We start from the raw sequence: 115,343 nt of genomic DNA, 5'->3' as shown, positions 1-115,343 counted from the left end.
CTAACTTCAACAACATCTATTATTGTCTGTTAAATGCTATAAAAACGTTATCCTTAATAAGAAAGATTAATTTTTATAATAAAATATAGAAGAAAATCTGTATCTATGCGCAGATATCAATATTTTGACCCCAAAATAAAAACATAATGGAGGTAAATATATTGATGACAGGGCTAAGGACCAAAAGGTTGCTGTTAAGAAAAATGAAGTCATCAGACTCGAATAGCTTGTTTCACATTTGGTCGGATCCAGCGGTAACTAAATACATGAACATCGACAAATTTACAGATGAAATTCAAGCGAAAGAAATGATTAAATTACTTGATAAACTGTCAAAGAAAAACAAAGCCATTCGTTACTCCATCATTGAATTAAAATCAAACAAAATTATTGGTTCTTGTGGTTACAATAGTTTAGATTTTGAAAATGCCAACACCGAAATTGGTTATGAACTTGATAAAGATTATTGGGGCAGAGGCTATGCTCCAGAGGCTATTACTTGTTTAATAAAATATGCTTTTAACGATTTAAAACTTAATCGAATCGAAGCAAAAGTCGAACCTGAAAACACTAACTCAATTAAAGTTCTTGAAAAATTAAATTTCACCTACGAGGGAACACTAAGAAAAGTTGAAAAATCAAAAGGCTATTTTATTGATCTCTGTCTATATTCATTGTTAGTAACAGAGTAGATTGTCTATGTATGATTATATTTTCGATAAAGTTATAACGAGTTAAAAATATGGATTTGCTTAGACGCCCTGTAGACTTTTTAGAACGATTTGTATTTAGCTTCAAATGAACCTCAACTTGCACATTCATTTACTTAATAACTTTTTGGAAAAAGCCCGAAAACCTTGATGTGACATAGTTTTCGGGCTCTATTTATAAAGATGATATTTCATTGTTATTGGTAAAGATTTTGATAATACACCGTTTCAGGTAAATTATTTCCAAAGTCTCATCAGTGCTCGAACTCCACCGATTTTCCAGATGGATCGATAATCGACGACTTTTTTCATTAGAGATGCTGGAAAGCCTTTCAGTTTTTTGCCCATAACGGTAGCAATGGCATCTTTATGTCCTAAAGAACAGACGGTTCCTCTGTAATGATAAACAAATTTTTTCAGTGGACGTCCATCCACTAAAGCCTTCAAATTGTAGGCGGCGCAATCACCCTGCTGCAAGGCAATTTGAGCTGTCGCTGGATAGATTCCACCGTTTGGATCAGGCACCGCTGAACAATCGCCAATGATGAGGATATTCGGTTCCCCTTCCACTGTCAGATCAGGTTGCACGAGAACCCTGCTATGCTTTTCTTTAAAGCCAGAGTTCTTGATCACCGAACTTCCTCGAATACCCCCGCCCCAGATAAAGGTGTCCGTTTCAATCATCTTAACTTCACCGTTGTTTTCATAATGTACGGCATTTGACTCAACTTTTTTGATCCGGCCGGTTAAAAAAGTAACGCCTTGTTCTTCCAGTTTGCTGACAGCATAACGGGACTGCGAGCGGTCGAATGCTGGCATCTCATCAGGGGACGGATCAATACATATGATTTTGACTTTATTTTTAGGAAGTTGATTGTTTTTAATTTCAGATTGCAGACGTTCGGTCAATTCACCCAAAAACTCTATGCTGGTGAATCCAGCTCCGCCTACAACAAGCGTATGAGGTTCCTCTTTGTGACTCTTCTTCCATTCCGCCAGTATTTGATCTATTTGTGTGCGAATACGCTCAACGGATGAAATATCGGAAATCGTCAAACCATACTTTTCCATTCCTTCAATCCCCAATAATTCGGTTTCAAATCCAAGGGCGATCAACAAATAATCAAACGAAACAGGGTCCTTTTGTTTGAGCATAACCTTTTTATTTTCCCTATCAATACCTGTTACGGTATCTTGTATGAATAAGGTTTGCTTGCTGTCAACAACGCTGTCAATTGGGTAACATATATTTTCGGGTTCATTTGTTCCTGCCGCCACTTCATGCAGTGCTGTCATCTCCCAATGGTAAGGGTCTTTGTTAATCATGACAATATCTGCATTCGGATGTGCATCTTGTAATTCTTTTAATGCCCTAAGACCGCCGTAGCCGGCACCTAGTATTACAATCTTTTTTCGTTCCAGACGGATCACCCTTTCTAAGTTATTCCTATTAGAACACGAATCATCATACTTCAACAAAAATTGATTCGCATATATTTTTCAGATATGAATGATTTAAAAGCTAAGACTAAGGTCAATAATAATGACTTTAAGAAAAGATATATTTTGACCTTTCTGGTTATTATGTACCCCTAATGCAAATAATATAAACGAGACAAAAATCTAAGTTCAAGTTTTATGATAATTGATTCCTGAATAGGAAATATATGAGCTTTATTAAAGAGTAAATCCTATATAGAGCCGTAGAGGAGAAAATCATAGAGGTTTAATTTAGCCCGCCTTAACGGGCTAGATGAATTTTCGTTTGACCTTACACTACTTTAGTCGCCAAAAAAGAGAATCGTTTGTGGCATAGATTCTTCCATCGATAAAAAATGGCAGGGTTTAACGTCGTAAGGCAGCTATCCAATCCAAACTTGATATTCCAAGTGTTTCACAATTTCACATTTGACAATTCATAGCATATTGTTTAAAGTAAAGCTAATTAAATGAACGGAAGGGTGACCCAATTAGATGAAGTACTAATCCTATTTACGAAAGCCAGCAATTGAAGATGATGTTTTATCTAGCAGGTATCTGCTTTATTTATGATGTCTTCAATTGTCGTTTTCAGAATAGGATTGGTTTTCTTTAGTTGGTCCAAAGGGGATAAGGCTCTTTTGGTATACCCATCTATTTGATGATGCCTCCTATTCTGATTAGAAATAGGGGGCATTGTTTTGTCTCCTGAATATGTTTAAAGGGAGATGTTAGTATGCAGGTGTTAGAAGCTCATCAAATAAAATATTATGTACAAGACCGTTTATTACTCGATATGGAGCAGTTGCAAATTCATAAAAATGATCGAATTGGATTAGTTGGAAGAAACGGAAGCGGGAAAACCACGCTGCTTCATATTTTGGCGGGAAAAATCACGCCGGAGGAAGGAAAAGTGATCAGGCATACGCAATGTGAACTCTTACCTCAACTGAAACGAACAGATCAGGCAAAAAGTGGCGGTGAAGTGACACAGGAATATATTCAAAATACTTTAATTAAAGATCCGGAACTTTTACTTGCTGATGAACCAACGACAAATCTTGATACTGATCATATTGAATGGTTAGAAAAGAAGCTTGGAGAATGGCAGGGAGCATTCATTATTGTTTCGCACGATCGTGCATTTTTGGACTCCTTATGCACAACCATATGGGAAATTAATGAGGGAAAGATAAGAGAGTATACAGGCAATTACAGTGATTATGAGAAGCAACAAGAAATAGAGAATCACCAAGCACAAGTGGCTTATGAACAATATGAAAAAAAGAAAAGACAGTTAGAAGAAGCATTAAAATTAAAAGAGAAGAGAGCCGAAAGAGCAACAAAAGCGCCAAAAAGGGTCAGTCAATCCGAAGCAAAAATTACGGGATCGAAGCCTTACTTTGCCAAAAAACAAAAGAAACTTCAAAAAACAGCGCAAGCCATTGAGACGAGAATCGAGAAACTTGAAAAAGTAGAAAAGGTGAAAGAACGAGAGCCGCTTAAGATGAACTTGCCAAACGCGGAAACATTTAAAAATCGAATCATTCTCCGGGTAGATGAAGTATCAGCTGTGATTGGTGAACGTGTGCTTTGGAACAAAGCACGTTTTCAAGCTCGAGGCGGTGACAAATTAGCGATCATCGGGCCAAATGGAAGTGGGAAAACGACGTTAGTCAAAAAGATCCTTAATCAAGAACCAGGTATTTCGCTTTCTCCATCTGTGAAAATAGGCTACTTTAGCCAAAATTTAAATATATTAGACACGCGGAAATCTATCATAGAGAATGTTCAGTCCTCTTCAAAACAGAATGAAACGCTTATCCGAACAGTCTTGGCGAGGATGCATTTCTTTAGAGAGGATGTTTACAAACTTGTAAGGGTCTTGAGCGGTGGTGAGCGGGTTAAAGTTGGTCTCACCAAACTCTTTTTAAGTGATATTAATACGTTAATTTTGGATGAACCGACGAACTATCTTGATACGGAAGCTGCAGGTGCATTGGAATCGCTATTAAAAGAATATGAAGGGAGTGTCATTTTCGTCTCCCATGATCGGCGACTCATAGAAAATGTGGCTACACGAATTTTAGCCATTCGCAATCAAGAGATTGAGATATTTGAAGGTACGTATCACCAATATAAACAGAATAAACCCCAGAAAGTCCGAGATACCAAGAAAGATCAACAGCTTTTACTCGAAACAAAAATATCAGAAATCTTAAGCCGTTTAAGTATCGAACCATCGGAAGCACTAGACAAGGAATTTCAAAAACTTTTAAAAGAAAAAAGAGAATTGGAAAACAAATAGACATGTGAAATACATGACAAGATAATCGATATTAATTGTGCAGAATAAAAATTTCATATAATCCAAATATCCGCATTAAATGAGCCAGCAACTCTAATCCTTTAGAACTGCTGGCATTATTTAATTCAATAGCTACATTACAGGTAGTAAAGTCTATCTAACTCATATGCCAAAATTCACTAATGTAAGAGTATTAAGTTAGAGCAAAGGGATTAAGAATATTGTAGTGCATAGTAATAAAAGACAACACAATGGGGTTATATAAGCTTTCATTATTAGTATTGTAATCATTAATTTTAGAAACCTATACCAACTTTTTTTAAAACGGTATTGTTTGTTTCAAGCAAAGAATCCACTTTTAACATACATTCATATAAAATACATTATATTATTCGACTTTAAGGAGAGATTACACATGTATTTAGGGGATCCAATAGCCGTTGGGAATACAGCGAAAATATATCTTTATGAAAACAAGATTATCAAAGTATTTAACGATTATTTACCGGGTACCGCATCAACTTATGAAGCAAATAAGCAAAAATATGCGTATTCCTGTGGATTGTCTGTCCCTAGGATACTTGATGTCACAAAGATTGATGGGAAACAAGCCATCATCATGGAGCACATTGAAGGAAAAACACTAGGTGATATTGTATCTGAAAACAAACAGCAAGCGGAGTATTATATGGATATATCCATCGATATACAACGAAGAATCCATATGACAAATGCCGATTCACTTGAAACAATGTCTGACAAATTACATCGTCAAATTAAATCAGCACATGGTCTCGATAAAAGACATAAGGCTATATTAATACAAAAATTAGATTCGATGACATATGAGAATAAGCTTTGTCATGGCGACTACCATTTATTCAATTTGATTATGTCAGATAACAAAGTGACTATTATAGATTGGGTTGATTCTAGTGCTGGAGATATACGAGCCGATATTTATCGGACGTATCTTTTGTATTCGCAATTTTCCACGGAATTAGCGGATATGTATTTGCGGCTATATTGTGAGAAAAGTGGATTAACAAAACATGATATTTTTCAATGGGCACCTATAATTGCAGCAGCAAGATTATCAGAAATTGTCTCAACTGAAAAATCTGAACGTCTGATGGATATAATCAATCACTACTGTCCTTTCTGAACCTCTCATGACTAAAGTCACGAGTGTTCTCGGCTATTTCATAAATATCATCCAAAGCTATGAAAAGGTACACTCTGGATTCGTTTTATCACCAGAGAAATATCCTGGAGCCCTCTTGATTTTCCGGTCCTTATGTAACGGATACAAGAGGATCTCTGGCTAAAATCACTTGCGTCCTGTGGTTGGCGCCTGAAGCTACTACATCATGTGGTATGCCGGTCTAAGGAACTGCGCCGCTCTTAGCCTTTTTGCTTCTAATTTGTCACCTTTTTGAACACGCACTTTATCGGAAATGACGAAAAAACTCGATGTTAAAAAAGGGAAAATCGGAAGACGACACTTATTTTCTGTTTTGCACGCCTTCCATGATTGTCCTTTTTCCATGATTATTATTACGTAGAGAACGATCGAATAGGGTGATTATGATGAGTACTATGGCTATTCCAACACTAAACATTGCTACATGGTGGATACCAATTGATATGGCACCCGGTTTTAAAAAAACACCATTTATACACGATGCAAGGATAGCGCCCATGTAGATAAAGGTTCTCAACAAACCGGCGGAAGCACCCATTTGTTTTGGGTCAGCTTGGTAATAGACTGCATTTTGATTCGCTAAATTGAGAACCCCTTGGGGAATGCCAAATAAAAGAACAATAACGACTAAAAAGACGATATGACTCGTATGATTTGTTAAGAGAATTAATGAAGCTCCAATAAATTGAACAATACTACCAACGATTAACTTTAACCGGATGTCAGGATTTTTACCTGTTGTCTTTGAAACGATAATGGCAGTCAAAAACATAGGTAATAATAATAAACCTGTGTGAGAAGGAGATAAACCTCTACCTTCTTCCAACCATTGAGTAAATCCATAAATGAAGCTATAGGTTACGAAAGCCGTAATTAAGCTTCGAGAATAAGTCAATAACAAGGGCGTGTTTCCTTTTAACACGCGAATATTGATAAATGGATCTTTTATCCTTAACTCAGTTATCACAAACAAACTACCAGTCATGGCTGCAATGCATAGTAAATACACTTTATACACACTTGGACTCATTAAGAAAAGTAATGTACAAATTAATGTGATCCCAAAGAATAATATTCCAGTCAAATCTATGGAAATCAAATTACGCTTTTTTTGAACAGTGTTTGACGACATTTTTGGCAATCGGGTGTAGCCTAAGAATATACAAGCAAGTGACAATGGAATATTTATTAAGAAAGTACTCTGCCAACCGCTAATGTCAATGAGTATACCACCTAATACAGGACCAATAACGGCCACCGTTTGACTGGAAATCGCTAGTATTGTAAGTATACTCATTGGACTTTCCTCACCTGTTCGTTCGGCTTCACTGCGAATAAGGTACATTGAGGCTGGATATCCAGCGCAGGTACCGAGACCAAGTAATACTCGCGCGACCACTAGCCACCAGAAATCAGGTGACCATATTGCGATGAGACCAGCAATACCGACTAAAGAAGTACCAATTAAAAAGAGGAGTCTAGGACCAAAAATATCAATGAGTTTTCCGACGACGGGTTGCCCGATCGTCGTAGCCAGATATAATGCAGAAACAAGCCATGCTGTTTGGGAAGGAGGGACACCAAACGCTTGACCAATGGGAATTAAGGCTACTGAAATAATGGAAGAGTTGATCGGATTTAAAATCGAACCTAATATCATTGGCGTAATTAATTTTTGGTTAAAATGATTTTTATTTTCAGCAGTTCTAGTTTTTTTGCTTATAGATTTAAACAAATCTATTCCTTCCTTCTGTATTAACCTAAGGTTTACCAAGTATGACTAAGCTGGGTATAAATATAAAAAATAATAAGATTGATGAGGGTCTAGTTTTATCATGTTTAAAACAGACCCTCATGATTTAATTCAATGTCTTGATCCAAGCGTTGACAGTCATCACCTCTGCCTGGCGAGGAAACACTTTTTCGGTGAGGACGCGATGGACCTCGAGATCGGCATCGATGCACGCATCTTTGAGTACTGTTAATGAAAAATCTTTATCCGCTGCTTCACGTAATGTTGATAGAACAACGCCACTTGTCGATATCCCACTGAGAATAAGTGTATCGATTTGTCGGGAGCGAAGGATAAGTTCGAGAGTGCTACCAGCGAATGCGCTGACGCGATACTTTGTCACAATAGGTTCGTCTGCTTCGGGTTTAACCGCTTTGTGAATTTGTGTTGATTCATCTGAAGTGGTCATACCTCCAAGTTTTGATATTCCTGAGAATCCCTTATTTCGTGGGTTGATTTCAGGATAACCTTTACTAAATCCAACACGAACAAAAATAACTGGGATATTGTTTTCTCGTGCACTGGCTAGGGCTTTTTGTACCGGAACAAGGGCCTCCTTGTTTTCTGTAAACCGTGATACAATGCCATTTTGCATATCCATAACCAATAGGGCTGCTTTGTCAGAATAATTTTGCATGGTTTGTAAACTCCTTTTCATTAAGTTATATTAAGTGGAGAACTCTATCACTTATATTAAATGGAGATGTCTCCGTTTGTCAAGATGTTTGTTATATTATCTTAGGGAGTGAATGATAATGGAAGATGGGAAATTAACCTACATGCGTACTGAACGACGTGATGCAGCTAAGAACCGTCAGCGTATTTTGGATACTGCTCTGATGCTATTTGAACAGCATGGTGTTGAACAAGTTAGCATGAATCAAATTGCCATAGAAGCTGGAATTGGACCAGGAACACTTTATCGACGTTACCGAAACAAAGGAGAATTATGTCTCGATTTAATTAAAGATAATGTTGTTCTTTTGTTTGAGGATATTGATATGTATTTTGAGCAAAACCAATCAGAGCCACCTAGTTTGAGATTAAAAGGAATCCTTAGCTTATTTATCCGGTTCAGAGAAAATAAAGCGCAATTACTTAAGGGTGTCGAAGACTCTGAGGTAACCAATCGAAAGAAATCTAGAAGTCCGTTATATGACGAATTAAATCAAATAATTGTTAATCTATTTAATGAGATAAATGCAGAAAAAGAATCTCAAAAGAACAGTGTCTTTCAAGCTGACATGTTACTAACCGTATTAAAAAGCGATTCTTACTTATTTCAAAGGGAAATTAGGGGATATACACCTGAGGAAATTTTGGAACAGATCTGTGAGATATTTATTTCTTGATCAATACATCCAGCTCGATCAGAAGAGCCTAAATACAGGCCTCACTGGAAATGAAGATACTCCGTTTGCTGAATTCCAACAGGCATGGTGAAAAACATATAAGTAAGCCAGCAGTTCTTCATATTTGAACTGCTGGCTTTATTGAATGCTTATCAATTAAAATGTAGTTTCGCAGTTTTCATCTAAACTATTGTCTGAAAAAGAAAATGTAAGAATCACTATTGTCCTAAATAGGTTTGTGAATCAACCAGTTCTCTACGATTATTGGTTTGCGGGTCGATCACTTTTCCTTCCGCATTTTGATCCTTAATATATTGGACAAAGACATCTGTATCGAGGCCATTCAATGTATCGATCATGTTCCCTTTTTTAAAGGCGGAGAAACCATCGCCTCCTCCATAAAGAAAGTCATTAATAATCACGCGATACGTTTTGTTTAAGTCAAATGGCTGCCCGCTGTCTGTCGTAATGCTAGCCACTTTGTAATGATAGGTTGAATCATTAGGTGATGGCGCATATTGGTATTTCAAACCAGCCACTTGAAGGTAATAGTATTCGTTGTCATACTGCTGATTCAGTGCCTCTAAAATATCCGAACCTTTCATTTCGACGATTTGAAGAAAGTTTCCGAATGGTTGAACAGCCTGTGCACTCCCCCATGTTATTTCATTTTTTCCATCAGTTGTCGGATTCGAAATTAAATCTGAACGAATACCACCGTTGTTGGTCATCGCAAAATCAACGTTTTTTCCTTCTTTATTCGCTTCAAAAAGTTGTCCATCAACAATTAGATCACCGAGTGCTGTCTCTAGTTTGTCACCATCTGTATATCTTGGATAGACAGGCTCTTTTGCATAACCAATAACACTATTCACAATAGGAGCTACTCGTTTTTTAGCGTCTGTGATAACATGGGTTATTTTTTTTACAGGTGTCACGTTATTACGTTCGTTATACCTTACGATGGCAGCAGGCGCCTGAACGAAATCCCCCGTTTTTGGATTAATTTCTCCTCGGATATCATCAAATGCTTTTCCAAAACTTAAGGCTTGAACAATGCGAGTGCTCTCTACCGTTCCATTTCCAAATTGATGGGAGTGGCCAGCAAGAACAAGATCAACCGAGTTGTTTGGATCTTCTTTGTAGACCTTATTCATCACATCGACAGCATCTCCACTTATGGATCCTCCTGAAGCTTCTGGTCCAGCCGGAGAACCAGGGGTAGACACACCCGTATGATCCAAAACAACAATGGAATGAACACCTTTCTCTCTCAACTCTTTGGCATATTTTACAATCGTGTCGGCCTCATCAAGAAAGTCGATATTCTCGATCTGGCTATGGAGGATCACGGTGGTTGCCTTAGTTGTCAATAAACCGATAAATCCAATTTTTACTTTGTGACCTCCGCTTTTTACCGTTTTAATGACATAAGGTTTAAACCCTTCAGGAATTTGTCCTGTTCGTTTATCTATAACATTTGCCGCCACGATATCCATCCTTGATTTCACTTGTGGATACGTGCTGACAATATCCGTGCCGTCATTCGTTTGAAACTGGTGTCTTGGATCTGGTTTTTTCCCCAATAAAATTCGTTTGAACTCAGGTAATCCTTCATCAAATTCATGATTTCCTAAAGTCCCTACTTCAAACTTCATTAACTTTAGCACTTTCATAGTCGGCTCGTCCTGAAGAAGCCCCGATATAGCTGGGCTTGCGCCAACCATATCACCGGCCTGTACGCGAATGGAGTTATTGGTGGTTGCCTTCGGATTTTCTGACAAAAATTCACTTTCTGCCCTATCAAAATTCGCTGCCATGTAATCCATTCCGCCGATAGGATTTCCATTTATATCTTTAGAAACCGTATCTAAGTTCCCGTGTAGATCATTAATCCCTAACAATTGAATAGGAATAGTTGATTCTTTTGCCTCGGCGATCGATGAAGCATTATTTGAGACCGATAAAAAGCCCAAAACCATGGTAAGTGCTAGTGATAACTTACAAGTCATTTTCCCGATTTTCTTCACCTCAGATTTCCCCTCCATATCGATTAAATCGAATCATTGTCTGTCATTAAAAAATTTCGAGGGAAAACATGACATACCTTTATTAACAATAAAAAATGGGGTGATTTACCTATTTCTGTTTTTTTGTATTGTGAAAAAAGTTGGATAGCATGAGGATGATCGAAGAATACAAATGAGGCGATAATATGAAAAATATTCCATTGAGTTAAAATATTTTTAAAAATACAAAAAAACGATTGTATAAAAATTAAATATTAATTATAATGGATTAAAGTAAGACAATGGAACTAGGAATGTGAGGTAAAGTAACGTGGAACAGATAACATTAGAACAAATTCAGAGTATTATTAAAGAAAAAAATGTAGAGTTATTACATCTTCAATTTGTTGATATTGAAGGGATCTTAAAAAACATCACAATTACGGCAGAACAATTAGACGATGCTGTAGAAGGTAAAATTATGATTGACGGTTCATCTATTAAAGGTTTTTCACCCATCAATAAATCAGATTCTTACCTATTACCAGATCTAAATACGTTTGTCGTCATGCCTTGGACGGAAACAGACGGTTACGCTGAAGCGCGTTTCCTTTGCTCTGTTACCAATCCTGATGGAACTTTGTTTGAGGGAGATACACGTAACGTACTTAAGAAAACCGTTGCACGTGCTGCTGAAAAAGGATATACCGTTTCTGTTGGTCCTGAATTAGAATTTTTCTTATTTGAAACAAATGAAAAGGGCTATCCAACGACAGAATTAGGTGATAAAGGCGGATACTTTGAACCAGCTCCAAATGATTTAGGAGAAAAAGTCCGTATTGAAATCTTCAAAACTTTAAAAGCGATGGGATTAACAATAGAAGCCCTTCACCATGAAGTGGCAGAAGGTCAACATGAAATTAACTTTAAATATGATGATGCTTTAGGTGCAGCGGATTTAGCAACGACTTATAAATGGGTAGTAAAAAAGATTGCATCTCTATATGGATTGCATGCAACATTCATGCCGAAACCAGTTTTCGGAATCAATGGTTCAGGTATGCATGTTAACATGTCATTATTTAAAGATGGAGAAAATGTATTCTTTGATGAGTCTGATCAATTACAGCTTTCAACAGAAGCCTACTCATTCATTGCTGGAATTTTAGAAAATATGAAGAGTTTTGTTGCGGTAACAAATCCTCTAGTTAACTCTTACAAACGTTTGGTACCAGGTTACGAAGCTCCTTGCTACCTTGCTTGGTCTGCCTCAAACCGTTCAGCTTTAATCCGTATTCCTGCAAAACGTGGAATGGCTACTCGTGTTGAATTACGTTGTCCAGATCCATCTTCTAACCCATATTTAACTTTTGCAGTCATTGCTACTGCAGGTTTAGATGGTATAGAAAAAGGATTAAAAGCACCGGCTCCAATTGACGAAGATATCTTCCATATGACAGATGCCCGTCGTGCTGAACTTGGAATTGATAGTTTACCAGGTGGATTAGAAACTGCAATTGCTGAATTAGAAGCTGGTGAAATTGGTCTTAAAACGCTTGGGGAGCACGTATTCAATGAATATGTAGCCCATAAAAAAGCAGAGTGGGACAATTATCGTACAGCTGTCCATGCTTGGGAAATTGATAACTATCAATTTAAATTCTAATTATTCTAACAAAAATAGTTTTGGCGTTTAAGTTAAGAACATAATTTCTAAAATAGACCATCCTTTGTCTTTTTAAATTAATGACGAATGGATGGTCTATTTATATCAATAAATAGATTCTATTATAAAGTAGTGACACAACTAAGTTTGTCTTGCCACTTTAACATTCATTGATAAAATAGGACAAAATAGTTACAGATGTATCTTTATAGTAAACATTTGTTCATATAGCGTGGAAAAAGGGTTGATTATTTTTCTGAAAAGAGTAATAATAGGGATAAATTTTCGGTGAGTTACAACAGTAGGGGTTGTCATAATATGAAAGTTGTTAAATTTGGTGGAAGTTCACTCGCTTCGGGTGAACAAGTAAAGAAAGTATTTAAAATCGTTACGTCGGATCCTGAACGAAAAATAGTCGTCGTTTCAGCTCCTGGGAAACGAAATTCTAGTGACATAAAAGTAACAGACTTATTGATTAGTTGTGCAGAGAAATATCTTAAAAATGAAGATGCAAGTGATATTTGTGAAACGATTATAGAGCGATATCATAGCATAGCAGAAGAACTTAATCTCTCAAATGATATTATTCAAAAAATAACAGATGATCTTTTATCTTTACTTAATGGAGATAAAAGCAATCGAGCATCTTTTATTGAAGCAGTGAAAGCAAGTGGTGAGGATAATAATGCAAAGCTAATCGCCGCGTTCTTTAAGCATCAAGGCCTAGATGCACATTATGTTTCACCAAAAGAAGCAGGACTTTTAGTTAGTAACGATCCTGGAAATGCTCAAGTGTTACCTGAATCTTATGAGCGTTTATATGAATTAAGAAAAAAATCTGGTATTATTGTTTTTCCTGGCTTTTTCGGCTATAACGAAACTGGCGAGGTTGTAACGTTCTCTCGTAGTGGTTCGGACATCACAGGTTCTATTTTGGCAAATGGTGTGAAAGCAGATATCTATGAGAATTTTACAGATGTCGATGCGGTCTATGCTGTGAATCCTAACATTGTTAATCATCCTAAAGAAATTCGGGAACTGACCTATCGCGAAATGAGAGAACTTTCTTATGGCGGTTTTTCTGTTTTTCATGATGAAGCCCTTATTCCGGCTTTTCGTGCGGGAATCCCAGTCAATGTGAAAAATACGAATAACCCAGAAGCACCCGGCACCAAAATAGTAAATGATAGAGAAAATACAAATGGACCTGTCGTTGGAATCGCCAGTGATGAAGGGTTTTGTAGTATCTATGTTAGTAAATACTTAATGAATAGGGAAATTGGTTTTGGCAGGAGATTATTATTAATATTAGAAGAGTTTGGGTTATCTTATGAACATATTCCTTCTGGTATTGATGATATCACGGTTATTTTAAGACAAAATCAAATCGATGAGAACATCGAGAAACACATCGTTAAAAGAATTACCGAAGATCTTCATGCAGATGAAGTCAAGATTGAACGTAATCTAGTGCTTATTATGCTCGTAGGTGAAGGAATGCGTCAAAATATTGGAACAGCGGCAAGAGCCTCAAAGGCATTAGCCGAAGCAAAAGTCAATATTGAAATGATAAACCAAGGTTCATCCGAAGTCAGTATGATGTTTGGCGTAAAGGAATCCGTTGAGAAAAAAGCCGTACAAGCTTTATATGAAGAATTTTTTGTGAGAGTCATGGTTTAGAACAAACAGCCTAAATTGAGTGTGGCACTCAATTTAGGCTGTTTTTACATTTAAAGAAAGTATATAGAGCAGCCGAAGCCGCAAAAGGTTTCGCGAAATAAATTTGTTTTCGTTAGTTATATATTGTTATAAGAGGTTGTTCAAAAAGTCACCAAATGATAAGCTACGAATCTCGGCGTTGGCTCGTTTTTCCGGTCCTCATGTAGTAAAAACCTACATTCCGGTCCTCAAAACAGCGCCGCCTTGATCTTCTTGCTTCTAATTTATCGCCTTTTTGAACACGCACTATAAGGAAATCCTCTCTAAATTTTTTACAAAGATATCTATCAGATTTTTAAAGAAGTAAAAAAGGTGAAATTAAGGCTTTTAGAAGTCTTAATTTTTTACCCTTAAAGCTCGCCGACATTTCAGGAAGCTAGACCACTAATCCATGCTATTAAGTATACTAAAAGTGTATCTTTTCTAAGTTTTTTTACTTTAACAAAATGTCTCTCCCAAAAAAACAATTGTATTTTTCAGAGGAATTTACTATTATAAAGAAGGTATTGGGTGATATTAGTGATATGAAAAAATCGCCTTTCCGATTGCTAAAATGTGACATATGAAGTGAGAATGGTTTGAAGGTAAGCTTTTGATAGATTGAAAAAGTGATGCCTACTTCATCATTTCTAAACAACATCGTAAGCCTGAAGTGATTTGGGCACTTGATCATCTAAGAGGAGGAAATGAAGTGGCGAACAAAGAACTGAAGAGAGGTTTGGGTGCGCGTCACATCCAAATGATCGCTCTAGGCGGTACGATTGGCGTTGGGTTATTTAAAGGATCGACCAGCACAATTGGGTGGACAGGTCCATCTGTCTTACTTGCTTATGCCATTGCTGGTGTATTTATCTTTTTTATCATGCGTGCCATGGGAGAAATGTTGTACTTAGAACCAAGTACAGGTTCTTTTGCAACATTTGGCCATAAGTACATACATCCATTAGCAGGTTACATGACTGCATGGAGTAACTGGTTCCAATGGGTTATTGTTGGAATGTCAGAAATTATTGTTGTTGGGGAGTACATGAAATATTGGTTTCCAGAGTTACCTGCTTGGATACCAGGTATTATTGCTATGGTGATTCTTGGAACAGCGAATTTAGTTTCCGTTAAATCATTTGGAGAATTTGAATTTTGGTTTGCGATGATTAAAATTGTGACCATCATATTAATGATTATTGCTGGGATTGGTCTTATTTTCTTTGGATTTGGTAATGGAGGAGACGCCATCGGTCTATCGAATCTTTGGGCACATGGAGGCTTCTTTACAAATGGTTTTACAGGATTTTTCTTTGCGCTATCCCTCGTCATTGCTGCTTATCAAGGGGTTGAACTCATTGGAATTACAGCTGGCGAAGCAAAAGATCCACAAAAAACGTTAACCAATGCGATACAAAGTACTATTTGGCGTATTTTAATCTTTTATATTGGAGCCATTTTTGTTATTGTCACGGTATATCCTTGGAATGAGCTTGGTTCACTTGGAAGCCCGTTTGTTTCTACTTTTGCAAAAGTCGGGATTACAGCAGCGGCTGGGATTATTAACTTTGTCGTCATTACAGCCGCCATGTCTGGCTGTAATAGCGGTATTTTTAGTGCAGGACGAATGCTTTATACATTAGGAGAAAATGGACAAGCACCGAAATTCTTTATGAAACTCACGCGTAATGGTGTACCATTGTACGGTACGATTGCCGTTCTCATCGGTTTAGCCGTTGGTGTTGTCTTAAACTATATTGCACCACCAAAGATTTTTGTCTATGTCTATAGTGCAAGTGTTCTCCCAGGTATGATACCTTGGTTTACCATTCTCATAAGTCAAATGCGGTTCAGAAAAGTAAAGGGAGCAGAATTGACTAAACACCCATTCAAAATGCCCTTTGCGCCTTTTTCAAATTATTTAACGATGGCTTTTTTAATCATCGTATTGATCGGTATGTGGTTCAATGATGACACACGTCTATCGCTTATTGTCGGAGTTATTTTCTTAGGGCTTGTTGCCATGAGTTATTACGCTTTTGGTATTGGCAAGCGACCTTTTGAACCTCCCGTCGATCAGAAAAAGAGTTAAGATATCATGCATTCATGATTGATAAATGATTTAACAACATCTGTGTACTTAGAAATAAGAACGCAGGTGTTGTTGTTTATAAAGATGTTTTAAGGAGAAGTTCACTAAGTTGTTGTGAGGGGACAGTATACTTTTGAAAATTGGGAGTATTGCTATCAAATAAACAATGCTATTCTTTGGACATCGATATAATACCAATGTTGAACTTACTATTAGAGGTTGTTCAAAAAGTCAACAAATGATAAGCTACGAATCTCGGCGCCCACTCGTTTTTCCGGTCCTCATGTAGTAAAAACCTACATTCCGGTCCTCAAAACAGCGCCGCCTTGATCTTCTTGCTTCTAATTCATCGCCTTTTTGAACACGCACTATTAATAAAATTCCTAAACAAATCACAAATGTTAATTTGAGGGGGTCATGAATGTGCAATTTAAAATAGATGATTTAACGGATTCCAAGGTTATTAAACTCGTAACCGAGCATTTTAATAGTATGGCTGAGCAGTCGCCTCCTGAAAGCATGCATGCATTAAATCTTGAAGCCTTGCGAAAGCCAGAAATCACATTTTGGAGTGCATGGGAAGGAGAGGAATGTATAGGCTGCGGGGCCATTAAGGAACTTGATCCACAACATGGAGAAATAAAATCGATGCGAACATCTTCAGCACATTTGAGAAAGGGTGTTGCAAAAGGGCTTCTCCAACACATCATTGAAGAGGCCAAACGTCGTGGCTACCTGAGAATAAGTCTCGAAACAGGACCAACGGATTCTTTTGAACCAGCTAGAAGACTTTACGCAAGTTTTGGATTTCAGTATTGTCAGCCATTTTCGAATTATACTGAAGACCCTAATAGCGTTTACATGACAAAGGAATTGTGAATTGGGTTAAAAATAAATTTTAGGGTCAAACAAATCACAAATAAGTTTAGTAAAATAAATGATTTGGATTTTCTTTAGAAGCAGTCTTTTAGAAGTTAGTTGCTCCTCCTGAATGCCAAGTCTGTACTTTTGGGTTTGAAACTTTCACATCTTCCTGATGATCCCATGTATCAACCGTGCTTTCCGTGACATAATTATCATCTAACCCATTGATCAACCACTTTTTCGCTTCTTTGTCGAAAATGAGACGGATTTTCTGACTGCGCTTATAGGATAAATCTTTGAATGGTTGTTGGCTTTTAAGTTTTATTCCATATTTATAAGATACGAAAATATCGCGTGAAGCATTTCAACGATCACCACTATACCAAATATCGATGCTGTCCATATCAACGATCATACCTAGGTAGGCTGATTGGATTTCTGTGATATATTTTTTAGCCGCATCAAATTCCGGTTTCCGCAACGATGTCTGATAATCTTGGACATTTGGGGTTGCCGATGTCAGTTTTGCGGGATCATTTTCAGTTGTTTCCCATAAGGAAACTTCCTGATTGAATTGATGGACTGTCTGAACAATCTTCTTTTGAATGTTCGAATCAACCGTAACTGAATTTTCTTTGCTCCAAACTGAGATCTTTTCATTTTTTATAAAAATACCGAGCTCGTTAATCATTTTTTTCTTTAACTGATAACTTCCTGGGAAAACAGGACCGTACGACATTGTTAAACGAATGAAATTCTTGAATCATTATTATATAATAACGTTTTTCGATATAGTCTTTCCTCTCTATTGAACACTTTAAAACATGAATATGAATAGCAGTTTGTTAGACTTAAAGATTCTATAGTGTTAAATTAAAAATTAATAAGAAAGGAGTGATCCTAGGTGAATGCAATTCCAGAAATAACGCTTAATGACGGGTTAACACTTCCAGCAATCGGTTTTGGTACGTACAAATTGAATGGTGCAGCGGGTGTAAACACGATAGTCAGCGCGATCGATGTAGGTTATCGTTTACTTGACTCAGCCTTTAATTATGAGAATGAAGGGGCGCTCGGTGAGGCGGTAAGGCGCAGTTCAGTCCCGCGTGAGCAACTACGTATTACATCTAAGTTACCTGGACGGCATCACGCCTACGACGAGGCTATCACAACAATTCAGGAATCTCTTTTACGAGCGGGATTAGATTATTATGACTTGTATCTCATACACTGGCCAAATCCGAGCAAGGATCTATATGTCGATGCTTGGAGAGCCTTGATTGATGCTAAGAAATGGGGACTTATTCGCTCTATTGGCGTTTGTAACTTTCTGCCGGAACATTTGGAACGCTTGATTCAAGAAACAGGTGTTACCCCAAGTGTAAATCAGGTCGAACTGCATCCTTACTTTTCTCAAGAAAAACAGAGAGCATGGGATAGGGAACATGGCATTGTGACAGAATCTTGGAGTCCGCTTGGGCGAGCGAGTACATTGCTAGAGGATAGCACGATTCAGCAGATTGCAGACAGCCATCATAAATCAATTCCGCAAATTATTCTTCGTTGGCACATACAGCTTGGTGCATTGCCAATCCCAAAAGCGTCATCTCCAGCGCGTCAACTAGAGAATCTAACATTATTTGACTTCTCGTTAACTGATGAAGAAATGCAAACGATTGGTCAGTTGAGTCAGCCAAATGGTCGGTTACAAAATCAGGATCCAGCCAAATACGAGGAGTTTTAAAATTGAGTTAAACGATAAATTGTTTTAACAGAGCTAAAAAAGATAAGCGTACACTTTGAGAGCATGTTTTAAAGAGAAACATGCTCTTATTATTTATTCGTATAAGAGGTTGTTCAAAAAGTCAACAAATGATAAGCTACGAATCTCGGCGCCCACTCGTTTTTCCGGTCCTCATGTAGTGGGATACAGGAGGACCTTCAACTAAAATCGCTCACGTCCTGTGGCGGGCGCCTGAAGCTACCACGTCATGTGGAATGCCGGTCCTCAAAACAGCGCCGCTCTTAGCCTTCTTGCTTCTAATTTGTCACCTTTTTGAACATACACTATAACTCATTTAAAGTAAATTTCTTAGGATTGTGACTTCTTAATTGTATAAGAAGTATTTTTAATACATAGAGACGAGACTGACTTGACATCATCACTTTACTCACCACTCATCACTTAAGTTAAGAATTTTCTTTTGTGAAATTATTTATTCGATTTTAAAAGATTCTTACACGATCTATAGGATGTGAAGTAAGACAGAATAAGAGGTGATTTATTTTGGATATTTACGCAAGAGTGGAATAACGGATATATAACCACACCTCATACTATGGACTACGAATCTAGGCTTTGATGCGCTCGAAGTAGAACCGTTTCCTGGAATGATCGAGCAAGATCAACGGAAATGAATAAAGTACAATGGATATCGGATGATCATAATATTGAATTGACCTATTGTTTGGGTCTATCGCCTGACATGGATCTGGCTTCTCCAGACGAAGCTACACGGGAAAAAGGTATTCGATTCATTCAAAACCTTATCAAATTTGTGGATCAATTGGGCGGAAGTCAGCTCAGCAGAGCTTAAACAGCGATTGGGCGGCCATGTACAAAAAAATCAAAAGACGATCATCGAAACATTGGAATGAGATCGATTCATACGGCACTAGTGAAATCCGTCAAATTTGGGCAATTGAATATCTATAATTACTATATCCAGGTTTATTGCAAGTCAATGCTTCCATCGCCTTGCCGAAATCAAGGACAGCGGCACTTCATAAGTCCACTGACTTAAGCGTTCTTTTATTTATTGAAACAGTGTTGCATCATCTTCCATCAGCATAAATTAAAACAATGGAGTCATCGCATTTTCAAATTATCCTTTCTTTATTGCAAGGAAAAACCTATTAGAGAAGTCAGCAAGAATCGGTATCAAGAAGCTAAATCAATTTATTCTCTTCATTTATTATGAAAGCGTTTCCGGTAGCGGTGATTTTGAGTATAATGCCAATACATTGAAAAAAGGAGGCAAAACAAAATGAATGCGATTACGTTGGTGATTGGCTCGATTTGCATCCTTGCGATAGCATATCGATTATACGGCACGTTTATGGCTGTAAAGGTTCTTAAATTGGATGATTCCAAAAAGACTCCCGCTCACGAGTTAGAGGATGGGAAGAATTATGTACCGACAAATCGCTGGGTCACCTTTGGGCATCACTTTGCTGCGATTGCTGCAGCTGGTCCCCTCGTAGGTCCTGTTCTTGCGGCACAATTTGGCTATCTTCCGAGTCTCCTTTGGCTTTTGATTGGTGCGGTAATCGGAGGAGCCGTACACGATACAGTCGTATTATTTGCGTCGATGCGACAAAAGGGGGAATCTTTATCTGAAGTTGCGAAGAAAGAATTAGGGCCGGTAGCAGGTTTTTGTACAGGGCTTGCCATGCTATTTATTATTACTATTACGATGGCCGGTCTTTCGATGGTGGTGCTCCATGCATTAGAACGTAATCCGTGGGGAACCTTCTCGGTCGGGGTTACGATCCCAATTGCCATGGCTGTCGGGTTATATCATCGAAAAACCGGAAATCTGAAGGTTGCGAGTCTAGTTGGATTTTTGCTTATTATCGTTGCGGTGTTCTGCGGACCGTTAATCAAGGACACGGCGCTCGGAGAATGGCTGACGTTCGATGTAAAAACGTTATCGATCATTTTGCCACTCTATGCATTTTTTGCTGCGGCTTTACCGGTGTGGTTACTATTAGCACCGCGTGACTATTTAAGTAGCTTTATGAAAATAGGCGTGTTTGTTGCACTTATTTTGGGGGTTTTTGTCGTAAACCCTACGTTGCAAATGCCTGCATTAACGGAATTCGTTCATGGCGGGGGACCAGTCATAAATGGTCCTGTGTGGCCGTTCATTTCGATTACGATTGCGTGTGGTGCTATTTCTGGGTTTCATGCTTTCGTCGGATCTGGAACAACGCCTAAAATGCTCGATCGCTGGAGTGATATTAAATTTGTCGGCTTTGGAGCCATGCTGGTGGAGTGCGTGGTCGGTATTATGGCGCTTGTAGCGGCCACAGCCCTACATCCCGGAGATTATTTCGCAATCAACTCGGCCCCAGAGGTATTTAAGACGTTAGGTATGCAAACGGTGAACCTGGCGCAGCTCAATCAGGAAATTGGTTTGGATCTTGAGGGGCGAACAGGCGGTGCGGTAACACTTGCTGTCGGAATGACCTATATTTTTACAGGGATTTCGTGGTTCAGCAATTTTGCGGCATTCTTCTATCAATTTGTCATCATGTTTGAAGCGTTGTTCATTTTGACGGCCATTGATGCCGGAACGCGTGTTGCCAGATATCTTATTCAAGATTTTGGAGGTACTTATTACAGCCCTTTAAAACGAGTGGACTGGGTTCCAGGTAATATTTTCGCCAGTGCTTTGGCTTGCCTGCTCTGGGGTTATTTGCTCTTCTCAGGAGATATCGGTTCGGTTTGGGTGTTATTCGGCGTTTCCAATCAGCTGATGGCATCGATCGGATTAATTGTCGGAGCTACGATCATTCTTAAATTTGCGGATAAGAGGCGATATATGTTGACGTGTTTGATTCCGCTAGCATACCTTTATGTAACCGTCAACTATGCGGGGTTTTGGATGGTGCAACATGTTTATCTGAATCCTGCGGCTCCTGGATATAGCGTCCTTAATGCTATTCTTTCGATATTCATGCTAATTTTAGGTCTAGTCATCCTTGTCACTGCCGCGAAGAATTGGATGGATAACTGGAATAATCCTGCTGCGAAAATACGCAGGGAAACAGGTGTAGTAGAGTAGATAGCATAACCTACAAGTAATGAAAGACAGTGCCAGCTAAGTTGGTATTGTCTTTTTCTTTTGCTTCTTTTCGAGCGAGGTAAGTAAGCTGCAAATATTTTCTTGATTTCTATATTTCTCTTTTCCTATTCATTACATATTTGAAGATAACCCGTAATAACGAACGAACATACTACCAGTGTCAGCAGGAGACCATTTCCTGATCTGTTTAATACATCTATTAGTCCATAAAAACCATACTTTTAAGTACACCTTCTTTTTTTAAATCTAAGATAAAATCACGATAATCCATAGTTTACTACGATCGTTTTAATCGAGTTCTGTTTTTAATAGGTTAATTAGTTCTAATAATTAGGTCTGATTTCCTATATGGCAGTTTACCGTGATTTTCTCAGCGTCATGTACACACGCAGCTATGATATTCCTTTCGGGTTTGAAAGATTGGATCTTAGTATGAATAGATTCCATATAAATTCTAAAATATTGATAGTTCAAAGGCAGGTACTATTCCTCGTTATCCCATTCAAACAACTCGATAAACCGCCTTGCGCTTTTGGAAAGATAGCGATTCTTCAACCACACAATTCCTACTTCCGATTGCACTGTGATATCAGGTAAGTCATATAACTCTATATCAGAAATGGAAAAAGAAGATAGGACAGATTTAGGGAGAATCGTGACACCTATTCCGGCAATAACAAGTGCAATCGTGATGGAGACACTTGAACATTCGCATATAATATTCGGTTCAAAGCCTAACCGCCGACATTCGTTGACAATTTTTTCATTCAGTTGAATGGTTCGATCACTTTTTAAAGCGATAAGGGGAATATTTTCTAAGTCTTTTAATAAAAAGGAAGACTGAGAAGGGCGCCAATTCCGGTTCTTAGGCACCACAATGACAAAAGGATCGGAGGGTAGACTTAGTGTTGAATATCTAGTTGGATCGTAATTTGATTCAAAGGGAAGTCTTGTTAAGACTAATTCAATATTCCGGCTCTCTAAATACTCACCTAATACGGAATGATCCCCTTCTAAAATTTTAAAGGTGACGCGTGGATATTGTTCGCGAAACAAAGCTATTTTTTGCGGTAATAAGGATACGCATGAGAATACAGAACCAATGGAAAGCATGCCTTGGATACCTTGATCTATTTCCTGTATCTCAGTCACCGTTTCATTAAGTTGTTGAATAATACTTTCTGCTTTAGCTTGTAAAATGGTTCCGGCTTCGGTTAATTTCATTTGTCTTCCACTTCGATCAAACAACGTGACACCGAGTTCTTCTTCGATCATTTTTAATTGACGACTCAATGGAGGTTGTTCAATGTTCAGTTTCTTTGCGGCTCGAGTAATTTGTCCTTCCTTAGCTATAGCTAAAAAATAGCGGAGCTGTCTAATATCCATTGCTTCTGATTCCTCCATACTGATTATACCTTTTAGGTATGATAAACAAATAAAACAGATATTATCCATATACCCAATAGGATGATATCATAAAAATATAGTTAAAGAAATCTGTTAAAAATAGACGGGTAAAGGAGAAGTTTCCTATAAGCCTTGTTCGAGAATTTTTGAACGGAGGAATTGATCGTTGCAAACGCACCAAATTTCGGTCATTGTAAAAAACCAGCCAGGCACATTAACTCAAGTTTCCAGTTTGTTTAGTCAATCAGGGCTTAATATTGATTCATTAACGGTTGGAAAGTACAAAGAACGACATACATCAAGAATGAGAATTTCGCTTACAATTGAAGATAACAATCTTGAAAAAGTCTTGAAGCAGCTAGAAAGCCTAATTGATGTGATTCAAGTGAATGTGATGGATCAAAATCCTCTACTAAACGTTATTGGCAATCGGTTACATCGTATTTTTTCCAATCGTACCATAGCATTTTGGCTCGTTGCATATAGTCTATTCATCACCCTTCTTGGAACGAATATTCCTTCTCCACTACTCGCTGTCTACCGTACTACATGGCATTTATCACCAAGCATGGTTACACTCCTATTTGCCATTTATGCTATTGTCGTCATTCCGACGATTATTATATCTGGTCAATTATCTGATCAATTGGGAAGAAGGAAACTACTCATTCCAGGCGTGTTCTTCACCATCATCGGATCTTTATTCTTTGTATTATCGAATAACATAGAAATGCTCTTAATCTCTCGTGTTTTCCAAGGTCTGTCTGTAGGTATGTTAAACGGTGTCGCTGTTGCAGCATTAACGGAATTAGATGTAAAGCAAAACAGAATCAAGGCTGCTTTCGTTGGCGCAATGGCTGTCACAGTGGGAAATGCACTTGGCCCCATATTGTCCGGATTTTTGGGCGAATATGCTCCGCTTCCTACTAAACTTTCTTATCTGATTCATATCTTGCTCGCCGTTCCAGGTTTTATTGGACTCTTATATATGAGTGAAAAAGTTAGACCTCGGAAAACGATTCAACTTCATAAACCTTCTGTCCCAAAAACCATTCGCGGACGATTCTATTTATCGGGCATGACATCTTTTGTAGCATGGTCAATTATGAGTTTAATGCTTTCGGTTATTCCGAGTTATACGAATCAATTGGTTGGAAGCTCTAATTTGGTTATCTCAGGATCTATCGTTGCTCTCGTCCTTATCATTTCAACCGTGAGTCAAATAATTCTTAAAAAGCTACCTGTACAAAATTTAGTATTAATAGGATATCTTCTATTAATCTTAGGACTAGGGGCTTTGGTTTTAACATTAGTAACACAATCTCTTTTCTTATTATTTTTAACCACCATTTTAATTGGATTTGGACATGGACCGACTTTTGCAGGCAGTCTGGCATTGACGAATAACATTTCACCAGATAAACAACGTGGTGACATTATTGCCTCATTTTATGTGTTAACGTATTTAGGCGTTAGTATTCCTGTATTAGGTCTTGGATTTATTGCGCATTGGATTGGACTAATTAACGCCATTGAATATTATTCTGTTTTGATGACGGTTATGATTATCGTGAGTATGGTCTATTGGATGATTGATAGAAGAGCGGAGAAAAGGGCAGGTTTTATAAAAACAAGGACAGCAAAGTAATCATAGCTATAAATTGGCACCGTTTAAACAAGTGAAGACCTTAAACACACGATTTCATAAATGAAATCGTGTGTTTAAGGTAAAATTAATAACATCTATCATATTTATATTCCTAGTCAAACGAGACAATTTCAAAAAAGTTGGTGAGCATATATGCCTTGTCAAACAAATATTGAATTAGAAAATTTATTAAAAGAAGCCAAACAATACACCAAGATGGGAAAAGTGGCAGATTATATTCCGGCATTAAGCAAGGCCAACCCCGATGATTTATCCATTGCGATTTATTATCCCGATGGCAAATATGTTTTTGCTGGAAACATAGAAGAAAAAATCACACTTCAAAGTATTTCAAAAGTGTTGACGCTTGCGCTCGCATTAATTCAGCGCGGGGAAGAGTTTGTTTTCAGCAAAGTTGGCTATGAACCTACAGGTGACCCTTTTAATTCTATTGTGAAATTAGAAATCAGTAATCCATCCAAACCGCTTAATCCGATGATCAATGCAGGGGCGCTGGCAGTTACTCATATGATTGAAGGACATTCTGTTGAAGAAAGATTATCAAATATTTTATCTTTTATTCAATTGCTAACAGGAAGTGAAGATATACACTATTCAAAAGAAGTGGCACAATCTGAGTTCGAAACGTCGCATTTAAATCGGTCTTTATGTTATTTCATGAAGCAGCATGGCATCATTGATGAAAATGTCGAAGAGCTGTTAGATTTATATACAAAACAATGTGCAATTGAAGTGAATTGCTTGGATTTAGCGAGAATTGGCATCGTATTTGCATTAGGGGGCATTGATCCAATTACAAAAGAAAGAGTCATGCCAGAGTATGTTGCCCGCCTTTGTAAAACATTTATGGTAACGTGCGGTATGTATAATGCTTCAGGTGAATTTGCGGTCCGTGTTGGCATACCGGCAAAAAGTGGTGTATCCGGAGGCATATTAGGTGCTGTTCCAAACCGCTTCGGCATTGGCATTTCAGGACCTGCCCTTGATGATAAAGGAAATAGTGTTGCAGGGGTAAAATTGTTAGAAATGCTGGCAGAAAAATATTCATTAAGTATGTTTTAATTGGAAAATGTATTGAAGAAAAACTTGGATGATTTTGTGCCGCGGGAAAACAAAATTTTTATAAAAAATTAGGGTTTTTGGGACAAGGTATGGATTCGCCAGGGGTTTTGTTGCAGTGATATGGTTAAAATTTTTTAGAATTTTTGGTTAAGACAGGTTGTCCCCTTGAATATAGTTTCTATCATGAGACTTTTATTAATGGGGGTAGCAACTTGGGGTACTACGTAAGAGTAGAGCGAGATGTTAATATTTATGTAGAAGATATCAATCGGATGAGCAAAAAGACGATCTTATTTATTCATGGCTGGCCGGCTAATCACAAGATGTTTGAGTACCAATTTAATCAGCTCCCCCAAAAGGGCTATCGTTGTATCGGCATGGACCTCAGAGGATTTGGTCAGTCAGATAAGCCTTGGGAAGGATATGACTATGATCGTTTAGCAGATGATGTACGAGGCGTTATAGAAGCACTCAAGTTACAAAATATTACATTGGCTGGCCATTCTACGGGAGGAGCTGTAGCCGTTCGATATGTGGCTAGGCACCATGGATATGGAGTTTCAAAGCTAGCTCTTCTTGCGGCTGCCGTACCTAGTCTTATCAAGCGCCCGTATTTTCCATATGGACTAAAAGCAGAAGATGTAAAACAAATCATTCAAAGTACCTATCATGACCGGCCGAATATGTTACAGGGATTTGGTAACATGTTCTTCTTTCAACATATCACACAGCCTTTCTCAAATTGGTTTTTTCAATTAGGACTGCAAGCCGCAAGTTGGTCTACGGCAAAGATTGCAGGCACATGGTTACATGAAGAAAGCCTATTTCAAGATATGGGGAAGATTCAGATTCCAACACTCATTCTACACGGTATTCATGACAAAGTATGTCATTTTCCTCTAGCAGAGGCTCAAAAACAAGGGATAAAAAATTCTAGGCTTGTCCCATTTAAATATAGTGGTCATGGATTATTTTGGGATGAGCGAGATAAATTCAATAAAGAATTAGCACAGTTTATAGGGTGATTAATGGATTTGGGGATATCTATGAGTCTATAATCCGTCGTGACTAAAGTGTTATAATAGATAAAAAAGTAAAAATGGGGACGGCAATTTGAAACATTATCGAACGCTATTATTTGATGTAGATGATACACTCCTAGATTTTCAGGCGGCAGAAGTATTTGCTTTGCGGTCACTTTTTGAGGAACAAAATATTCCTTTAACCTTAGATATTGAAGCGCGTTATAAACAAATCAATCAAGGACTATGGCGGTCTTTTGAAGAAGGAAAAATTAAGCGTGATGAGATTGTAGGTACACGATTTTCCTTGCTATTTAAGGAGTATGGCCAAAGTGTCGATGGCCTTGCGCTCGGAATGAAATACCGTAGTTATTTGAAAGAAGGTCATCAGCTGATTAGCGGGGCTATTGAATTGATAGAGGATCTTAAAAATAAATATGATTTATATATCGTGACTAATGGTGTTGCTGAGACACAGGACAAACGGTTGCGTGACTCTGGGTTATTTCCATTGTTTAAGGATATTTTTGTTTCAGAAGATACAGGATTTCAAAAGCCAATGAAGGAATTTTTTGATTATGTGTTTGCGCGAATTCCTGATATTTCTTTGGAAGAAACTCTAATTATTGGTGATTCCTTAACCTCTGATATAAAAGGTGGCGAGTTGGCCGGAATTGATACGTGTTGGTTCAACCCTAAAACGAAACCTAATCAAACAGAGATAACACCAACCTATCAAATCCAAAAACTTGAGGAACTCTATCACATTTTAAATATAGAAAGAGAGTCTGAGACTGTAAGTCAGCATTGATCCATAGTAGATTCATATAGAAGGGGGAACCAATTTAAAATCGGTTCCCCTTAAAAATACTTCATTTATAGAGGTTGTTCAAAAAGTCACCAAATGATAAGCTACGAATCTCGGCGCCCACTTTTTTTTCCGGTCCTCATGTAGTAAAAACCTACATTCCGGTCCTAAGGAACTGCGCCGCCTTGATCTTCTTGCTTCTTCTAGTTTGTCACCTTTTTGAACACGCACTTATAACCTTTTAATTTAATCTAATCCTTCTTATCTTTTTCAGATGTTGTCTTCGGATCAATTGGAGCAATTGATTCCAAGTCGACTGTTGCTTTTATTTCTGGTACCTCTGGTCTACTGTGACCATGTAGTTGAACATAGATTTCTTCAATCTCCTCACCTGTAAGATCTCCTCGTTTCAACAATTCCTCTGCAATTACGTGAACAAAATTAGCCTGTTCTTTAATTAATTTCTTTACTTGATTCATTTGGTCTTTCAGTAACGCATTAATCTTTGGACGAAGTTGCTTGAGGGCATCAGGCCGCGAACCGATGGATAGCCAACTGAAAAGTTCATCACCCATTCCGACCATTCCGAGATAAGCACCGGCGAGTTCTGTGGCTTGTTTTAAATCGGATGTTACCCCATTTAGTTTTTTCCCTAAAAACGTTTCTTCAGAAGCCCGTGCAGCTAAACAAACTTGGATTTCTGCTAAAATTTCACTGTCACTTCGATTATACCTCTCATGCGTTGGTTTCGTCGCAGCTAGACCTAGAGCACCGCCTCGACGAATAATGGTCACCTTCCAGACCCGTTCATGGGGCTTTAATAAGTACTGAGCAACAGCATGGCCGGCTTCATGGTAGGCGACGTTTCGTTTCTCATCTTCATTCATTGAGCGAAGAGGCTGCTTAAGACCCCACTCATAGGTCTCCATGGCGGAACGGAAGTCTTCATAGCTAGCGTCTTGAGAGCCGCGTTGATGGGCGATCACGATCGATTCGTTAACGATGTGTTTAATCTGTGCTGGACTATAGCCAATCGTATCTAATGCTGCTTTCTCCGGAGTTAGGGAATCGTCACGGTTCACCTTTTTAAGGTAATATTGGAAGACATCGACACGTCCATCATAGTCGGGCGAATCGACCCAAAGTTTTCGATCGAAACGGCCGGGACGCAGTAAGGCAGGATCAAGGACGTCTGGCAAGTTGGTTGCCCCAATGGTTAATACGGCGCGTCGTTCAGCTTTCTTGCGACGCAGTCCGAGGGAGCGAAGAAACTTAGCAAAGCGAGAGTTATCAATGTTCGGCGGGTCCATCTGTAAGAGTAGCTCGTTGAGTAGTCCAGAGCCACCACCCATACCAAACATCGCGCCGAGTCCTCCGCCACCGCCATTTGCTTGTCGTGACATACCAATGGCATCAATTTCGTCAATAAAGATAATGCAAGCGCCATATGTTTTGGCGAGTTTTCTTGCCTTTCGGTAGAGACTCATCACTTTTAAGTTCCCTACGCCAAAAAACATATTTTGAAAACTTGGAGCCGACGCATAAGCAAACGGAACCTGGGCTTCATTTGCAATAACCTGGGCAAGGTAAGATTTTCCTGTTCCAGGAGGTCCGCAAAGTAGCATTCCTCGAATAGCTTCACCGCCCATTTTTTTAAATTCCTTTACTCCTTTAAGTAAAGTTACAATCCGTTTGGCATTTTCTACGATTTCAGGGTTCCCGCGATAATCATCCCAACTGGATCCTGTCTCTCCGGGCATAATCCAATATGTACGGCCACGGGCAAGGAACCAAAAAAGGGCGACAAATTGTATAATGATAATGAGTACGGCAAAAAATAGTTGCATCAACATACCTAGTATCGCAAGCGAAATACCCCAAGCCGTTGGCCCTCCTACCCACAATAAAATACCGAAGACTGCGAGAATTGCCAACCAAATAAGGAATGTACGCCATTTAATCCAATGGTATCTCTTCATGACCTCACTCCTTTTAGCGAATATTCCTATAATTTTATGGAAGGTTATCTAAAATGATACCACGTTTTTTAAGACAACACTCTTTTTAAATGATTCAATATCCAAGCCTTTATTTGCCAAATTTTACGCGGTATATTTTTCTATTACCTTCTATTATCATTTCATAACCTCATACTTCTCCAAATGTTCAGGGATGACCTTTTCTAAAAAATAATATGTATGTTGAAAGACAAAAGAAACCCTTTATGGATAATATCATTATAATATGTCGAAGAAGAATTTAGCATGATTTTAACTCGAATAGCACAAATTTCTTTATTGAAAGACATGAAATGAAAATTTATCTTATAATGAATTAATATGGGAAAAGTTTGATATGCAAAATTTCATATTTAATATAGAAAAAACTATAATTGGAGAGAAGTTCACTTGAAAATACATAGAAAATTAGAATGTGAAATCGAAAATAATTTAAATGAAAATATTCAAGAATTGCTATTTGAATGTTTTACAAATATTTACCCAAAGAATAGAACTTATTTTAAACAATTACCTCATTTTAGATTTTTGGCTTTTAATGATGAAAATGATCTAGTTGGACAAGTGGGATTAGACTATAGAGTAATGAACCTCGACGGGTGTCCTGTTAGAATTCTAGGGGTCATTGATTTATGTGTTTCACCAAAACACCAGTCTCAAGAAATTGGCTCAAAATTACTATTAGAAATTGATCACTTTTCTAGAGAACGAAATATTGATTTTATTCTTCTATTTGCTGATAATCCGAAGTTGTATTTAAAAAATGGGTACAAGTCAGTCAAGATCAAATGCAAATGGTTGAAAATTGATCATGAAAATCATATGACTAAAAACATTGGTGATGAGGTTATTGATGAATTAATGATTAAGAAAACTGGTGAAATGAATTGGAGTGACGGAGATCTAGATCTTTTAGGTTATCTTTACTAAGGTAGGTCGATGTGTTTATAGCTTAATCCCCTTAAATAATAAAAAAGTTTGGTTGATTTAACATATTCACAAAAAATATGTGCATGCTTAAAAATAGCATGCATTTTTTCGTGTGAAAAACAAGATAAGGTAGGTTAATTAATGATCTATGATTGCATCATTATTGGAGGCGGTATTGCTGGTTTGCAAGCCGCTATCCAATTAGGAAGATATAAACACCGGGTTATCATCATCGATTCGAATCATGGGAGATCAACTTTATGTAGAAGTTATCATAACGTCTTAGGTTATCCCGATGGAATCAGTGGTCAAGAACTTCGAAATATTGGAACCAAACAAGCCAAAAGTTTAGAAGTAGAATTTTTAATTGATAAAGCTGTCAAAGTAGATAAAAATAAAGACCATTTCGAAATACTGACGGGGATGGATGATATTATATTAGGAAAGTGTCTCCTTATAGCTACAGGGGTTATGGATCGCATTCCTCACATCCCGAATTTGTTTTCCTGCTTAGGAAAGAGTGTCTATATTTGCCCAGATTGTGATGGCTATGAAATCAAAGATAAGCCTGCATTGGTGATTGGTTCGGGAAATGTCGGTGCGAATATGGCATTAATACTCACTTATTGGACAAAGGACCTTATTTATATTAATCATGAACAAAAAAAGATCAAAGATGATCTTATGAATAAGCTCAATAATCAGCATATCCAGTATATTGAATCTCCTGTCAAGGAGGTCATAGTCGAAGGATCTCAGTTAAAATCATTAATTTTGACGAATGGCCAAAAGATAGTTAGAGAACACGCTTTTGTTGCTTTTGGTGGTAATGAGGTAAGATCGGATCTAGCTAAGCAACTAGGGGTGGAGATGCTTGAAAATAAGCACATTGTTGTAAATCCTCGAACGAAAATGACAAATGTTACAGGCGTTTGGGCAGCAGGAGATGTGGTTGCCCACTCTGAACAAGTCACCATTGCCATGGGAGATGGGTCACAGTCCGCCATTTGGATCCATAAATCGTTAATGGGAGAAGAAATAGATTAAGGAAATGGCGGTGTGAAGTGTGTTTAGTGAATGGTGAACAAGAGGGTAAGTGAACTCGTTTCAGCAAGCTGAAACTTCGGAAAATCAGGTGGAGATTCTACTCCACCTGATTGAAAGATCCCACCTTCGCTTCGCTTAGAGGTGGAGGTCTTAACCCTTAAAACACGAAGAGATAAAGCTGGCGATTGTTAGAAATGATTGGGAAGTCCTTTCGAAGGGTTAACGATTTCAAAACCTTCTTCAGGTACATAAAAAAATTGTATCCAAACACCATCTAATAAATCTTCTCTTGTATCTAATAGGACATCAATACCTTTATCTGTATGAACAATCTCGTCATGTTCAGTGGGAGTTCCATAAGTCAGCGCATAATGGGCATGGTCTCCATGATTTTCAGTAACAATCACGCGAAGCATTTGTCCTTGTGCTTCTTCATTCTCCAGCATTTTCTTCATTATCTTTGCCGCATTGCGGTTGATTTTACACTTCATGTTATGAGCACCAACTTCATTATTATTATCAAGATACATTATGACATATTTTCCAAAAGAAGGCTTGTTAGATGACTATAGTCTATAATGTGTTGCTAAATCCCGTGTTTTCGAAGAAATATGTTGAGTATTCCCAGAACTAAGATGTTTCATGTCTTTCCGCAATATCCATAGTAATAGCTGGTATATTGAACTAACTAAGCAAAGGGGTTTTTTCATGCGAATGAATGACTTGATACAAATGAAACCTTTTTTGAATAATTTATATATCTTTAAGAACGTCTGTATCAGACCTTGAATTAAGGTTCTTATCATAATATGATAATTGGAAGAAACTTTATATTGTGAAAAACTTCAAAAGGAAGGAAGAAAGACGTGGCTCAGGTAACCTCTATACATAAGCAAGCACAGCCTCTTCAAAAAGGGACTGGAACGATCTACAGCATATTATTCATTATTGGTATTTGTCATCTTTTAAATGATACCCTTCAATCTGTTACAACAGCAATGTTTCCAATTTTAGAAAAATCGATGGGGCTAACTTTTACCCAGCTTGGGTTGATTGCTTTTACTTTAAATATGGTGTCCTCTGTTATGCAGCCAGTTATAGGCTGGTATTCAGATAAGCGTCCAATGCCCTTTGCTTTACCTATTGGATTATCGAGCAGTTTGTTTGGTATTTTAGGTTTAGCTTTTGCAAATTCATTTATTACGATTATCATAAGCGTTATATTTATTGGAGTTGGTTCTGCGGTTTTTCATCCAGAAGGGTCACGAGTAGCCTATATGGCTGCGGGGAGTCGAAGAGGATTAGCTCAATCCATTTACCAAGTTGGAGGGAATTCTGGTCAGGCATTAGCTCCTGTTATTACTGCACTTATCCTCGTTCCATTAGGTCAAGTTGGAGCCGTGTGGTTTACCTTTGTCGCCGCTTTAGCTGTACTGTTTTTGATTTATATTGCCAAATGGTATTCTAATCGTTTGTTAACCACTCAAAAGATGAAATTAAAGAAAAAGGTTGGAGAGCAACGTCCTATCACGAAATCGATCATTCTCGCCCTACTTATTATCATATTTCTTATTTTTGCTCGTTCTTGGTACGGCAGTGCAATCTCAAATTTTTATACCTTTTATGCTATAAAGAAATATGGTTTAACGATTGCTCAATCTCAATCTTATATTTTTGCTTTTCTCTTTATGGGAGCTGTTGGTACGTTCTTAGGGGGACCACTCGCAGACCGGTTTGGTAAACGGAATGTTATCTTATTTTCATTATTAGCAGCAGCTCCGCTTGCTCTGATTCTCCCATTTGTAGGACCGCATATGGCTTTTATCGTTCTAGCTGTCATTGGACTGATCCTTATGTCAAGCTTTTCCGTCATGGTTGTTTACGCCCAAGAACTAATTCCTGGAAAAATTGGAATGATGTCAGGTTTGACAGTTGGATTAGCCTTTGGAATGGGGGCCATTGGTTCGGTTGCACTTGGTTCACTCATTGATAACTTTGGCTTAAGACCGACCATGATCGGCATATCATTGCTCCCACTCATTGGGATTTTGGCTGTATTTCTTCCTAATGATAAAAAATTAGAAGTATGATGAAAGACAACTAAAAATAAGATTTGTTTGGATAAAGCACATTTGAGAAGTTTTAGTAAAATTGAATAACAGTAATAGATGATAGAACAATAGCGCCAAAATCATTTTTATACTGTATCTGTCGACCTTTAGTAATGTAAAAAACCCAGGTGATCGACAGAAACTCGCCCTTGTAGATTAAATAAGGGAATTTCAAATGTTTGTAGTTCACTTATTCATACTTTTTGACTACGTATTATGAAATGTAAATTAATTTTCTGGGAGTCATACCCTTACCTACATCATGGTATTAATCTACGTATTATGAAATGTAAATTATCACTTCTCTCGGATATTTAAGAACGTACTAGGTATTAATCTACGTATTATGAAATGTAAATACCTTATCCGGATCTATTGAAGGTCCGCACTCATCAGTATTAATCTACGTATTATGAAATGTAATTACGGTTAGGGAACATCTAATAATTGAATAAGTAATGTATTAATCTACGTATTATGAAATGTAAAATATTCTTTCATTCTTCCAAACCATTTACGGTACTCTGTATTAATCTACGTATTATGAAATGTAAATATTGTCGATTAAAGTTGGTCTAGCTCGCCAATCATCCGTATTAATCTAAGTAATTTGAAAAACTTATTTCTTGTGATTAACAGAAAATTAAATTAAATTTTAAATTTCCTATATTTTTTAATGGATAACAATGGTATAATATTGGTAAATGGAAGTTCTAATTGATCAGGACTTTGTACTTATTGATGGATAGGTAAGTAAATTTGTCTTAAAGGAGAAAATGATGCGATTATGTATTCTATGTGATTTACAAAATGCACAAATTCCAGTAGATTACAGACGAAAGATTCTTAGTCTACTAAAACTAGGCTTATCTAAGACAAACAATTCTTTGTACAATACTTTATATGGAGAGGGAAGTAATAAACAAAAAGACTTTTCATACAGTGTTTATCTTCCTAGTCCAAAATTCACTAAAGAAACAATTGACCTAAAAAGCAAAAGACTAATGATTAACTTTTCTACAAGTGACACTGAAATCGGTATTAATTTATATAATGCTTTCATACATCTTCGAAAACAGTCCATTCCTTTCTCTACAAATAATACAATTACACCTCAAGATATTAATATAGTAAAAGAAAAACAAATTATTAATAAAAAAATTGTCTTTAAAACAATGTCTCCGCTTGTCGCAAGAGATCATAATCCAGAAACAAAAAAAGATTGGTATTTTATTCACGACGATGTATCTTGGTCAGAAATACTTAAACGAAATCTATTATTTCAATTAAAGAACAGTTCGTTCAATGCGCCGAAAATAGATGTTGAGAATATGAAAATCCAGCCTAAAGCAATGAAAAAAACAGTTATCAAATTATATGACGTTCACGTTACGTGTTCTTTAGGAACTTTTAGTATAGAGTCTGAACCTTATTTATTAACGTATCTATACCAGACAGGCCTTGGCAGTCATAGAGGGCTAGGTTTTGGAATGTTGGATATTGTTTAGGGTGGTGTAAGTATGAATGATATAGGTATAGAAGTTACTCTTAAGGAGTGGCTCTACAATGCGGGAATTGTTGGATTTGTAAATATTGTTGGGAAAGAAAATATTAATGTCGTCGACAACAGCACAATTTCTTTTTCAAAAGAGGTGCTTCATGGTTTTGAAAACAAATACTTCGAATATTTTATAGATACATATGAAAAACTATTACCCTGGTATAAAATTATCTCTTATGAATCGGAAATTATAAGGTTTGAAAATAATGATTTTGATACATTTGATGAGAAAAACCTTGAACAATTGAATACATATATCAAGGATATTGTAAAAAAATATATTAAAAGTAATAGTTATAAAGCTGCATACCCACTTATGAAGAATGAAACAGATCTACTTGATTTAGAGAAGAAATTAAAAACTATTCCAACTCCCAAAAAATCGGAAACATTCTCAGATAAAAAAGCAGTTATAGTTGATGAAGTGAAAGAGAGATTCTCTATACTGAAAAACATCATTACATGCTGTAAGAGTCAAGATGGACGTAGATATTTAGCTGGGAAAAATGTTATTTATAATCAAATAAAAAATGGATGGGACGGAGTTTGTTTCTTAAATCCTCAGACAAAAGAAAAAGACATGTACGTAGATTTTAAAAATCACTTTGTCACTCCGACAGAAGAATATATTGATGAAGAGGATACGAAACGAAAATATCATTGTTTTGTTTGTGATCGTTCTATAAAAAACCTAAATTTAGATTTAAGTTTTCTTAATCAAACGGGATTTGATACAAGTAGAAAATCCTCTCATGTGTGGAATTTTACTAATGACGTCGGTATATGTCCAATCTGTCGGTTGATTTATTCATGTGCTCCAGCAGGCTTCACCTATGTCTATAATCAAGGGTTATTTGTTAACGACAGTACAACGATTGAAAATTTATTACGGGTAAATGACAATATTAAAATGAGTACATTGCAACAAAATGATACGAGTGTCCGTACGGTTAACACATACTATGCGCTAACAAAGGCAATACAGGAACAATTTTCAGGTAAAATGAAGTTTGAACTTGCTGACATACAAATTGTACGCTATGAGAATGAGAGTTATCGCTTTAATGTTTTATCACGTTTAACATTATCTGTATTGAATCAATCGAAAGAGGCAATCATTAAACTTTTGAATACAGGATTTAGAGAGGGAAATACGAATTTTAATCTCTACGAATTAGTTATGAAGAAATTATTTAATAACGAGAATTTGTTTACAAGCATTCATAAATTAATCATCTACAAACTCTCAAATGTTTCAAATTTATATTATAACATTGGACATGTTAATCATATGTTGGAAATTAATACAAATTTCCTGAGGGAGGTTGGGCGAATGGAAGGTTTAGTTAAAGAAGAAGTAAGAAAAGCTAATCAATTTGGCTACTATTTTCGGAAGGCTTATAAAGATAAAGGTTCTGACAATAAACTATCAGGTATCAGTTATAAGCTGCTCAATGCTTTAAAAACAAATAATATTAACATGTTTATGGATGTTCTACTAAACTGCTATTCCTATCTGAAAAAGCAGGTACCTGAACTATTTCTTCAAGTTTTCACCAATGACGAGACATTTAAGACCATTGGTTATGCTTTTGTTGCAGGAATAATTGACAATTCAATTAAAAATGAAGAAGGACGTGAATAATCATGGAACCAAAAGGACTCGCAATGACAATTATATTTCAAGCAGAGAGTGCAAACTATGGAGAATCTATAGGTAATGTGGCTTCTCTAAAAAAAATATCAAGAAATAATGGGGACCAGTATACATATATATCGCGTCAAGCTCTTCGTTACAATATGATTGAACAGCTAGGGGAAATTACTACCCCTGTGTCAGCTGAAGGAAGCGGAGAGAAGACAGTGATTCAATTCGCCCCGGACGCGACTATTGACCAATATCCAGAGATCGATTTCTTTGGTTACCTTAAAACAGAAAAAGGATCCGGTGGTAAAAAAAGATCAGCTAAAGTGCGTTTGTCTAATGCGATATCATTAGAAACCTTTAAAGGAGATCTAGACTTTTTAACAAATAAAGGATTAGCTGATCGTTTAGAGAAGAATATGAATTTAGCCCAATCTGAAATTCATAAATCATATTATTGTTATACTGTAACAATGGATTTAGACCAGATTGGAATTGATGGGGACGTAGAAGTAGAAAACACTGAGAAAGCAAGGCGTGTGAATAAATTGTTAGATACGATTTCTCTATTATATCGAGATATTCGTGGAAGACGTGAAGATTTAAAACCGTTATTTGTTGTCGGTGGCGTCTACGATGTTAAAAATCCTATTTTTCAAAATGCAGTTAAAGTCGAAAATAATAGAATAGATGTCTTACAAATTAAAGATGTTCTCTATGATGGAATTAAAGAAAATACATACTACGGCCTAATTAAAGGAATCTTTGATAATGATAGTGAAATTCGTGAATCTTTTGATGTGATACCTGTTCCTGAGTTTTTCAGAACATTAAAAGATAAGGTTACTGACTACTATGAAAGCAATTAAGGTTAGGTTATGGCAAGATTTAGTGAACTATAAAAAGCCGACAAGTTTTCAATTGAAGGAAACCTATCCACTCCCTCCATATTCAACAGTCATCGGCATGGTTCATAATCTATGTCAGTATCAAACGTATCATGCCATGAAAATAAGTATACAAGGGAAGAATTTTTCTAAAGTAAATGATTTGTATACTCGTTATGAGTTTAAAAATGGAATGACGTATGATTCCAAACGTCATCAATTGAAAGTAGGAGATTATGGTGTAGGGAAAGGAATTTCGACAACAGAATTACTGGTTGATGTCAAATTGACACTACACATTATACCTGAAGATCAGTCTATAGTTGATGAGATTTATAACGCTTTTCTCCATCCTTGGGAATATCCTTCCCTTGGTCGCAGAGAAGATATTGCAATTATTGATAAAGTGAAAGTAGTTGAAGTTGAAGAACAAATATTGTCAAAAGATATACGAATGCGAAAAGATTATGGAGCTTATATTCCTAAAGATTGGGTGGAAAACAACTACATTCTATTTAAGAATCGTCAACAAGGCATTAGTGATTTAGGGACACGTTTCCAATTAACCAAAAACTATGAATTGGTTAACTATGGAACAAAAAAGAATCCCAAAGTATTTCGTAAATGGAATAAAAAAGAAGTGTACTATGCAACGTATTTATCTGCACCAAGAAAAAGTCGTGTTTATATCGATAATGATGAAAAGAAAGACATCGTTTTTATGGTATGACAGAGCTATTAGGGTATCAAATAAACTTTGATATCCTCTTTTTATACACTTAAGAAGGGGATGAGTTGAAAGTTGAATCAATATCTTGCTAAATCAGATCCTAAAGAGACTATTGTTGAACACACGGACAACTTATTAGCTAATCTTAATTTATTAAAATCACTATATCCAAATATTAAAGTTGATTGGTATCTATTAAATGAAGTGTGTTTATTACATGATTTAGGAAAAATGAATGTTCTCTTTCAAAGGAAGTTAAATGGAAAACGCTCTAGAAATGAAATTCCACATGGATTTTTAAGCTTAGCATTTATTAACTATGAAAAGCTAGAAAGTAAAGGGTATTCTGAAGAACAAATAAAAGCAGCCTATCAAGCTGTTGCCTATCATCATGAACGCCCAATTACTTTTGATGAAGATGATTGGCGAAATGCGATGATTGACATGGAGGAAGAAGTGGAAGATTTTCACTATGCTGAGTTAGATGAGCCACTTTTTTTTGAACCAGATTTTTCAGATGCTTTTTTTTGCTTAAATGATAGAACATATTCTAATAAAGTTTACGATATTTTCATCTTTTATGTGATGTTGAAGGGATTATTGAATAGAATTGATTACGCAGCTAGTGCTCATGTTAGCATTGAGCATCCATCTAATTTTTTAAATCAAGCTATGAAAAAATTAGGTTATACATGGAACGATTTGCAGAATTATATGAAGTCGGAAAAGGATCATAATGTTATTGTTATTGCACCAACTGGCATGGGAAAAACCGAAGCAGGGTTGCTATGGATCGGAGATAACAAGGGCTTCTTCACTTTACCTTTAAAAGCTGCAATCAATGCAATATATGATCGGATTACTGACAGTATTGTAAAAGAAAATAAAGAGAACAGAGTAGGACTTCTACATAGTGAAACTTATGGTCAGTATCTTAACCGAAAAGAAGAATTAGAAGGAGATATTGAAGAGTATGTGACAAAAACAAAACAACTATCTCTACCATTAACCATATGTACACTAGATCAACTATTTGATTTTGTTTATCGTTATCCAGGATTTGAGCCAAAGCTAGCTACGCTATCCTACTCAAAAGTCATTATTGATGAAATTCAAATGTATTCACCTGATCTTCTTGCTTATTTAATACTAGGCTTATCAACTCTTTCAAAATTTGGTGGCAAGTTCGCTATTCTTACAGCCACATTACCAGGCGTTATAGTAGATTTGTTAAAGCAACAAGAAGTCGAATTTAAAGGACCAAAAACTTTTGTTGAAGATGCTAGAATCCGGCATAGTTTGAAAGTTATTCATGAAGAGATTAATGTTAACCTTGTCAAACAGAAATATCATAATAACAAGATATTAGTAATTTGTAATACGGTGAAGCAAGCAAAAAAAATCTATGAAACACTATCTGAAGACTATGGTGATGAAGTTCATTTATTACATAGTCAGTTTATTAAAAGAGATCGAAAATATAAGGAAGTAGAAATTTTTAAATTTGGACAAAAGAGTAATCAGGTCCATGGAATTTGGGTTACAACACAAGTGGTTGAAGCTTCATTAGATATTGATTTTGACTTGTTATTTACAGAATTATCAGATCTAAACGGTTTGTTTCAACGAATGGGTCGCTGTTACCGAAAACGTGATTTAGATGTAGATTATAACTGTTATGTATTCGATGGTGGTAATAGACTTTGTAGTGGTGTTGGACATGTTGTTGATAAAGATATTTTTTATCTTTCTAAAGATCTCATGAAAACGATAGATGGACAAGTAACAGAAAAATATAAGATTGAACTTATTAATCAACTTTATTCAACAGAGACATTAGAAAATACGGATTACTATAAAACTATTCTTTCGACCATCCAGTATGTTCAAAGCTACAATGATTATGAAATGCCAAAAGAAAAGGTAAGAGAACTTTTTCGAAATATTAATTCACGAACGGTTATTCCTGAATCTGTATTTCAAGAAAATCAAGCAGAAATACAAAGTTATATAGACATACTAAGAAAATCTCAAAAAGAGCTGAATAAAATAGAAAAAGAACATTTACGAAAAGAAAAAGCTGAAGCAAGGATTAAATTTGCTGATTTTACGGTCGATTTACCAGGTTATTTAGTGAAACCTCAATTTGTTGAATCTATGAAGATAAACGATTTCGAATGGTATGAGTTATTTGATTGTATCTATGATGAGAATGGTGTCACAGGACGTAAATCTGATACGAACTTTGATGATTTCACATTCTAACAGAGGGGAGTCATATTATGAGGGTTACGGGTGCAATGTTTTATTATTATTTTGTTTGTCAACGTAAACTTTGGTTATTTGCGCATGAATTACGATATGAAGAAACAGATGAAAATGTTATTCTTGGTAGGTTACTCGATCAATCAAGTTATGGCCGTGAAACGAAGCATATTATGATTGATGATACCGTTAATGTTGATTTTATTCAAGATTGGACAACGCTTCATGAAGTAAAAAAGAGTCGATCAATAGAAGAGGCATCTATTTGGCAAGCAAAATATTATCTATATTTCTTACAAGAACGCGGAATAGATATCAAAAAGGCCGTACTTGATTATCCTAAACTCCGACAAAGAGAGGAAATTATACTAAGCCAAAGTGATCGAAAAAGTATTCAAAAAACATTGGAAGACATTGAGCACATTACATCAATGAAAAAATCACCAAAAGTTATTGATCTCCCTATTTGTAAGAAATGTGCATATTATGAATATTGTTATATATAGGATAGGAGGTGTTATGATATGCCTGAGAGCTACTATCTGTTTTCAAATGGTGTTCTAAAAAGAAAGGATAATGTCGTGCGTTTAACCGCTCCAGATGGCAAGTTTAAAGATTTGAAAATCGAGATGACAAGAGATATTTTTTTGTTTGGAGAAGTAGATGTCAATACAAAATGTTTAAATTATCTTGGACAATTAAGTATACCTGTTCATTTCTTCAACTATTATGGTTTCTACACAGGGAGTTATTGTCCCCGCGAAACCAATGTTTCTGGGCATTTACTAGTAAATCAAGTTGATCATTATACTGATCAAGATAAACGCACCGTTTTAGCGCGAGAATTTGTAAATGGTGGTTGTTATAATATGATGCGAAATTTGAGGTATTATCGTCAACGGGGAAAAGATGTTGAAAAACAAATCGTTGAAATGAAAAAGTTGCAAAAAGAGATTGACCGCGCTAAGAGTGTGCAAGAATTACTAGGGATTGAAGGAAATGTTAGAAAGCAGTACTATAGCGCGTGGAATACGATTGTTAATCAGAAAATAGACTTTACTAAGCGTGTCAAACATCCACCAGATAATATGATTAATACGTTGATCTCCTATCTTAACTCATTAGTCTATAGTAGCTGTCTATCAGAAATATATGTGACTCAACTTGATCCGACCGTCAGTTATTTACATAGTGCAGGAACGAGAAGATTCTCGTTATGCCTAGACATCTCTGAAATTTTCAAACCACTTATTGCGGATCGAATCATTTTTTCGCTGCTGAATAAACGAGAAATTACAGAAAAAGATTTCAAAAAAGAATCGAATTATTACTATTTGAAAGAGAGTGGTCGAAAACGTATATTACAAGCATTTGATGAACGTATGAAAGAAACCATTACACATCGGGATTTAAAACGAAAAGTGTCTTATCGAAGGTTAATTCGTTTAGAATGTTATAAGTTAATTAAACACGTGACTAACGATAAAAGCTATGAAAGTTTTAAAATGTGGTGGTAACGATGTATATTATATTAGTATACGATATTTCAACTGATGGTAATGGTGCAAAGGTTTTGCGTAATGTATTCAAAATTTGTAAAAGGTATCTAACAAATGTTCAAAAGTCAGTGTTTGAAGGTGAAATTACACCGCCTTTATTAGAACAACTCAGATTAGAACTTAAACAATTTATCCGACCAGAAATGGATTCAGTGGTTGTCTTTTCGAGTAGACAGGAAAAATGGTTGGAAAAAAGTTTCTGGGGTATGGAAGACGAAAAAACATCAAATTTCTTTTGAGCGTACATCTGTCGACTTAAGGTAATGTAAAAATGTCCGTGGATCGACAGAAATTAATAACCCATTGATATTAAAGCAATTTGAATTGAATTTATAAAAATAAAAGGCACTTAACATTCTTAAATAGTTTATAAAAATTGAGATCGACAGAAATGGACCTTTTAGGCTATGATGTATATAGGTTTTATAAGGGGTCTGTATTAATCTACGTATTGTGAAATGTAAATTTTACTGACATTTATGATCTTATGAGAAAAGTTGATGTATTAATCTACGTATTGTGAAATGTAAATTAAGAAATATCTGAAAGGTCGTCATGATAATTGCCCTGGTATTAATCTACGTATTGTGAAATGTAAATCTGTTAAACACTTATAATGTATCAACGAAATTATATGTATTAATCTACGTATTGTGAAATGTAAATCTGGGAATGTCTTTTAAGCAGGTTCAAGCATCAAAGGTATTAATCTACGTATTGTGAAATGTAAATCTGTATGGATGCCTTGAGATACTTTGCGGTACATACGTATTAATCTACGTATTGTGAAATGTAAATACAAAACATGGATGAAGAAGCAACATTGAACATGGCGGTATTAATCTACGTATTGTGAAATGTAAATGCAGGAGTCCGTATCGGTAAAACAAACGAAAACCTAGTATTAATCTACGTATTGTGAAATGTAAATTATGTTTGACCTCGTTAAGATAATCGACTTTCGTGTCGTATTAATCTACGTATTGTGAAATGTAAATCCGCAATCGCTACAGCATCCGACTCGTCATCGCTCCGTATTAATCTACGTATTGTGAAATGTAAATGAGTCTCACCCGTCACATCCGCATAAAAATAGCCGACGTATTAATCTACGTATTGTGAAATGTAAATTTAACCTCGCTCCTTCCTGTACTCATGCATCCCTTCGTATTAATCTACGTATTGTGAAATGTAAATTCAAGTGAGTACGTCGCAAAGTCGCCATTTCCGAAGCTGTATTAATCTACGTATTGTGAAATGTAAATCCAAGGAGATGATCGGCACGATATTTTTAGGCATTGGTATTAATCTACGTATTGTGAAATGTAAATTTTAACTTTTTACTTATCGTATTCGGTGCTACTTTGTATTAATCTACGTATTGTGAAATGTAAATTAATTCCGCGCCGGTTTCCTTTTGGATCCGATCAGTGTATTAATCTACGTATTGTGAAATGTAAATAGCTAATTTTAATGATTCAACAAAGTATTCTTTGGCGTATTAATCTACGTATTGTGAAATGTAAATCTGGTAGAGTAGTCTGCAAGCCATAAAGGAAGGTTAAAGTATTAATCTACGTATTGTGAAATGTAAATTAGATAAGAAGATAGTGTATTTCTATGTATACCTGTGTATTAATCTACGTATTGTGAAATGTAAATTTATTCAAATAAAAAGCAGTACGGCTAACGGGACTTTCGTATTAATCTACGTATTGTGAAATGTAAATGATGGAAGATATCAAAGGCACGCTTGATGTTATGGGTATTAATCTACGTATTGTGAAATGTAAATTTTAACGAGGTAAGTAAGGTATTAACGAGTGGTGTTGTATTAATCTACGTATTGTGAAATGTAAATTTAAACCTTTAATTGCACTCGTTTCACGTTCTTCACGTATTAATCTACGTATTGTGAAATGTAAATCGATTTGGATCATCTGGATTTGTTTGACGACCTCCGTATTAATCTACGTATTGTGAAATGTAAATTTTCCTTTCCTCCATCCTCTTGCTAGTCGTTGTGTTGTATTAATCTACGTATTGTGAAATGTAAATCTGCCACCGAGGATTAAGGCGAGTTTCCAAAAATTTTGTATTAATCTACGTATTGTGAAATGTAAATCCATATCCGACTACTATAGCCGAACCCTTTTTCCCTGTATTAATCTACGTATTGTGAAATGTAAATCTTTATTGCGTAAGTAGTATCTTTCTAGCTGATTTGTCGTATTAATCTACGTATTGTGAAATGTAAATCCTTCCTAATCTTATATATCGATAAGATAGTTCCCTGTGTATTAATCTACGTATTGTGAAATGTAAATAACCTCTTGATGCTACTGGCATTGAGGGGTTTTTATTGTATTAATCTACGTATTGTGAAATGTAAATATTGGTGCTATGGCAGCACATTTTATAGCGATTTTAGTATTAATCTACGTATTGTGAAATATAAATCCAACTTTCTCGAGGTTCTCATGACTCGCAACAACCATCTTAATCTACGTATCTATGTGTAAAATATTTCTCGAGGATATATGAAGATATTTTCTAACCAAAAAAGAAAAGGAGTGGCTAGAACTAAGAAAGCACCAACGGCTTAGTTCCTTAGTCGGAGTAAAGGTTGAGGAAATGGCTAGTGAAACAGCTGCCGTGAAATCGTATGCATCTTAAAAGAATGGACAGCTGTCAATATTAGTCATACAACGGTTAGGAGTATTGTAAAGCGTGTGGGAAAAGCACAGGCTTAAGCTGACGAGAATTGGCGAATGAACTGTGAGGAGCAGTTTCCCTTCCTGAAGGAAAAAGGTGGATTATTTATATACGCTGATGGTGTATTTATGCGGAGACACAAAAGAAGAAAAGCTTGGTAGTGCATCATTCGGTCGGGAAACGTGTCTCTTTTACGGGACTACTATAATATACTAACTTTACTTTGTTAATCATCTCTTTTAAACATACGCTTTATTCACAAACATTTTCCGATTGTAAACCAACCCGCATTTTACAACTAATTAATTAGTAAACATCACGACGATTTTTCGAGGATAAGGAAAAGACATTTTCATCTGGATCGTTTCCTTTACATTGCACAAGTTGTTAACAATCTCAGGCGGTAACAATTCATTGCAGTTTCTCCAAGTTGACCAAGTAGGTTGTAATTCGCATACGCACCGACGACAGCTCCTATCCCAGGTAACAGCTGCAGCATCTTAGCAAAGTCAATGTAATCGCGGTATTCTTGTTGAAATTCTCTCCAATCCATGTCCATATAATCCTTTTTAAGTTCCTCCCAATTTTCGATGATGTTCATGGTTTCATCTCTTGTCTGGTCACTTGAAAAGGCGAGTTTGAAAATTTGTAGAATAAAAATTCGTTCTTCGTAGGCGTTCGTGTCAAATCCGTAGATAGAGGCGGTTGTAAATAGGAACTTCATTTTTATCGAAAGCAGAAGAGGAAAATCCGCTAACCCCCATAATAAACCTCCAGCGCCAGTTCCCGCCCCTTCCAGCATGGCTGTTTTACGGTAAGCGGATATTTTCTCGATCACTTTTTGATCTCTTTCAGCTAGGGACAATCCACGTGATAAGTTTTTCTTCGTCGTCAGATTTGATCCTGTTAATGTTGTTTGAACCATAGCTTTGATTGCATTCGTTATGATCACATGAGCTTTTTCAGGAACCAATTGATTAACTTTCGTTTGAACCCTTTTCGACATACGATTAATCCATCCCGAGCGTTTAAGCATCTGACGTTTCCATTTCAATATGTCTTGATAGACTTTTACCTCATAGTCATTCAACAAAAACACTCCTTTTTTTCCTATTTACGTGTAACTCTTTCATAGTGTTTCATTTTGGCAAAGATTATAGTGTCTTTTCACGATTTTATTTTTATTTAGCATAAAATTGGGTTAAATAAAAAGGCTTGTATCCAGTACCAACATTAAAATAAGCTGATATAAAGGCATATAGCGTTTTTTTAGGTATAATTCATTTCGTTCATTCAGAGTGCTTTCTCCATGGTTAGAGGTAAAATGACAAATGAATTATTTAAAGTACCAAATATCATTAACATTTTTGGCTATTTTAACTAATGATTTAATGATAGAAATATCTTAATATTTAATTATAAAATATATAGATATTATCTATCACTCGGATGAACAGAAACAAGAAACGGAGATGAGCTGTTTGGAAAAGAAAATCGGTCCACTTAAGATGACATCACTAGGATTACAACATGTCTTTGCTATGTATGCGGGTGCTATTCTAGTTCCACTTATCGTTGGAGGGGCGTTACACTTAAGTGCACAACAATTAGCTTATTTGATTGGTATTGATTTGTTAACATGTGGGATTGCCACTCTGTTACAAGCTTGGAATAATAGATTTTTCGGTATCGGTTTACCGGTTATATTAGGTAGTTCATTCGTTGCTCTTACACCCATGATTTCAATTGGAAGTCAATATGGTATAAATGCGATATATGGATCCATTATTGCTGGTGGCTTGTTCATTGTTGTATTTTCAAAATATTTGGGAAAAATGTTAAGGCTTTTTCCGCCTGTTGTAACGGGGACTGTAGTAACGATAATCGGTCTGTCATTGGTTCCATCGGCCATCCGAAACATGGCAGGGGGAGTGGGAAGTAAGGATTTTGGTTCAATTTCAAATTTACTTCTTGCGTTTGGCGTCATCGTTTTTATTCTAGTCTTAAATCACTTTTTTACTGGATTTGTTCGTGCTCTTTCAGTATTAATGGGTCTTATCATAGGGACTATCGCTGCTTCATTTATGGGGAAAGTCAGTCTGTCAAATGTAGCAGAGGCCTCTTGGTTACATATTCCAAAACCATTTTACTTTGGAGCACCTACCTTTGAAGTTGGGCCGATTTTAACGATGATTTTGGTCTGTATTGTCGTTATTATAGAATCTACAGGCGTCTTCTTGGCTTTAGGAAAAATTTGTGATCGTGAGTTAACAGAAGAAGATTTCAAAAAGGGATATCGCGCAGAAGGCTTAGCTATTATATTAGGTGGACTATTTAATGCTTTTCCTTATAATACATTTGCTCAAAATGTAGGACTTGTTCAATTATCCAAGGTTAAATCAACAAATGTTGTTGTAGCATCTGGATTTATTCTTGTTTTACTTGGATTTGTTCCGAAAATCGCAGCCTTTGCGACCATTATTCCTGCACCTGTGTTAGGTGGAGCGATGGTTGTTCTCTTTGGAATGGTTATTTCATCAGGAATTAAAATGCTCAGTGTGGTCAATTTTGAAAAACAAAGTAACTTATTAATTATCGCTTGTTCTCTTGCCTTAGGATTAGGAGTGACGGTCGTTCCGGATTTATTTGCTAAGTTGCCTGCTGCTTTAAAAATTATTGTAAGCGATGGTGTCATCACTGGAAGTTTAACGGCTATTATCTTAAATATATTTTTAAACATACTAGGAAAAAAATCTGAAGATGTTCATGTCGACACCAAAGATTCATCTGAATACGCAGAACCGATGTATGCTGAAAAATAAGATGGTTCAGATCTAAATACAAATGATTTATTTTTAACACACCTAATTAAGAGAAGATACTAAGTCCACTATTGAGCATAGATCCTCTTTTTTTCATAGAAATAGCTATTGTGAAACATGTAAAATTTCACATACTCTAAGATGTTCTGCTGAGTCAATTTTTTGTTCTTCTTAGTAAATACTGAATTGTGGAATTGTAGAGAAAAATTAAATTTAAATCAAAAAAGTCTCTTTTGTGTTTCTTTAAATATTAAGACGATCAAATTCAATATTCAAAATTATCTTGGAAATTAGGATAGTTCTTTTAGTTTATCAAAGATTAATTATGATATATTCTTCGATCAAATAGGAAGAACGATCCCGAAAGTTCAGGACCGTTCTTTTTATCCTCTTCTTAGTTCTTTGGAGTAAAAATTTATTTCTTTGCAATCTTACGCAATAAGTAAAGTGCATAAATAATTGCAGGAATAGATCCGATAAATAGAATTAGCTTTATTATTCCAAAGATAAAATAAAAAGGAGATATAGTTATATTCATATTTTTACAATGCCCCTTCAATTAAATTTGTTCAATCTCCATATAAGTACCTTGCGCATTAATATCATACCCTACTTTTTCTGCTTTCCAATCAGTAACCTCACATGAAGCATCTACATCAGATAGATATGAACCATTTGTACCTGCTACAGTAGCAAAACGCATTTTTAGAAATATGTGCCTACTGAGTAATAGTTGACTAATACCAAGGTTGATGCAGTAACTCCGAATGATTTAAGTTTTGGCTGTAGCAGTATAACGTCTATCTCCATACGCTTTTGTTTCATTACGATAATTAGACAAATCTACTGAACGGGTACTTATAAGACTAGTATTATCTGTTTTGTCTGTTGAAGAGAGACTTACAGATGAGCCGTCCTCTAATTCAAAGTCCTTGATAGTATAATTATCTCCTATATTTGTTTATTATGACAAAAATTACAGAAAAGGAAAAACAATACTTTATTTTTTTAAAAAAACTCAGTACACTAGAACTAGTAAAAAAATATTTTTATGACAAGGAGATGGTTAAATTAAAGAGAAAGAAGATTTTATTTTTTATTTTAACTCTAGTATTATCTCTAGGTGTAGTAGGATCGTTTAAAGCTTATGCTTATGACGACAATAACATTAGCTTCTCATTTACAATTAAAGCAGATCAGACTAATAGCGATACAGGGACCCAACCCAGAGCTACTACTACTAGAAACACTTGGAAAGTTCATATGTATAAATCAGAAGAAGGAACAGGGACTCTTACGACGTATTGGTTAGAAAATAAAAATAATACAAATGTTTCACCAGCTATAGATGTGAAAGCTGGAAGTGGAAGTACATCCTCTGGTGGAAGTTATTATGTTCGTGCCGATTCAGGAGCGAATAATGAAGATGTAAAATTAACAGCAGAAAATAATAATTATTCATCTCATACTTATTCTGTTTATGGCTATTGGGATGAAGAAACCGGATATATTTTACCAGGTCAATATAATACTTATCACGTAAGATAAAGGAAAAAAGAATAGAAAGCATCTTGCCGCTATAGCGACAAGATGCTTTAAAGAGGTGAGAGCATGAGAAGTTATTACATAAGATTATTCTCCTTTTTAGCTTTTACGCTTCCTTGTGTAGCGGTGTTTCGACTGTTGTATGCTGGTGCTTTCCAGAAATAAAATATGCTTATCCTCTAAGTTTTTTTATTTGGTATTCTCAGATACTTGGTGGTCTAACGTCTATGGCTATGATATTTCAACCATTTAATGAAATTGATATTGACGGTATGTTAAAAACTCTTCTACGAACTTTGCTTTTATTTGGTTTAATCATTCTAGTTGGTTATATTTATAAGGTAAAGACAGATGAAATCTAAATATATTAAATTGAAATCAGCAATAGTAGCTTGGTTGTATTTCTTAATATTGTGGCTTGTGTTTAATTATCCCTATTGGTTAATGGATAATGAAAATGCTGATCTGTTAGATTCGCTTATATATAATTCAAGTAGAAGTGATTCAGGTTACTTCTCGATTAAGTATCTCTTTATTTTTTACATTGTTCCCTTTTTACTTTTTATTCCTTACTTCGTTCATGCTGAAAATGCGGAGATTGTACTAAAATATAAAAATAGAAGTCAATTTTATATTGCTAGAAGTCTACAAATATTATCAGCAGCAAGTATCTTTTCCATATGTATTATCTCAATAAATATAATAGGTAACTACATGTTAGAGCATGCTCATTTTTTAGAATACAATTATGGAATTATCAGTTTATTTAATATTTTTTCTATGATATGTATTTATTTTTGGATTGGCCTATTATATTATATCATCTTAGACTTTTGGGGATGGAGATTAGCTTTTTTTCTTACCTTTTTTCTTTGTGCTATTTTAGGATTTGGAATGATTTATTTCGGTTTAAAATGGACTCCTGCGGGTGATGTTAATTTAATGGATTTTCTAATTATTAGAAAAATCACGTATACACAATCTATGGTTGTCATTGTAAGAGAGGGAATGATTGCTATTATAATCTTTATCATTGGTTTGTTCTTAATTGATAAAAAAGATTTTAGTTTGGAGCAATCTAAATGAAAAGAGAATATTATATAGCTGTTTTAATTGTTATTTTTATACAACTATTTTGTTATTATCAATGGGATAGTGCCTCTATTGATACGACGGGACTTGTCATTTTAGGAGGATTAGAAGGTCATTATAAATATCTCCTTTTAGCCACTTGGTATCTTTTTTTCGCTTCGATAAGTTTTTCGTTTATTGGATATATGAGATCATATCTAGTTGGACATGGCATCTATGTACTTATAAGAGAGAAACGAAAAATAAAAATACCATTAAAACGTTTTTGTCATATCTTTTTTTTCATTACTCTATATTGTTTTATACAAGTTATGGTATCTATTATATTTGGATATTTTTCAGATATGAACCAGAAATCAGTACATATTAATTTAACTATGTTTATAACAAGTTTCTTGTTATATATTATGACATTATTTGTATTAATTTGTTTTCAAATCACACTTGAGTTGTGGTTATCAGAACCAGTAGCTCTATTAGTTACTAATATATATATACTGGGGTCTATCATTTTTGGCGGTATTATCTTACAGGAAGGAAAAGGCTATTCTCTACTTTATTTGTTGATTTCAAATTTTAGTATGATTAAAAGAACCGATATATGGCACAATCATGCAAACTAGATTTCTTTTCCATTAGCGATGTCAGTGTTAATCGGATTTGAACTTATTTTATGTATTGTAGCTGGGTTAAGATTAAAAAGAATGGATATTTTGTGATGAGGTGGAGAACAAATGAAAATTATAGTGACGGGTGTAAGCAAAAAAATTAAAAAGCAACATGTTCTTAATAATATCACATTAGAATTTAGAAATGGCGTTTTTTATGGGCTTTATGGAAGGAACGGCTCAGGAAAAACAATGCTACTTAGATCTGTCGCAGGACTTCTTCGTCCCTCTGCTGGGAAGGTTGAAATAGATGGGAAGGATATATATAGCGAAAATAAATTTCCTCCAAGTATAGGTGTTATTATTGAGAATACGTCTTTATTGCCTCAGTATGATGCGTTTACTAACCTAAAGTTGTTATCTAAAATTAAAAAGATAGCGACTGATGAAGATATTAAGAGTGCAATTAGACGAGTGGGTCTAAATCCTGATAATAAATTGAAGGTAAGAAAATTTTCATTAGGAATGAAGCAAAGATTAAGCATTGCTCAAGCGATTTTTGAAAAACCGGACATTCTATTACTTGATGAGCCAACGAATGCCATAGACGAGAATGGGGTACAAGAAGTATATCGAATCATACAGGAAGAAAAAGAACGAGGAGCAACCATTATCCTTACAAGTCATCATAAACAAGATCTTGATATTTTAGCTGATGAATTTATACACATGGATCATGGAGAAGTTATTCATGAGTAGAAATAAAAAGATTTTAGCGGCTTTTCTTATCATTGTTTTTATTGGAGTATTTTCTTACCATTATGTTATTGAACGATTTGCTGTAAGCAGTTTAACAAGAACTGAAGGAAGAAATCCAGCTCATCAAAAAATATTGGGATCAGGAAACTATGTTGTAGGTAAAGGCATTGACCAAGGATATTATGATATACAAGTTATAGAAGGTAATTTGGTGGTTTCCGGAGATGAATTGGAAGCAAATAATACACTGCACGCCATACCATACTGGAATAATAATAAGATATGGATAACTGGAAAGGGAAAGGTAGAATTTAGTCCATCAAGTTTTTCAAGGTTGAAAAAAGAGGACGACCATTATATCATTTCTGAATCAGGGTATTATGTTGTTGGAAGTGAAATACCCTCAGGTAAATATCAAATTATATTAACTGACAGCACTATACCTGTGGATGTTTTTATCGATATTAAGAATAATAAAAATGAAAGTTATAAATCTATACAATGGGATAAAAAGAAAAAAGCACATTCACATATTTTGTATTTAAAAAAGGGATTTCAGTTGTACGTTGACAAAAAAGATGAAGGAAACCACCAAGCAGAGAAAGTAAAGATAATATTGAAAGAAATAAAAAGTTAAATCATTTAAATAATATTAATTAAGCGACCTAAGTCTTTCAAATGATGACTTTAGGTCACTAGTTGTGAATGTAAATATTTTCTATTTCGATGATAATTCACTTTCATCAAGCCATTTATGATTCCTGACGATTTCTCCGCCAGTTGTTGGTGTGTAATCCACCATATAGACGATCGTTTTTTTAGAAGAATCGATGGTGGCTTTGGCTCCTTTCATTCCTTTCATATGATCTGCTTCGATGGTTACTTTTGTTCCAGGTGCTAATGTTTTGTTGCCTGCATTTTTTATCTCTTCTTGAATGACCCATTTATGATTCGTCACTCTTTCACCACCGGTCGTAGGCGTATAAGATACGGCATAAGCTGTCGTGTTATAAGCACCAACAATAGTAGCAGTAGCTCCTTTCATCCCTTTCATATGATCTGCTTGAATGATGGCTTGGCTTCCCACTTTATACTTTGGATTCTTTGCTAATTTTAAGTTTTTGGGCACAACACCGCTTGAACTCGAATGTGAGTGTGAATTTTCACTTGTTTGATGATTAGAACCATTTTGATTGTGATTATTCGAACAAGCAGAGATAGCCAGCAGAAACATGAGTAACAAAGAAATCATCATTCCTGTCACTAATTTTTTCTTAGTCATAATGGAGTCCTCCTTCAAAGTGCCTTCAAAATACATTTATAATATTATAGCTCTGACTAAACGAATTGAAGGTATTGACTTTAGCGAAGTATTTAACAGAGACGATATTATTAATAAATATCAACGTAGCATTTATACTATACCCAGGTTGAGTATACTCTAATCAAAATAAATTAAATCAAAATAAAATGAACATGTTAAAGATTTGATAGTATTTATTAGTTTATTAAGAGTAGCAAGAATTTCAAAGTGACTGGATAAGCGAATAAAACGACTGGTGACATACATAACCTTATTTTCCAGTGGCATACTAGTTATTGCAAAGGAGGGATGGAAAAGTGGTAAAACCAAAACCTGATGATCGTTCTGATAATGTGGAAAGAATCGAAAATAACATTGGCCATACTTTGCAAAACATAGATGAAGCCAATGATTATGTTAAAGCCCATAGTGATGAAATAAGTGCGGAAGTTAAAGAACAAATCAAAGAAAAAAATCAACGCCGCGAAGATAGTATTGAAGGTTTGCGTGAAGAAATTAAAGATGAGGCAACCTACCAAAAACATCAATGATGAAAGATGGTAATAATTAAAGACACTCATTAACGCAGGAATCCGAATATGATGATACTGCTTTTTTATAATGTATGAAAAACCTCTCGGGCGTTGTCAATCGGCATCGTCTGAGAGGTTTTATTTAATACATATACTTAAATCTTTTTTCTCTTTGTAGTATAGAAAGTAAATAATAAATAAGATAAAATAGGAGAAACCTGACTAAAAAAGGTTTGAGTGAACTCGTTTCAGCAAGCTGAAACTTCGGAAAATCAGGTGGAGATTCTACTCCACCTGATTGAAAGATCCCACCTTCGCTTCGCTTAGAGGTGGAGGTCTTAACCCTTAAAACACGAAGAGATAAAAAATGATCTAACAGATGGAGGTATCATGCTTAACACACAAAAAACTCAAGTTCTTGACTGCACAATTCGAGACGGTGGACTCGTCAATAATTGGAACTTTAACATAGATTTTGTCCGTGATTTGTACAACTATTTAAATGCTTCTGGTGTGGATTATATGGAGATTGGTTATAAGAATTCACCGAAATTAGTATCGACAGATGGGGTAGGACCATGGCGTTTCTTGGATGACCAATTTTTAAAAGAAGTTCTTCCGAATAAACAACATACCAAACTCTCTGCAATAGTTGATATAGGCAGAGTGGATGAAAATGACATCCTACCATGCGCGGAAAGTCATTTGGATATGATTCGTATTGCGTGTTATTTAAAGGATGTCGGGAAAGCAATTAAATTAAATAATACGTTCAAAGCTTTGGGCTATGAGACAAGTGTTAATATTATGGCTGTTTCTAATGCTATGGAGCATGATTTGTCTGAAGCATTGGTTAAATTAAATGACAGTAGTGTTGACATCACCTATATTGTTGATTCTTATGGCAGTCTGTATCCAAGAGATATAACCTATTTAGCCGATAAATTTAGCCGACAATGTCCGAATAAGAAATTAGGTATTCATGCTCACAATAATCTGCAGCTTGCCTATGCCAATACCTTGACAGCTATTGAAAAAGGAGTTCAATATCTCGATTGTTCCGTTTATGGTATGGGAAGGGCAGCTGGTAATTGTCCAACAGAATTAATTCTAGGATATTTAAAGGAACCTCAATACGAGGTCAAACCAGTATATGAAGCGATTGAAAAATTAATGATCCCCCTGCGAAAAGAAGTCGAATGGGGTTACATTATTCCATATACAATCACAGGCCAATTAAATGAACATCCGCGTTCGGCTATGGCTTTAAGACATAGTGAAAATAAAGATCGCTACAAAGATTTTTATGATCAATTAACAAATGTGGAAACAGCACTTGAGTAAATAAATGAAGGAGGGATGCATTTTGTGTATTCCTCTTTTTTAAACAAATAATATTGATAGAAATATAATGAGTAAGTGAATTATAATGGTTAAGAATTGAATCCTGAGCAAATCACATATGAAAAATTGTTGAAGTATTCATATATACATAGGGGGATGGGAAATGGGGATTATAGCTGGCGGGAAGTCAGATTTTATTTTAGAAGCATCCGTATTAGACATGCACCAGGCTATGGAATCTGGAGATATCTCGTCTAAAGAATTAGTTCAGATGTATCTCGATCGTATCGAAAATTATGATAAAAAAGGTCCAAATATCAATTCTATTCTGGAAGTTAACCCTGATGCTTTGATGATAGCTGATAAGCTAGATCAACAGAGACCCCTTATAGAAAATAGAGGACCGCTTTATGGCATCCCCGTGATCATAAAGGACAATATAGACACGGCTGATCATATGCATACAAGTGCAGGTTCTGTCGCTTTAGCTAATCACACGGCTACTGAGGATGCTTTTATCGTGAAAAAATTACGTGATGCTGGAGCCATTATTTTGGGAAAAGCCAATATGACGGAGTTGGCCAATTTTGTCACAGAAGGGATGCCAAATGGTTATAGTTCGCGTGGCGGACAAGTGCTCAATCCATATGATTCATCTTTTGAGGTCGGAGGTTCTAGTTCAGGAACAGGGGCAGCCATTGCGGCTAATTTTGCTGCAGTAGGTGTAGGAACGGAGACCTCGGGTTCCATTCTCATGCCTGCAAGCGTGAATTCACTTGTTGGTATTAAACCGACGATTGGACTAGTTAGTAGAGCTGGCATTATACCACTTTCTCATACTCAAGATACAGCGGGTCCGATGACACGATCAGTAACAGATGCAGCGATTCTTTTGAACGCCATTGTAGGAATAGATGAAAAGGATGATGCCGCTCAGTTAAGTCTCGATCGTTTACCTAGAGATTATATGAAGTACTTAAATGGCGATGGATTAAATGGTTCTCGAATCGGGGTAGATCGACGCTACTTAAATTCTCTGAGTCAAGAGGAGCAACAACTGATTGATCAAGCTCTTGGGGATATGAAAAAGGCCGGGGCTATCATTGTTGAGTCAATTATAATTCCTTCTAAAGAGGAATTAGATCATTTTGATTCGATTGTCATGTACCATGATTTTAAAATGGATATCAATCAATACCTTAATCAATTACCGCCTTCGATGCCTGTTCACTCACTTAGCGATCTGATCGAATATAATAACGCTCATGCAGATATAGCATTAAAGTATGGTCAAACCATACTTGAACGTTCTGAAAAGACGAGCGGTGACCCATTTGATCCTCAATATCTTGCTGATCGTGCTCTTGATATTAAATTGTCACGAACTAACGGTATCGATCCAGTTATGAAAGAGTATGAGCTTGATGCATTAGTGTTTGAGAATGCTTGGGGTTCTGATATTGCAGCAAGAGCGGGTTATCCTTCAATTACAGTTCCAGCTGGATATACGAATGAAGGAACTCCTGTGGGTGTGACATTTACCACTATGGCATTTCAGGAGCCAAAATTATTTGAGCTTGCCTTTGCATACGAACAGCAAACAAAACATCGGAAAGCTCCAACATTAGAATAATGCGTTAATAAGAAGCTAGGAGAAATTATATACTCCTAGTTTTTTTCTTTTTTGATTAATCAAATTCGGTGATTGTTCTTAGGATTGAAAAAACTTATTTAAAAAGCGATTCATTAACAGTGATAGGCTCTAAATTTATAGGGAAAGTAAAGGCTATCATTTAAAATCCATAATTGGATATGAAAAAATGTGATTTCTAATTGAATGGATTGTAAACCAAAAGGGCTAAAAAATAATCATTAATAAAACTCGTTCTATTATCCTGACTTTCTTGACATCCTATTAATAGAAGAGGCGCACATTTATTGACGATTGGAGAGGGAAAGTCGACAAATATGTCTATAATATTCCAAAAAACGACAAATATATGTATTATTTTCTAAAATAATGCATAAAAATTTAAATATCGATATATTTCTTAAATAACTAAGAGAATTATGGATGTATCTTGGTTACTTTTTTATATCTAACAAGAATGTAAAAAACACCAAAAAAACCGTTTCATTTGACCTAGTCTATACATACTAAATGTGTATTTGGTACTTTTTTTGTTACATTTGTTCGAATTGACGCATCTTTGTCATCCCAGTAATCTATGAGGCATAGAAACAATCTTCATATCCATTTCAGATCAATTGCTTAATGGTAGATTTCAGAATACATATCAAATGCATTTGTATAAAGTAATCGTGTCACTTTAGAAATTTAAGTCACATTCTTAAAAAAAGATGTCGATAGAAGCTTCTTAGAGATTTAAACCTGATAATTTATCAATTAAGCAAATCTAAATGGGGATAGGCGTTTCTTGGGCTAAAAAGGTTGTCTGACATTCCTACATAATAAGATAGGGTTATTGTTAACCAACTTTTTTAGAAACACTTTTCAATAAGAGAGGGAGGATTTTGATGAACATCAGTAAGTATCTTAAACAAGCTACAGCAGTTACTTTTGCAACTGCATTGCTAGTAGGTGGCGGAGCTCAAACATTTGCAAAAGAGAAAAACAGCACAGATTATAACGAGGATTATGGAATTTCTCATATCACACGTTATGACATGCACAAATTTCCTGAACTACAAAAAAGTGAACAATTTAAAGTTCCTTCATTTGATGTATCATCAATCAAAAATATTCCTTCAGCTAAAGATTATGATAAAAATGGGAATTTGATTGACTTAGACGTATGGGATAGCTGGCCTTTGCAAAATGCGGATGGTACAGTCGCAACTTATAAAGGATATAACATTGTTTTCGCCTTAGCAGGGGATCCTAAAGATGGAAATGATACACATATCTATGTGTTCTATCAAAAAGTAGGTGAAACTTCGCTAAATAGTTGGAAAAATGCCGGACGAGTATTTAAAGATAATGATAAATTTGTTCCAAACGACCCTCATTTAAAATATCAAACTCAAGAATGGTCTGGTTCGACCACTCTTACAAAAGACGGTAAGATACGCCTGTTTTACACTAATTTCTCTGGCGCACCAGAAGATGGCGGTACAGGTTATAGTAAACAAACATTAACGACAGCTCAAGTCAATCTCACTCAGCCAGATCATAATACAATAAAAGTCGATGGTGTAGAAGATTATAAATCGATTTTTGACGGAGACGGAAAAATTTATCAAAACGTTCAACAGTTCATCGACGAAGGTGGATTTGCTTCAGGCGACAATCATACGTTAAGAGATCCTCACTATGTTGAAGATAATGGTCATAAATACCTTGTCTTTGAAGCAAACACTGGAACAGAAACAGGTTATCAAGGTGAAGATCAATTCAATAATAGTGCTTTCTATGGTGGGAATAAAAAATTCTTCGAATCAGAAAGAAATTTCCTAGTCCAAAGCCCTAAAAAATATGATGCTACAATCGCTAATGGAGCACTAGGTATTATCGAAATTAATGACGACTATACTTTGAAAAAAGTATTAAAACCATTAATCACATCTAATACGATTACGGATGAAATTGAACGTGCTAACGTATTTAAAAAGGATGGAAAATGGTATCTGTTCACAGATTCAAGAGGCGCTAAAATGACGATTGATGGAATCGGTACTAAAGACATTTATATGTTAGGTTTTGTATCTAAATCTCTAACAGGTAATTACAAACCATTAAATAAAAGTGGTCTCGTTTTACACATGGATTTAGATCCATATGACATTACGTTTAATTATTCTCACTTTGTTATTCCAAATAACTCAAAAGATAACAATTTAGTGGTAACAAGCTATGCAACAAATAAAGGATACTTTAATGATCATCATTCTACATTCGCACCAAGCTTCTTATTAAATCTTAAAGGATCAAAAACATCCGTCGTAAAAGACAGTGTTCTTGAACAAGGACAATTGACAAGATAAGATATGTTTCTTGATTTTCACTAAAAATTTGCATACAATATAGAAAATGCCGATAACCTGTTATCGGCATTTTTATTTTCTTTACCAACATGAAAAACAAGACAACAAAGTGAGGCATAAACGTGAGGAAAAAGATAATGTCTAAACAAAAATATATCTGGTTTTTAAGTTCAATGATAGGTTTAATTGCTCTTATTATCGTTGGAATAGTGCTTTTTCAGGAACCTCCAAAGAAAAAGGAAAAGGTTACTCATCCTAAGCATCATAAGCCAACTTATCGGGCGACTTATCACTTTACAGCACCCGATCAATGGATGAATGATCCACAAAGGCCAATCTATCTAGATGGAAAATACCACTATTATTATCTCTATAATCGGGACTATCCGAATGGTAATGGAACGGAATGGCGTCATGCGACATCCAAAGATTTGGTACACTGGAAGGATGAAGGAATTGCTATCCCGAAATATACAAATAAAAATGGGGATCCTTGGACGGGCTCATTCGTTGTAGATCAAAACAATACAGCGGGCTTCGGTAAGGGAGCTTTTATTGCTATTGTGACTCAACCTTCAGCCGATGGCGGAAAGCAAGAACAATATCTTTGGTATAGCACCGACAAAGGAAAATCATTCAAATCATATCGTGATGATCCTGTTATGCCCAATCCTGGTACAAAGGATTTTAGAGATCCGAAAATTATCTGGGACGCACAAGAAAGTAAATGGGTACTACTTATGGCTGAAGGCTCGAAAATTGGTTTTTATGAATCGCGCAATTTAAAAGATTGGCGTTACACAGGGGCTTTCACGACACAGAATATAGGAATTGTTGAATGTCCTGATCTTTATCAAATGAAAACAAATGATGGGACATATAAATGGATTCTTGGTGTAAGTGCAAACGGTAAATCAATCGGCAAGCCAAATACCTATGCCTATTGGATTGGTGATTTTACTGGAAGTGGATTTAATACTGATCAAACTGTGCCTAAATGGTTAGATCATGGTTTTGATTGGTATGGTGGTGTCACTTTTGAGAGTGGAAAAAAGAGTGAAAAGTTCACCAAACGTTATGCGATAGCCTGGATGAATAATTGGGATTATCCAAATGAAACACCTACAAGGGTTGAAGGCTTTAATGGGTTTAATTCGGTTGTTCGACAAATTCAATTAAAGCAGGTTGGAAGCCATGATTATAGCTTGGTGTCACAGCCTATATCGTCACTTAAAAAATTGACATATAGAACAGATTCATTTGATGAGATCAAAGTAAAAGGTTCGAAAACATTAAGAGCCTCAGGCGATGCTTACCAGCTTGATACGGATATCTCTTGGTCAGAAGCGAAAAATATTGGGATAAGACTGCGGGAATCAAAAGATAAATTGCGGCACATAGATGTAGGAATTTTTCCTCAAGGTGGTTATTCCTATGTTAATCGGGGATCTACTGATCAGCCTGATAAAAGCCATAAGTATGTCGAAAGTAGAGCTGCTTTTGATAAAAATAAACACAACGTCCATCTAAAAATACTTGTCGATAAAACGAGTATTGAAGTGTTTATTGATGACGGTCAAGTTGTTCATTCAAGTGAAGTGTTTGCCCCTTTAGAAGATCGAGGAATTTCATTATTTTCAGATGATGGTACGGCAGTCTTTAAAAACGTAAAGATTCAACACTTTGACTCGATCAAGGAAAACTAAAAAAATGAAATACACTCATTCGATAAAGAAAACTTGCCGATTGGCTAGCCTATAAGGCGCAGACAGAGGCCTAGAATGTGTCACTACGGCTTCGCCTTCGCGACAACTCGATGCTTAATCGAAGAAGATTATGCTAGTTGCACTTACACTTTATACCTTAAATTTTTAGTTAAGAAAGCTTGGAAAGAACTTCAACGTGTTCTCTCCAAGCTTCTTTAAGGTTAATCTTCAATTGGAAACCATCCTGGTGTATGGATAATTGCTTGCCAAAGTGGGTCCGGAATAACTAATTTTTCTTGATCGTCTCTATTTAGTTTAGTGATGATTTCATTTTCTCTTCCTTCTTTAATCTTTTGAACCCAGTCAGGATCAATAATTAATTCGCGGCCGATAGCGAGTAATGGAATACCTGTTTCAAAGGCTTTTAAAGCATCCACCGCCGTATAAATGGAACCAACACCAATGACTGGTACACGATCACCTACACGTTCTTGGATGATCTCAATACGAGATCGAGTATCTTCAACTCCTCGTCTAGGTTTTGACCAGAAATCGAGGACGGATACATGAAGGTAATCGAGATTTTTATTTGTTAAAGCATCGACGAGGGCTAGTGTATCTTTCATTGTGATTCCAGGTGTTTCGGGTTCTTCCGGAGAAAAGCGGTACCCTACAAGAAAAGGTTCTTTTGCATGAGTGTCTACAACTTTTTTCACTTCATCAACAACGGCAAGTGGGAAAGTTAAACGTTTTTCTAAACTACCGCCCCAACGATCTTCGCGTCGATTGGAATGAGGCGAGAAGAATTGCTGAATCAGATACCCGTTTGCACCATGAATTTCGACGCCATCAAATCCCGCTTCAATGGCTCTTCGAGTTGTTTCACCAAAGTCATGAATAATCGATTCTATCTCTGAATCGGTCAGTTCACGTGGAGTGGGTGAACCATCTTGTTCAACAGGAACAGCACTCGCACTGACAACATCGCCATTCGGAACTACATCAGGAGGGCACATGCGACCACCGTGAAAAATTTGCAGTACAGCTTTTGCTCCTTGTTCTTTAATAGATGTTGCAAGACGTTTTAAACTAGGTACCATCTCATCTGTATGGCCAGCAAATTCACCTGGGAACCCTTTCCCATTAGCTGAAACATACGTACAAGCAGTAATGACCATACTAACGCCTTTGGAACGACGAATGTAATAGTTCACTTCTGAGTCTGAAACCGTACCATCTTCATTTGAAGAGTAGTTGGTCATCGGCGCTAAGATAATCCGATTATCTAATTGAATGCCATTGGAAAATGTAAATGGTTTGAATAGCCCATCATATTTTGGATTAGTCATAAATTTTCCTCCAATAAAATGTAATAAATAAAATTACAGTTAAAAAGTATCTAAAAGATATTTTTATCCTAATCTAAACCATTTATACCGTCAAAATAAATGCTCTAAACTTCGAAAGACCTTGCCATCCGAAATTTAGAGCTAACATCCGATTTTATCCCGCCTTAACGGCAAGTAAAGACCCCCACCTCAAGATTCTGAGTATTCAAAGAAGATAGGTGGGGGATCAACTGCCCGTAAAGGTCCGATTGGTTCAGGCTTTCCATCAGTGGGGGATGACGCAGGCTAAAAACGCGACGTCCTGTCGCAACGCCTGCACTAGCACATCCTGTGCGTCGAAAAACCCCCACCGATGGAAGTTTCACTTTATTTTGTATTGTTTTGTTTCTTCAGACGAAGGACGTTGATAAAGAAAAGACCATGTCCAATAAAGTTTCTTTTCCACATTCTTTTAGGCTCAAGAGCCATTCGAAACAACCACTCTAAATTAAGTTTTCTCATTAATTTTGGCGCCCTACGCACATTTCCCGATGCAAAATCAATATAGGCACCGACAGCAAACCGTACTGGGGAATTGATCTCTTGATCATATTGACCAATAAATTTTTCTTGGAGAGGAACTCCCATCCCTACAATGAGAACATCTGCTTTAGACTGATTGATTTTTTCAATTATCCTCTCATCGGAATTGAAATAGCCATGGTGGTATCCTGCAATTTTAAGATGTGGATAAGAAGATTGAATATTAGATACTGCAGCTTCAATATTCTCTTCTTTTGCACCAAGTAAAAAAATTGACGCATCAAGTTTTTCGCATTTCTTTAAGACTTGTGGCATTAAATCTGTTCCATTTAGATTTTCTTTTAGTTCAATATTAAATAATTTGGCTCCAAGCGTAATCCCCAAACCATCATTTAATACATAATCTGCATTATTTAAATACTTAAGATAGTCAGCATCCTTTTGAGCGATATTGAAACAGTGATCGTTTAAGAAAAAGATGTTCTTTTTGGATCCGCATTTCATTTTTTCTACAAATTCGTTTAAAAAACGTTCCTTAGAAATGACGCTGACGCCAATGTTTCCTATATATTTCTTGTTCATATTAGTTCCTCGTTTATAATTGACCGTTTTGGTTAATGTATCACTATTAATAATATAATCATAGAAAAGTCATAGTCAAGGTTGTAAGTTGAAAGGTTAGATCATGTATGTAGGATAAAAACCAATAAAAAACGCCGTTATATCACTTATTGTTTTCTTACGGGTTTACCGCTAAGCTTTTTTCTTTCCTATTAAGAAAAACTAGTCATAATATCATAGGGCTAAAATAAGAACAAATGTTCGCATTTATGTGTTATACTAGAATCGTAAATAGAATAGTTCGAGGGCGGAACGCAAGCTGCCTCCTTTTAGTTTAAAAGGAGGGGGGTGAGGATGATATGACGACATTTGAAACGATCACGCTAATGATTAATTTCGCATCTTTAGTTGTTCTAATCGGGTCGTCTAAAGAAAAGCATAAAAAATAATCCGCCCTCGAGCTAGCCACTCATGCGGATTATTTTCTAATTGCAGGGCGATCGCCTTTTGAGCGATTCTGTTTACACTTCCGTCAGTGTTAGTGGCACTGACGGTATTTTAGAAATTTAGACCATAATTTATCTTAATTATACCTTATCTCATAGGTATAAACAATGATATAGGGGATGATTAGGGTTTTGGTTGTTGTTGCGTAATACAATGAATATTTCCTCCCCCTAGGGCAATTTCTTTCGTGTTCACTTGGATGACTTTCCGATCAGGAAACAAGGCCTGTACTTGTTCAAACGCATTTTGGTCTTGTTTATCTCCAAAGGCAGGCATGACGACCCCTCCATTGCAGATATAAAAATTGACATACGTAGCAGCAAGGCGTGTACCTGATCTGCGCCTGTAGCTTTGTTTGGCACGATCTATTAAGCGAGCTTCTTCATCGGAAAGGACGAGTTGCTTAGGTATTTGGATCTTGTGTATTTCTAGTCGTCTTCCTTTGGCATCTTTTGAATGTTTTAATACTTCATAAGCGTCATTTAGTACCTCATATTGTGGATCATTCATGTCTTCAGTCCAACTCATACAGACAACGCCGGGTCTTACAAAAGTAACCACTTCATCGACATGCCCATCTGTTTCGTCATCTAGCATTCCATTTTTTAACCAAATGATTTTTTGTACATTTAAGTATTCAGATAGTAGTAATTCAATATCTTGACGCGTCAAGTTTGGGTTTCGATTAGGATTTAGTAAGCATTGTTCTGTTGTAATCAATGTTCCCTCTCCGTCAACCGTGAAGGCTCCACCTTCTAAAACAATATGATTCGCGTCATAACGACGTTTCCGCTCAATATCGAGAACTTTCTTTTTCACAAACAGATCCTGATCCCATGGAAAGTACAAGCCGTCTTTGAGTCCCCCCCATGCATTAAAACCCCAATCAATTCCCCGTACCTCTCCTTGACCGTTTTTAACAAAAGTTGGACCGATATCTCGCATCCATGCATCATTGTAGGAAAGTTCTACTACACGGACCTGCTGAGGGAATAGGGACCGTACGTGTTCATACTGTTGACTCATAACGCCCATAGTCACAGGTTCGAATTGGGAGATCGCCATCGCAACATCGTAAAAAGCCATTTGAGCGAGTTTGGCACCAAGTCGCCAGGTATCTGTTCGAATAGGCCACAGCATCCACGTTCCTTCATGAGGTTCGAATTCGCCTGGCATCCAGAAGCCATCATGGGTAGGTTTATTATTTTGAATGGTTGTTCCTATTGCTAAAGGTTTCATTTTATACACCTCATATTTGTCTCTTTTAATTTGTACTCTTCTAGATAATTGGGAAATAAGACGGACATTTCCCAAATCCCTTTTACATCTCCCATAAAAATGGTAAACACGATTTGAGTGCCATTCTAAAAAGTTTTGATCAGGTCATATGCGGCACCCCCTACCTGAATGAATCATCTTTTTTGTTCTAAACAAATATAATGTCTTTTCTATAACATGATCATAAACTCTGGAGTAACACCAAAGTCAATAGCCATTTTAGAAATTTTCAGTTATTGTAAAAATTAAATGATATTATAGTGCGTGTTCAAAAAGGTGACAAATTAGAAGCAAGAAGGCTAAGAGCGGCGCTGTTTTCTTTGGACCGGCATTCCACATGATGTGGTAGCTTCAAGCGCCAGCCACAGGACGTGAGCAATTTTAGCCAGCGATCCTCTTGTATCCACTACATGAGGACCGGAAAAACAAGTGGGCGCCGAGATTCGCAGTTTATCATTTGGTGACTTTTTGAGCAACTTCTTATAGTATAAAAGGTAAAATAAGAGGGATACGAGGGACTAGTCATGAAGAAATTAACCATAAGTAAGATGGCTCAACTAAGGGGATTAAGTGTAGATACGTTAAGACATTATGACAAAATTGGTTTGTTCAAGCCTTCTGAAGTCGATCCAAAAACGGGATATCGTTATTATTCAATTTTACAGTATGAAGTCCTAGGCACTATTAAAGAACTTCGCCAAATTGGCATGCCGATCAAAGAAATAAAAGCGTTCATGAGCAATCGAAATGTTGAACAATCACTTAATTTATTAAAAAAATCGATTGCTGACATAGAGAGTCAAATCATCGAGTTAAAGAAAATCTCATCTATATTAAGTCAACGTGTCTCGCACATTGAACAATTTAAAGATACCTATAGAAAGGCTAGTATTGTTCTTAAAAAGTTTAAAAAAAGAGAATACATTCTTTTACCTAGAATAGTTAATATGGATGATGAAGAGACGTCATCCTATGGTTTTATAGAGTTAGAGAAAAAGGTCAAAGGGACCATACCGATATTGGCAAGTAATCGGTTTGGGGATATCTTGACAAAAGACTATCTTAATCAAGTACGTCAGACGTCTTCACCCATAAATATACCCAAATCAGAGATGTTCATTATTGTAGAGGGGGATGCGGTGGATCAGAATATAAAGACATTTGAAGAAGGTACTTTTATATGTTCCTATTATAGAGGGTTTGATCCCCAAAAAAGATTTGAATGTTTGAAATCGCTCATAGACTATTGTGATGATCAAGGCTGGGACATTATAGGAGATGCCTTGCATATTATTCAGATTGATATCACCATTACTGACCAAGTAGAAGAGGCGTGTTACGAGATTCAGATTCCTGTTAATCCTTGAAGAACGCGTACAACTTCTTTAAGGTTTTTTTGTACAGGTGTTGGATGAGAAAATGATAGAATGTTTGATAAATAGACATCGCGAAAATATATTCTAGATATAAAGGAGGAAAAGTCTATGAAAGTACATATCATTCAGCACGTTCCTTATGAAAGTCCAGGATTAATTGAAGATTGGTGTTGCCAGCATAATTATGCTATAGAGATCATTAAACAATATGAGTCACAATCTATTCCGAGGGTAGAAGACGTTGAATTCTTAGTTGTCATGGGTGGTCCCATGAATATTTATGAAGATAATCGATATCCATGGTTACCAAAAGAAAAAGAGTTAATCTCTGATTGTATTCAGCAAGGGAAAAAAGTATTCGGTGTTTGCTTAGGGGCTCAATTAATTGCGGATACGCTAGGAAGCAAGATTTATCAAAATAAAGAAAAAGAGATAGGTTGGTTCCCTATCCAAAAATCCGCTGATTTAAATTTTACTGCTCACATCCCTCAGGAATTGATGGTTTTACACTGGCATGGGGACACCTTTACTTTACCAGAAAAAAGCACGAGACTTTTTGAAAGTGAAGTTTGTGAAAATCAAGGATTTATATATGATAAACATGTTGTAGGTTTACAATTCCATGTTGAAATGACTGAAGAGAATCTAAAGGAAATTGTAAAACATAGTCAAGCTGAACTTCAAGAAGAGGGAGACTATATTCAAACAGAACAAGAGATTATGAAGTTTACTATTCCAAAAGAAAATAAAACGTTTCTTTTTGGTTTACTAGACAAAATGGTTAGAATTTAAATTTATTAAAAAAACAAGTTGTTTGTTTTAGCACTACTTAAAAGCGATATTAAATCATGATTCATCAGCTGAAGTGTGATTTGCAATCTGAATCTCATCAAAGTTGATATTTTTACGTAATTCTAACCCAATTTCGGGAGTGATTTCTTCATTATCTAACATATCTTGTACGATATCCCGCTCCATTCGTATCACTGAAATAAGGATATTATGAAATTGACGATTAAACCTGTCCTCTTGTTCGGATGTTAACTGAAGTAATTTTATATCTCTTTCATATTTTTGTATGATAAATTCTGCTTCTTTTTGGTTAGCTTGGGTTTGATGTTTTTTTATAGCATCAAGGGCTGCATTTAGGACGGTTTTCTGCGTATCTCTAAAATGCTTATAAATACCCAAGTCATCATTTATATCTATTTTATCTTCTTGATCTATATTTCTTATTGCTTTTCGTTTTTTGAAAAAATACCGGATATTTAACCAAAAACGGTAGAAATCAGGTAATTGTTCAAATTGCTCTCTTTTTTGTAAATAAACAATATAAGCTTCTTGAAGATCAGGTGATATTTTTTTCTCACGAGCTAGCGCTAATAGTTTATCTTGTTCAGCTTGATAGGATAAAAAATATAACTTTTTAATTCTCTTAGCTGTTTGGCTATGTTTAATTCCTTGTTCAGTATACAAGAGTTGTTCTCTTATGTCTTTGACAACATGGTTCAAAGCTAATTTATTATCTTCAGTTTGTTTTTGATTTAATAAAGAGATCGTTCTTTGTAGCATTAAACGATTCGCTTCATGGAAAGTCATTTTACCTTTTTGACTCTCATTTGGCCTTTTTAACATTAATGGTAAAGTTATGACAGCAAAAAGTAAGCTCAATAAAATGACTCCTGCAGCAATAAATAAGATGGTATTTCTTAAAGGAAAGGGCGCCCCATTTGATAACTGATAAGGGATAGATAGCGCGATGGTCAATGTGATTGTTCCATTTATCCCGCAAGTCGCTCCAATGAAAGCATAGCGAAGACGAGAAAATTTTTCTGACAGCATTGGGTCTAATCTGACTTGCACTTTACTAGACTTAATTTTAATAAATGGGTTTGTCCCTTCTTTTCCGAACCATCGGTATAGGGAAAAAATCCAAAGAAATCGTATCATGAATAGTAAAAAGGCAATCAAAAAGGTCATAAGAATGACTTGACTATAGTTATCTTCTTTGAATAAATTTCTAAAGACATTGGGTAAAAGGAAGCCAAGTAATACAAAAACAAAACCATTTAATGTATAGCCAAAGAAAGTCCAAGTGTTTGTTGAAACGATTTGCAGGTTCGGTGTCGTTCGTCTGAGTCGATCTTTTTCTAAGGCATGAATGAGACCTGCAGCTACAACAGCTAATATGCCAGATACATGTAGTTCTTCACTAATATAGTAGACGACAAAAGGTGTTAAAATTTGAATGAGAACAATCATCGGTACTTCTTCAAATTCATATTTATGTAAAACTAATCTTAGTTTTAAAATCATATAACCAAGGATCGTTCCAACAATGATTCCACCAAATGAAATAAAGAGAAAGTTAACTATGGCACCGTGTATGGTAAAAACACCTGTTAATGCAGCTGCTAGAGCGACCTTAAAAGAAACGATACCAGCAGCGTCATTAAGTAACGATTCACCTTCCAGGACTGGCATCATTCCCTTTGGCAAAGAAAGGCCTTTAGTTATGGATTTCATTGCAACATTATCTGTAGGTGAGAGAATGGCCGCAAGAGCAAACGAAACAGCAAGTGGCATTGAAGGAATTAAAACGTGAAGTGTTAACCCAATTAAAAGAACCGTCGTAAAGACAAGCCCTAAAGCCATTAATATAATAGGAGTTTTATATTTCCACATTTCTCTTGGCGATGCATGCCAAGCGTCACTAAAAAGTAAAGGTGCAATAATACAAATTAAGAAAAGGTTAGGATCAAAATCAAATGATAAATGAAGAGGTAAAAAGGATACAACAGCCCCCAAAATAATTTGACAGAGCGCAGATGGAATAATAGATATTTGCCTATTTAATATTGTTGCTAGAATAATAACCATAAAAAATACAAACAAAGCTAGTAAGAACGTCATAAATATCACCTCACTCATTTATTATCTATATCTCTACCATATTAATTTGATTGAAAACAAACAGGTAACTTTTATATACCTCAAAGAGATTAAATCAAACTTAAAAATGACCAGACATCTTAGGGATAATGGCATCATGATTTGAAAGATAGAGGGATAGAGGACTTGATGTAGAAAATTTTACTTATGAGAAATTGTTTTTGTTTACCTTTATAAAAGGAGGTTTATTTATGTACGAATTAAAAACAAAGGAAAATGATCATAGTGTGATTGAGTTTATCGAAAATGTTGAAAGTCCAAAAAAAAGAGAAGATGCCTATCGGCTACTCGATATTTTTACTGAAGTCACAGGTTACCAAGCCAAGATGTGGGGACCAAGCATTATTGGGTTCGGATCCTACCATTACAAATATGCATCAGGTCACGAAGGTGATGCACCTCTTGTTGGATTTTCCCCTCGTAAAGCTAAGATTAGTTTATATTTTGCAACTGGAGATTCAAAACGAGAAGAATTATTAAAGGATTTTGGAAAACATAGCGCAGGAAAAGGATGTGTTTATATTAATAAATTAGCGGATATCAACGAGGATACTTTAAAAGCACTTATTCGTCAATCGGTCACGTTTCTTAAAAAAACATATCCAAATAATTAGAGTGATCTTTATATCAGCATGTTGCACTCCTGATATTTATTTGTTAAGAACTTCATGCTGCTCTGTTAAATAGCTTTTATTAAGTAGTGTAAAGATAAAATAAGTGAATAATTTAACACTTCCAATATCATCCATTCGATAGTATGCTCCTATTGTCCTATGTCTTTTTACATTAATATGACAAGATTTATAAAATGTTAAAAGTATGACATCATCCCTTTTATCCCGCCTTAACGGCTAGTAAAGACCCCCACCTCAAGTTTCTGAGTTTTCAAAGAAGATAGGTGGGGGATGAAGAACCCCCCACTGATGGAAGTTTCACTTTATAAGTATTAGAATTTTATTCTAAACAAACCATGGTAGGAGCCATATTGTCATAAAGAAAGTGATAGCTTTCGGGATTGGTGATTTTAACAAAAATGATGCGATTTTTTACAAATGTAAAAATTTAATAGTACAATAGACATGGTTATATAGACTTAAATTAGTAATTGTCATATATTCTGTTACCTTAGACCTAGTTGACGATCTTTCACTATCAAAGTAATCTAGTGTTTGAGCGAGCCTTTGTTATACCTATCTAAACTATAGTTTGTTTTACTAGATTAACAATTAAATAGGCTTGTTTCTAGAAATAGCGATAATTATCATCGTTTTCTATACATCAACTACGAGAGGGGAACATCATGAATATAAAAAAGTTTGTCAAACAAGCTTCAGTAGTAACTTTTACGACTGCGTTACTTCTAGGTAGTGCAACACAAACTTTTGCAAAAGATAAAGATAGTAAGGGTTATAATGAGGACTATGGAATTTCTCACATCACACGTTCTGATATGCTTAAAATTCCAGAACAACAACAAAGTGATCAATTTAAAGTCCCTCATTTTGATAAAAATACAATTAAAAACATTCCATCAATAGATGGTTTAGATGTATGGGATAGTTGGCCATTGCAAAATGCCGACGGAACTGTAGCAAATTATAATGGTTACCACATTGTCTTTGCCTTGGCAGGGAATCCTAAGGTTGGTAGTGACACGTTCATTCATGTTTTTTATCAAAAAGTAGGCGAAACATCTCTTGATAGCTGGAAACATGCGGGGCGTGTATTTAAAGAAAATGATCATTTAAAACCGAATGATCCGATTCTAAATGACCAAGCAGAAGAATGGTCTGGATCTGCCACATTAACATCTGATGGAGAAATTCGTTTGTTTTATACAAACCGTGACAGCTATGCTCCGGAATCTGGACATTATGGAAAACAGACCTTAACGACAGCCCAGGTTAATGTATCTCAAGTGGATGACGCTACTTTAAAGGTTGATAGTATAGAAGATTATAAATCTATCTTCGATGGTGACGGTAAATACTATCAAACCGTTCAACAAGGTGCGGAAGTAAAGGGTGATAACCATACGTTAAGAGATCCTCACTATGTTGAAGACAATGGTCATAAATACCTTGTTTTTGAAGCTAATACAGGAACTGACGTTGGATATCAAGGCGATGATTCACTATTTAATAGGGCTTATTATGGCCATGGCAATAAATTTTACCAAGATGAAAAGAACAAACTATTACAAAGTCCTAAAAAGGAAGATGCGACTTTAGCGAATGGTGCCTTAGGTATTATTGAATTAAATGATGATTATACGTTGAAAAAAGTTATGAAGCCATTGATTGCATCGAACACAGTAACAGATGAAATTGAACGGGCTAACATTTTCAAAAAAGATGGAAAATGGTATTTATTCACAGATTCTCGTGGAGCTAAAATGACCATTGATGGTATCGGTAAGCAAGATATTTATATGTTAGGCTATGTATCAGATTCATTAACGGGATCATATAAACCATTAAATAGAAGTGGCTTGGTTTTACAAATGGATCAAGATCCAAAGGACATTACTTGGTCTTATTCTCATTTCGCCATTCCACAAGTGAAAGGTGATAATGTGGTTATTACAAGTTATATGACTAACCGAGGAACTTTTGAAGATCACCAATCTACTTTTGCTCCAAGTTTCTTAGTTAAGATTAAAGGATCAAAAACATCTGTTGTAAAAGATAGCATTCTTGAACAAGGTCAATTAACAGTTGAAGAATAAGTAAAGAATGAGAAAAAATGTCGATAGTAGATATCGGCATTTTTTTGCGTTCTTTTGTTAAAGGGAGTTTTTCCAAAAAACTATCTACATATCACGTCTGCTCAATTTTTGAGCAATTTTAGGCTAAATTAGAACCAATAAAAATATTTAAATAATTTTCAAAGTCAATATTGATTAACTCATGAGAATTATCCCATTCATAATATTTAACCTTTTTTAGAAATTGATGAAATTTAGGATTAGCATTTAAGAGAGAAATAATAAATTTATTTTTTTCTTTAGATGATCGACTTGCTGAGAGATCATTACGTAAGACAGATCTGACAATTCCTAATAAGATATCTGTTATTTCAATACCAACCTCGGTTTGTTTTGGTAAATAATCAGTGTTATTTATTGTAAAACGCTCACCACGATAAATAGATTGTATATTTAATTGTTTTAGCAGCTGATCCCGCAAATCATAACTTGTATTGTGGTAAGTTGAATCATCTTCAATATAAATATCTGCGTCAAGATGAAGGTGTGTACCATGCCCTCGGATCAAACCATAGACAATTCTCTCCGGAAATTTCATGAAAATAGTTTGGTCCGCGATATCAGGATACGTTTCTTTTAAGTGTTTGGAGTTTTCCTCAATTTTTGACTGATTATAAGATATAACATTCATACTTAATAAATGTTCTTTTTCAAGAACGGTACAAAGTATTTTCCATATTTGTTGGCGTGTTTTGCTATGTCCTTTATAATCAGTCCAATGTATCTTAGAATGCTTAATAATATTATTTAACTCTTGAATAGCGGTAGTGTTGTAATATGTATTGGGAATTAGAATACCGCCCATTAAATGAGGACGTGATTGATTTTTTCCGCTCTCATCAAAAAATACTTTAACAGAATAATTACTAAAGGATTGTTGTGACATATGAATATGAACCTCTTTACAAATTTATTTTTTTAGTGCATAATACGAATACAGATTCAATAGAAGTGGTATAGTAATACATAACTTGTTGCGCCATATAACTAGCGACACGTTATTTATTACTTGGTGATAATACTCACTGTGCCATATATGATCAGCGGTGCGTATTATTAATACCAGTAAAAAGGACTAGAAGTTTCTAGTCCTTTTTACTATACCATGTTTTTATTTATATAGGTTTATAAAAGTTTTTGTTAAATTAGTCATAATTGCGCCTCTTAATCTCAAACATTCTTCTTTAGTTGATACATGCAGATAACTTAGAGTAAACTACTTTTAATAAACCCAACTATAGTTCTAATCTTCTATCATTTTTTTGTATATGACTTTGCAAGTTTAACAATTCTCAGAAATAACATGTTACATAGAGAGTAGGGTACCTATGAATATTCAATCCGTAGAATTAAAGAGATTAGCTTTACCGTTAAAATCTGCCTTTGAGACGAGTTTAGATCGTATGACGAGCAAAGATTTTATTCTAGTTAGTGTTTATGACAAGGATGGATTGGTAGGATATGGTGAGAGTACGGCCCTCGCCTCGCCATTTTATAATGAAGAAACAACGGAAACGGTTTGGTATATGTTAGAAAAATTCCTCATTCCTTTATTATTCCAATCAGATATTCATCATCCCGAAGACATTTTAAAAGAGTTTGCTCCGATTCGCAGGAATAATATGGCAAAATCGGCTCTTGAAGGCGCCGTATGGGACTTATATTGTAAACAGAAGGGCGTATCGCTTGCGTCAATACTTGGAGGACAAAAGGACACGATTGATGTCGGAGTAAGCATTGGTATTGAACCTACTGTCGACTTGCTTCTTGGCAAGGTAGACCAATATCTTAAAGATGGATATAAAAAAATCAAAGTGAAAATCAAGCCAGGTTTTGATGTGAATCCGATTCGTGCCATACGTGAAAAATTCGGCTCGGATGTACCTTTGATGGCAGATGCGAATTCTGCTTATACATTAAAAGATTTACCTATTATGAAGGAACTGGATCAATATGATTTGATGATGATTGAGCAGCCGCTTGCCTATGATGATGTGATCGATCATGCAAAACTACAGAGTGAACTCCAAACGCCAATTTGTTTAGATGAAAGCATTCATTCCGCTGAAGATGCTCGAAAAGCGATTGAGCTTGGCAGCTGCAGGATTATTAATATTAAAATTGGTCGTGTAGGAGGTATTTCTGAAGCGAAGAAAATCCATGACTTATGTAAAGAAAAAGATATTCCTGTGTGGTGCGGGGGTATGCTAGAAAGTGGAGTGGGACGTGCCCATAATATCGCGCTTACGACTCTATCTAACTTTTCAATTCCAGGTGATACCTCTGCTTCTAACCGATATTGGGAAGAAGATATTGTAAGTCCTGAGGTCACTTTATGGAAACCGGGTGTTCTTAAAGTTCCTGAAGGACCAGGAATAGGCTATGAAATAAAGCAAGATACTGTAAATAAATACCTTACGCATAAAAAAGTCTACCGTAATGAAAGGTTTAAGTAGGAGGGGCAAAAATGCGTAAAGGTAGACTACCTTCTACCTTTACCGATAAAATGCGCAGTGAAAAATCATTGTGTTATGACGTGTTGGAGAAATGATTTTAAGGTGTTTGAAAATTAATAGGATTAGGTGGATGAACGATTTTTGTTTATCCACCTTTTTTTGGTATGAAGATCAGAGGTTTTTAATCTTTTGTTTTTGAATAGTCATCGATTAGAGATAGAACCCATTTGCACCATGAAATTTCTTCCTTTTCCATTTGGTGTTTTCTCTTAAAAAAAATGTAGCGGCCGAACTGCTTTGAAGTAATGTCTTTTAATGTTTCTTGATGGTTTTTCTCAATCGCCTGAAGGGTGGCTTCCCGGGAAGTCACTTTTTCTTCAAATATGGCAAGGCGTTTTTCTATCAGTGATTTTGCCGTATTCGTGTCGATCAATTTCATCGCATAAATTTTCATCATGAATTCATCACGAATAATAGGGTCAGGAGATTCAGAAACAATCCAATCTTTAAGGGCTTCTTCTCCCTTTTCAGTAATTGAATAAATTTTTTTATTTGGTTTTCCTATTTGCTCAACATATTCAAAAGATAGCATTTCTTGCTGCTCAAGTTTTGATAATAAAGGGTAGATTTGGCTGTGATTAGCTTTCCAAGAAGCTGCAGCCATAATTTGTACAAGCTCATAACCTGTATAGGGTCTGATACTAATGATTGAAAGCAAGACGTATCCAAGTGTGTTCATATTTCCTCCACTTTAACGACATAAATAGTCTATATAAGTGTTCCATTCAAATTTGTTATCTATTATTATAACATACGGATAGACTCATATGTCCAAATTTATATATGTAAATATTGACGTATTGATGACAATGTTTTATACTTATTCGAGTAAACATATGTAAATATTGATATATACAAATGATCAAACTGAAGGAGTGGAACAATTGAAGTTAACGGAAAGTAAACGTAAGCGAGGGAAAGTGATTACGGTTTTTGCAACATTTCTTGCGTTTATGGGAATAGGGGTTGTGGACCCTATTTTGCCCGTCATTGCTGATCAGATCGGAGCTAGTCATTGGCAGGTAGAGTTGCTCTTTACGGCTTATATTTTTACCATGGCGTTCATGATGCTCCCTGCTGGTCTACTGGCTGGAAAATTTGGCAATAAAGCCATGATGGTTGTTGGTTTATTGATTGTCACGGTTTTTGCGCTATTATGTGGCTTTTCACATACCATTACTGAATTAGCTATCTTTAGAGCAGGTTGGGGACTTGGAAATGCTATGTTTTTTGCAACGGCGATGACTTTACTCATTGCTTTATCGAAAGAAGCGAGTTCAGCCATAGGACTCTATGAAGCTTCTATAGGTCTCGGTATGGCGTTAGGACCTTTGCTTGGTGGTCTTTTAGGTGGTTATACGTGGCGTTATCCTTTTATTGCAACAGGTATTCTTATTTTTATTGCCTTATTATTAGTCAATTTTAACGTGAAAGAACCTAAAGAAAAACAAGCAAAAAAAACTGCTGGAATTAAAGAAATGGCCCATTTAATTACGTATTTACCATTTCTTCTCGTTGCATTATCCGGAATGTTTTATAATTATGGATTTTTTACCGTTTTAGCTTACTCGCCTCTTGTTATTCATTTGTCAGCTATAGAGCTTGGGTTCATATTTTTTGGCTGGGGCCTTTGTCTTGCCTATGGATCCGCCATTTTATCTCATAAGCTAGAAGCAAAATACACGCCAAGATCAATCTTATGCTGGGCATTACCAACATTTGCAATTGTCCTTATTCTTTTATTTGTGATTCATGTGATGTGGATACAAATTGTTCTTGTCATTCTATCTGGTCTAGTTTCTGGGTTAAATAACGCGTTATTCACGACATATGCCATGGAATCTTCACCATATGCACGAAATGTAACGTCTGGTGTTTATAATTTCGTTCGTTGGTTTGGAGCTGGATTAGCGCCAATTTTATCAGGTGTTTTTGGTGAAAAACTATTCTTGCAAGCACCATTTGGAATTTCTGGAATTATCGTCTTTATTGGTTTTCTTTTATTACTTGTTCCAATAAAGAAAGCCTCAACAGTAGAAAATAAGAAAATGATAGATATGGAAGTTTAACTCAATTAAACGATTTAATAAAAATAGAGATTAATTAAAGGAAGAATAAGCATTCCTTTGTTAATCTCTTTTTTTGTGTTAAAAAAATAAAAATAAGGCTACGTTTTGACATTTGACCCCACTGTAATAAAAAAGAAAAGAGAAAGGCCCGCTTTCCTTTTAATGCGGTGGAGTGAGTTAATATTAGTGATTATCAGTATGGCTCATGACCAAAGCTAAAAAATTAAAGAGTCCCCCTCTTGTGTACATTATATAAACAGAAATTAATCGTTTGTTTAATTTATATAATGACATTTATTCTCCGTTCGTTAAAATAATAAATGTAATTATAAGAATAATTGGTTATTTCGAACTTTTAATATTTGTAAAAATTAAAGAACGTGGGGGGAAGCTAGATGTCAGGTAACAGAGAAGACCTCTTTACGGGGGCGATTAGTGAGAAAAGTGAACGTCTGTATAATGAAGATTTGGCTCCTGCAAAAGAGAGAAATTGGAAAGTTTACAGTCTATTTTCCATGTGGATGTCGGATGTCCATAGCATCGGAGCCTATACGTTTGCAGCTGGGTTATTCTTCCTCGGGTTAACAGGATGGCAAGTGCTAATTGCTGAAATCATCGGGGCATTTATTGTTTACTATTTGGCTAATTTAACAGGCGTGGCAGGGACGAAATTAGGTGTACCATATCCCGTTTTATCACGTATATCCTTCGGTGTATTTGGTGGTAACATTCCCGCAATTATTCGCGGCGTGATTGCCGTATTTTGGTACGGTATTCAAACGTACCTGTCCTCGGTTGCTGTAACGGCCATTTTGCTTGTTATATTTCCGAATTTAAAGAGCCTGACAACGCATAGCTTCCTGGGTCTATCACTCCTAGGTTGGGTCGGGTTCCTTTTTCTATGGCTCTTACAAGTCATCATTTTCACCTACGGAATGGAGTTTATTCGTAAATTTGACAACTTCTGTGGACCGGCTGTTTATATTATGATGCTAGTGTTAATCGTTTGGATCGCGGTTAAAGCTGGCGGGAAAATCAATATTGGCACAAGTCCAGTTCATGTTTCAACCGGTCAAGCGGTATTAGCCTTCTTCGGAGCGATTTCGCTCGTCGTCGCCTATTTTTCAACCATCATCTTGAATGTGAGTGATTTTACTCGATTTTCGCCTTCCGTAAAGACAACAAAAGCAGGGAATTTTCTTGGTTTACCAGTAAACTTTACGGCATTTGCTCTTGCCAGCGTGGTTATTACGGCAGGAACCATTACGGTATTTGGGAAAGCAATTACAGATCCCGTTATGCTTGTTCAGAAGATAGATAATCCCTTCTTTTTAGTTGTCGGTGCCGTTGTCTTTATTATTGCGACAATGGGGGTCAACATTGTTGCTAATCTGGTTTCGCCAGCTTATGATTTATCTAATCTCATGCCTAAACATATCGATTTTAAACGCGGGGCATTAATTACATCCATTTTGTCTGTTGTCGTATTACCTTGGAAAATATATGGGAGCCCTATGGCGGTAAACTACTTTCTGGGAAGCCTGGGAGCCATTTTGGGACCTATATTTGCCATTATGATTGTCGACTATTATCTTATTAAAAAAGGGAAAATAGACGTTCACGCCTTATACAAGGAAGACGATTCTGAGCCGTACTGGTATCAAAAAGGGTATAATTCAAAGGCCTTTATTGCTCTTATCATTGGTATCATTATTACAGTTCCTCTAGCCTTAATTCCGACATTTTCCGTTTTAGCCCCTTTCTCTTGGCCGATCGGTGTTGTTTTAACAGGGATTGTCTATTTGGCAGTTGCTAATAAAGAACCATTTGTAACAAAAGAAGCTCATGAAACGATGTGAGGGCATTTCAAATTAAATAAGATAAAAAAAGAGTAAGGATGAAAATATGACATCCTTACTCTTTTTTAGGTTTTATAACGAAATTTCGACTGCATTTCGGTTGATCTAAGTGAATCGTGGTTAGTCACATTTTCATCGTACAATGAATGTAATAGTATTTAAGGATATGTTTGGTGAAGAAGTGCAATCTCCAGAGTGAGTAGATGCAATCGGGGGAGTGAGTGGTATTCGATGTCTAATTAGGAGGAAGGTTATGTTTCAACAGTCGTATGTGGTTATTATTATCGTTGGTCTTATATTATTTAGTATTTTTAGACGTATTCGTCGAAATATTGGTTGGCAACCGTTAAATGCTAGAAAACTATTATTAAGAACAATTATGTTCGGTATTATTGGGTTGGTATTCTTTTCTGAGAGTATTTTCCATCCCGTCATCATTATATCAGACGTTAGTGGAATCGTGATCGGTATGATTCTTTCCTACTATAGTATGGTTGTGACACGTTTTGAACAGCGAGAGGGTCAGTGGTTCTATTTTCCAAGTACTTGGATTGGCAGCTTTGTCATAGCCATTTTCTTTGGACGAATGATCTATCGTGTGTATCAGTTGTTTGAGATGAAAGGAACGATAAGTCAAATAAATGGAGTGGAAGCCAAAGATTTACAACGTTATTATATGGGGGATTCATGGGCAGCCGGAATTTTACTGATTATATTCAGTTATTATATTAGCTATTACATCCATCTATTACGTAAACAGAAACGTTTATCACAGGTTGGAGAATTATTAGATTAAGATGATATGAAGCATGATAATTTATATACGATTATTTAAAAAAAGACCTTGTGGAATGTCTATCAACAAGGTCTTTCTTAGACTATTCACTCTTTAGTTTAATGAAAAAGGACACAACCCATCCAATACCTAATAACATGGCTAAGGTTTCAAAGGTCAAAATATAACTACCTGTGCTCAATAAATGTATTGTGATGACAGGTCCAAGAGTAGCCCCAATAAAAAGGATAAAACTATATAGAGAAACAGCCGCTCCACGATAAGCCCCTCCAAGCTGTCCCACTAAAGAAATAAGAGTAGGGACACAAATTGCAATACCTGAAACGAAAATGACGCTCATGGCAATCATAAAGATAAGATTTGTGCCTAAACCTATAAAGGCAAGACCGATGACAGCAAGAAACAATCCACCATTCAATACTTTTGTACTACCAAAACGAGACACTAATCGTCCAGCAAAAGGGGATAATAACATCCCAAGGATCCCAGCAGATCTAATATATAAAATGTTTTGGTTATTTAGATGATAAGGCGAATGGCTTAAATAGCTTCCTAAAGCCGTATACATGCCCACGAAAGAGAGTAAGAGCATGACAGTGATGAGATAACATAAAATGAGTGACCTACGAGTAAGTAATTTTCCCATGCTAATATAGAGTGTTAAAAGCGGGGTAGTCTTTCTCGTTTCGTGGCTTTGTGGTGTCAAGAAGACAACAATGAGCATGGTCATGAAGTAAACAGCTCCAAGAATATAAAAGACATATCGCCAACCCAATGTTTGACTGATGACACCACTCATGACTTGCCCTGCAATACCAGCCATTAAAAATCCAGAACTAATGAATCCTATTGTTGTAACCCTTTTGGCTATTGGGAACATTTCAGCAGCATACGCAAGCATTGATAGAGGAACGATCGCTGCTGCCATTCCTTGAATTCCGCGGGTTAATATAATAAACGGAAGGCTATTCATTAACCCAATAATAGGGGTAACAATCGAAAGGCTTATTAAGCCAATGAGCATCACGCGTTTGCTCCCAATTCTTTCAAGCAAAGGACCAAAAATCAAAAAGCTCATAGCATAAAATAATGAGAAGGCACTACTGACCCATGTCGCTTGTGATAAAGAGACATGAAATGAATTTGAAAATAGGTTTACTAAAGGGATCGTTATATAGAGTCCTGATACAACAACCAACCCACACCAAAATAGAACCAAGGTTATCATTGAATAACTTTTATTTGTAGAAACTTGATTTAATTGACGAGCGGTTTCCTCCATCAAAATTCACGCCTTTCTTTGTAATTCATCTTTTACATCAGGGAATACGGCTAGAAAGTTGCATAATCCTCCAGCTGGAATGGTTAGCATCATGGCTTCTTGAATTTCTTCTTTTGTTGCACCAGCCTCAAGCGCTTTATGGATATGGACTCGAATGGCGGGTGCATATCGTACAGTTGTCAATATACCAAGGTATATAAGTTGTTTTGTTTTTTCATTTAATGCTTTTCCAGCGACAGTGTTGAATAATTCTCCAAATAGAGAACCTGACTCAGGAAATTCTTTTTTAAATTCTTCAAAAGCTGGATTTTTGACCATGTTTTATTGCTCCTTTTGAATAACTTTTGTGATTTTATTTTTATTTGAAAAATTTGGATCAAGTAGCCACTCATGCCGGCTTATACCAATTAGATATACACATCGTCTAATCGTAATTTTGCTGGAAGCATATTTACAAGATGAATCCTAACATCAGTTAAACCTTATAGAGGTTGTTCAAAAAGTCAACAAATGATAAGCTACGAATTCTCGACGCCCGCTCGTTTTTCCGGTCCTCATGTAGTAAATTAAAGAGGATCTTCAACTAAAATCGCTCACGTCCTGTGGCGGGCGCCTGAAGCTACCACATCATGTGGAATGCCGGTCCTCAAAACAGCGCCGCCTTGATCTTCTTGCTTCTAATTTATCACCTTTTTGAACACGCACTTATATTGATTTTTGTTTTTTATTTCATCAATACCCTCCCATACTTTGAATAACTAGCATAAATAATGTTACTAATTTTCATATGTTGTTAGTATATTACCTAGATTGTAATCTATTTACGTAAAAAGTCAATTAATTAAACTCGTGTGATTTGTCAATGATGTTCAATTGGCGTAAAATACTTACAGAAACAATGGGTTCGGAGGTTAATGTGATGACGAATAACAATACATCGAATGATGTTTTATTAGACTTTGATTTGTTAAGCCGATTAGTTGTCGGAATAGGTGAAGTATCAGATATGACAAGCATTCCGAGACGTAAAATTCGTTATTGGGAGGAAAAAGGCATTATTCAATCTGAAAAGGATGCTGAAGGATCTACTCGAAGATATAATTATATTAACATCAAGAAAGTCCTATTAATAAAAGAGCTATTAGAGGATGGCTATACTCTTGATGCTGCTGCCCAAAAAGTTGAACTAAGAATGAAGAGTATGAATGAAACGTTTAGACAACTGGCTAAATTCATAGATAAAGATCTACCAACCAATGATCAAAAAGAATGAAAAGAAGGGCTACATCTCGATTCAATATTATATTATATTAGATTAATAAACATGAACTTTCGGGGGGAGAGTAGAATATGCTAGACAATATTACTTTTCGGGATGCACAGTTAAGCGATTTACAAGAGATTGTGGATATTTATAATTCAACCATTTCTAGCCGGATGGTTACAGCTGATTTAGAGCCAGTGACTGTAGATAACAGAAAACCATGGTTTGAGGAACATTCGCCAGACTTAAGGCCTCTTTGGGTTTTTGAAATGAAAGGAAAAATATGTGGATGGCTGAGTTTTCAATCCTTTTATGGCAGACCGGCGTATAACGGTACAGCTGAAATCAGTATATATATTCATGAAAATTATCGAGGCAAAAAGTTAGGCCAGTATATTGTTCAGGAAGCGATGAAGGCTTGTCCAAGACTAAAAATAAAGACATTACTCTGTTTTATCTTTGGTCATAATGAGCCTAGTCTGCGTTTGTTTAACAAATTTGGTTTTGAAGAGTGGGCGAACTTACCTAAAGTCGCAGAACTTGATGGCATTGAGCGAGATTTAATTATACTCGGTAAACGTATTTTACATTCGTGAGTAATTTAGGTTAACTCAATTAAATTTTCAATTCACTATTGTGTAAATAGACCTCGTGGGATATGTTATTCTAAGAGGTTTTTGTTATATTCTAGTCAATAGTAAAGCGAGAAATGAGTGAACGTATTGATATTTATTGAAGTGATCTTGCCGGTGATTCTGATTTTTCTTAGTGGTTATATCGTTCAAAAAATTTTTAAATTGGATATTAAACCGATATCCACGATTGTCATTTATATCTTAATGCCAGCCCTTGTTTTTCAAACGTTTTATACAACCCCATTGAATAGTGGATTATTTTATATCGTGGTTACATCAATACTCATCTTTTTAGCCTTGGCCATCGTGATCATCTTATTATCAAGATTCACTAAACAAGACTTGGAACAAGAAAATGCCTTGATGCTGACAGCTGCTTTTGCTAATAGTGGCAATTATGGAGCTCCAATTGTTTTATTTGCGTTTGGTCAAGCCGGAATGAATTATGCCATTCCTTTAATGGTTTTTCATTCTATATTAATGAGTGTTTTTGGAATTTATTTTGCGGCACGAGGTCAAGCTGGTATAAAGGTCGCTATAAAGGCCGTATTAAAACAGCCGACAAACTATGCTATTATTCCGGCCATACTCCTTCAAGAATTTAATATTAAAATACCTATACACTATTATGAAAGCATCACATTAATTGGGAATTGTGCGATACCTATAGTTATGGTCATATTAGGTATGCAGCTTGCAGATGTAAAGGCGAAGAACGTAGATTGGAAAAGTATTAGTCTTGCAACAGTGATACGACTCGTCCTTTCACCCATCATCGCGTATGTCATATGTCTTTTTTTTCCACTCGATCCCTTGCTGCAAAAAGTCATTGTCATTATGGCAGCCATGCCTACGGCAGCAACGACAGCTATGTACGCCATTCAATTTAATACAAAACCGCAATTTGTATCTAGTGGCACTCTTGTGACAACCTTATTAAGTTTCGCGACACTCACAGCCTTGTTAACTATTTTACATTAATCGTTGATCAAATAGTGAACCCAAACTAATCGTTAGATGTATTAAGGTAAAAGTATTTGCGGTGAATAAACAATCACTTAAAAGATAATAAGAGGTGTTAAACGGAAGAAAGAGAAAATTACTTTGGTAGCTTAAATTTGGACAGATTTACTAATTTTTGATTAAATAATAATGACCCCTTTCCTTTTCATCTAACTAGAATTCAACAAAACATCAACGTTTGATTTATAAAGGAATAAAATGACTTTTATACACAAAACCTATGACAAGGAGGATTTAGTCAAGTGAGTGGGAGTTTTCTTTATTCCCTTGATTGTTCTTACAGGCAGTCATCTCTTCCCAATGCATCTTCAATTCCTTTTAACCCCTTAAATGGGAGGGCTTACTTCCTGTTAAGCGGGTAAAAATAATGGACTGCTAAAATACAAAATAAAAATATATGCACGGAGGACTACATGGAAGCAAAAATCAATTCAAAGGCCATATTAATCACGTTTATGATTGGTGCTTTTTTCTCTATATTAAATGAAACTTTGCTTAATATTGCGCTTACAGAACTTATGAATGTATTTCATGTCGATGCGCCAACAGTACAATGGCTAGCCACAGGATTTATGCTCATTATGGGTGTGTTAATGCCGGTCTCTGCTCTTTTAATTCAATCGTTTACGACAAGACGTATGTTCATTGGTGTTATGAGCATATTCCTTATTGGGACGATTATCGCCGCTTGTGCAGTTAACTTTCCTATGCTATTAACTGGTCGAATGATTCAAGCGGTTGGAACTGGACTGTTAATACCAGTCATCATGAATACCTTACTATTATTATATCCACCTGAAGTTCGTGGTAAAATTATGGGTACATTTGGGTTAGTTATTATGTTCGCCCCTGCTATTGGACCAACATTATCAGGAGTCATTGTTGATACTTTGGGTTGGCGCTGGCTATTTATCTCGGTTATTCCGTTTGTCGTATTTTCCATTCTTTTTGCTTTGAAGTATTTGCAAAATGTCGGTGAAGTAACGAATCCAAAAGTAGATATTCTATCTATATTACTCTCGACGATTGGGATTGGTGGATTGGTATATGGATTCAGTAGTGCTGGTGAAAATGAAGAAGGATTTTTATCGATTTCTATTTTGACTTTTATCTTTGTCGGTGTCTTAAGTTTATTGTTTTTCGTTTTGCGCCAGTTGAAGTTAGAGGAGCCATTATTGGATGTTCGAGTCTTTAAATATAAAAATTATGCCTTAGGTGTCATTTTGTTTGTGATTGTGGTTATGGCCATGTTCGCATCTGAAATCGTGATGCCCATGTATTTACAAGGACCACTAGGATATACTGCGAAGGTGGCTGGGTTGATCCTTCTTCCAGGTGCACTACTGAATGGTCTCATGTCACCATTAATGGGGATGCTCTTTGATAAAGTGGGCCCAAGTAAATTAATCATTCCGGGTACGATCATTATAACAGGTGTCATGATTTTTTATAGTAATATTAATCCTTCTATCCCTCTTTGGGCCTTTATTCTCGTGTATATTGTGTTAATGTTATCTGTTTCAGCTATTATGATGCCTTCCCAGACGAATGGATTAAATGAATTACCAAAGCATTTATATCCGCATGGCACAGCGATTGCTAATACATTGCAACCCGTCTCGGGAGCTCTTGGTGTTTCTATTTTTGTTAGTATTTTAACAGGCCGTAGTAAACACTACTTGGAGGAACAATCTGGACCACCTACAGAGGGTGTCGTGAACCAAGCCATGACTTATGGGGTGCATCATGCTTATTGGTTTGCCCTAGGGTTATGTGTAGTCGCCTTTATTATTGCCGTTTTTATTAGAAAAGCAATTTCGCCCGACGCTAAAGAAAGCGAAAGTAAGGTTTCTTAATAGTAATATATAGAGCCACATTTCCCATGGGAATGTGGCTTTACGATTCAATACCGTAAAATCTCAATATTTAATGCCAAAGTCACAGCTTCCTTGGTCATTGGTTCCTCGGCAAGGATTGAAGAAAAGCCAAGCTAAAGATTGATATAGCAATAGAAGGTTTCAGTCCAATTTCTCCCGAAGTGATACTAGAATTACATGAACGGATAGAAGAGTCAACCATTCCTTATCGTGTTGAAATCGTTCAACTTGAAAATGCGAGTGCCGCCCTAAACCAGAATATCTGCTTGATTTCTTATAGAGCCTTTGTTACAATCACTATTAATCTTTCTAGGAAAATATGTCATTTTTTGTTGGTATTGATGGATTAATAGAAAGAAAAAAAGTATAAAGAAGGGTTAAGTATGAAAATAGCCATAGCAGGATCTGGAGCCATGGGGTTAAGATATGGCGTTTTATTACAAGAGGTAGGAAATGACGTTCACTTTTTGGATACGTGGGATGAAAATCTTGCAGCCATTAAGAAGAATCATGGCGTGAAGGTTTGGCGAGATGGTGAAAACCCACGTATGGTTAAAGTGAATGTCTGCAGGCCTGAAGAATTCAACGAAAAAGTAGATTTAATCATCGTCTTTGTTAAAGACATGCACACAGATGAGATGATGAATAAATGTAAGCATTTGATTGATGAAGACACTTACGTTTTAACCAATCAAAATGGTATTGGTAGTGTTGAAGTGATTGAGAAATATGTTAATAAAAATCGCATTATTGCAGGGACAGCCGTCATTGCAACGGTATTAAATGGACCTGGTGATGTTGATTTTATTGGAAAAAGAGGGGCTGGATCAGTCAATCTTGTTAATGTAACTGAAAAACCAGATTCGTTCACATATAAATTAGTTGAAGAAATGAAGAAAGCTCAAATGAATCCTGCCCTTAAAACAAACTATAAGGGCACACTTTGGACAAAACTTTTCTTGAATGCTGTAGCCAATACATTATGCACATTAATGAACATTACGATGGGGACCTTTGCTGCTTATTCTAATAGCAAGGAACTTACTGAGCGAATTGTCTATGAAGCCTATCGGGTTGCAGAAGCTGATGGAGTGAAACTAGAGCAAACACGTGAGGAAATTGTTGAGCATATTTTGTATGTCTCAAAATATGGAAACCCATTGCATTATCCATCCATGCACCAAGATATGAGTACGGGTCGCCCAACAGAGGTTGATTATATCAATGGTGCTATCGTAAAAACGGCCAAAAAACATGGACTAGAAGCACCGACGAGTGCATTGCTAGTTGATTTAGTGCATTTGAGAGAGGAAATGAGAGAAAGTAAAGTACTAATAGAGGTTGTTCAAAAAGTCACCAAATGATAAGCTACGAATCTCGGCGCCCGCTTGTTTTTCCGGTCCTCATGTAGCAAAAACCTACATTCTGGTCCTCAAAACAGCGCCGCCTTGATCTTCTTGCTTCTAATTTGCCACCTTTTTGAACACGTATTAATATAGTATTGTTTAATGATGAGAATAGCTATGGGAGACCATAACTATTCTCTTTTTTTATCTCAAAAGGGAGAAATATTTTGTCGTTTTTATGTTTATTTTCTGAAATACTATTAAAAATACTTGGAAATCTGACAATAAACGGGTTATAATTAATTATTATAAAATTCAAAATCCATCTTCAGCATCTAAAAAATAAAACTTTTAATTGATGCATAAAGTGGTAATCAAACTGGGAGGCAATTCACAATGAAGAAGTTTTCTGCTTTAGCTTTTATTTTAGCCATTATTTTAATTCTATCAGCTTGTGGAACAAATCAAGATAGTAGTGGAGATTCAAAAAAAGGTGGTTCAGAACCTAAGAAAACGTTAAAAGTGGGTACGGATGCTTCGTATGCACCATTTGAATACATGGATAAAGGTAAAATTACGGGTTTTGATGTTGATTTTCTTAAAGCAGTCATGAAAGAAGCTGGCTATAAATACAATCTCGTTAATGTTGGATGGGACCCATTGTTTGTTGAACTTAAAAATAAAACATCTGATTTAGGCATTTCTGCTATCACCATTAACGATGAAAGAAAGCAAACTTATGACTTTTCTAAAGCCTATTTCTTATCAACGAATGAAATTCTTGTACCTGAAAATAGCAAGATTGAGTCCGCTGCGGATTTAAAAGATAAAACCATTGCAGTACAAAGTGGAACAACAGGTCAAGAAGCAGTAGAAAAATTAGTAGGGAAGAATAACAAAAATATCAAAAAATTCAAACAAAATACACTGGCTATTCAAGAACTTATTCATGGCGGCGCTGATGCTGTTGTTGCCGACAATACAGTAGTAGAAAACTATGCAAAAAACAATCCAAATCAAAAGCTAAAGGTTATTGCGGACAAAAAAGCATTTGCACCAGAGTATTATGGTCTCATGTTCCCTAAAGGGAGCAAGCTAAAACCTACTTTTGATAAAGCAATCGAAACATTATACGATAACGGCACGTATGAAAAAATTTATGAAAATTGGTTTAAAGTAAAACCAGACGTAGCCAACTTAAAAGCTCAAAAGTAAGAGGTATGAACTTATAAATAGTGAAATTGCGTAACTCTAACTTAAGTGTTACGCAATTTTTTTCATTTAAGGAGGGACACTAATGGATTTTCGTTTGGACATTATTGTTGAGTATGCGCCCTTTTTACTAAAAGGAACATTACTCACACTCGGCCTGTCTATTTCAGGGGTTTTGATCGGAACAATTTTAGGTTTATTCATAGGGTTAGGAAAAATAATAAGAAATAGAATTATATCCTCACCATTTGTGTGTTATATTGCCTTTTTTCGAGGGACTCCTCTATTTGTTCAAGTATTAATTGTTCATTTTGGTGTCGTGCCATTATTTATTCACGAAACAAACGGGATAGTAGCAGGAATTATTGCCTTATCGTTGAATTCAGCCGCTTATGTTGCTGAAATTTTCCGATCTGGAATTCAATCCATTGACAAAGGGCAAATGGAAGCCTCACGATCTTTAGGTATGACTCATGTTCAAGCTATGAAGTATGTTATTTTGCCGCAGGCTTTTAAAAGGATTATTCCACCTCTTGGGAATGAATTTATTGCTCTCTTAAAAGATTCATCGATCGTCTCAGTTGTAGCTGCACCAGAACTAATGTATTGGGCAACAGCTATGAATACTCAATATGGAAGAGTTTGGGAGCCCTATCTTACGGCTTCACTTATCTATCTAGTTCTAACACTCGTTCTAAGCTTCTTATTAAATCGACTTGAAAGAAGGTTGGCTACAGAATGATAAAAGTTGAGCAATTAAAGAAATCATTTGGTGAAAATGAAGTCTTAAAGAACATCAATGTAGAGGTTAAAAGCCGGGAAGTCGTTGTTGTCATTGGTCCTTCAGGTTCGGGTAAGTCGACTTTTCTAAGATGTATCAACCGTTTAGAGAGTATTACAGAGGGGCGCATCTATATCGAAGGGGTGGATATTACAGATAAAACAACGGATATCAATCAGGTTAGAACTGAAGTTGGTATGGTGTTCCAACAATTTAATTTATTTCCGCATAAAACCGTCATAGAAAACATTATGCTATCACCAATTAAGGTTAGAAAAGTTGCAAAGGATCAAGCAAGAGAAAAAGGTATGGAGTTATTAAGGAAAGTTGGATTAGAAGATAAAGCAAATGTTTATCCAGATTCTTTATCCGGTGGACAAAAACAACGCATTGCGATAGCGAGAGCACTTGCGATGGAGCCTAAAATTATGTTGTTTGATGAGCCTACATCGGCTCTTGACCCCGAAATGGTTGGTGAAGTGCTAGAAGTCATGAAGCAGTTAGCTAAGGAAGGTATGACCATGATCGTTGTAACCCATGAAATGGGATTTGCTCGAGAGGTGGGCGATCGTGTAATTTTCATGGACGGCGGTTACATTGTTGAGGAAAATGTACCAAGTGAGATTTTTACAAATCCAAAAGAAGAAAGAACAAAGTCCTTTTTAAGTAAAGTGTTGTAAATATTATGTTAATGTAAAAACAATTAATATCGGATATGACATGAAACATGGATGCGTCGTCGACTATAATTTAAAGGATTACGAAGAATAGTTGAAAGGAAATAGTTAGTTTTACAAATTTATAGAATCGAATTAGCCCGAGTGGATGAAATTATTTCTTCTATTCGGGATTTTTTATTTGTATTGATATAAAGCTGACCAGCAATAATGATATTTTAGTACTAAAGGAAGCTAATTTTATTAGGTGATTATGTCTTAATACTAATACTAAATAACTATTGTTACGACTAGTTACAGGACTAATTACCACTTTTTATAAAATAAAAAGGGATTTGGTAAATATAACTAGAAATAATAGATCAATAGTTGAATATTTTTACAGATGAGAAGATTAAAAATATATCTGTATAAACTCAACTTGGCTTTGATTATGCCCTTGACTGTGATTTTCTTTATTGATGGCTATGTTAATGAATCATGATGATAAACACGGTATTTGATTCATTCCTGTAAATAAGACTTTATGAGGTTGTTCAAAAAGTCACCAAATGATAAGCTACGAATCCTCGGCGCCCGCTTGTTTTTCCGGTCCTCATGTAGCGGATACAAGAGGATCGCTGGCTAAAACCGCTCACGTCCTGTGGCTGGTGCCTGAAGCTACCACAACGCGAGGAATGCCGGTCCTGGGGAACTGCGGCCGCCTTGATCTTCTTGCTTCTAATTTGTCACCTTTTTGAACACGCACTTTATGATTTTATTGCAGTAGGGGTGAATGAAAGCATCACATGGGGATTTAATATAGACAAGGAAAAAATTAAACTATTGACTATTGGGGGAATTTGATTTGGACAAGAAGAGGATGACAGCAACATTGATGGCATTCATGATTGGTTTAAGTTTATTTCCATTCGACGGATTTCAGCCATCAAAACAAGCCGAAGCAGAAACCGAAACAGGGACAAAAACCGTATCTAAAGAATACTATTCGGGTTCACCCATTGATTTGGGTATTGCCAATGATGAAAAATTGATTGAAATGCTGAAAAAAGAAGGAAAACTAGCTAAAAATGCAAGTCCAGCTGAAGAGAATAAGGCATTGAATCAATATCTAAAAGGCAAAGCTGAGTCTAACAAGAAAGGGACGAAGGATAAACTTCCAAAAGCGTTAGCAGATTTGAAAAGTGATAGCGATGTTAAAAAAGATAATAGCTTAAAAAATGGCAATGGCAACAAATTAGGACGAGCTAAGAAAAATAACGTAGATTCCGTTGAAAAAGAAAACTATAACGGAAATGTTCGTAAGGATAAAGTCTTGATTTTAGCCATCGATTTTCCAAACTATGAAAAAAGTTCAATAACCTCTGATGAAACGGACATGTTTTATGAAAATTATACTCATGAACATTTTCAAGATATGATTTTCGGAAAAAATGGTTATAAAGGGCCAAATGGAGAAAATTTAATCTCCATGAAGCAATATTACGAACAACAATCTGGCGGCAGTTATACGATTGATGGCGAAGTAGCGGGATGGTATACAGCAGATCACCCGGCTGCATATTACGGTGGTAATTATCCAGGGCCTGAGGATAGTGACCAAAGACCAAGAGAATTGGTTTATGAAGCTCTAAAAAAAGCGGGACAAGACCCTAATATTGATTTGAGTGACTATGATGTATGGGACCGTGACGATTACGACGGTGATGGTATATATAATGAACCAGATGGTATAATTGACCATTTGATGGTCATTCATGCCGGTGTAGGTGAAGAAGCCGGTGGTGGTAAGTTAGGCGCGGATGCCATTTGGTCACACCGCTGGAATCTAGGAAATCTGGTAGCCGTTCCGGGAGGCCATTCCAATAGTGATCGTTTTGGTGGTTTACTCGGGGCTTATGATTATACCATTGAACCAGAAGACGGGGCTGCAGGGGTATTTTCTCATGAATTTGGTCATGATTTAGGACTACCTGATGAATATGACACGAATTACACAGGAGCCGGTGAACCGATTTCCTACTGGTCGATCATGTCAAGTGGTAGCTGGGCTGGTAGTATCCCAGGAACGGAGCCATCAGGATTTAGTCCATATGCCAAAGAATATTTACAGTCAGCCCATGGCGGGAACTGGTTAAGTGGCACAACTATCAATGAAAGTGATGTGACAAGTAAAGGGGCTGAAGTATTACTAGATGAGGCGTCAACTAAAGGAACCAATAATGATGCCCTTAGAATCAATTTGCCTGATAAAAAGACAACGATCAATACACCAGCGAGTGGTCAATATGAGTATTTTAGCGGAAGTGGTGATAATCTCAATCATTCAATGAAAAAGACGATTGATTTAACCAATGCTTCAAGCGCTCAGTTAACATTCAAAACATGGTATGATATTGAACCAGATTGGGATTACGCATCAATTAAAGTGAATGGTCAATCGATTAAGGGGAATATTACGACAACCGATAACCCATACGATCAAAATCCAGGTAACGGTATAACGGGAAGTTCAGATGGCTGGAAGGATGCATCATTTGATTTATCAGCTTATGCAGGACAAAAGGTTGAACTCGAATTCAATTATTGGACAGATGCAGCTGTCGCTCATCCGGGATTCTACGTTGATGACATAAAAGTTGTTGCAGATGGAAATCAAGTTTTATCCGACGATGCTGAAGGAGATCCTTCCTTTACGTTAGATGGATTTAAGAAGGATGAGGGTAACTTCTTATCCAAACAGTATTACCTTTTAGAATGGCGTTCACATCACGGTGTGGATGAAGGACTTGCCCATATCCGGCGTGGAGCTAGCCTGATGAGTTTTGATTCCGGTCTTGTTGTTTGGTATGTCGATGATTCTTATGATAATAACTGGACTGGCGTTCACCCAGGGGATGGCTTTTTAGGTGTCGTTGATTCCGATCAGCATATTAACAAATGGAGTGATGGGGCTGTAGCATCAACGGGTTATCAAATGCATGATGCTGCGTTCAGTCTCAATAAATCAGATAAAATGTTCTTAGATTACACTGGAATTAACGGAGCAACGCTTAAAGATAATTTTACAAAGCGGAGTCCATTATTTGACGATAGTACGAATTACAGCAATGTAGGACTTCTTGATGCAGGACGCAAGATTCCAAACTACGGCTTGAAATTCCGAGTAGTAGGGGAAAGTGAGGATGGATCAGTCGGTAAAGTCTTGCTTTATAAATAAGTAATATGACATTATATAGGTTATAAAATATGGCATGAGCTTAAGTTTATAAAGCTCATGCCACTTTTCTGTTTGGAAAACGTATGTTTAATTAAGAGATGTACAATTAAAAACCATCTTCGGTAGCTTGAAATGGAATAGCAAGTCTGGCTTCAACAACACGTAATCTTTGGTTTAATCGATTTAGTCGACGGTTTTGACGTTCATTTTCTTGTCTTAGTCGGTTTATTTCTCTAGTCTGTTGTTCGTTTGCTCTTTCAAGCTGTCTAATCCTTCTATCAAGCGATTGCGGAAGTTGGAATTGTCGTTCTATACTTTCTTGTTCTGGTTGTACATACGGATTATAATCAATGTATTGACTCGTTTGTTCAGGATCATATTCAGAATAAAATTGATATGGGTTCATTCGTTTTCTCTCCTCCACTGTTTGGGTTTCTTCCCTATTACCTTATGTCATTAGCGGAAAAATGGCAGGGCAAATGACCAAGAATGAAATAAAAATTTTAGTAAAAGAGGACATAAACATGTATTTGACGATAAAAGAAACAGCAGAATACTTATCCATGCCAATATCATATGTACAAAGTCTTATCCTTCAAAATAAAATCCGTACAGTTTTCGATGGCGAGCAGCACCTCATAAATCAAGATCAGTTCGCTACTCATTTAGAACAATTAGAGCGATACAAAAAACAAATGGCTGAATGGTTGAGCGAACCGATACCTGAAGATATCGACGTGAAGGATGAAGATTAATCGTTTTTACATACTTTTACGAAAATAACCTTTTTTGATAAAACGTTAATTAAAATCAATGGTGAGAAAAAAAGAGATCAATTATAAAATTGGCACGATATTTTTGATATACTGAAAGTTATCATAATAAGAATGATCTGAAAAAAAGGAAGTGCTAATCATGAGCTTAGACGCTGTTAAAGATTATTTTAAGCTTTGGGACAAAGAAAAAGATATCATTGAACTTGAAATTTCAAGTGCAACGGTTGAGTTAGCTGCAGCTGCTCTTCATGTGGAACCTGAAAAAATTGCAAAAACACTCGCTTTCAGAGGTCTTGAGTCTGAGAATGGTATTCTTATTGTTGCGGCAGGTGATGCTAAAATTGACAATAAAAAATTCCGCCATACGTTTGGCATGAAAGCTCGTATGCTTTCGCCCGAAGAGACATTAGAACAAACAGGACATGCCGTCGGAGGGGTTTGTCCATTTGGACTAGCTCACCCTTTACCTGTTTTTATGGATATTTCACTTAAACGATTTGAAAAGGTGTACCCAGCATGCGGCAGCAGCACGTCAGCCATAGGTCTGTCTATTGAAGAATTGTACGAGTATGGAAAAGGTAAAGAATGGGTAGATGTTTGTAAAGGATGGGAGGATAGAGAAGAAAATTAGTTAAGAAAGTGTTCAATCGATAAAATTACATAGAGAATGTGATAGAGCCACTTGTTGAAGTTGCAAGTGGTTATTATTTTTTGCTAATAATTATTTTGAAATAAAAATTCATTTAATAAAAAATATATTGACATATTATTTCAATGATATTATTATTGAATTATCAAAAAATTCTTAATGGTGATAATAATGTTAAACGGCGGTCTGTCTAGGTTAGAGCAATCATTGGATAAAATTAAAAAAGCTGAATTAAATGCGGCTAAATACATACTAGAGTTTCCAGATAAAGTCATTCAAATGACTGTCAGTGAATTATCTGAAGCCAGCCATTCAAGTGCTTCTGCCGTTATTCGACTATGTAAAAATCTAGGTTTTTCTGGATTTCAAGATTTAAAAATAAGAATTGCGGGTGATTTACAAAATAAACAAAATAACGGTCACGAATATCAAGAAATACACGCTGATAGCAATATTGCCAATATCATTGAAACTGTATCTAATAATAATTCATTATCGATCAATGAAACGGCTCGAATTTTAGATCCAGAAAAAATAGAGAAAGCTGCTGAATGGCTAAATAAAGCTAAACGAATTGACTTTTATGGAACAGGTGCCTCACAACTTGTTGCTCAAGATGCGCAAACTAAGTTTATGCGTATTAACAAATTTTGCACTGCGTATGCAGATAATCATCTGCAATTAACTTCTGCAGTTACATTGACCTCAGATGACGTTGTAGTAGCAATATCAAATTCCGGTGAAACTCTTCAAATAGTTGAATGCGTTAAAGCTGCTAAAGAATCGGGAGCTAAAACAATTGGATTAACTCGTTATGGTAATAATACTTTAGGTCAACTGGTAGATATCAATATTGAAATTATTTCATCAGAATCAGATGTACGAAGTGCGGCTACTTCTTCTAGAATTGTGCAACTAAACGTAATTGACATTTTATATGTTGCAGTTGCTGGAAATCAATTTGATTCATCATTGAACTATCTAAATCGCTCACTTAAGGCAATTAAAAAAAGCTTTCGAATATAGGAGATAATATGATAAATAATGATGATCTTACAAAAAAAATTGATGCATTTTTGTTAAGTATGATTAACACCAGGCAAATTCCAGGTGCAGTCTATTCAGTATTTACTAAAGATGAGACCATTGTAGAAAATGCATTAGGTTTAGCCCATAAGGATAAAAAAATAGAGATGAATTTAGATACTTTATTTGATTTAGCATCTTTAACAAAAGTTTGTGCAACATTGCCAAGTTTACTATTGCTCGTTGAAAAAGGACTCATTAATTTTGATGATCCACTAACGCACTTTTTTCCAAATTCAATTAATCGTAATCTCACAATAAAAAATTTACTAACCCATACATCAGGGTATATTGCATCGGTTGCTTTTTATAATAAGTCATGGAACAAAGATCAAATTTTAAAATACCTGCTTGAAGTACCAATAGAATCTAATAAAAATGTAATATATAGTGATTTGAATTTTATATTACTAGGTTTCTTAATTGAAAAAATAAGTCAACAGTCTTTGGATGTCTTTTCTAAGCGGAATATTTATCAACGATTAGAGATGTACCAAACTTCATTTAATCCCAAAGTTGATATAAATAAAATTGCACCAACGGAGTGGCTTCGAGATAAAAAGGATTATCAATGGGGGAAAGTTCATGACGAAAATGCATTTAATCTTAATGGAGTTTCTGGACATGCCGGATTATTTTCTAATCTTAAAGATTTAAAAATATATGCGAGAATGTTACTCAATGAAGGAACAACTAGATCAGGAAAACGGTTCTTATCATCAGAAATACTAAAGTCTAGTCGAAATAATTATACTCGAAATTTAAATGCTAATAGGGGACTAGGATGGCAGCTTATTGATGACAACATGCCTACTGGAAATTTTTTATCTAAATCAAGTTATGGTCATACAGGGTTTACAGGAACATCGATGTTGATTGATCCTAATAGAAAAATAGGAATAATTTTATTAACGAATAGAGTCCATATTTGTAGACAAATAAATATGAATCGAATTAGAAAAAATTTTTATGACATTGTCTTGGCTGAATTAAATAAGGAAATTTAATAACTTTAAATAAAAAGCCAAAAGGCTATTTTATTATAAATAAATTCAGGAGGGATATAAGTGGGAAGAAAAATACTTTCAATTGTCGGAATTATCTTATTAGTCATTAGTTCATTGGCCGCATGTTCAGGTAATAGCAGTTCTAAAGATGATGAAAATACTGTAACTATATGGAGTTGGCGGTCACAGGACGCTAAAATATGGAAAAAGGTAGAAGATCAACTTAATAAAGATGGTAAAAATATTAAGATTAGTTTTAGAACTTTTACACCAACACAGTATGATGCATCTTTACAGACAGCTATGAACGGTGGTAAAGGACCCGATATCCTTACTCTTCGTGGTGGAAGTGGTATTGCAAAATATGCAACTGGGAAACAGATTACTTCGCTCGATAATAAAGTTCCTGGATTAGATAATTTTAGTAAAGGCGTTATGAGTCAGGTGAAAACAGATGGAAAAACGTATGCTGTACCATTCGCTGTTCAGACATCTCAATTCTTTTATAATAAGGATTTATTCAAAAAATATAATTTGCAAGTTCCAAAAACTTGGGATGATCTTATAAATAATATGAAAGTACTAAAAGAAAAAAATGTTACGCCTATGGGGATTTCCGGTCGTGAAGGATGGGCATTGGCGTTAATTCTTGATTCAGTTGGTGCTTCGCAATTAGGTGATCCATGGGTTAAAGATTTAATTTCAGGAAAAACCCATTTTAATGATCCTAAGTTTGTAAATGTTTTATCAAATATTAATTCATTAAAAAAATATTTCCAAAACGGCTATTCAGCTTCAAGTTATCAAGATATGGAAACTTTATTTAGTCAAGGAAAAGTTGCAATGATAGTGGATGGAATATGGTCAGTAAAAACAATTCAGGATCAAAACCCTAATTTAAAAATTGGAAGCTTTTTAGCTCCTCCTGTAGATACTAATCAAAAAGCTCGTGTATATGCATTTGTTGATGGCGGATACGGACTAAATGCTAAAAGTAAAACTAAGAAAGCAGCAATTGATGTTCTTAAATATACTAGTACTAAGCAATACGCACAAACTTATACAGATCTTTTTGGAGAAATTCCAGGGTATCCTGGTATTGCACCTACAAATGGAACACCATTATTAAATGTTGCTATGAATAATTACAAAGAAAATTCTATTAATCAGTTGTTTAGAATTCGTTCACCATTCTCATATGGAGATCCTGCCATTGATACCTTGGCTGCTTCAGGATTACAAGAATTGTTTGCAGGTAAGAAAACTCCACAAACTTTAGCTGATCAGCTTCAGAAAAGTATTACTAAATGGTATAAACCTTTTAAATAAAAATGGAATTTGATATGAAGGGCTTAACTTCCTCAAAACATGTGGAGGAAGTCGCCCTTTTATTCCTAGATAAGGTTCTAATAAGAATTAAAATATTAAAGTAAGGGTGGTAAGCATGGCTAAAACTTTAACTGCTAAGGAAAAAGAATCCACTATAGAAACTAATCTGTACCCCATTGTGAAGACACTTAAAAAATATAGTTTTTTATTAATGCTCCTTCCAGCAGTTATCATTTATGGTGTTTTTATACTTTATCCATTTCTTAGTAGTATATATGTAAGTTTATTTGATTGGTCTGGTATAGGACCAATGACTCACTTTGTTGGTTTAAATAATTATATAAAGTGGCTTACAGAAGACCCTTACTCGACTATGTTTTATAGGGCGTTAGGACACAATATTTTTATTCTTTTAATCAATATCATAGTAAGTGTATTCTTTGGAATGTTTATAGCTTTTCTGCTTTCACAGAAAATAAAGGGTTCAGGTATTTATAAGATTATTTTTTTCATGCCTCATACATTCTCATTAGCTGTCGTTGCATTTTTATGGGGACTCCTTCTTAATCCACAGTGGGGAGTTGTCAATAATTTTCTAAAAACAATAGGATTAGGTCATTATGCATTGCCTTGGTTAGGAAGCGAACATACAGCTTTATCAATTATAGCTGTTATTGGTTTATGGCATAGTATGGGATTTCCGATCCTAGTGTTTCTAGCAGCTATCATGACAATTCCGAAAAGTTTAATAGAAGCAGCTATTATAGATGGTGCGGGTATACCGACTATTTTTTCAAAAATAGTAATCCCTTTATTAATCCCACCGATAATTACTATTTCAGTATTAACTTTTATTGGAAGTTTTGGAACCTTTGAATTAATGTTCTTACTTGAAGGAGCCCAGGCTGGGCCATATTATTCAACAGATGTATTAGGAACACTGTTTTATCGGACAGCATTTGGAGGTATGGGCGCAGAAGCTTCCGGGATGGGTTTAGGAGCATCTCTAGCAATAATAACGCTTATTATTATTATTCCAATATCAATATTATCTATTTGGTTCCAAAGAAAAAGAAATATCGAATTTTAAAAGAAAGGGGAAGTAAAAATAAATGACTCAGTTAAGGAAATTTAAAATAAAATGGATTTTAATTCACTTACTCCTTTTCATTTACGCCCTTACTATTATATACCCAACACTTATTGTTATATTTAATTCTTTTAAATCTAATCAAGAAATTTTCAGTAAACCATATGGTTTGCCAAGTAGTTTTTCTTTCCAACACTATATTCAAGCTTGGCAAGAAGCGAATTTTAGTGTCTATTTTAAGAATAGTATTCTCATTACATTCATTTCAGTAATTTTGGTGCTTGTTTTATCATCTATGGCCGCATATATTTTAGCACGTTTTAAGTTTAGGGGTAACTTTATTATCTTTTTTACTTTTTTACTCGGATTAATGTTACCTTTACGTCTTGCAATTGTTCCCTTGTATTTATTATTACGAGATCTTAATTTATTAGATACATATACAGGGATTATCCTAGTATACACTGCTAGCGGTTTATCTTTCTCAATTTTTATTTTATATACTTTTTTTAAAAACATACCAAACGAACTAATAGAAGCAGCAAGAATGGAAGGCGCTTCTGTGTTTCAGATTTATTATAAAATAATGCTTCCATTAGTTAGACCAGCATTATCCACAGTTGCAATTTTTAATTTTATGTCTATTTGGAATGATTTCTTTTTCCCATATATATTTTTAAGTAGCGAAGACAAATACACTATCCCAGTTGGGATTGCCTCTTTTTTTGGTGAATACACGACTGATTGGAGTCTTTTATTTGCAGGTTTAACCATTTCAATTGTTCCTGTAATTGTTCTCTTCTTAATTATGTCTAAACAATTTATTGATGGTTTAACTGCGGGTGCAATTAAATAGAGTCATAAATAAAGGCAATAGCCTATCTATAGTTAGAACACAGTCGATTCAATGCGTAGAACGGGTGAAATAAATGCTAAGGTATTATATAGGAATTGATGGTGGAGGCACAAAAACTGATGCTGTGCTATTTTCATCAGATGGTCAGCTAATTAATAGAGTAATTGGTGCTGGAACAAACCCAAATAGTATTGATCATGGACAGCTGATTGGATACTTTAAAAACATTTTTTTAGAATTGATAGACATTAAATATGCCAATATAAAAATTACTGGTTGTTTTGCTGGATTATCAGGTTCAGATCATCCATCGCTTACTAAAAAATTATTTAACTGTATTAATAAATCGTGCCCTGTACCTATTGAACATTTAATTGTTGGTAATGATGCGATGAATGCTTTATGGAGTGGAACGGATGGGGAACCAGGTTTAGTTGTTATTGCAGGTACAGGTTCCATTGCTTATGGAGTTCGCAAAAATGGCGATCACTTTAGAATTGGTGGATGGGGTTATTTATTTGGTGATGAAGGAAGTGGATATGATATAGGGCGTGAAACGATAAGGCGTGTAATGATGTCCTATGACGGTCGAGAACAGAAAACACAATTAACAAGTATGTTAAAGGAGTATTTTAAGGTAGAGCAAATAAACGATATAATACCCATCATCTACCGAACTTCGAAGAATGTAATCGCTGGACTGGTTCCTCATGTGGAAAAATGCGCCTTAAATGGAGATGAACTTGCAAATAAAATCTTATCTAATGCTGCTCAATCATTAATATTATTAATAAACTGTGGCATTAATCGTTTATTAAGTGAGGATACTCGTATTGTTCTAACAGGAGGAGTCTGGAAGTCTCTAATTATTCGCGAAACTGTATGTCGGAGCATCCCGCATCCTCTTATCTTTCCTGTATGTGCTCCGGTCTATGGTTCAATAGCAAAATGTTTTATTGAGTGGGAAGAAAAATCTACAAAAAAGTTTTTTGAAAATATAAAAGTAAGATTAATGTAAGATAATTATATGGTAATAGATAAGTGAAAGGAAAGTAAAGATGATTAAATTAGGAATAGAAGTACTATTAGCGGATTATATGTCTCTTCTTAAAGGAAAACGTATTGGCTTGGTGACAAATATGACCGGGGTTAATAGTAATTTGCAATCTACAATTGACCTAATGTATCAACATCAGGATTTTCAATTGACAACATTATTTGGACCTGAACATGGAATAAGGGGTGATGTTCAGGAAGGTTCAAAAATTGACTCTTCTATTGATCCCTACACGAAATGTCCTGTTTACAGTCTCTATGGAAATACAAAAAAACCTACAAAGGGAATGCTAGAAAATGTTGACAGTATTATTGTTGATTTACAAGATATAGGTGCCAGGTATTATACTTTTATTTCAACACTTGCCCTCTTAATGGAAGCCTGTATGGAAGAAAAAAAGGAGGTCATTGTTTTAGATAGACCAAATCCAATCAATGGTACATCATTTGAAGGTAATATTATTGAGGAACCATATCGTTCTTTTGTTGGATTGTACCCACTACCGAATCGTCACGGGCTAACCATTGGAGAAATAGCTAACATATATAAATATGTGTATGATCTTAATTGTGAGTTAACCATTATACCAATGAAAGGTTGGGATCGCTCAATGTTTTTTAGTGATACTGGATTACATTGGGTACAACCATCTCCAAATTCTACTGGAGAGGACATGAGTATTCTATATCCCGGAATGTGCTTAATTGAAGGAACAAATTTATCTGAAGGGCGTGGAACAACTCGTCCATTTGAAATAGTTGGTGCTCCATTTATAAATGGTTATGAAGTAGCTAAAATATTTAATTCACTCAATTTATCAGGGGTTATTGCAAGACCTACAACTTTTATCCCTAATTATCAAAAATATAAAGGTCAATTATGTTATGGGATACAAATTCATATTATCAATAAAAGAAATGTTAATTCATTTGAGGTGGGTATAAGGCTATTATCAATTATCGCCCAGTTGTATGAAGAAGAATTTACGTTCTTAGACAAAGAAAGTGATCGATGTTTTTTTAACTTATTATCAGGTACAGGGCAATTAAAACATTTGATTCTATTGAATCAATTTAATGATTTTCTAGATCAATGCAAAAGAGATTGTGAAATATTTAATAAAAAAGCAAAACCATATCTGTTATATCAATAAGACTAATAATGAATATTAAATGAAGAAAATAAGATAAATGCCATAGAAATGATTTAGGTTTATGAGTTCTTAATAAAAACAACTTAATTACCGATAACACTCAAGGAATATGGCTTGTTCACAATCCGAAAATACTATTTAACGAGGGTTGATAATGTGCTAGAGAAGTTAACGACAGAAGAGAGAAATATGAATACTATGAATTTAGACAAAATGTCCGCTCTCGAAATTCTAAAAGTTATGAATAATGAAGATAAGAAGGTTGCTAGACAGGTCGAACTGGAAATGGTATCAATAGAAAAAGCTGTTCAATTGGTTGTAGAATCCTTTAAAAACAAAGGTCGTTTGATCTATTTTGGAGCTGGAACAAGTGGGAGACTAGGTATATTAGATGCGGTTGAATGCGTCCCAACATTTAGTACACCACCAGAGCAGGTTCAAGGTTTGATTGCGGGTGGTTTAACAGCTTTTACACAGGCTGTTGAGGGCGCTGAAGATAGTGAAGAATTAGGAATGGAAGATCTAAAGAACATCCATATTTCTGATAATGATATTATCATTGGTATTGCCGCAAGCGGCCGAACGCCCTATGTGATAGGTGGCTTGAAATATGCCCAAAAAGTAGGGGCAAAAACCGTAAGTATAAGTTGCAATAAAGGTGCGAGTATTAGCAATTATGCAACTGTGGCAATTGAAGTAGAAACCGGAGCTGAAATTTTAACAGGGTCGACACGACTTAAAGCAGGTACTGCTCAGAAATTAGTATTAAATATGATTTCAACTTGTTCAATGATTTTGGTAGGCAAAGTCTATAAAAATCTTATGGTAGATGTTCAAGCAACAAACTTAAAATTGGTAGAGCGTTCTAAAAAAATTATTATGGATGCTACAAATGTTAATTTAGCTACTGCAGAAACATATCTTAAGGCCTCTAACCAAAATGTAAAAGCCGCAATAGTAATGATCCTTTTAAATTGTACTTATGAAATAGCTATGGAGAAATTAAAAAATGAAGGTGGTTTTATTCGAAAGACATTATGATGTCTGGCATAAAAAAACTAGTTGATGAGAAAGTGGATGCACAAGTATAAAGTGCATCCTTTTTTACACTTTAAGAAAGAAAAATTTAAGGTATAAAGTTTTAGTACAACTAGGCCTCTGTCTGCGCCTTATAAGCCCCGCAATCGGCAAGTTTTCTTTAATTAAAATTTGGTTAGGGTACTTAATTAGGAAATGCATATATAGTAAATTCAAAATGTTGGTGTTAGGATATAATTAAGAGAGTGCTCAGCACATTTAACTAAACACATATATAAATATAGTTGGAGGTACATATTATGAAAATTGCCATGGCAAACGATCATGCAGGATTTGGATTAAAAGAAGAAATTAAGGCAGTGCTTGAAGAGCAGGGACATGAAGTTTTGGATTTTGGTACACATAGTACGGATGCTTGTGATTTACCGGATTATATTTATCCAGCATCACTTGCCGTTGCAAAAGGTGAAGCAGATCGTGGAATCTTCGTCGATGGGGTTGGCTATGGTAGTGCTCTTATTGCCAATCGAATTCACGGCTTAACAGCGGTCGTTTGTCAGGATCCATTTTGTGCTAGATTAGCCAGGGAACATACAGACAGTAATGTTCTCTGTATTGGCGGGAAAATTATTGGCTCAGCTATAGCTCTTGAAATTGTGGATGTCTGGATGAAAACTGATTTTCTAAGCGGCATCGAAAAGTATGAAAGACGTGTGAAAAAGGTCAATGATATTTCAGAGAAACATCTAAAAAAATTGTCTGAAATATAATCTTGTTGGATGAATATCATTATAATGATAAACACAAATTGAAGGGAACTCGGTAACCCATCAGTTTGTATTTTCTATGTACGACTTGATATTGACTAAAATAAAAAATAAACAGGGGGCCTATCAATGAAATTGATTGCGACCGACCTTGATGGAACACTATTAAATAGTAAAAATGAAATTAGTGATGAAAATCTTACTGCGATTAAAGAAGCACAGTCTAAAGGGATTCAAATAGTTATAGCTACAGGAAGAGCGCATTATGATGTCCAAGCCATTATTGAGAGAGATGGTCTTTCTAATGTATGGATCGTGGGGGCAAACGGGGCAACCATTCATGATCCTTATGGCAAACAAAGACATTCTGTTCCAATGAAAAAAGATACGATAATAGACGTATTAGATTGGCTTGAAGGTCAGCACTTTTATTATGAAATATTTACGAATAAAGCGATTTATACACCGAATAATGGTCGAGAATTGTTAAAAATAGAAATCGACCGACTAAAGAGTAGCCATCCAGAAACGAATACCAAAGATCTTATCAAAGCGACAGAAAAACAATATAGCCAAATGGGATTTGCTTTTATCCCTTCCTATAAAGAAATAATAAACAAGGATGATATTGAAATTTATAATATTTTGGCCTTCTCTTTTGATCATGAAAAATTAAATGAAGGTAAAGAGCGTTTCAGCAGGCGTCCAGAATTTTCTCTAGTCGTATCAGCAAATCATAACTTTGAAATCGAAGATAATCAAGCATCAAAAGGATTAGCCCTCGAAAGAATCGCTAATGAATTGCAGATTCCTATTGAACAGACGATGGCTATCGGTGATAGTTTCAATGATCTGTCTATGATTGAACGAGCTGGGATGGGTGTTGCGATGGGTAATGCTCGAGATGAAATCAAGATATCAAGTGATAGGGTGACTTTAGATAACAATGAAAATGGGGTTGCCTATATCATCCGAGAGATTTTGAAATAGGATAGGGAATGTATACCCTATCCTATTTGGGTATAGGATAACCATAAAACGCAAGAATAGGATGTCGTTTATCTCTTTAATCTTTACTCGTGGTTTTTATCGTTGATGCATGATTTACATTTTAAAACAACAATGAAAATGGATCGAGATAGGGGTGTATAGAATGACAAAAACATTCATAGCTTTACACAAACTCGAGCGACGAATTTTCATGGGTATAAATCGATATTTTGAAAAAAAATTAATCAATTGGTATTTCAGATCGATCACACATCTTGGCGGGACCGTCGCTACAATATCAGCTGTTCTTATTCTTCTTTTATTCACTAAAGAATCTCTTCATAAAGCATCCATTGCAAGTGCCTTTTCTTTAGCTATAAATCAGATTCCTGTGCAATTATTGAAAAAAATATATCCAAGAAAGCGTCCTTATCTCATTATTGATGGTACATTGCACCCCGTCAATCCATTAAAAGATCATTCGTTTCCATCAGGACATACAACAGCTATTTTTTCTGTTATCACTCCACTTATTTTATTTCATCCCATCCTTAGTATTATCCTTATCCCAATTGGATTAAGTGTCGGTCTTTCTCGTATTTATTTAGGTCTCCATTATCCTTCTGATGTACTGGTTGGAATTGGTTTTGGTGTTTTGACAAGTCTTCTCTCTTATCATTATCTTGTTCCGTATTTCTTTTAGAAGATAAAGTGAAACTTCCATTAGTGGGGGGGCTTCATCCCCCACTGATGGAAAGCCTGAACCAATCGGACCTTTACGGGCAGTTGATCCCCACCTATCTTCTTTGAATAATCTTGAGGTGGGGGGTCAATACTCGCCGTTAAGGCGGGATAAAGTTAAATGAATTGACTTCTTAAACTGTGTCCTTTATTATTACAGTAATCTTGAGGAGGATATTTTGACATGAATAGTGCTTTTACCATTGCTGTGCACAGTTTAGTTTTTTTAGCGAGTTTACCCGATCGAATGGCAAGTAGCGAGGAAATTGCTAATCAAGTTTTTACACATCCTGCTAGAGTTCGAAAAATCATGAGTTGTTTACGCAATGAAGGGTATGTAAAAACAAAAGAAGGCATTGGTGGGGGATATATATTTGAATGTGAACCCGGGGCCGTCACACTAGGTAACATTTACCGTTCGATTTCGTGTAATGCATTGAAACTACACTGGTGTTCAAACGAGGCATCTGAAACATGTCTAGTATCGACACATATTCAAGACGTTATGAATCACATCTTTAATGAGGCTGAAAATCATTTCATCGCCTATTTAGATCACATCACCATAGAATCGATATTGCATAAGATAAAAGTAAAACAAGTTTTCTAATTTTTACTTATACTTCAAATGTAATAACTTTGATTACAGTTAAATGGACAGTGACTAAAATAATAGGAATCTGGGGGTAAAGGAAATGGAACAAAGTTTACAACTAGATGTAGGAAATTGGGTTAAAGCAACTACAAAAAAAGGTGCTTTTTTACATGGATATATAACGAAAATAAACGATACAGCAGGAACGGTCGATGTTCAAGTCCTTCAAAGTGATCACAAGGTTATGGTTGGTCAAACTATTACCCTTCTTAAAGGGGTCGTTAAAAATTTGGCAATGTCAAATTTTAATGAATCTGAAATTCGGAGTTTAATTGATTTGGCCTTAACAACGAGGGATAAGGACTGGTTTATGGAACTAACCAAGAAATTGGAAGGTGAATTAAAAAAGGCCAAAGGTAAATCATCAAATCCCATTGGAATTAGATCCATAAACTCCATTAGAAGGTAATATATGATGAGGTGGTTTTTAAGGAAATTAAAATGACCCGTTTCCCCTTTATAAGGAAAACAGGTCATTTTTTCTTATTGATTTAAATTAACAAAGGCATCTTTATAATTGACTTTCTTAGGGGTGATCTTGGTTTTGTACATCCAATCAGCCGCGTTTTTCCATTGATTTGGATTTTGTTGTCCAAATGGCGTTGTTTTATCTCCCATTAGCGGAAGTAAAATATTTAAACTTTCGGTTTCTACTTTTTTATCTAACTTAAAGTTTTTGTTTTCATGTTCAAGTAAGACGTTTAGAGCCGATTTAGGATCTTTTTTTACGTCATCTTGCCCTTTAGTTAAGGCTTTCATGAATTTTAATAATGTGTCTTTTTCCGTTTTTAAGGTTTTTTCTCCTGTAACAAATACTAATTCAGATGAATCTGGAACACCATTTTTTTCTAAACTTAGTTTACCGACGTTGACGCCTTCTTTTTGAAGCAGTAGGTATTCATGGTTGATGTAAGCACCTTCTAATGCATCGACTTTCCCTGTAGCTAAAGCTGGTATTAAGTCAAAACCGACATCAACCATCTTGACTTTACTCATATCACCGCCGTCATGTTCAACGATCGTCTTAATGATCGGTTCACTTGTTGGTGAAGAGGCATAGCCGACTTTTTTCCCTTCTAAATCTTTTGGTCGTGTAATACCTTTTGATTTATTGTAGATTAAAGCATCTAAAGGATGCTGGACGTAGGAACCAATCGAAACAACAGGAATATCTTCACTGCGGGATAATAGCACTTGTTTTTGGTAGCTGATCGCTAAATCAATTTTACCGACGGCTGCCATTTTTAATGGGTCATTTGTATCTGCTGGCATCTCAATTTTTAAATTAATTCCTTCATCCTTAAAATAGCCTTTTTCTTTGGCGACATAGAGGGCAGAGTGAACCGCATTAGGATACCAATCAAGCATAATGGTTACATCTTGTTGTTTATTTCCGTCAGCTTTTTTTTCATTAGAGCAGCCTGCTATCATACCTATTAATAATACACTTATCATAAATATTAAAATTCTTTTCATCAATATCCCCCATTTATGATCGTCTATTTCGTAATAGACGCTTTTCTATTAAACTCATGACAATAAATAAAATAATACCTGTCATCGATAGGATCGTGATGGCTGCGAAAACGCCGGCAGCATTAAGTTGTCCACTCATGCGCCTGCTGTAATAACCTAATCCTTCACTAGCGCCGAGCCATTCACCGATTGTGGCGCCGATAAGAGCGTAGACAATGGCTAATTTTAAACTTGAAAAAAATACCGGTAAAGCATTTGAAACATGATACTTTATGAAAATTTGCCACTTTGTTGCCCCCATTGATCGTAGTAAATCGATATATTCCGGGTTTCCAGAACGCAACCCATCATAACTCCCGACAACTATGGGGAAGAAGGCAATTAAGAATGTTACGGCTACTTTGCTCCAAATGGTATAACCAAACCAAAGTACAAAAATAGGTGATAAAGCAATAGTCGGTATGGTTTGAGAAATTAATACGATTGGGTAAATGATCTTCTCTATCGTCCTAGAAAAAAACATGGCAACGGCAAGAATAACACCAATCACAACGGATAGGATAAACCCAATGCCAACTTCCATCATGGTCATTTTCAAGTGCACAAAAATTAGAGATGAGAGGTTTTCAATGATGGCATTGTAAACCTGACTTGGTGCTGGGATAATATACGATGGAACAAAACCGGCATTGACGATGGCTTCCATAGCCATCAAAAAAATCACTGCGCAAATAATAAATAAGCCGTATGAACGAATGAAGGATTTAATTTTCATCATGACGCAAATGATCCTCCAATTTTTTTCGAATGCTCGTGAAGTCTTGTTGGTAAAGTAAATCACGAGAGCGTGGTCGTTCGAATGGGATCGTGTATTCCTCCAGATCATCGTTTGGGTGAAGCAACATGACACGATCACTGAGATATAGAGCTTCTTCTAGGTCATGTGTAATAAAAATAACCGTTTGTTTGGTTTCTTGCCATATTGATAAAAGCCATGCCTGCATCTCTTTTTTTGTTAAGGCATCAAGGGCGCCGAACGGTTCATCAAGCAGCAATACATTTTTTCCAGTTAATAGCGTGCGTAAAAATGCCACACGCTGCCGCATTCCGCCGGAGAGTTCTTTTGGATAAGCTTTTTCGTAACCAACTAAGCCTACTTTCTGAAGCCACTGAAGGGCCTCTTGTTTTTTTATCTTTTTTTGTTTTTTTATTTCAGTCGGTAAAAGAATGTTATCTAATATGGTGCGCCAAGAAAAAAGTAAGTCATGTTGCGGCATGTAACCTACGTCGCCTAATTTAATTGGCTTATCATCATGGAGAACAGTTCCCTGGTCAGCATGAAGTAATCCAGCAATTAATTTTAAAATGGTACTTTTTCCTGTCCCACTTTTCCCAATTAAGGAGACAAACTCGCCACGATGAATGGTTAAATGGATGTTTTGTAAGACAGGATTCACTTTCTGACCATCTTTGAAGGTATAAGACACATCTTTTAATTCAAGCATCGGTTCACCTTCTCGCTGTTACACCAGTCTAAAATAAAGGAAATGAGCACTTCCGTATAGGCTGTTAAATCTTCAATTTCTACTTTTTCATCAATGGAATGAGCTTCGGATGTTTTTCCTGGTCCATAAATGACCGTCTCGATGCCTGCTTCTCCAAGCCACCCGCCATCCGTGACGCTTGTGGACATACCTACTTCCGGAAGAGTCGTAAAAACATCTTGATGAGCTTGCTTTAATTTTTCAAAAGCAGGGTGGTCTTCATGAATTTCAAGAGAAGGGAAAATTTCGCCACGCTCTTCGATCATGGATTTACCGCCCCATTGAAAAGAAACATTTTCTCTTGAAAGTGAAACATCGCTATCGACTAATTTATAAATATAGTCTTCGATTTCTTTTGAAACACCTTCTGCGGTTTCATCAGGATAGAAATGGACGGTTAACCATAACCGACACTCGTCAGCAACAAACGCCGCGTGGCGCCCGCCTTCGATGACGGCGGGGTTGATGGTGTTGGTACCGACTTCAAAGCCGGGATAAGATTTTCGAATGGCCCAATCTCGTTCCAATTCACTCAATCCAGAGATCATTTTAGCCATTTTTTCAACGGCACTAAATCCTTTGACACCACCGCCAGCATGTATCATTCGCCTGCGCATGGCATCGTGATAGACTTGATCACTTTGAATGGTGAGCCAGCCGGTTATAACGCCGCCTTGCCCTTCCATTCTTAGGTTACTTGTATCCATCACGATCGCAAAATCAGCCGAGCTACCTTTTTCAATACAAGCTTTTGTTCCTGCTTCACCCGCTTCTTCGCCGGTTGCAAATTGCATGCTTAAGTCACCTTTTAACTGAATGTCATGCTCTTTTAAAAATAATATGGCCAGAAGTGCGCAAGCTAGAGATCCTTTCATATCAGAGACACCGCGACCATAGGCCATTCCATCTTGGATGGTTAACTGGAAGGGTGGAACAGACCAAAGACTTGTATCTCCTACATCAGCCACATCAACGTGGCCATTTAATAAAAGACTTTGGTAACGAGTGCTCTCTTCACCTTTTTTGATCGCAGTTAGATTGATATCCCCAGGGTAGAGTTCAAAATGGTCTGTATCAAAACCAGCTTTTTGTATGGCTTGTTCGATATACTGTTGAATACGAGCTGTATTGCGTGCAGGAGGGCTGACGGTCTCAAATTGAACGAGATCACTTAGAATATCCAATAATTTTTTCTTATTTTCAGTTACCCAGTGATGAATTGTTTTTTTATTTGTTGTCATCAAGGTTCACTCCATATTAGAGGTTTTTCGAAAAAGTCACCAAATGATAAGCTACGAATCTCGTCGTCCGCTTGTTTTTCTGGTCCTCATGTAGCGGATACAAGAGGATCTCTAGCTAAAATCGCTCACGCTGGCGCCAGAAGCTACCACGACGCGAGGAATGCCGGTCCTAAGGTACTGAGCCTCCGACGCCCAGGACGGGCTAGTACTGGCGTTTCTTGCAGGGTGCCAGCGTACTTAGCCAGTAACCCTTTTCATTTGTCACCTTTTTGAACACGGACTATTAATAAATTTTCATTAGACTATTAAACTTCCAATCTTCTTGATAGAAGGACATCTCCCAGAATCGCCATTCCAGTTCGCAGCTTTTTAGAAAGACGTTCTCAGCGTGATTTAATTCGTCTTTTGTAGCTCCTTGTGCCTTTTCGTCTAATCTCCGGAACAATTCTTCTGCAAAGGTCATGTCCTCACTACCATACTTACCATAGAATTCAATCCAATCTTTGAAAGGATGTCCTTCCAATGAAGAAACACGGTTCATGATGTGTTTGCCAATTTCCCAATAGGTCCATGGACAAGGAATTAATCCGGCTAGGACATCTAAAATTGTCCCATCTCTTCCTTGTTCAAGCATATGTTGTTGATACACGAATGTCGTTGGTGCAAGCGTGCCACCTTTTAATTGATCTAATGAGAGATTAGCGACTTGACATAAATTCTCGTGAGCTATCGTTTCGCTATGTAAGGTAAAGTGGATTTGTTCTTGAAAAAAATCCATGTCCTCACGAGTTGTTGATTTGGTGATGGCTTGAGCGTATATTTTTACAAAGGCGTTCAGGTATAAGAAATCCTGCTGTACATAAAATTTAATGGCTTCTTTAGGCAATGTCCCATCCTCGATGCCTTTGACAAAAGGATGTTGATAGATTTCTTGTAAAATGGGCGCTGCTTTTTGCTTAAGTTGATCTGAAAATGTCATTGTTTCCCTTCTTTCATATAAGTGCGTGTTCAAAAAGGTGACAAATGAAAAGGGTTACTGGCTAAGTACGCTGGCATCCTGCCAGAACGCCAGTACTAGCCCGTCCTGGGCGTCGGAAGATCAAGGCGGCGCTATTTTGAGGACCGGCATTCCACATGATGTGGTAGCTTCAACGTTGCTCACAGGACGTGAGCGATTTTAGTTGAAGATCCTCTTGTATCACTACATGAGGACCGGAAAAATGAGCCAACGCCGGGATTCGCCGCTTATCATTTGTTGACTTTTTGAACAACCTCTATAAGAATTCATGTCATTTAGGGGGAGCGAGATATAGGCCAAGAACCAAAAAAACCACTTTCTTAAACAGAAAGTGGTTGAACGAATGCATGGACAAGTGATGAAACGATCATTCATTGTACCTGAATGCAGAACGTGCCACTTTCCTACGCCAGTATAATCTGGTTCAGGTTCAAAGGGTCTTGGTCGAATCACCAATCTCAGCTTTAAAGCCCCCCTAGTGGATCAATAACGTATGAAATTGTGAGTTTAGTATAACATAGATTTTTAAAAAGTGAATGCTTAAAAGAGGTATCAGTCTATAAATAATATATGTCGAAATATTCACAATAGGTTTTAGTTCTTGCATGAATGCCTCCCATGATATGCTAGAGGTGCAGGATCCAAATGGTAATCTTATAAGTTTATTTTCATACTTTAACGAAGAAAAAGGAGGTATCCTATTCTTTTGAAAAATACTGAAATACTTAAAATCAATAAGGATGGATGGGACAAGGTTTACGAGGATTTTTTTTCGGCAACATCCCTGCCCATTTATGGTCCATTTGCGCCCACAGAAGATGAGTTAACTCTTTTTAATGACGTTTCCAATAAAAACATATTAGAAATCGGTTGTGGCAGTGGCCACTCACTTGTCTATTTTGCTAAAAAAGGAGCAAATGAACTTTGGGGACTTGATTTGTCTACAATTCAAATTGAAACGGCTCAAAAATTACATACAGAAAAACATATAGAATCTTATCTGTTTGTTAGTCCAATGGAAAATGATCCTGGAATACCTCATAGCCATTTCGATATTGTTTTTTCAATTTTTGCATTAGGATGGACGACCGATTTACCAAAAACACTAAAGAATATTTATGACTACCTCAAACCAGGTGGTAGCTTTATTTTTAGTTGGGAGCATCCTCTATATAGTCGATTAAGTTATGAAGAAGGTCACTTTGTAGCCAGGCAATCTTATATATCAGAGGGAAGGTCAACGAAAGCTTGGCATGGTGTTCCCATTGTTATGCATGATCGAAAGCTCAGTACCTATATAAATGAATTAATCAATGTGGGCTTTTGCATTAAAAAAATAATCGAAGAATACAAAGCCCCAGTCGATGAAGGGGAGGATGATCCAGAACATTGGTATTCGTCCCATCGAGCACGACGTGTTCCTCCAACTTTTATTATTAAATGTGTGAAATAGTTGGAATATTATATGAACTTTATCCTTCTTTTGTTATAATGGGAATATACATTCGATCGGAGTGGGGCATTTTGATGTTATCTAGTGAGGCAGATGTCATAAAAATCATAGAAGAAGATGTTTGGATGATGACTATTTTAAGGGCGGCCAAAAGTCTGCATTTACCAGATTGGTGGATATGTGCTGGCTTTGTTCGATCTAAGATTTGGGATTGTCTTCACAATTTTAGTCAAAGAACTCCTTTACCAGATATCGATGTCATTTACTTTATGAGTCATGTATTGAAGAATCAATGGAAAAGGAGTTAGAAAAAGAGCTAAATAATATCATTCCACATGTTCCTTGGTCTGTGAAAAATGAAGCAAGAATGCATCGTGTCAATGGTATTTCGCCATATACTTCGTCGGTAGATGCCATATCGAAATTTCCTGAAACAGCAACGGCTCTAGGGATGAAACTAGATCAAAATGATCGTCTTCTTCTTACATATCCATGCGGGTTAGAGGATGTCATCAATATGAGGGTTAAACCGACAAGCTTTTTTATTGAAACTGAAGAAAAGAGGGCTATTTTCAATATACGTATGAAGCAGAAAGATTGGATAGCGACATGGAATAGAGTTAAATATGTATGTGTATGAAAAGGTTTAAGTTAGGGCTGCAAATCGAATCTCTTTTTAGTAATAAAAGAAACCTCCAATGATGGAGGTTTTACTTAAAGAGGTTGTTCAAAAAGTCACCAAATGATAAGCTACGAATCTCGATGCCCGCTTGTTTTTCCGGTCCTCATGTAGCGGATACAAGAGGATCGCTGGCTAAAATCGCTCATGTCTTGTGGCGGGCGCCTGAAGCTACCACAACGCGAGGAATGCCGGTTCCTCGGGAACTGCTCCGCTCTTAGCCTTCCGACGCCCAGGACGGGCAAGTAACTGGCGTTTCTTGCAGGATGCCAGAGTACTTAGCCGTAACTCTTTTCGTTTGTCACCTTTTTGAACACACACACACTTAAATAGATAAAATCATGAACAAATATTATCAAAATCACTCATAAACAATTCTTGGCGCTTTTCGACACGATATGCTCCAATCAATTCCAGTCCCAATGTTATACACCTTGGAAAATGAGTCTTGGTTTATCGCTACAGCAAGATTTAGAAGTGAATTGATATATAAGAGGGGCTCGCCTACCCGTGCATCAGCGAATGATTTGGCAAACTTCATCGTATTTTTATAGACTTCTCTCTCTTTATTTTTTATGGCAATTTCAACTTGATCACCATATGGAACATCAAGTTCAGCAAATAATTCATGATGAATATTCGTCCATAAGCTGCCAAAACGAATATCAAGAACATCAATGGTTCCTTCTATGGATAGACCTGTTCTTTTAGCTCTTTTTGTTGGTAATTCAATGAGTTCGGAGCCGGATATTTTTGAGCCTAATTCTTCAAATGTCACTTGATTAGCTGCAAGTCTTGCTCCGTTATATGCATAGACATCCCGGCCATGAAAGGTATGAGATTGATAAGAGTTAGGTAATCTGTCTTTATTTTCATTAATTTGCCTAGCCTCCGCGATACCAATATATTTTTTTACGTGGGTGAGCGTCCCGTTGTCAGGTGTTATGATATATTGACCACTTTTAAGTTTAACGGCAACACTTTTACGCTCGGAACCAACTCCAGGATCAACAACAGACACAAACACAGTACCCTCTCGCCAATAATTCACTGTTTGTAATAAACGATAAGAAGCCTCCCATATATTATATGGCGGAATGTCGTGGGTCAAATCATAAATATGAAGTGTCGGACTGACTCGGTTTGAAACACCGTACATGGCACTCACAGCACCATCGCTTAAACCGAAATCTGTTTGCAGTAGTAAACAATTTTCCATTCTCTATATCCTCCAAACAAGTCATGCTGGGCTCAGCTTCTTTTAAAAAATAAACTTCATTTCATGCCAATAAACATAAGGGCTCATATTAAGCATCTAAATTACAATTTAACCAAAAAAAGAAAAGTGAAACCCTCATCCTTTAAAAATAGAGTTGATTACGTTATGTTACCTTTCTCTTTTATTAAAGATAAAATGACAATGGTACTTAATATGCATAACGTTCCAATCCACTCAATCATGCTAAATGTTACGTGAAGCCAAATAGCCGATAAGAAAGCTGCTGATAAGGGTTCCACGCATCCAAGGAAACTCGCTTCCGAACTGCTTATGTATTTAAGACTTTCTAAATAGCATTGAACCTCTCACGACTAAAGTCATGAGATTCTTTGACCCGAACCCAATGTGATCATTAGACCAGTTGGATTCGTGTTGAGACCGCCAAAAGC

Annotated in this window: 97 protein-coding genes, 3 pseudogenes, 2 CRISPR repeat arrays and 1 riboswitch; of the genes and pseudogenes, 73 read left to right on the top strand and 27 right to left on the bottom strand. The window is 35.9% G+C overall.

The window, feature by feature from the left end; all coding sequences use genetic code 11:
* Positions 1 to 161 precede the first annotated feature (161 nt).
* Complete coding sequence (locus FG390_RS09095) at positions 162 to 692, top strand: GNAT family N-acetyltransferase (RefSeq protein ID WP_141190739.1); 531 nt, start codon at positions 162 to 164, stop codon at positions 690 to 692.
* A 255-nt stretch (positions 693 to 947) separates the two neighbouring features.
* Here FG390_RS09095 and FG390_RS09090 read toward each other — a convergent pair whose 3' ends face one another.
* A complete protein-coding gene (locus FG390_RS09090; protein ID WP_141190785.1) occupies positions 948 to 2,132 on the bottom strand; it encodes an NAD(P)/FAD-dependent oxidoreductase in 1,185 nt (394 codons plus the stop codon).
* Positions 2,133 to 2,925: 793 nt separating this feature from the next.
* Between FG390_RS09090 and FG390_RS09085 the strand changes: the two genes are divergently transcribed.
* Both FG390_RS09085 and FG390_RS09080 read left to right on the top strand, forming a co-directional pair.
* On the top strand, positions 2,926 to 4,497 hold the full coding sequence (locus tag FG390_RS09085; RefSeq protein ID WP_141190738.1) for a Vga family ABC-F type ribosomal protection protein: 1,572 nt from the start codon (positions 2,926 to 2,928) through the stop codon (positions 4,495 to 4,497).
* A gap of 415 nt (positions 4,498 to 4,912) precedes the next feature.
* Entirely contained in the window at positions 4,913 to 5,662 is a 750-nt protein-coding gene (locus FG390_RS09080) for a phosphotransferase family protein (RefSeq protein WP_141190737.1), read from the top strand.
* A gap of 340 nt (positions 5,663 to 6,002) precedes the next feature.
* On the opposite strand, the gene FG390_RS09075 is transcribed toward FG390_RS09080, so the two are convergent.
* Positions 6,003 to 7,436 carry an MFS transporter gene (locus FG390_RS09075; RefSeq protein WP_246092737.1) on the bottom strand — a complete coding sequence of 478 codons (1,434 nt, stop codon included), beginning with the start codon at positions 7,434 to 7,436 and terminating at the stop codon, positions 6,003 to 6,005.
* Between the two features lie 124 nt (positions 7,437 to 7,560).
* Positions 7,561 to 8,130: a cysteine hydrolase family protein gene (locus FG390_RS09070; protein WP_141190736.1), complete on the bottom strand. Its 570-nt coding sequence runs from the start codon at positions 8,128 to 8,130 to the stop codon at positions 7,561 to 7,563.
* Between the two features lie 118 nt (positions 8,131 to 8,248).
* Between FG390_RS09070 and FG390_RS09065 the strand changes: the two genes are divergently transcribed.
* On the top strand, positions 8,249 to 8,845 hold the full coding sequence (locus tag FG390_RS09065) for a TetR/AcrR family transcriptional regulator (protein WP_141190735.1): 597 nt from the start codon (positions 8,249 to 8,251) through the stop codon (positions 8,843 to 8,845).
* 218 nt (positions 8,846 to 9,063) lie between these two features.
* On the opposite strand, the gene FG390_RS09060 is transcribed toward FG390_RS09065, so the two are convergent.
* Positions 9,064 to 10,875, bottom strand: a complete 1,812-nt coding sequence (locus FG390_RS09060) for a bifunctional metallophosphatase/5'-nucleotidase (RefSeq protein WP_246092736.1) — start codon at positions 10,873 to 10,875, stop codon at positions 9,064 to 9,066.
* 310 nt (positions 10,876 to 11,185) lie between these two features.
* Between FG390_RS09060 and glnA the strand changes: the two genes are divergently transcribed.
* The 4 genes from glnA (at position 11,186) to FG390_RS09040 (ending at position 17,192) form a co-directional block, all read left to right on the top strand.
* Positions 11,186 to 12,520 carry a type I glutamate--ammonia ligase gene (gene glnA, locus FG390_RS09055; protein WP_141190734.1) on the top strand — a complete coding sequence of 445 codons (1,335 nt, stop codon included), beginning with the start codon at positions 11,186 to 11,188 and terminating at the stop codon, positions 12,518 to 12,520.
* 318 nt (positions 12,521 to 12,838) lie between these two features.
* Positions 12,839 to 14,200: an aspartate kinase gene (locus FG390_RS09050; protein ID WP_141190733.1), complete on the top strand. Its 1,362-nt coding sequence runs from the start codon at positions 12,839 to 12,841 to the stop codon at positions 14,198 to 14,200.
* Between the two features lie 730 nt (positions 14,201 to 14,930).
* Complete coding sequence (locus FG390_RS09045) at positions 14,931 to 16,313, top strand: amino acid permease (protein ID WP_141190732.1); 1,383 nt, start codon at positions 14,931 to 14,933, stop codon at positions 16,311 to 16,313.
* A 423-nt stretch (positions 16,314 to 16,736) separates the two neighbouring features.
* Positions 16,737 to 17,192 (top strand): GNAT family N-acetyltransferase, encoded by a 456-nt coding sequence (locus tag FG390_RS09040; RefSeq protein ID WP_141190731.1) that lies wholly within the window; start codon positions 16,737 to 16,739, stop codon positions 17,190 to 17,192.
* Between the two features lie 88 nt (positions 17,193 to 17,280).
* On the opposite strand, the pseudogene FG390_RS16285 reads toward FG390_RS09040, so the two are convergent.
* Positions 17,281 to 17,868, bottom strand: a pseudogene (locus FG390_RS16285) (YvbJ-related protein).
* Positions 17,869 to 18,081: 213 nt separating this feature from the next.
* On the opposite strand from FG390_RS16285, the gene FG390_RS09030 reads away from it, so the two are divergent.
* From FG390_RS09030 to FG390_RS09020, 3 genes are all read left to right on the top strand, one after another.
* Positions 18,082 to 18,921, top strand: coding sequence for an aldo/keto reductase (locus FG390_RS09030; RefSeq protein ID WP_141190729.1), 840 nt, complete (start codon positions 18,082 to 18,084; stop codon positions 18,919 to 18,921).
* 670 nt (positions 18,922 to 19,591) lie between these two features.
* The gene (locus tag FG390_RS09025) at positions 19,592 to 19,774 is read left to right on the top strand and encodes a hypothetical protein (protein WP_141190728.1); all 183 of its coding nucleotides are present in this window, start codon (positions 19,592 to 19,594) and stop codon (positions 19,772 to 19,774) included.
* A gap of 450 nt (positions 19,775 to 20,224) precedes the next feature.
* On the top strand, positions 20,225 to 22,027 hold the full coding sequence (locus FG390_RS09020; protein ID WP_141190727.1) for a carbon starvation CstA family protein: 1,803 nt from the start codon (positions 20,225 to 20,227) through the stop codon (positions 22,025 to 22,027).
* Between the two features lie 504 nt (positions 22,028 to 22,531).
* Here FG390_RS09020 and FG390_RS09015 read toward each other — a convergent pair.
* The gene (locus FG390_RS09015) at positions 22,532 to 23,434 is read right to left on the bottom strand and encodes a LysR family transcriptional regulator (protein WP_141190726.1); all 903 of its coding nucleotides are present in this window, start codon (positions 23,432 to 23,434) and stop codon (positions 22,532 to 22,534) included.
* 187 nt (positions 23,435 to 23,621) lie between these two features.
* On the opposite strand from FG390_RS09015, the gene ilvN reads away from it, so the two are divergent.
* The 4 genes from ilvN (at position 23,622) to FG390_RS08995 (ending at position 28,019) form a co-directional block, all read left to right on the top strand.
* Positions 23,622 to 25,103 carry an acetolactate synthase small subunit gene (gene ilvN / locus FG390_RS09010; RefSeq protein WP_141190725.1) on the top strand — a complete coding sequence of 494 codons (1,482 nt, stop codon included), beginning with the start codon at positions 23,622 to 23,624 and terminating at the stop codon, positions 25,101 to 25,103.
* 153 nt (positions 25,104 to 25,256) lie between these two features.
* Positions 25,257 to 26,186, top strand: a complete 930-nt coding sequence (gene glsA, locus FG390_RS09005) for a glutaminase A (protein WP_141190724.1) — start codon at positions 25,257 to 25,259, stop codon at positions 26,184 to 26,186.
* Positions 26,187 to 26,398: 212 nt separating this feature from the next.
* A complete protein-coding gene (locus FG390_RS09000; protein WP_141190723.1) occupies positions 26,399 to 27,211 on the top strand; it encodes an alpha/beta fold hydrolase in 813 nt (270 codons plus the stop codon).
* A gap of 88 nt (positions 27,212 to 27,299) precedes the next feature.
* Positions 27,300 to 28,019, top strand: a complete 720-nt coding sequence (locus tag FG390_RS08995) for a YjjG family noncanonical pyrimidine nucleotidase (RefSeq protein ID WP_141190722.1) — start codon at positions 27,300 to 27,302, stop codon at positions 28,017 to 28,019.
* Between the two features lie 248 nt (positions 28,020 to 28,267).
* Here FG390_RS08995 and FG390_RS08990 read toward each other — a convergent pair whose 3' ends face one another.
* The gene (locus FG390_RS08990; protein ID WP_141190721.1) at positions 28,268 to 29,995 is read right to left on the bottom strand and encodes an AAA family ATPase; all 1,728 of its coding nucleotides are present in this window, start codon (positions 29,993 to 29,995) and stop codon (positions 28,268 to 28,270) included.
* A gap of 429 nt (positions 29,996 to 30,424) precedes the next feature.
* Here FG390_RS08990 and FG390_RS08985 point away from each other — a divergent pair, with 429 nt between their 5' ends.
* Both FG390_RS08985 and FG390_RS08980 read left to right on the top strand, forming a co-directional pair.
* Positions 30,425 to 30,964 carry a GNAT family N-acetyltransferase gene (locus FG390_RS08985; protein ID WP_141190720.1) on the top strand — a complete coding sequence of 180 codons (540 nt, stop codon included), beginning with the start codon at positions 30,425 to 30,427 and terminating at the stop codon, positions 30,962 to 30,964.
* Positions 30,965 to 31,105: 141 nt separating this feature from the next.
* Positions 31,106 to 32,011 (top strand): NAD(P)/FAD-dependent oxidoreductase, encoded by a 906-nt coding sequence (locus tag FG390_RS08980; RefSeq protein ID WP_141190719.1) that lies wholly within the window; start codon positions 31,106 to 31,108, stop codon positions 32,009 to 32,011.
* A gap of 188 nt (positions 32,012 to 32,199) precedes the next feature.
* Here the strand turns inward: FG390_RS08980 and FG390_RS08975 are convergent, their stop codons facing one another.
* A complete protein-coding gene (locus FG390_RS08975; protein WP_141190718.1) occupies positions 32,200 to 32,502 on the bottom strand; it encodes an iron-sulfur cluster assembly accessory protein in 303 nt (100 codons plus the stop codon).
* Between the two features lie 393 nt (positions 32,503 to 32,895).
* On the opposite strand from FG390_RS08975, the gene FG390_RS08970 reads away from it, so the two are divergent.
* The 9 genes from FG390_RS08970 (at position 32,896) to cas2 (ending at position 43,008) form a co-directional block, all read left to right on the top strand.
* Positions 32,896 to 34,101 carry an MFS transporter gene (locus FG390_RS08970; RefSeq protein WP_258311636.1) on the top strand — a complete coding sequence of 402 codons (1,206 nt, stop codon included), beginning with the start codon at positions 32,896 to 32,898 and terminating at the stop codon, positions 34,099 to 34,101.
* 220 nt (positions 34,102 to 34,321) lie between these two features.
* Positions 34,322 to 34,676: direct repeats of the CRISPR family, unit length 28 nt; unit sequence GTATTAATCTACGTATTATGAAATGTAA.
* A 222-nt stretch (positions 34,677 to 34,898) separates the two neighbouring features.
* A complete protein-coding gene (gene cas6, locus FG390_RS08965; protein ID WP_141190717.1) occupies positions 34,899 to 35,630 on the top strand; it encodes a CRISPR-associated endoribonuclease Cas6 in 732 nt (243 codons plus the stop codon).
* Positions 35,631 to 35,642: 12 nt separating this feature from the next.
* Positions 35,643 to 37,328 carry a type I-B CRISPR-associated protein Cas8b1/Cst1 gene (gene cas8a1, locus FG390_RS08960; RefSeq protein ID WP_141190716.1) on the top strand — a complete coding sequence of 562 codons (1,686 nt, stop codon included), beginning with the start codon at positions 35,643 to 35,645 and terminating at the stop codon, positions 37,326 to 37,328.
* A gap of 2 nt (positions 37,329 to 37,330) precedes the next feature.
* Positions 37,331 to 38,197: a type I-B CRISPR-associated protein Cas7/Cst2/DevR gene (gene cas7i, locus FG390_RS08955; RefSeq protein WP_141190715.1), complete on the top strand. Its 867-nt coding sequence runs from the start codon at positions 37,331 to 37,333 to the stop codon at positions 38,195 to 38,197.
* Entirely contained in the window at positions 38,184 to 38,945 is a 762-nt protein-coding gene (gene cas5b / locus FG390_RS08950) for a type I-B CRISPR-associated protein Cas5b (protein ID WP_141190714.1), read from the top strand. The genes cas7i and cas5b overlap by 14 nt, the downstream gene beginning before the upstream one ends.
* A 72-nt stretch (positions 38,946 to 39,017) precedes the next feature.
* Complete coding sequence (gene cas3, locus FG390_RS08945; protein ID WP_141190713.1) at positions 39,018 to 41,210, top strand: CRISPR-associated helicase Cas3'; 2,193 nt, start codon at positions 39,018 to 39,020, stop codon at positions 41,208 to 41,210.
* A gap of 17 nt (positions 41,211 to 41,227) precedes the next feature.
* Positions 41,228 to 41,716, top strand: a complete 489-nt coding sequence (cas4, locus tag FG390_RS08940; protein WP_141190712.1) for a CRISPR-associated protein Cas4 — start codon at positions 41,228 to 41,230, stop codon at positions 41,714 to 41,716.
* Between the two features lie 18 nt (positions 41,717 to 41,734).
* Entirely contained in the window at positions 41,735 to 42,727 is a 993-nt protein-coding gene (cas1b, locus tag FG390_RS08935; protein WP_141190711.1) for a type I-B CRISPR-associated endonuclease Cas1b, read from the top strand.
* Between the two features lie 2 nt (positions 42,728 to 42,729).
* The gene (gene cas2, locus FG390_RS08930; RefSeq protein ID WP_141190710.1) at positions 42,730 to 43,008 is read left to right on the top strand and encodes a CRISPR-associated endonuclease Cas2; all 279 of its coding nucleotides are present in this window, start codon (positions 42,730 to 42,732) and stop codon (positions 43,006 to 43,008) included.
* A gap of 197 nt (positions 43,009 to 43,205) precedes the next feature.
* Positions 43,206 to 45,229: a CRISPR direct-repeat array (repeat unit 30 nt; unit sequence GTATTAATCTACGTATTGTGAAATGTAAAT).
* Between the two features lie 625 nt (positions 45,230 to 45,854).
* Here the strand turns inward: cas2 and FG390_RS08925 are convergent.
* A complete protein-coding gene (locus FG390_RS08925; RefSeq protein ID WP_141190709.1) occupies positions 45,855 to 46,574 on the bottom strand; it encodes an EcsC family protein in 720 nt (239 codons plus the stop codon).
* Positions 46,575 to 46,992: 418 nt separating this feature from the next.
* Here FG390_RS08925 and FG390_RS08920 point away from each other — a divergent pair, with 418 nt between their 5' ends.
* Complete coding sequence (locus FG390_RS08920; RefSeq protein WP_373681546.1) at positions 46,993 to 48,306, top strand: nucleobase:cation symporter-2 family protein; 1,314 nt, start codon at positions 46,993 to 46,995, stop codon at positions 48,304 to 48,306.
* 559 nt (positions 48,307 to 48,865) lie between these two features.
* Here FG390_RS08920 and FG390_RS15765 read toward each other — a convergent pair.
* Positions 48,866 to 49,009, bottom strand: coding sequence for a hypothetical protein (locus FG390_RS15765; protein ID WP_181406442.1), 144 nt, complete (start codon positions 49,007 to 49,009; stop codon positions 48,866 to 48,868).
* Positions 49,010 to 49,272: 263 nt separating this feature from the next.
* On the opposite strand from FG390_RS15765, the gene FG390_RS08915 reads away from it, so the two are divergent.
* The 6 genes from FG390_RS08915 (at position 49,273) to FG390_RS08895 (ending at position 52,947) form a co-directional block, all read left to right on the top strand.
* Positions 49,273 to 49,854, top strand: coding sequence for a DUF2712 domain-containing protein (locus tag FG390_RS08915; RefSeq protein ID WP_141190707.1), 582 nt, complete (start codon positions 49,273 to 49,275; stop codon positions 49,852 to 49,854).
* A gap of 224 nt (positions 49,855 to 50,078) precedes the next feature.
* Entirely contained in the window at positions 50,079 to 50,213 is a 135-nt protein-coding gene (locus FG390_RS16050; RefSeq protein ID WP_258311632.1) for a hypothetical protein, read from the top strand.
* Positions 50,203 to 50,937 (top strand): WxPxxD family membrane protein, encoded by a 735-nt coding sequence (locus FG390_RS08910; RefSeq protein WP_141190706.1) that lies wholly within the window; start codon positions 50,203 to 50,205, stop codon positions 50,935 to 50,937. Before FG390_RS16050 ends, FG390_RS08910 begins: the two co-directional genes overlap by 11 nt.
* Positions 50,934 to 51,566 carry a DUF2705 family protein gene (locus tag FG390_RS08905; protein ID WP_141190705.1) on the top strand — a complete coding sequence of 211 codons (633 nt, stop codon included), beginning with the start codon at positions 50,934 to 50,936 and terminating at the stop codon, positions 51,564 to 51,566. The genes FG390_RS08910 and FG390_RS08905 overlap by 4 nt, the downstream gene beginning before the upstream one ends.
* Before the next feature lie 111 nt (positions 51,567 to 51,677).
* Complete coding sequence (locus FG390_RS08900; RefSeq protein ID WP_141190704.1) at positions 51,678 to 52,310, top strand: ABC transporter ATP-binding protein; 633 nt, start codon at positions 51,678 to 51,680, stop codon at positions 52,308 to 52,310.
* Positions 52,303 to 52,947 (top strand): hypothetical protein, encoded by a 645-nt coding sequence (locus FG390_RS08895; protein WP_141190703.1) that lies wholly within the window; start codon positions 52,303 to 52,305, stop codon positions 52,945 to 52,947. Before FG390_RS08900 ends, FG390_RS08895 begins: the two co-directional genes overlap by 8 nt.
* Before the next feature lie 81 nt (positions 52,948 to 53,028).
* Here the strand turns inward: FG390_RS08895 and FG390_RS08890 are convergent, their stop codons facing one another.
* Positions 53,029 to 53,595, bottom strand: a complete 567-nt coding sequence (locus FG390_RS08890; RefSeq protein WP_373681545.1) for a YdhK family protein — start codon at positions 53,593 to 53,595, stop codon at positions 53,029 to 53,031.
* Positions 53,596 to 53,930: 335 nt separating this feature from the next.
* Here FG390_RS08890 and tlp point away from each other — a divergent pair, with 335 nt between their 5' ends.
* From tlp to levB, 5 genes are all read left to right on the top strand, one after another.
* A complete protein-coding gene (tlp, locus tag FG390_RS08885) occupies positions 53,931 to 54,164 on the top strand; it encodes a small acid-soluble spore protein Tlp (protein WP_141190701.1) in 234 nt (77 codons plus the stop codon).
* A gap of 372 nt (positions 54,165 to 54,536) precedes the next feature.
* The gene (locus FG390_RS08880) at positions 54,537 to 55,490 is read left to right on the top strand and encodes an aldolase catalytic domain-containing protein (RefSeq protein ID WP_141190700.1); all 954 of its coding nucleotides are present in this window, start codon (positions 54,537 to 54,539) and stop codon (positions 55,488 to 55,490) included.
* Positions 55,491 to 55,653: 163 nt separating this feature from the next.
* Positions 55,654 to 57,123, top strand: coding sequence for an amidase family protein (locus tag FG390_RS08875; RefSeq protein WP_141190699.1), 1,470 nt, complete (start codon positions 55,654 to 55,656; stop codon positions 57,121 to 57,123).
* A gap of 905 nt (positions 57,124 to 58,028) precedes the next feature.
* Positions 58,029 to 59,495, top strand: coding sequence for a levansucrase (gene sacB, locus FG390_RS08870; protein ID WP_141190698.1), 1,467 nt, complete (start codon positions 58,029 to 58,031; stop codon positions 59,493 to 59,495).
* A 137-nt stretch (positions 59,496 to 59,632) separates the two neighbouring features.
* Positions 59,633 to 61,201 carry a 2,6-beta-fructan 6-levanbiohydrolase gene (gene levB / locus FG390_RS08865; protein ID WP_141190697.1) on the top strand — a complete coding sequence of 523 codons (1,569 nt, stop codon included), beginning with the start codon at positions 59,633 to 59,635 and terminating at the stop codon, positions 61,199 to 61,201.
* 221 nt (positions 61,202 to 61,422) lie between these two features.
* Here the strand turns inward: levB and FG390_RS08860 are convergent, their stop codons facing one another.
* Both FG390_RS08860 and FG390_RS08855 read right to left on the bottom strand, forming a co-directional pair.
* Positions 61,423 to 62,550: an NADH-dependent flavin oxidoreductase gene (locus FG390_RS08860; protein ID WP_141190696.1), complete on the bottom strand. Its 1,128-nt coding sequence runs from the start codon at positions 62,548 to 62,550 to the stop codon at positions 61,423 to 61,425.
* Between the two features lie 366 nt (positions 62,551 to 62,916).
* Entirely contained in the window at positions 62,917 to 63,654 is a 738-nt protein-coding gene (locus tag FG390_RS08855; protein WP_141190695.1) for a WecB/TagA/CpsF family glycosyltransferase, read from the bottom strand.
* A 338-nt stretch (positions 63,655 to 63,992) separates the two neighbouring features.
* On the opposite strand from FG390_RS08855, the gene FG390_RS16210 reads away from it, so the two are divergent.
* Positions 63,993 to 64,082 carry a putative holin-like toxin gene (locus tag FG390_RS16210; RefSeq protein WP_219995051.1) on the top strand — a complete coding sequence of 30 codons (90 nt, stop codon included), beginning with the start codon at positions 63,993 to 63,995 and terminating at the stop codon, positions 64,080 to 64,082.
* Positions 64,083 to 64,263: 181 nt separating this feature from the next.
* Here the strand turns inward: FG390_RS16210 and aguA are convergent, their stop codons facing one another.
* Positions 64,264 to 65,379: an agmatine deiminase gene (gene aguA / locus FG390_RS08850; RefSeq protein WP_141190694.1), complete on the bottom strand. Its 1,116-nt coding sequence runs from the start codon at positions 65,377 to 65,379 to the stop codon at positions 64,264 to 64,266.
* Positions 65,380 to 65,942: 563 nt separating this feature from the next.
* Here aguA and FG390_RS08845 point away from each other — a divergent pair.
* Both FG390_RS08845 and FG390_RS08840 read left to right on the top strand, forming a co-directional pair.
* Positions 65,943 to 66,785 carry a MerR family transcriptional regulator gene (locus FG390_RS08845; protein ID WP_141190693.1) on the top strand — a complete coding sequence of 281 codons (843 nt, stop codon included), beginning with the start codon at positions 65,943 to 65,945 and terminating at the stop codon, positions 66,783 to 66,785.
* Between the two features lie 117 nt (positions 66,786 to 66,902).
* Positions 66,903 to 67,586, top strand: a complete 684-nt coding sequence (locus FG390_RS08840; RefSeq protein ID WP_141190692.1) for a type 1 glutamine amidotransferase — start codon at positions 66,903 to 66,905, stop codon at positions 67,584 to 67,586.
* A gap of 54 nt (positions 67,587 to 67,640) precedes the next feature.
* On the opposite strand, the gene FG390_RS08835 is transcribed toward FG390_RS08840, so the two are convergent.
* Positions 67,641 to 69,707: a Na+/H+ antiporter gene (locus FG390_RS08835; protein WP_181406441.1), complete on the bottom strand. Its 2,067-nt coding sequence runs from the start codon at positions 69,705 to 69,707 to the stop codon at positions 67,641 to 67,643.
* Between the two features lie 230 nt (positions 69,708 to 69,937).
* Here FG390_RS08835 and FG390_RS08830 point away from each other — a divergent pair, with 230 nt between their 5' ends.
* Both FG390_RS08830 and sacB (FG390_RS08825) read left to right on the top strand, forming a co-directional pair.
* Entirely contained in the window at positions 69,938 to 70,360 is a 423-nt protein-coding gene (locus tag FG390_RS08830) for a DUF1801 domain-containing protein (protein ID WP_141190690.1), read from the top strand.
* 686 nt (positions 70,361 to 71,046) lie between these two features.
* The gene (sacB, locus tag FG390_RS08825; protein WP_141190689.1) at positions 71,047 to 72,474 is read left to right on the top strand and encodes a levansucrase; all 1,428 of its coding nucleotides are present in this window, start codon (positions 71,047 to 71,049) and stop codon (positions 72,472 to 72,474) included.
* A 118-nt stretch (positions 72,475 to 72,592) separates the two neighbouring features.
* Here sacB (FG390_RS08825) and FG390_RS08820 read toward each other — a convergent pair whose 3' ends face one another.
* A complete protein-coding gene (locus FG390_RS08820; protein ID WP_141190688.1) occupies positions 72,593 to 73,399 on the bottom strand; it encodes a DUF3800 domain-containing protein in 807 nt (268 codons plus the stop codon).
* 442 nt (positions 73,400 to 73,841) lie between these two features.
* On the opposite strand from FG390_RS08820, the gene menC reads away from it, so the two are divergent.
* Positions 73,842 to 74,969, top strand: a complete 1,128-nt coding sequence (gene menC, locus FG390_RS08815) for an o-succinylbenzoate synthase (RefSeq protein ID WP_141190687.1) — start codon at positions 73,842 to 73,844, stop codon at positions 74,967 to 74,969.
* A gap of 181 nt (positions 74,970 to 75,150) precedes the next feature.
* On the opposite strand, the gene FG390_RS08810 is transcribed toward menC, so the two are convergent.
* Positions 75,151 to 75,708 carry a PadR family transcriptional regulator gene (locus tag FG390_RS08810; protein ID WP_141190686.1) on the bottom strand — a complete coding sequence of 186 codons (558 nt, stop codon included), beginning with the start codon at positions 75,706 to 75,708 and terminating at the stop codon, positions 75,151 to 75,153.
* A 205-nt stretch (positions 75,709 to 75,913) separates the two neighbouring features.
* Here FG390_RS08810 and FG390_RS08805 point away from each other — a divergent pair, with 205 nt between their 5' ends.
* The 3 genes from FG390_RS08805 (at position 75,914) to FG390_RS08795 (ending at position 79,753) form a co-directional block, all read left to right on the top strand.
* Positions 75,914 to 77,098 (top strand): MFS transporter, encoded by a 1,185-nt coding sequence (locus FG390_RS08805; protein WP_141190685.1) that lies wholly within the window; start codon positions 75,914 to 75,916, stop codon positions 77,096 to 77,098.
* Positions 77,099 to 77,493: 395 nt separating this feature from the next.
* A complete protein-coding gene (locus FG390_RS08800) occupies positions 77,494 to 78,957 on the top strand; it encodes an NCS1 family nucleobase:cation symporter-1 (RefSeq protein ID WP_141190684.1) in 1,464 nt (487 codons plus the stop codon).
* A gap of 253 nt (positions 78,958 to 79,210) precedes the next feature.
* Positions 79,211 to 79,753, top strand: a complete 543-nt coding sequence (locus tag FG390_RS08795; protein WP_141190683.1) for a CcdC protein domain-containing protein — start codon at positions 79,211 to 79,213, stop codon at positions 79,751 to 79,753.
* 82 nt (positions 79,754 to 79,835) lie between these two features.
* Here FG390_RS08795 and FG390_RS08790 read toward each other — a convergent pair whose 3' ends face one another.
* Both FG390_RS08790 and FG390_RS08785 read right to left on the bottom strand, forming a co-directional pair.
* On the bottom strand, positions 79,836 to 81,035 hold the full coding sequence (locus FG390_RS08790) for an MFS transporter (RefSeq protein ID WP_141190682.1): 1,200 nt from the start codon (positions 81,033 to 81,035) through the stop codon (positions 79,836 to 79,838).
* Between the two features lie 6 nt (positions 81,036 to 81,041).
* Entirely contained in the window at positions 81,042 to 81,353 is a 312-nt protein-coding gene (locus FG390_RS08785) for a carboxymuconolactone decarboxylase family protein (RefSeq protein WP_141190681.1), read from the bottom strand.
* A gap of 601 nt (positions 81,354 to 81,954) precedes the next feature.
* Between FG390_RS08785 and FG390_RS08780 the strand changes: the two genes are divergently transcribed.
* The 9 genes from FG390_RS08780 to FG390_RS08740 all read left to right on the top strand — a co-directional run bounded on the left by FG390_RS08780 (position 81,955) and on the right by FG390_RS08740 (position 93,070).
* Positions 81,955 to 82,308, top strand: coding sequence for a MerR family transcriptional regulator (locus FG390_RS08780; protein ID WP_141190680.1), 354 nt, complete (start codon positions 81,955 to 81,957; stop codon positions 82,306 to 82,308).
* Positions 82,309 to 82,385: 77 nt separating this feature from the next.
* Positions 82,386 to 82,895 (top strand): GNAT family N-acetyltransferase, encoded by a 510-nt coding sequence (locus FG390_RS08775; RefSeq protein WP_141190679.1) that lies wholly within the window; start codon positions 82,386 to 82,388, stop codon positions 82,893 to 82,895.
* A gap of 126 nt (positions 82,896 to 83,021) precedes the next feature.
* Complete coding sequence (locus tag FG390_RS08770; protein WP_141190781.1) at positions 83,022 to 83,915, top strand: AEC family transporter; 894 nt, start codon at positions 83,022 to 83,024, stop codon at positions 83,913 to 83,915.
* A 455-nt stretch (positions 83,916 to 84,370) separates the two neighbouring features.
* Complete coding sequence (locus FG390_RS08765) at positions 84,371 to 85,813, top strand: MDR family MFS transporter (RefSeq protein ID WP_141190678.1); 1,443 nt, start codon at positions 84,371 to 84,373, stop codon at positions 85,811 to 85,813.
* Between the two features lie 404 nt (positions 85,814 to 86,217).
* Positions 86,218 to 87,198: a ketopantoate reductase family protein gene (locus tag FG390_RS08760; RefSeq protein WP_141190677.1), complete on the top strand. Its 981-nt coding sequence runs from the start codon at positions 86,218 to 86,220 to the stop codon at positions 87,196 to 87,198.
* 378 nt (positions 87,199 to 87,576) lie between these two features.
* Positions 87,577 to 88,395, top strand: a complete 819-nt coding sequence (locus FG390_RS08755; RefSeq protein ID WP_141190676.1) for a basic amino acid ABC transporter substrate-binding protein — start codon at positions 87,577 to 87,579, stop codon at positions 88,393 to 88,395.
* 82 nt (positions 88,396 to 88,477) lie between these two features.
* On the top strand, positions 88,478 to 89,134 hold the full coding sequence (locus tag FG390_RS08750) for an amino acid ABC transporter permease (RefSeq protein ID WP_141190675.1): 657 nt from the start codon (positions 88,478 to 88,480) through the stop codon (positions 89,132 to 89,134).
* Positions 89,131 to 89,853 carry an amino acid ABC transporter ATP-binding protein gene (locus tag FG390_RS08745; protein ID WP_141190674.1) on the top strand — a complete coding sequence of 241 codons (723 nt, stop codon included), beginning with the start codon at positions 89,131 to 89,133 and terminating at the stop codon, positions 89,851 to 89,853. Before FG390_RS08750 ends, FG390_RS08745 begins: the two co-directional genes overlap by 4 nt.
* An 859-nt stretch (positions 89,854 to 90,712) precedes the next feature.
* The gene (locus FG390_RS08740) at positions 90,713 to 93,070 is read left to right on the top strand and encodes an immune inhibitor A domain-containing protein (RefSeq protein ID WP_258311635.1); all 2,358 of its coding nucleotides are present in this window, start codon (positions 90,713 to 90,715) and stop codon (positions 93,068 to 93,070) included.
* A gap of 106 nt (positions 93,071 to 93,176) precedes the next feature.
* Here the strand turns inward: FG390_RS08740 and FG390_RS08735 are convergent, their stop codons facing one another.
* Positions 93,177 to 93,476, bottom strand: a complete 300-nt coding sequence (locus FG390_RS08735; protein ID WP_141190673.1) for a hypothetical protein — start codon at positions 93,474 to 93,476, stop codon at positions 93,177 to 93,179.
* A gap of 118 nt (positions 93,477 to 93,594) precedes the next feature.
* Here FG390_RS08735 and FG390_RS08730 point away from each other — a divergent pair, with 118 nt between their 5' ends.
* From FG390_RS08730 to FG390_RS08660, 15 genes are all read left to right on the top strand, one after another.
* Positions 93,595 to 93,825, top strand: a complete 231-nt coding sequence (locus FG390_RS08730) for an excisionase family DNA-binding protein (RefSeq protein ID WP_141190672.1) — start codon at positions 93,595 to 93,597, stop codon at positions 93,823 to 93,825.
* Positions 93,826 to 93,985: 160 nt separating this feature from the next.
* A complete protein-coding gene (locus tag FG390_RS08725) occupies positions 93,986 to 94,477 on the top strand; it encodes a YbaK/EbsC family protein (protein ID WP_141190671.1) in 492 nt (163 codons plus the stop codon).
* A gap of 177 nt (positions 94,478 to 94,654) precedes the next feature.
* Positions 94,655 to 95,521: a MurR/RpiR family transcriptional regulator gene (locus FG390_RS08720; RefSeq protein ID WP_309147185.1), complete on the top strand. Its 867-nt coding sequence runs from the start codon at positions 94,655 to 94,657 to the stop codon at positions 95,519 to 95,521.
* An 8-nt stretch (positions 95,522 to 95,529) separates the two neighbouring features.
* Positions 95,530 to 96,588, top strand: coding sequence for a serine hydrolase domain-containing protein (locus FG390_RS08715; protein ID WP_141190669.1), 1,059 nt, complete (start codon positions 95,530 to 95,532; stop codon positions 96,586 to 96,588).
* A gap of 60 nt (positions 96,589 to 96,648) precedes the next feature.
* Positions 96,649 to 97,917, top strand: coding sequence for an ABC transporter substrate-binding protein (locus FG390_RS08710; RefSeq protein WP_141190668.1), 1,269 nt, complete (start codon positions 96,649 to 96,651; stop codon positions 97,915 to 97,917).
* A 115-nt stretch (positions 97,918 to 98,032) separates the two neighbouring features.
* Positions 98,033 to 99,007 carry a carbohydrate ABC transporter permease gene (locus FG390_RS08705; protein WP_141190667.1) on the top strand — a complete coding sequence of 325 codons (975 nt, stop codon included), beginning with the start codon at positions 98,033 to 98,035 and terminating at the stop codon, positions 99,005 to 99,007.
* A gap of 22 nt (positions 99,008 to 99,029) precedes the next feature.
* Positions 99,030 to 99,863, top strand: a complete 834-nt coding sequence (locus FG390_RS08700; RefSeq protein ID WP_141190666.1) for a carbohydrate ABC transporter permease — start codon at positions 99,030 to 99,032, stop codon at positions 99,861 to 99,863.
* Positions 99,864 to 99,936: 73 nt separating this feature from the next.
* Positions 99,937 to 100,881 carry an N-acetylglucosamine kinase gene (locus tag FG390_RS08695; RefSeq protein WP_141190665.1) on the top strand — a complete coding sequence of 315 codons (945 nt, stop codon included), beginning with the start codon at positions 99,937 to 99,939 and terminating at the stop codon, positions 100,879 to 100,881.
* Between the two features lie 40 nt (positions 100,882 to 100,921).
* Positions 100,922 to 102,073 carry an exo-beta-N-acetylmuramidase NamZ family protein gene (locus FG390_RS08690; RefSeq protein ID WP_141190664.1) on the top strand — a complete coding sequence of 384 codons (1,152 nt, stop codon included), beginning with the start codon at positions 100,922 to 100,924 and terminating at the stop codon, positions 102,071 to 102,073.
* Positions 102,074 to 102,229: 156 nt separating this feature from the next.
* Entirely contained in the window at positions 102,230 to 103,114 is an 885-nt protein-coding gene (gene murQ, locus FG390_RS08685; RefSeq protein ID WP_141190663.1) for an N-acetylmuramic acid 6-phosphate etherase, read from the top strand.
* Positions 103,115 to 103,410: 296 nt separating this feature from the next.
* Positions 103,411 to 103,881, top strand: coding sequence for a ribose 5-phosphate isomerase B (gene rpiB, locus FG390_RS08680; protein ID WP_141190662.1), 471 nt, complete (start codon positions 103,411 to 103,413; stop codon positions 103,879 to 103,881).
* A 126-nt stretch (positions 103,882 to 104,007) separates the two neighbouring features.
* The gene (locus FG390_RS08675; protein ID WP_141190661.1) at positions 104,008 to 104,868 is read left to right on the top strand and encodes a Cof-type HAD-IIB family hydrolase; all 861 of its coding nucleotides are present in this window, start codon (positions 104,008 to 104,010) and stop codon (positions 104,866 to 104,868) included.
* Positions 104,869 to 105,031: 163 nt separating this feature from the next.
* Entirely contained in the window at positions 105,032 to 105,571 is a 540-nt protein-coding gene (locus FG390_RS08670) for a phosphatase PAP2 family protein (protein ID WP_141190660.1), read from the top strand.
* Positions 105,572 to 105,793: 222 nt separating this feature from the next.
* Positions 105,794 to 106,219, top strand: a complete 426-nt coding sequence (locus FG390_RS08665) for an Rrf2 family transcriptional regulator (protein ID WP_141190659.1) — start codon at positions 105,794 to 105,796, stop codon at positions 106,217 to 106,219.
* 85 nt (positions 106,220 to 106,304) lie between these two features.
* Positions 106,305 to 106,673 carry an IDEAL domain-containing protein gene (locus FG390_RS08660; RefSeq protein WP_141190658.1) on the top strand — a complete coding sequence of 123 codons (369 nt, stop codon included), beginning with the start codon at positions 106,305 to 106,307 and terminating at the stop codon, positions 106,671 to 106,673.
* A gap of 74 nt (positions 106,674 to 106,747) precedes the next feature.
* Here the strand turns inward: FG390_RS08660 and FG390_RS08655 are convergent, their stop codons facing one another.
* The 5 genes from FG390_RS08655 to tenA form a co-directional block, all read right to left on the bottom strand.
* Positions 106,748 to 107,740 (bottom strand): ABC transporter substrate-binding protein, encoded by a 993-nt coding sequence (locus FG390_RS08655; RefSeq protein ID WP_141190657.1) that lies wholly within the window; start codon positions 107,738 to 107,740, stop codon positions 106,748 to 106,750.
* A gap of 13 nt (positions 107,741 to 107,753) precedes the next feature.
* On the bottom strand, positions 107,754 to 108,518 hold the full coding sequence (locus tag FG390_RS08650; protein WP_141190656.1) for an ABC transporter permease: 765 nt from the start codon (positions 108,516 to 108,518) through the stop codon (positions 107,754 to 107,756).
* The gene (locus tag FG390_RS08645) at positions 108,505 to 109,245 is read right to left on the bottom strand and encodes an ABC transporter ATP-binding protein (protein WP_141190655.1); all 741 of its coding nucleotides are present in this window, start codon (positions 109,243 to 109,245) and stop codon (positions 108,505 to 108,507) included. Before FG390_RS08645 ends, FG390_RS08650 begins: the two co-directional genes overlap by 14 nt.
* Positions 109,233 to 110,525 carry an acetylornithine deacetylase gene (locus FG390_RS08640; protein WP_141190654.1) on the bottom strand — a complete coding sequence of 431 codons (1,293 nt, stop codon included), beginning with the start codon at positions 110,523 to 110,525 and terminating at the stop codon, positions 109,233 to 109,235. Before FG390_RS08640 ends, FG390_RS08645 begins: the two co-directional genes overlap by 13 nt.
* A 283-nt stretch (positions 110,526 to 110,808) precedes the next feature.
* Positions 110,809 to 111,504: a thiaminase II gene (gene tenA, locus FG390_RS08635; protein ID WP_141190653.1), complete on the bottom strand. Its 696-nt coding sequence runs from the start codon at positions 111,502 to 111,504 to the stop codon at positions 110,809 to 110,811.
* A 423-nt stretch (positions 111,505 to 111,927) separates the two neighbouring features.
* A riboswitch (TPP riboswitch) is annotated at positions 111,928 to 112,030 on the bottom strand.
* A gap of 219 nt (positions 112,031 to 112,249) precedes the next feature.
* On the opposite strand from tenA, the gene FG390_RS08630 reads away from it, so the two are divergent.
* Together FG390_RS08630 and FG390_RS08625 are read left to right on the top strand one after the other, a co-directional pair.
* On the top strand, positions 112,250 to 112,996 hold the full coding sequence (locus tag FG390_RS08630; protein WP_141190652.1) for a class I SAM-dependent methyltransferase: 747 nt from the start codon (positions 112,250 to 112,252) through the stop codon (positions 112,994 to 112,996).
* Between the two features lie 71 nt (positions 112,997 to 113,067).
* Positions 113,068 to 113,636, top strand: a pseudogene (locus FG390_RS08625) (nucleotidyltransferase family protein).
* Positions 113,637 to 114,036: 400 nt separating this feature from the next.
* Here the strand turns inward: FG390_RS08625 and FG390_RS08620 are convergent.
* Together FG390_RS08620 and FG390_RS08615 are read right to left on the bottom strand one after the other, a co-directional pair.
* Positions 114,037 to 114,894: an SAM hydrolase/SAM-dependent halogenase family protein gene (locus FG390_RS08620; RefSeq protein WP_141190651.1), complete on the bottom strand. Its 858-nt coding sequence runs from the start codon at positions 114,892 to 114,894 to the stop codon at positions 114,037 to 114,039.
* Between the two features lie 158 nt (positions 114,895 to 115,052).
* Positions 115,053 to 115,238, bottom strand: a pseudogene (locus FG390_RS08615) (EamA family transporter); the annotation flags it as partial.
* Between the last annotated feature and the right edge of the window lie 105 nt (positions 115,239 to 115,343).

Origin of the sequence: Terrilactibacillus laevilacticus (genome assembly GCF_006517395.1) — a bacterium.
Classification (GTDB): domain Bacteria; phylum Bacillota; class Bacilli; order Bacillales; family Sporolactobacillaceae; genus Terrilactibacillus; species Terrilactibacillus laevilacticus.
Note: the sequence above shows the minus strand (reverse complement) of the source record. Positions and strands in the feature narration are given on the sequence as shown.

Excerpts from the sequence above, each read along its gene's own strand:
- FG390_RS08660 (WP_141190658.1), top strand. The coding sequence starts at position 106,305 with ATGGAACAAAGTTTACAACTAGATGTAGGAAATTGGGTTAAAGCAACT.
- menC (WP_141190687.1), top strand. The coding sequence starts at position 73,842 with ATGAATATTCAATCCGTAGAATTAAAGAGATTAGCTTTACCGTTAAAA.
- tenA (WP_141190653.1), bottom strand. The coding sequence starts at position 111,504 with ATGACATTTTCAGATCAACTTAAGCAAAAAGCAGCGCCCATTTTACAA.
- FG390_RS08675 (WP_141190661.1), top strand. The coding sequence starts at position 104,008 with ATGAAATTGATTGCGACCGACCTTGATGGAACACTATTAAATAGTAAA.
- FG390_RS08740 (WP_258311635.1), top strand. The coding sequence starts at position 90,713 with ATGACAGCAACATTGATGGCATTCATGATTGGTTTAAGTTTATTTCCA.
- FG390_RS08830 (WP_141190690.1), top strand. The coding sequence starts at position 69,938 with ATGTACGAATTAAAAACAAAGGAAAATGATCATAGTGTGATTGAGTTT.
- FG390_RS08690 (WP_141190664.1), top strand. The coding sequence starts at position 100,922 with ATGATTAAATTAGGAATAGAAGTACTATTAGCGGATTATATGTCTCTT.
- FG390_RS08700 (WP_141190666.1), top strand. The coding sequence starts at position 99,030 with ATGACTCAGTTAAGGAAATTTAAAATAAAATGGATTTTAATTCACTTA.
- FG390_RS16050 (WP_258311632.1), top strand. The coding sequence starts at position 50,079 with ATGGCTATGATATTTCAACCATTTAATGAAATTGATATTGACGGTATG.
- FG390_RS08620 (WP_141190651.1), bottom strand. The coding sequence starts at position 114,894 with ATGGAAAATTGTTTACTACTGCAAACAGATTTCGGTTTAAGCGATGGT.
- FG390_RS08725 (WP_141190671.1), top strand. The coding sequence starts at position 93,986 with ATGAGCTTAGACGCTGTTAAAGATTATTTTAAGCTTTGGGACAAAGAA.
- aguA (WP_141190694.1), bottom strand. The coding sequence starts at position 65,379 with ATGAAACCTTTAGCAATAGGAACAACCATTCAAAATAATAAACCTACC.
- FG390_RS08655 (WP_141190657.1), bottom strand. The coding sequence starts at position 107,740 with ATGAAAAGAATTTTAATATTTATGATAAGTGTATTATTAATAGGTATG.
- FG390_RS08875 (WP_141190699.1), top strand. The coding sequence starts at position 55,654 with ATGGGGATTATAGCTGGCGGGAAGTCAGATTTTATTTTAGAAGCATCC.
- FG390_RS09085 (WP_141190738.1), top strand. The coding sequence starts at position 2,926 with ATGCAGGTGTTAGAAGCTCATCAAATAAAATATTATGTACAAGACCGT.
- FG390_RS08755 (WP_141190676.1), top strand. The coding sequence starts at position 87,577 with ATGAAGAAGTTTTCTGCTTTAGCTTTTATTTTAGCCATTATTTTAATT.
- FG390_RS08795 (WP_141190683.1), top strand. The coding sequence starts at position 79,211 with ATGTTTCAACAGTCGTATGTGGTTATTATTATCGTTGGTCTTATATTA.
- FG390_RS08990 (WP_141190721.1), bottom strand. The coding sequence starts at position 29,995 with ATGAAGAGATACCATTGGATTAAATGGCGTACATTCCTTATTTGGTTG.
- glsA (WP_141190724.1), top strand. The coding sequence starts at position 25,257 with ATGCCTTGTCAAACAAATATTGAATTAGAAAATTTATTAAAAGAAGCC.
- FG390_RS08915 (WP_141190707.1), top strand. The coding sequence starts at position 49,273 with ATGACAAAAATTACAGAAAAGGAAAAACAATACTTTATTTTTTTAAAA.
- FG390_RS08880 (WP_141190700.1), top strand. The coding sequence starts at position 54,537 with ATGCTTAACACACAAAAAACTCAAGTTCTTGACTGCACAATTCGAGAC.
- FG390_RS08645 (WP_141190655.1), bottom strand. The coding sequence starts at position 109,245 with ATGCTTGAATTAAAAGATGTGTCTTATACCTTCAAAGATGGTCAGAAA.
- FG390_RS08735 (WP_141190673.1), bottom strand. The coding sequence starts at position 93,476 with ATGAACCCATATCAATTTTATTCTGAATATGATCCTGAACAAACGAGT.
- cas5b (WP_141190714.1), top strand. The coding sequence starts at position 38,184 with ATGAAAGCAATTAAGGTTAGGTTATGGCAAGATTTAGTGAACTATAAA.
- FG390_RS08780 (WP_141190680.1), top strand. The coding sequence starts at position 81,955 with ATGACGAATAACAATACATCGAATGATGTTTTATTAGACTTTGATTTG.
- FG390_RS08835 (WP_181406441.1), bottom strand. The coding sequence starts at position 69,707 with ATGACGTTCTTACTAGCTTTGTTTGTATTTTTTATGGTTATTATTCTA.
- FG390_RS09015 (WP_141190726.1), bottom strand. The coding sequence starts at position 23,434 with ATGGATATTAGACAGCTCCGCTATTTTTTAGCTATAGCTAAGGAAGGA.
- FG390_RS08810 (WP_141190686.1), bottom strand. The coding sequence starts at position 75,708 with ATGAACACACTTGGATACGTCTTGCTTTCAATCATTAGTATCAGACCC.
- FG390_RS08715 (WP_141190669.1), top strand. The coding sequence starts at position 95,530 with ATGATAAATAATGATGATCTTACAAAAAAAATTGATGCATTTTTGTTA.
- FG390_RS15765 (WP_181406442.1), bottom strand. The coding sequence starts at position 49,009 with ATGCGTTTTGCTACTGTAGCAGGTACAAATGGTTCATATCTATCTGAT.
- FG390_RS08695 (WP_141190665.1), top strand. The coding sequence starts at position 99,937 with ATGCTAAGGTATTATATAGGAATTGATGGTGGAGGCACAAAAACTGAT.
- FG390_RS08790 (WP_141190682.1), bottom strand. The coding sequence starts at position 81,035 with ATGGAGGAAACCGCTCGTCAATTAAATCAAGTTTCTACAAATAAAAGT.
- FG390_RS08665 (WP_141190659.1), top strand. The coding sequence starts at position 105,794 with ATGAATAGTGCTTTTACCATTGCTGTGCACAGTTTAGTTTTTTTAGCG.
- FG390_RS08760 (WP_141190677.1), top strand. The coding sequence starts at position 86,218 with ATGAAAATAGCCATAGCAGGATCTGGAGCCATGGGGTTAAGATATGGC.
- FG390_RS08845 (WP_141190693.1), top strand. The coding sequence starts at position 65,943 with ATGAAGAAATTAACCATAAGTAAGATGGCTCAACTAAGGGGATTAAGT.
- FG390_RS08975 (WP_141190718.1), bottom strand. The coding sequence starts at position 32,502 with ATGAAGTGTAAAATCAACCGCAATGCGGCAAAGATAATGAAGAAAATG.
- FG390_RS08980 (WP_141190719.1), top strand. The coding sequence starts at position 31,106 with ATGATCTATGATTGCATCATTATTGGAGGCGGTATTGCTGGTTTGCAA.
- cas8a1 (WP_141190716.1), top strand. The coding sequence starts at position 35,643 with ATGAATGATATAGGTATAGAAGTTACTCTTAAGGAGTGGCTCTACAAT.
- sacB (WP_141190698.1), top strand. The coding sequence starts at position 58,029 with ATGAACATCAGTAAGTATCTTAAACAAGCTACAGCAGTTACTTTTGCA.
- FG390_RS16210 (WP_219995051.1), top strand. The coding sequence starts at position 63,993 with ATGACGACATTTGAAACGATCACGCTAATGATTAATTTCGCATCTTTA.
- FG390_RS08820 (WP_141190688.1), bottom strand. The coding sequence starts at position 73,399 with ATGTCACAACAATCCTTTAGTAATTATTCTGTTAAAGTATTTTTTGAT.
- cas4 (WP_141190712.1), top strand. The coding sequence starts at position 41,228 with ATGAGGGTTACGGGTGCAATGTTTTATTATTATTTTGTTTGTCAACGT.
- FG390_RS08765 (WP_141190678.1), top strand. The coding sequence starts at position 84,371 with ATGGAAGCAAAAATCAATTCAAAGGCCATATTAATCACGTTTATGATT.
- FG390_RS08720 (WP_309147185.1), top strand. The coding sequence starts at position 94,655 with ATGGTGATAATAATGTTAAACGGCGGTCTGTCTAGGTTAGAGCAATCA.
- FG390_RS09070 (WP_141190736.1), bottom strand. The coding sequence starts at position 8,130 with ATGCAAAATTATTCTGACAAAGCAGCCCTATTGGTTATGGATATGCAA.
- FG390_RS08860 (WP_141190696.1), bottom strand. The coding sequence starts at position 62,550 with ATGACTAATCCAAAATATGATGGGCTATTCAAACCATTTACATTTTCC.
- FG390_RS08800 (WP_141190684.1), top strand. The coding sequence starts at position 77,494 with ATGTCAGGTAACAGAGAAGACCTCTTTACGGGGGCGATTAGTGAGAAA.
- cas7i (WP_141190715.1), top strand. The coding sequence starts at position 37,331 with ATGGAACCAAAAGGACTCGCAATGACAATTATATTTCAAGCAGAGAGT.
- FG390_RS09025 (WP_141190728.1), top strand. The coding sequence starts at position 19,592 with ATGAATAAAGTACAATGGATATCGGATGATCATAATATTGAATTGACC.
- FG390_RS08785 (WP_141190681.1), bottom strand. The coding sequence starts at position 81,353 with ATGGTCAAAAATCCAGCTTTTGAAGAATTTAAAAAAGAATTTCCTGAG.
- FG390_RS09080 (WP_141190737.1), top strand. The coding sequence starts at position 4,913 with ATGTATTTAGGGGATCCAATAGCCGTTGGGAATACAGCGAAAATATAT.
- FG390_RS09065 (WP_141190735.1), top strand. The coding sequence starts at position 8,249 with ATGGAAGATGGGAAATTAACCTACATGCGTACTGAACGACGTGATGCA.
- levB (WP_141190697.1), top strand. The coding sequence starts at position 59,633 with ATGTCTAAACAAAAATATATCTGGTTTTTAAGTTCAATGATAGGTTTA.
- FG390_RS08650 (WP_141190656.1), bottom strand. The coding sequence starts at position 108,518 with ATGATGAAAATTAAATCCTTCATTCGTTCATACGGCTTATTTATTATT.
- FG390_RS09020 (WP_141190727.1), top strand. The coding sequence starts at position 20,225 with ATGAATGCGATTACGTTGGTGATTGGCTCGATTTGCATCCTTGCGATA.
- cas6 (WP_141190717.1), top strand. The coding sequence starts at position 34,899 with ATGATGCGATTATGTATTCTATGTGATTTACAAAATGCACAAATTCCA.
- FG390_RS08670 (WP_141190660.1), top strand. The coding sequence starts at position 105,032 with ATGACAAAAACATTCATAGCTTTACACAAACTCGAGCGACGAATTTTC.
- FG390_RS08640 (WP_141190654.1), bottom strand. The coding sequence starts at position 110,525 with ATGACAACAAATAAAAAAACAATTCATCACTGGGTAACTGAAAATAAG.
- FG390_RS08775 (WP_141190679.1), top strand. The coding sequence starts at position 82,386 with ATGCTAGACAATATTACTTTTCGGGATGCACAGTTAAGCGATTTACAA.
- FG390_RS08900 (WP_141190704.1), top strand. The coding sequence starts at position 51,678 with ATGAAAATTATAGTGACGGGTGTAAGCAAAAAAATTAAAAAGCAACAT.
- sacB (WP_141190689.1), top strand. The coding sequence starts at position 71,047 with ATGAATATAAAAAAGTTTGTCAAACAAGCTTCAGTAGTAACTTTTACG.
- cas2 (WP_141190710.1), top strand. The coding sequence starts at position 42,730 with ATGTATATTATATTAGTATACGATATTTCAACTGATGGTAATGGTGCA.
- FG390_RS08745 (WP_141190674.1), top strand. The coding sequence starts at position 89,131 with ATGATAAAAGTTGAGCAATTAAAGAAATCATTTGGTGAAAATGAAGTC.
- FG390_RS08905 (WP_141190705.1), top strand. The coding sequence starts at position 50,934 with ATGAAAAGAGAATATTATATAGCTGTTTTAATTGTTATTTTTATACAA.
- FG390_RS08840 (WP_141190692.1), top strand. The coding sequence starts at position 66,903 with ATGAAAGTACATATCATTCAGCACGTTCCTTATGAAAGTCCAGGATTA.
- FG390_RS08920 (WP_373681546.1), top strand. The coding sequence starts at position 46,993 with ATGACATCACTAGGATTACAACATGTCTTTGCTATGTATGCGGGTGCT.
- FG390_RS08730 (WP_141190672.1), top strand. The coding sequence starts at position 93,595 with ATGTATTTGACGATAAAAGAAACAGCAGAATACTTATCCATGCCAATA.
- FG390_RS08855 (WP_141190695.1), bottom strand. The coding sequence starts at position 63,654 with ATGAACAAGAAATATATAGGAAACATTGGCGTCAGCGTCATTTCTAAG.
- FG390_RS09050 (WP_141190733.1), top strand. The coding sequence starts at position 12,839 with ATGAAAGTTGTTAAATTTGGTGGAAGTTCACTCGCTTCGGGTGAACAA.
- FG390_RS08750 (WP_141190675.1), top strand. The coding sequence starts at position 88,478 with ATGGATTTTCGTTTGGACATTATTGTTGAGTATGCGCCCTTTTTACTA.
- FG390_RS08910 (WP_141190706.1), top strand. The coding sequence starts at position 50,203 with ATGAAATCTAAATATATTAAATTGAAATCAGCAATAGTAGCTTGGTTG.
- FG390_RS08895 (WP_141190703.1), top strand. The coding sequence starts at position 52,303 with ATGAGTAGAAATAAAAAGATTTTAGCGGCTTTTCTTATCATTGTTTTT.
- rpiB (WP_141190662.1), top strand. The coding sequence starts at position 103,411 with ATGAAAATTGCCATGGCAAACGATCATGCAGGATTTGGATTAAAAGAA.
- cas1b (WP_141190711.1), top strand. The coding sequence starts at position 41,735 with ATGCCTGAGAGCTACTATCTGTTTTCAAATGGTGTTCTAAAAAGAAAG.
- FG390_RS08705 (WP_141190667.1), top strand. The coding sequence starts at position 98,033 with ATGGCTAAAACTTTAACTGCTAAGGAAAAAGAATCCACTATAGAAACT.